We start from the raw sequence: 115,343 nt of genomic DNA on the forward strand, positions 1-115,343 counted from the left end.
GATCTAGTTTGTTTTGTCTCAAATACATACTTCTTATCAAACATAAAAAAGTGTTAATTATCCTTTAGCTGCAATAACTTCAATTTCAACAACAGCTCCCTTTGGAAGTGCTGGAACTTGAACGCAGCTTCTTGCTGGATATGGAGCTGTAAAATAAGCTTCATATGCAGCATTGACCTCACCAAAGTTAGCAAGGTCAGTAACGAAAATTGAAGTTTTAATAATGTGCTCACGAGTTAAGTTTTGTGACTCAAGTAGCCCATCAATATTCTTCATGATCTGATTTAGTTGAGGAACAAATCCTTCTTTTAGTTCACTAGTCGCTGGATCAATTCCGATTTGACCAGAAAAGAAGTATGTCCCGTTATATTCAACACCTTGTGAGTAAGTTCCTACTGCACTTGGCGCTTTATCAGTTGAAATAATATTCTTTTGAAATGTCATCTTTAACTCCTCTTAAATATCGTTTCTGTTAACTTTTTCTTCTAGAGCTCTTAATGCCGTTAGACGACAAGAATCTACGATCTCTTTAATAGAAGCAGTTCTTTGAATGATATTAACTGTCTTATTCATTGGTACAAGGATTGGTCCAATAGCAGATGCTTCTGTTAATTGAGCAAGAAGCTTGTACGAAATGTTTGCAGAGTTTAGTTCAGGGAAGATTAAAATATCTGCAGACTTATCAAGTTCACTGAAGTTGAAAAGATTTTTCATAATACCGTGGTTAACTGCAACGTCTGCTTGCATTTCACCTTCGATCTTTAGTTCTGGATATTTTTCTTTTGCCATTTTTGTAGCAAGTTTCATCTTCTTAGCATCCGGAAGCTTTGAGTCTCCAAAGTTAGAGTAGCTTAAGAAAGCAATTCTTGGATCTCTCTTCATTAGTGACTTGTAAAGCTCAGCAGTTGAGTTTGCAATCTCTACTAAATCTTCTGCAGTTGGGTCCGGTTGAACTGTTGTATCTGCTAGGAAAAGAACACGGTCTTTAAATACTAGGATGAAAACACCTGCCGCTTTTGTTCCTGGCTTTGATCCAATAACTTTTAGAATTGGAGAAAGACAGTCGCTATAGTTTAGAGATGGACCAGCGATAAATGTATCGGCAAGACCTTTTTTAACCATCATTGAACCGTAGAAGTTTTCTTGAATCATTAAGTCTTCAGCAGCATTAAGTGAAACACCTTCTCTTTGCTTAGCTTCACAGTATTCTTTGTAGAATTCTTTAAAGTTATCAGCTTTTCTTGGACGGATGATTTCAACTTTTCCATCTAAGAACTCTTCAAGACCAAGAGACTTAATTTTTGCTTTGATATCATCTGGGTGACCAAGAAGAATTGGCTCAATAGCATTTCCATCAAGAAGTGTTTTAACTACGTTAAGGATACGAGTATTAATACCTTCAGCAAATACCATTCTAACTTTTTCACCAGTGCGCTTAATATGAGCAGCTAGACGATCACGAACAGTTTTCATGAAAGCACCACTTGCCGAAAGACGGCTAGCTAGGTGTTCAGAGTACTCGTGAAGATCAGCAATCTCTCTTCTTGCAACACCTGTATCCATTGCAGCTTTAGCAACAGCTGGAGCAACTCTCGTAAGTACACGAGTATCAAAAGGCTTAGGGATAATATAATTTTTTCCGTATTTGAAATCTTCACCTTGGTAAGCAAGTTTAACTTCATCAGGAACATCTTCTTTTGCAAGTTCTGCAAGAGCGTAAACTGCTGCAAGTTTCATTTCTTCATTAATCTTACGAGCACGTACATCTAGTGCTCCTCTAAAGATTGAAGGGAAACCAAGAACGTTATTAACTTGGTTAGGGAAGTCAGAACGTCCTGTAGCCATAATTGCATCATCGCGAACTTCTTCAACTTCACTTGGAAGAATTTCTGGATCAGGGTTTGCCATTGCAAAGATGATTGGACTTTTTGCCATTGTTTTAACCATTTCTTTCGTTAAAACACCTTTTGCTGAACAACCAATGAAGACATCGGCATCAACCATTGCATCCCCTAGAGTTCTTGCATCAGTTTCATTTGCAAATTCTTCTTTGTATTCGTTCATTCCACTTTCACGGCCTTTATAAATTACACCGCGAGAGTCTGTCATAAGTAGGTTTTCTGGCTTAACACCAAGGTGAAAGAAAAGCTTAGCACATGCCATTGATGCAGCACCAGCTCCAGAGAATACTACTTTTACTTTATCAATTTTTTTCTTAGATAATTCTAGCGCGTTGATAAAACCAGCTGCTGCGATAATTGCAGTACCATGTTGATCATCGTGAAATACTGGAATATCCATTTTTTCGATTAGTTGTTTTTCAATTTCAAAACACTCTGGTGCTTTGATATCTTCAAGGTTAACACCACCAAAAGTAGGCTCAAGTGCCTTAACAACATTTACCATTCCTTCAACAGTTGATTCTTCAACTTCAATATCGAAAACATCGATATCAGCGAAACGCTTGAAAAGAATACCTTTACCTTCCATTACTGGCTTACCAGCAGCGGCACCGATATTTCCTAGACCAAGAACTGCTGTTCCGTTTGATACAACAGCAACTAGGTTTCCTTTTGCTGTGTACTTGTAAACATCATCAGGGTTCTTAGCAATTTCAAGACATGGATGAGCAACACCTGGAGAGTATGCTTTTGTTAAATCAGATGCTGTTAAACATGGTTTTGTTGCAACAACTTCGATTTTTCCAGGGCGACCCATTGAGTGGTAATTAAGTGCTTTTTCAATTTTTTGAGCGTCAGCGTTTGACTTATCCGTGACTTTTTTATTGTCAGTCATATGTAATCCTTTGAACTTAAAATCCTACGATATTAAGCACAAAGGATACACTTTTTGGCCCTTATCCGACTAGCTTTTTATCCCTAATTAGGTGATAAATGAGCAGAGTTAGACTAGTTGCAATAATACCAATATAAAGCTCATCAATATTAGAATAAAAGCCTGGCTTTGGTATATGACGCCACGTGCCCGTTGTTACGACACCTATCAAGCAAGCCGTTACAAACTGGTTATCACTAATTTGCTTAGGAAATAGGTAGCCATATATGACCGGCAGCAGTAGACATGATGCGGAAAAGGATCCCAAGGTCTTCCAAACAGATTTTATGTTACCTTGAAAGTATTCAGACATAATCACTGTTAAAACGGCAACAAAAATAACACCAAAGTGGTGAACCCAAACACGCCCCTTGTACTTCTTTGGAGCGAGGTCATAAGCTAGGTTTGTTCCAGCAATGAATAGATATGAATCAAGTGTTGATAATATTGTTGCAAGAATTCCTGCTAGCATAAATCCTTTTAATCCATCTGGAAGAATTTGAATTGCATAAGTTAGGTAAGCATGTGAGCTCTGTGCATCCGGAATGGCGGCTTTTGCATACATCGCTCCAAACGTCGTACAAATATCAAAACAGAACCAAATGACAGTAGAGATCAAGATTCCTTTTTTTGAAACTTCACCACTCGTGGCCGAAAAACATCGCTGATAAAAGTTTGGATCAACTAAAGTTGATAGAGCAATAAAACCCCAGACAAAAGTTGTCGCAAGTGAGTTCTTTCCAGTTAGTGACCAATAAGATTCAGGAAGATTTGCTTTTAGGTAAGGGAGTCCCCCAAATTCAAAAAATGAAAAACCAAGTACAAAAGCTACTGCAAGGCACATGACAAAGAACTGAATTAAGTCAGAGAAGACAACTGATCTCAATCCTCCCCACATCGAGTAGAGAACAACAAAACCAACCCCTAGGGAAGTGTTTAGTAATAGAGTTCCACCAAAGATTAGTTGAAGAAAAATCCCTAAACTTATTCCATAAGCAATTGGGAGTACATTAAAGAAATTAAAGATTGCTGTGAGCTTTGCAGAGCGTGGCCCAAACATCTTTCCAACTAAATCTGGTAAAGTAACAGCACGGTAAGGCTCAATTTTCTTGATTAGAAAAAATGCAAAAATAATATAGGCTACATACCAGAAAACACCCTGAGTGATGAAATTGTAGATACCTTGATTAAAGGCGATTTCAGTAACACCAAAAATTCCACCATACCAAGTTGCAACAAGTGTTGCGACAAAAAGTGGCAAAGTAAGTCTTCTTCCCATAATTAGTAAATCAAGGAAGGTCTCTTTTTCGGTGGATTTTTTCATGCGATATTGGCCGTAAATCACACTCGCTAATGTTAAACCTAAAATGGCAAAAAATATAAATAAGTCTAAAGATGATAGACTTTGAAATAAATCAATACTGCTCTTCATATAGTCTCCGATTATGAAGTATGATATAGTATAGAAATTATAAATCAACCTTCAGGAACTCTTGTTATGACAATAACTCAACTGGAATATGTATTAGCAGTCGATAAACACCGTCACTTCAGAAAAGCATCTGAAGAGTGTCATGTTTCTCAACCAACATTGAGTATGCAAATTCAAAAGTTAGAAGATAGCTTAGGATTTGTTATTTTTGATCGCTCTAAGAATCCTATTGTTCCAACGATTGAAGGTGAAACTTTTATTGCACAAGCAAGAGTTGTTAATAAAGAATTTAAAAAATTAAAAGATATTGCAAGTGATCCAATCGTAGGTATAGAAGGTGAATTCAAGCTTGGAGTTATTCCAACTCTCGCACCGTACCTCGTACCACTTTTTTTAAGTCGCTTTGTTAAAGAATTTCCAAAAGTCGACCTTATCATTGAAGAGAGAACAACTGAAGAGATCATCGAAAAACTTGATCGCGATGAATTGGATGCAGGACTTCTTGTCACTCCACTTCACAATAATCAGCTAATTGAAAGAGTGTTATTCTATGAACCACTCTATGGATTTATAGCAAAAGATCACGAGTTATTTCACAAGAGCCAGCTCGAATTCTCAGATCTCGACAAAGATGGCCTATGGCTTTTACAAGAAGGGCACTGTCTTCGTGGCCAGGTCCTAAATCTTTGTCAGAAAGTAAAAGGCTTTCAACACTTTGAAAGTGGTTCTCTTGAAACAATTAAGAACCTTGTGGCCAAAGATAGCGGTTATACAATCATTCCACACCTGGATATGTTAGATCTAACAGGGACTCGTAAGAAAATGATCCGCTCATTCACTCCACCTGTTCCAACTCGCGAAGTTTCAATAGTTTATGGTCGTATTTTCTACAAAGAGAAGGTTATTGATGCACTTGAAGGACTAATCCTAAAAGTTATTCCTAAAGAGCTAAAAAGCTATAAGAATGCAGATGTTTCAATAATTCCTATTGATTAGGTGACATTTTAGCACCGCTATTCTTTGTCATTTTTAATTCATTTCTTACATTTGCTTAACTTTAAGCATTATTGACCTATAAAAAAGACACCTAGGTTCTTAAATCATGTTTATTTTCTTATAAATTACTCAATCAACAAGTTCACAAAAGGACTTGAAGAATTCCATAAGGAAGATTGGAGGAGAGGGTAATGTCAGTAAGAAGTTCCATGTTTTTATTAGTAGTTGTTTCCACATTCTTAACAGTTTCATGTGGCCAAGGTGTTCCTGCTTCATCAAACGCAGATGTTTCGACAGGTTCAATCATCGTTGGTGATGTTAACTGGCAAGAAGTAATTGCTTTTGATGAATCATCAGAAGTTAGAAAGAATTCAAAAGCGGTAGCTGACATTCAATTTTCAAATACTGGCCGTTGTACTGGTTTCTTAATCTCAGACAATATTTTAATGACAAACCATCACTGCATCACTAGTGCTGCTGATGTTGTAGGAATGAAAGTTTTTATGAAACACGAAAAAGGTGTTTCAAAGTCTAACCAAGGTGAAATCAAATGTAGTGAATTTATCGGTAATGATGAGGAACTAGATTTTGCACTTGTTAAGTGTGAGGGAACTCCTGGACAGACATATGGTAAGGTTGAATTAGATACAACTGAGCCAGTAGAAGGTGATAGTGTTTATGTTATCCACCAAAATTGTGATTACTACACAGACTATGATTGTGACTGGACGAAGAAGGTTTCTGAAGGGAAAGTTGTTGGCCTAAGAGGAGATGTTCTATATGATGCGGATACATTGGGAGGATCTTCAGGTTCACCAGTATTTAGCGCAGACTCTGACAAGGTATATGCAATCCACCACGCTGGTTACGGCGGATGGGGAGGACGCGGAGTTTACAATGGTGCAGTATCAATGAGTCGAATTGTTCCTTTCATCTTAGAAAACTTCCCAAGTGTTTTAGCACAAGATCAAGATGATAGTGATTCTTCAGATACACCAAGCTCTGATAATAATACTGCTGAAACGGCAACAGAGTTAGGATCAAGTTTCTCTCAAAATGTTGAAATCGATAGCGAAGAAGATGTTGATTTTTACAAAGCAGAAATGAAGGCCGGTGAAGTATTAGACTTTAAAATCTTTTTCTCTCATAGTGAAGGTGATCTAGACTTTGAAGTTTTAAAGAAAATGGGATCAAGTTATAAAGTTGTATCTCGTAAAGAATCTTCAAGTGACAATGAAGCAGTAAGGCTAAAAGTTAACTCTTCAAATACTTACTATATCAAAGTTTACGGTTATAAAGGGGCCAAGGCTCAATACAAAGTAGAATTTAAAAAATAAATAATAAGGCCTCCAATCGGAGGCCTTTCTTATAGCTTCATTTTCAAAAAATCTAAAATACGATGTTCATACCAATAATATTTTTCAGAGGGAGATTTTATAAACCCTACGTGACCACCATTTTTTGGTACTTCGAGGTATAAATTACTTTTTCTTTGGGCCAATTCATATGGATAACTTTCTTCCGATAAGAATGGGTCATCATAGGCGTTAAGAATATAAAATGGGACACGAATTTTTTCCAAGTGACTAATTGGTGAAGCTTCTTCTCTATAGTGATTACCGTCACGATAGCCATAGATAGGCGCCGTAACATACTCATCAAAATCATCAATATGTTTAATACTTTTCACCTTATCTAGATCAACAGGAAGTTCCATAACCTTGGCCTTCTCGATCACTTTCTTTCTCATGGAATAAACAAAAACATGACGATAGATATGACGTGAAATTTCAGTTTTTAATTTCACTGAGCAACCATTTAAGTCCATTGGTGAAGAAAGAATAAAGCCGCGATAAATCTTATGATTAACAACCTCGGGGTGTCTTCCTAGATAATTTGCAGTAATTGCACCACCTAGACTAATTCCCATTAAAGAGACATGCTCATATTCGTCAGAAACATTATCGACGAGAAATTTTAAGTCGTGATAGTCTTGAGCATTGTAAAACTTTTTAGTTCGATTTAGTGCTCCACCGCACGAGCGCATATCCCAGGAAATGACATCATAACCTTGAGAATTGAATTTTTTCATCATGTCCACAATATAGCGGTCTCGACCATTTCCTTCTAAACCGTGGGAGATGATGATGAGATGTTTGTTTTCAAGTGGAGAATTTGTTGTTGATCTATAGTAGCGTAGAAAGTCTCCATCTGGAGTTGTCAGTGTTCGCTTCTCAAATTTATGTCTAGGGGTTCTTCTTATAAAGAATGGAATGATCGTTTGTAAGTGACCATTTTGTAGAGACTGATGACAAGTGTATCTTGATTCGATGACAGGCATTACGCTTCCTCCATCTCAATATTATAACGCAAAAAGTGGAAATAAAAAAAGGAGGTCAATGACCTCCTTTCTTATGAATTTATCTAAAAATTAGTTTAGAAAATTAATTAAAGTAGTTCTTTAGGAACACCTTTCGGAATAGCGCTTAGAAGCTTCTTCGTGTACTCATCTTGTGGGTTACGATAAACCTCGTGTGCTGGTCCGTACTCAACAATCTTACCTTTGTTCATAACACCGATTTCATCCGAGATGTACTTAACTACAGATAAGTCGTGTGAAATGAAGATATAAGTTAGACCTAGTTCATCTTGAAGATCTTGAAGTAGGTTAAGTACTTGCGCTTGAACCGATACATCTAGTGCAGATACTGACTCGTCACAGATGATAAACTCTGGCTTAAGAGATAGGGCACGTGCAATACAGATACGTTGACGTTGACCACCAGAGAACTCATGTGGGTAACGATTAAGGTGATCACCTCTAAGTCCTACTTTTTCAAGAAGATCAGCTGCTACAGCATATCTTTCTTTCTTTGATCCACCAATTCCGTGAATTACCATTGGTTCTGTTACGATATCACCAATAGTCATACGTGGGTTTAGAGAAGAGTATGGATCTTGGAAAATGATTTGCATTCTCTCACGCATCTCCCTCATTTCTTTTTTATTTAAATTAGTAACGTTAATTCCGTCATAAATAACTTCACCAGCAGTTGGCTCAAGTAGTCTTAGGATTGTACGACCAAGAGTTGTCTTACCACATCCAGATTCACCAACTAGACCAAGAGTACGACCTTTTCTAACTTGAATCGTTACATCGTCAACGGCCTTAAACCAGTCAACAGTACGACCAAAAATACCACCTTTAATAGGGAAGTGCTTGTTGAAGTTTTTAACTTCTAGAAGAACTGGATTATCTGTTTCGTTAATTGCTCTTGGTTTTTTCATTTCAAGGCTTGAAACATCAATATCTTCTTTTGCATTTAAGAAGTCATCTACAGTTAAAAGTCTAACTGGGTTTTCATCTAGACTTGGACGACAAGCTAGAAGTCCCTTTGTATATGGGTGTTGTGGATTTTCAAAAAGTGCTTTTGTTGTATTTTGCTCAACTAGGTCACCTCTAAACATAACCGCAACTTCATCAGCGATATCAGCAATTACTGCTAAATCGTGAGTGATGAATAGCATACTCATGTTGTGTCTTCTTTGAAGATCAAACATTAGTTCAAGAACTTGCTTTTGGATTGTAACGTCAAGAGCAGTTGTCGGCTCGTCACAAATTAGAAGTTCAGGCTCACATGCCATTGCCATCGCAATCATTACACGCTGCTTTTGACCACCTGACATTTGGTGTGGATATTTATCTACTGATTCTTTAGGAGAAGGAATACCTACTTCTTCATATAATTCGATTGTTCTCTTACGAGCTTCCTCTTTAGTCATTCCTTGGTGAAGCATAAGAACTTCATCAATTTGATTACCTGTTGTGAATACAGGGTTTAGAGAAGTCATTGGCTCTTGGAAGATCATTGCAATCTTATTACCACGAAGTTGTCTCATTCTTTCATTAGAAGCCTTAGTTAAGTCTTCACCATTAAAAAGAATTTCACCTTCACTGATTCTTCCAGGAGGGTTAGGAATAAGTCCCATAATTGCTAAAGATGTTACTGACTTACCTGAACCAGATTCACCAACAAGCCCAACAGTTTTTCCTCTTGGAATACTTAGGTTTAAGCTTTTTACGGCCTTAACTCTTTCATCTTCTGTTTGAAATTCAACTGTAAGGTTTTTAATTTCCAGCATATTCTCTGCCATAGCATCTCACTTTTTAAACAATATTGATCAATTCTTGATTATAATAAAATCTTTTTGAAATCTTAATAGTAACTTAAATTTGTACCACTAACGACACATTATTTCACGACTTAATTCATCAAAAAATCTCGACAATTTACATGATTTCAGTGACTTAGTATTCTACATACTTACGAATTTGCTCTGTAAGGCCTTGTTGCGTTGTGACAATCTGCTCGCTATAAGCTTTTAAATCATCATTATTTAGACTTTCTACTTGAAAAGGCTGACCGTAAGCGACGTAGATACGCCCAAAAGGTTTAGGAATTTTTGTTTTATCCCAGCTCTTACTGATGCAAAAGCGGCGAGTGGAAATAGATTGAATGCAAAGTACAGGTGTTTCACATTCATGACTTACAACGAGGATGCCTTTTTTTGGGACATAGCTTGGCCCGCGCGGTCCATCGACTGTAATAGCAGAATTAAGTCTGCTCTCATTTATTTGTTCGATCATTGATTGTAGTGCTTTTGCTCCTCCACGTGATGAACTTCCACGAGTTGGACTAAATCCTAATTTTGCAATTGTGTCTGCAGCTAGGCTTCCATCTTTTGATTGAGATGCCATTGTAATTAGTCCCGTATCAAGTTCTGTTAAAACTGAAGTCGGGTAATGCTCATGCCATACGGCCAGGGCGTAATTTCCATGATTTCCCATTTGTTTTGCCAGATCTAAGTTCTCAGGATTTAAAACAACAATTTTTGATGTGAACTTAACAAATCTTAGGTACCAAGAAACTAATGTAGGAACTAATTTTAATAATATAGACATTTAATCATTATCTCAAAATTAAGATTCTTCGTAAATTAAGCAATTTAAAAAAAATCGGTGTTTATAAATTAGTCAATAATCTCTCAAAAAGTACATATAATGGGCAATGATGAAGATCAGCTGACTAAATTTTTACCTACGAATTACCATCTTTTAACTTAATTAAGATGAGCGTCATCCATGAATCGACTATGATCAAATTAGAAAGAGTTCTCGACCAATTAGCTCGGGAGCTACTTGTTCTACGCTGACCATGAAGGAGGTGTTATGGCAGGTTTACGAGAAATCAAGAAACAGAGAACGAGAGAAATGATTCTAAAAAACTCAATGGAATTATTTACTCAAAAAGGGGTCGATGAAGTAGGAATGCGAGAATTGGCCCAAGTGTGTGGATTGGGGATTGGAACTTACTATAATTACTTTAAGTCGAAAGAGGATGTCATCTTCAGTCTATTTAGAGAAAATTTGAATTCTGCAATTACGAACAAGCCTTTCCGCGTTGAAGAGAATGAATCAAACGCTGATAATCTTGCAAATAATTACAAGGCGATTTTTCAAGAATTAATGATTCACAAAAATATCGCTGATGAATTTTTATCTCTTGCGTACAATACAAAGAATATGGCCGATAATGACTCAGTCGCCGCTAGGTTGACCCCACAGATTGTTGATCTTTATTGGGGATGGGTACAACCGTTGTTTAGAAGTGCTGGAATTATTATTCGCACAGAAGAGGAAGAAGGCTTTAGAAGAATGCTGTGGCATCACTTCTTATCTAGCTTTCATGCCTATACATCTTCATTTGGAGCTGAAGAGAGTATTGATTACATTCGCTTCACTTCTCGCCATCTATTAGGTGGCCTAAATTCAAATTAATAGTAAGGGAGTTACGGCTCCCTTTTTACTTTAATTAAGTCTCCTCGTTCTAGAAGCTCTCCGAAAAGTAGGATATGCCCTTTAAAAAAATAATCTCAATCATATTCTTTATCATTCTCTTACTGTCATGCCTTGATGAGGGAGTGGATTCTCCGCTAAGAGCTCCGGCAAGTATCTATCAGTATAAGGTTATCTCCTATACTTCTAGTGCAATTGAGTGTCGTGGCCATACCGATGAGAAGGATATTGAAGGAACACTCTTAGAGACAGTTCCTCTCGGTCCACAAGGTCAGGCACCTACAAATATTTGTGGAGAAGAGTTAGGCACTTTAAATAGTGATAAGATACGCCTTTACTAGACTTCAATGAACCAATTCTAAATTGGCACCCCTATTGCAACATAATATTTCAAATAAAAGAAATTGAACGGAGTTTCAGCCTTCTACTGACTTTATTGCTGAACAAACTTTGTACAACTGTTTAAGGAATATTATGCGAGACCTAATCTTTAAGAGTTTACTGACTACTTTATTAACAGGGGTGACTTTTGCTTATAGTGGGCAAATCCTAAAGCTTAATAAAGACAGCGTTCCAAAAGAATTTACAAAAACTCTTGAAGTATTTATCGCACAAGTTGATGAAAAGATTCCTACATCAGTAAGAGAAGCTATTGGTGAGAAAATTGAAATTACTTTCTCTGATTTTAAAGAGAATAAAAATATTAGAAGTTTTCCAAAGGATCGTTGTAACGAATCAGTTCCAGTAAAATACGGAAGTGTAAGCTACTTTGATCGCGATGAAATCAATATCTCTTCACTCTTTATAAAAGAGATTATTAACGGTGACGAGAGTGTTGAGCAGTTTAACTGTGGTCATAAGAATTATGTAAGAAAAGCACAAGCTACAATCTTGCATGAATTGGCCCACCTTTATGATCTTAAAAAAGTTAGAACAAAAGAACATAAGAAAAAAGCAAAAATTTGTCGTGATGAAAAAGAAGATCGTAATCATGTAAGTGATGAGTGTCGAGCAATTCTATCCCAAGATACCAATAGAAACTCTATTAGTGGCCTATTTTCATTTTACAAACTTGCAAACTGGAAAAAAGGATTCTTTTCTAAGAAAACGAAAAACTTATCGTCTAAAAGATCTGTCGACGCTTATGAATTTGAAAATTTAAAAGAGCATAACGCTGTAAATTTTGAATTTTTCCTAATGGATAAAGAGTACAAGTGTAGAAGACCGTCTTATTACAAATTCTATAGTGAGTTATTAAATCATATTCCGTTTCCTAATTACGATTGCAAGATCTTTTCTGAAATCGTTTTAGATGACTTAAAAGTTACTAGAGATATCGATCCAAGTCGTGTTTACCGAATCGATTATTTACTTGCTTCAAAAGGTGACTCAATGATCTCAGGATTTGGTCACTCAATGTATCGTATTGTTCTTTGTGCACCTTTTAGAAAGAAGGTTGATGAGAAGTGTTTAAAAGACAAGCTTTATCATGTTGTTCTTTCTTACCGTGCCAATGTTACAGATATCAAAAGTGACATGTTAAAAGGTGTTCTTGGTGGATACGACTCAGTTCTATTCATGCTTTCTTTCCCTGAGGTTATTAATGAGTATAACGGAGGAGAGTTAAGGGATCTTATTAGCCAACCAATCTATTTATCTGAAGAACAAAAAACAGACTTCATCAATAAAGTGTTAGAGGTTTATTGGGAATATGAAGGTGACTATAAGTTTATCACTAATAACTGTGCTTCAGAGTCTAATGAGCTTTTTCAATCAGCTCTACCAAATAATGAATTTGCCTATGAGAGAGTAATCCTTCCTTATTCTCTGCTAGATAAATTTACTGAAAGTGAATTCTCTAAAGAAGAGGATTTAGAAGATACACAAAAAGCCCAAAAGCAAGGAATGTTCTTCCCAAGTGATATTGAACTTTTAAAAGAAGTTAAAACATCTTTATTTGGAGTTGAAGAATCAGACTACACTGTTAGAAGACGTCGTGTAGGTGGTGGCCGTGATCATAAATACAAAGAAGTAAAAAGAGAAAAATTTATTAAAGATATTTTAGAGGAATTTGATGTTGATCGTCTGTTTTCTAAATTTGAAGAATTAAATGAACTTAGCGAAACAGTTGATGTGGAAAGAAAACTTAATGATCTTTCAATCCTAACAGGTGCAATCTTTAAAATTAAACAATCTTCAATTGATGAAGAGGTTGGGAACTTCCTGGATAAGAATATGGAAGAAGAAACACCGCTTGGTCTAAGAATTAAAGAGTGGAATGAAATGAGAAAGTCTAGCCGTGTAAAGGCCAATGACTCAAGCTACGGAATTCCATTAGTCTTAAGAGACTCTGACTTTGATAGACATAATGTGAAAAGCGCTGAGTTAGAGAAGATCGAAAATCAACTACTAGAAGACGTAAAAAGTAACTATGAAAAAGAAGTTCAAGATTTAGCACGATTACTAGATCTAATTAGAAATATTCGTGATCAAGCAAGAATTATTTCAATGAAAGCATATAAATAACAAACAAAAACAAAAAACAAAAAACAAAAAAAGAGGAGAAAACTATGAAAAAACTTACTGCAGCGACACTTATGACACTTATGGCACTTCAAGCAAATGCTATTGAGGTAAGAGATGCATCTCTTGGAGCATCTTCAAAGGTTTCTGAAGCTATTTATGATGCAGGAAAAAGTGCTACAGATAAAACGGTTGAAGTGGCTGACTTTACTGGTGAGCACCTAAAGGCATTTATTTCTAAGAACTTAGAGTCATCTTATAAAGCTTCTGAAAAACTAGCTAAAGAAATCGTAAAGCTATCTGAAGTATCTAAGCCAGCTTTTCGTTTTACAGCTGATGGCCTAGCAATGGTATTTGAAATCTCTGGTAAAGGGACAAAGCAAACTTTAAAAGTGTCTAAGAAAATCTATATCTTCCTTGAGCCAACTCTTGAAGCAACAGGTGAATTTTTAACTGAACTTCTAGAGCTTGCATTTGAAGGAACATCAGAAGCATCAGAGCTAATTACTGACATTAATGAATTCCTTTCAAGAGTTCTTGAGAAGCCAATTGATATCACTAAGATGACTCTTGAAGAGATCTTTGAGCTAATCGGAAAAGCAAGTGAAAAGTCTACTCAAGCATCAGAGTTCCTTTTAGGTGCAGAAAACTTTGAAAAAGGTATTGAGTACTCAGGAAAAGGAATTTCTTTAACTTCAAATGGTATTGGAGCTGCGTTCTATCTTGTATCACAGGCAACTACTGGAATTTCTCAACTATTTGACTTCAATAGAAAAGAAAGAGAGCAAATTGAGCAAATGGTAGAAAGAGGTGACGTTGAAGGTCTTGCTGGGCTACGTGATCTAATTAGACACAATATCAATGAAGAAATTGTAAACGGTGAGGATCTTAATAAGCTTCTTGATGATAATGCGATCGATACTTATATCAAGCTTAGACTAACAGTTCCTAATCTTGAGAATAAGCTAGAGGAAATCTACGGACGTCAAATTGTAAAATAATAACTTTTTTAAAAAGGATTAATAATGAAAAGAACAACTTCAGCTATTTTACTTACTCTATTATCACTTAATACAGTAGGTGCCGATATTAGAGATGCTGCATTTGATGCCTCTTCAAAGGTTTCAGAAGCAATCTATGATGCGGGCAAGAGTTCAACGAGACAAACGGTAAAAGTCGCAGACTTTACTCGAGAGAAGCTGGAAGCCTTAATTTCAAAAGGGCTGCAATCTTCGTACCGTGCTTCAGAAAAAGTAGCTGAAGAAATTATTAATCTTTCAGAATTTTCTAAGCCAGCATTCCGTCTAACTGCAGACGGAATTGCTATGGTTTTTGAAGTATCTGGTAAAGCGACTAAGTCTTCAATTGAGGTAACAAGAAAGATCTATGTTTATTTAGAGCCAAGTTCTGATAAAACTGAAGAATTCTTAACTAAGATCATTGATCTTGCATTTGAGGGAACATCAGAAGCATCTGAATTGTTAACTGATATTAATGAGTTCTTATCAAGAGTTCTGGAAAAACCTCTTGATATTTCAACGATGGCAACTGAAGAAATTGCAGATCTTCTTTCAAAGGCCACAAGAATGACTCATCTTGAAAAATTAATTGAGTTAGCTCTAGATGGAACAACTAAAGGTAGTGAGTTATTGACAGATATTAATGATTTTCTATCCAGAGTTCTAGAGAAGCCTATCGATATTTCTGTTATGACTTTAGAAGAAGTATTTAAGCTAATTGAGAAGGCAAGTGTTGAGTCGTCAAAGTTAACTGAACTTCTAATTGGCGCTGATAATCTTGAGAAAGGTACTGAGTACACAGGAAAGGGAATCACTTTAACATCAGAGGGTGTTGGAGCTGCATTCTATCTTGTTTCTCAAGCAACAACTGGAATCTCTCATCTTTTTGACTTTAATAGAAAAGAGAGAGCTCAAGTTGAAGCGATGATGGAGAGAGGTGATATTGAAGGGATTGAGGGATTACGAGATCTAATTCGCTACAATATCAATCAACAGTTAGAAAATGGAGAGGACTTAAACCGTCTTTTAAATGATAACTTAATAGATACTTATATTAAGATGAAATTAACAGTACCAGAGCTAGATCAAAAGCTAGAGTCATTATACGGATTAAAATAAGAAAAAAGCCTAGGATTTCCTAGGCTTTTTTATAGTTTAAATTCTCTGTGAAAGTATTTGAAAGTTAGTCCATCGTATTGATTGAAACAACCATAGACCTTGCCATCTACAATAGCAGGAGTCGATGCTAGATCATCTCCAGCAAAGTCATAAAGCCTTCTTTTTGGCCACAGTGACTTTATCTTATTAAGTTCACTTATTTCATAAAAGTAGAGGTTTTGAATATTTTTTGAAATTAAAAAACCATTATGGATAACTGCTTTAGGCATATGAAGAGCTTCTCTGTTTTGACGAATTGAAAGAACATTATCTTGATTCATATTTTCGTCTAGAATAACAAGACCCTCAAAAGCTCTCTTCTTTGTCGAAAAGTTATAAGTCACATTATCAAGCATAACAAAGATTCGTTTGCCGTCATTATCAATACCTGTCGCAGTCGAAACTTGGCTCGAATCGTGGGGTAGGTCGAAGTTGTGAGCTGATTCTACATTATATGAAGATAGGTCGATCTTCATTAGTCCAAGTGAGCCATGAGCGATAAAAAGTTTATCATTCATTATTGTCATATCTTGTGCTGATTGATGTTTTTGTATAATTGGTAAGTGGGTTGAAGGGAAGCTTGTTACAAATTCGTAATTATTGAGATTATGTACAAATACATAATCTGGTGTCAGGATATAGAGCTTACCTTTATATTCTTTTACTGAACGTATTTCATACTTTGAAAAAATCAATCTAATTTGTTCTTCTTCAAATTTATAGAGAAATGGCCCTTTGAAAATGTAATAATTTGATCCTGATTTATAGTGGCCAGTATCACCTTTTTTAGATGCACAGAATGAATCAAGATTTCCCTCCGATGCAAATGCAATCAAAGATATAATTACGACTAGTAGTACTTGTTTCATCTTTTCCCCTAAATTTATTTAATATAATAATTATCGAGTTGTATTTCTTGTTCGTCAAAAAAACCTGACAAATCTTGATGAAGCGTGTTAGAAAGTCTCATGCTAGATAGAATCTTCATTGAAATTTCAAATATTTGCAACTTGCAGTGCACGTTCTGTCCTGTTGTAGAAAGAGATAAGAAGGTCATGACGCCAGAAGATTTTGAAAAAGTCTTAATCCAGGCAAAGCCTCTTGCAAAACAAGTGTGTCTGCATCTAATGGGAGAGCCACTGGCACATCCTAACTTCGTGAAGATTATGGAGATATGTGAGCGTAATGAGGTCCCAGTTCAAATTACAACTAATGGGGTGGTCATTGCATCTCGAAAAGAAATTCTTCTTAAAAGCAAAGTTTTAAGACAGATTAATTTTTCGATTCAAAGTTATAAAGACAATTTTCCAAATCGCGACTTCAATACTTACCTAAGACCAATTTTAGATTTTTCAAAAGAGTTAAATGAAACTTCACCTGAAACATATGTAAATTATCGTCTTTGGAATCTAGGCCGTAATGAACAAATTATGAAAGAAAATGAAGAGGTGTTTCAGACTCTAGAGAGATTCTACGATATTGAAATTAATCGTCGTACTCAAGTTGAGTCGATTAAGAGTAAAAGAATTTGGAATAAGGTTTATCTTCACTTTGACTCACATTTTGATTGGCCTGATTGGAATCTTCCAAACCAAGGAACACAAGGGCGCTGTCATGCCCTAAAAACACATATTGGAATTCATGCCGATGGAACTGTTGTTCCTTGCTGTCTGGATAAAGAAAGTCAAATTCCATTAGGAAATGCAATTGATCAAGACTTAAAAGCAATCCTTAGCTCTCCACGAGCAGTCGCAATGAGGCAGGGGTTTGATAATAATAAGCGTGTTGAAGAGTTCTGTCAGCACTGTACATATATCAATCGATTTCAAAAATAATTAATTAATAATACTTTTCAATTTTTGTAAGTTAGAAACCATCGCTTTACGGTTTTTAATTGGAAAGTTCTTTAGTTTAAGAGAGATCTTTTCTTGAACTTCACTCCACACATCACTGTAAAGTTGTTGGCCCTTAGGGCTTAAGCTTAGAATCGTTTGTCTGGCATCTTCACTAGACTTACTTTTTATTACGAGTTCTTCATCCACTAAAATATTAATAGTTTTAGTCATTGCAGGCTGGCTTATTCCGTGGTGATCAGCTAGTTCTCCAACTGTACTTAGCCCTCGGCCAATATTGGAGAGGGCCCTAAATTGAGGATAGGAAATATGTGGGGATGCCGCTTCTCTGAGTTCACTTCTAATAGAGCGAATAATAAATGGCATGACATCTAAAAGTATTCTTGAAAATTCTAAGTCTTTCACGTCTTTAGTATAAACCAAGGATGTACCGATCGTAAATTAATGCAGCAGCTGGAGAGCTGCTGCGGAAGGTTTTTTAATTATTGCTCAACTTCCAGATCAGAATCGTCTGAAAGCTCAGTATCTAAAGTAGTATCTGTAGTAGCTGAAGCATCTACACAATCACCAGTTGCTGCACAATCTGTTGCTGGCGCTGATTCTTCAATAACTGCTGCTTCATCTGAAGCAACTGAATCTGACCAATCTTCATTTGCGTAAGAAACAAAAGCTGATGATAGTAGAACTAGAAGTAGTAATTTTTTCATAATTAATCCTCATATGGTTTTAGTTATATAACTTGGTTATATATATTTGTTATATATTATTCCTTTCCAAAATTCCGTACAATAAAAAAATACAGTTTTTGTGTAAAACTTTTGTCGTTATAATAAAATCTGTCAGTTAAGATCAGATATAGGGGGGAAGTAATATGTGGAAACCACCAAAAATTGAAACAAAAAGGCTTGTGCTTAGAGAAATTAGGTTAAGCGATAAGGATTCTATTTTTGAATATGGAAAGAAGCCTCATATTTCGAAGTATACCCTATGGGAGCCTCATGAGTCAGTTGAAGATAGTGTCGACTTTATTGAAAAGTACGCATTTTCAAACTATGAGCAGGGGATACCAGAACCATTTGCTATTACTTTAAAAGAGAATGACAAGCTTATTGGTTGTGTCGGCTGCTTTTGGGTCTCGACAAAGAATAAATGTATGGAATTGGCCTATGTTTTAAACGATGACTTTTGGGGGAAGGGGATTATCGTTGAAGCCGCCCAGGAAGTGATAAATTATTGTTTTGAGAACTTTGATATTGAACGTATTCAGTGTCGTTGTAAGGCCGAAAATCTTCAAAGTAAAAGAGTCATGCAAAAGCTTGGGCTTAAGTATGAAGGACTACTTAGAAATGAAATTTATCATCGTGGTAAGCATTGGGATATGAAGTATTATTCAATTTTGCGATCAGAAATAGAATGATGTTTCTAGAGTTGCAAAAGTGTGATTAGTGGCACCTTTAAACTGAGGGCCATGCCAGTTCGCTTTCAATGTTACTCTCATACTTCTAAAAAATAGATTAAAACCAGCATCTGCTTTGTAGTAAATATCTTCCATGTCTTCGTCTGAAATAACGTAGACTGATTCAACCTTTTTTGAACCTTGTAGAACAGCATCGAAAAAGTTTGCGACATAAGAGCCGTTAGCAAATAATTCAAAGAAGCCAAGCCTCATTCCAAATTTAAGACCAATTTCGACATCTCGCTTAAGCCCACCGTAATGTCCTTGCAGCCAAGGAGATAATTCAAATATTGGACCTCGATTGATCTTAATAATTTTAAATTCTCCATTAAAAAAGTATTGATTACTTATTTGATTCTGCCAGCCATTAACTTGCGAAGAAGGTGTCATTTTATGAAATATATTTTGTAAAATACCTGCTTTAGCAGATGGGCCTTGTTGTCCTGTCCATAGATCCGCACGAAGATAGTAATCGCTATTAACGTGAGAGATTCCAAGAATTCCGTAGAGTAGGCCAGTATAAGGATGGTCTCCTTCTACTACAGTGGTACTTAAAGTTGCTTCTGGTGTATAGATTTTATGAGCAACTCCAAAGCGCAACTTTGTTAATGAGCCTTGAGAGTAGAGCCTTCGCTGATACATCAGTTCAAGGCCATTAGAGTAATACCTATCAGTTTCAAATGGAGCATCATTATCGATTTTTATTGAAAATTCGTTAAGAGGCCTACTTTGCGCGAAAGCTGGTAAGGTAAGAGTGAATAGGGTGACTATGAAGAACCACTTCATTAAACGATTGTATCATTTTAGGAAAAATCCACATCGAGATGGCCAACTTTGCTTGTTTAATTAAGTTAAATTCTATTATTTCAGTTAGTTATGAAGATAATGGCGATTAAAGGTATTCTTGTATTGTTTACAATAAATAAGATTGTCGACTTTTATGGTGCTATAAGCATTTCACTATGAATAGAATCGATTTGAAAGACAAAGTCATTGTTATTACAGGCTCTACTGGAGGCCTGGGTGCAGCTCTAAGTGTTGAACTAGCTGAACGTGGCGCAAAGCTTGCGTTGATGGATATTGATAGTGAAAAACTTAGAAAGCAGGCTAGTGAACTAGGAGGCTTAGCTCTAAGTATCGATGTAACTAGTTATGAATCTCTTGAACTGGCCATGGCAAAGGTCTTTGATTATTTTGGAAAAATAGATATCGTCGTAGCAAATGCTGGTATCACAAAAATGGCGCCAATGATCTCTTCAAGCGAAAAAGACTTTTCACAGGTGATTGATATTAATCTAAATGGTCCATGGCGCACATTCAAAGCAGCTCTTCCATATATTACACAAAGCAAGGGTTATATGGCCGCAATCTGTTCGATGGCCTCTTTCGTTCATTGTCCTTTACAAGCATCTTATGCTGCAAGCAAGGCAGGACTTCATGCTGTTTGTAATAGTGTTCGCATGGAAGTTCGACATCTTGGTGTCGATATTGGAAGCTTTCATCCGACATTCTTTCCATCGCCATTAATGGATGGTGTGACAAGTGACCCTGTCGGAAATAAGCTTTGGGGTGGCAATAAAGAAGGTCCTTGGAAGATGATCTCCATTGAAGAGGTCGTCTCTGAAATTATCTCTGGAATTGAACAAAGGGCCGAGCAAGTCGTAATTCCAAAACGTAAAACTCTTGTTGCTAAGGCCAGTGGTTTCTTTAGACGCTATATCGAACGTCGTGGCTTTAAAGGGAATGAGATTGAAGAAGCAATTTCTCTTTCTCAAAATAAATAATTCTATAAACTCTTAGTGAGAATTCGGGGCCATCTGATATTCATCGCCATTATTTAATAAGTGGACTACTTCAGTAAAGTCGTGTGCAGACGCAATTACTTCTTCCGTGTCATTGGCAAGTTCATGGTCATAAAGGTAGTGATCAATACTATCTTGAAGCTTTTGATATAACGGTAATAACTTCGTTTCAATCTCAACAGCAAATCTTGATGATGTTTCATGTTTAACAAGTTCCTTTATACTTTTGTATATTGATTCTTGTTTATGAAAGAAGCCAAGAACTACTCTTGAAAAATAGATTACAAATGACATGAATAAGATACAGTTAACAATATCATTAACGACTAGTGAAAGTAGGCATGCAGATATTGTAAGGCTGTAGATATATTTAATTCTTGTATTTGCTGCAAGAACGATTGTGAATAGGTAACTACTTAGTAGTAGTGGAAGCGCCGTAGCCGAACTTGAGTTTAGATAATACTTCAGTGTAAATAGTAGTTGAGCATTAAAGAGATAAATATAGCTTATCTTTTGAATCGAGAAGTGATTTTTCGTCTTATAAAGGTGAAAGGCAAAAATCAAAAAGTTAATAACAATGGCCAAGCCAGAATAAGAAATATTTGCAACTGGATTAAAAAGATCTACAGCAAAGAATGCGTAAAAGGCAGTCATTGATAGAATGACGATAATCGATGATCTTTTAAAGTTGTTAAAAATTGGAATATTAAAAATATCTACTTGATGATCGAGTAAGTGATCAACATCATCGAACTCCTTCATTAAGAAGTCTTCAATACGATTACTATTTTTTCTCAAACTATTCTTAATCTTATCTTTATCGTCTAAGCCTGAAGAAATCATCGCAAGCATATTATTGATTGGATTGAGTAAGTTGTGAGTGAAGTAACTCTTTAGATTTAATATATTCTTATGAAGTTCTTTTTTATGCCAAATCTGATTCGCATTATTCTTAAAAGTAATCGATTGAATAGAGCTTACTGTCGTAATGAAAAGATGCAAGAATGTGACGAGAACAAGGCTTTGATCTTTAAGGAAGTAATTATTCGAGGCCATGATAATAAAGTGTAGAAGACAGTACTTAATATTTGTATGTTGTAAGTGAAACGCTAAAACAATAATTCCTGCAATATAACAAAGTGAACTTGTGGCAGAATAATCTGCAAGGCGAGGGTAAATTGACCAAATGAGACTTTCCACTACAACTGAGAAAAATATCACAAATGAAATATTTTTTTTAAAGAGTTTCTTATAGAAAACGATCGCCATAATTGAATCAAAGACAATCATATAATTCATCGTCGTTAGAAGATGCGGTTCAATATTATAGAAATAAAAGATTACGTATAAGACAATCATCAGAAGAACTGCAAGAAAGTGCATCTCGAAGAATTCTCGATATTTCTGATCTAAATGGTAGTAATCATTCACCAAAACTTTGTCCTGTGCAATCATAATTAACTAATTAGTTTTTATAACCTCTTAAAAGTATATTCATTATACAATACTTTATATTTGAAAAAAAGTACATATTTAGTCCAGTATTGGTTAACGAGATTTTAGCTATTTATAGAATTAATGTGATTTTATTATCTTAAGTAGGCAAAAAAAAAGCCGCTTATTGAAGCGGCCATCATTTTATTTCATAACTTTTAGGAACTCGATCATAAACTCCTTATAGACGGAGTTACTGGCCTTTAGTGCCGCTTGATACGCTTTCTTAGCGTCAACTTTTTGAAGCATGTGTAAGTGGGCCTCTAGTTCTTCTTTTGATAAGCTTTCGTATGACATATCGAGGGCCAGTTTTATATTTCTTCCCTGTGCATCCAAAATTGCATCAGTTTGCTTTTGAGCGTTAGCAACGACTTCGTTTATATTCATTGTAGGATTTCTTTCTTGTTCAGTATGTACCATCATTGCCTGAATTAAACTCTTAGACGAAGCTGTTGATTGCTCTAGAAGTGCAGCTTCTTCAATAATACTGTTCACAATCTCTTTTTTATCCTCAGGAAGTGAGTATTCCTTACCATTTGTTATAAGATCTACAATCTTGTCCTGTGTTTGCTGAGCATTTTCTTGTAATTTTTTAGAGGTCTCACTATCTTGAATCTCAGCAATTGCCTCAAGTTCATCTAGGTCTAAGTTTTCATATGACTTTTCAAGCTTCTCTTGAAATGGAAAGTTTCTTACTAGCTCAAGAAGCTTCTCTTTTTTCTGTGGAGATTTCTCATTAAATTTTTTATTTTTAAAAGCATTTTCAAATGTTTCATTTAACTTTGCTTTAGATAGATCTTTTAAAATTTTTTTGATGACTATTTTCTTTTCACTCAAAAGCTCTGGACTATCATCTATCTTCTTCGCGGACCCACTCTCTGCTAGAGGACTACTGGCCAAGTTCGTCGACTTTTGCTGTTTTTCTTTTTCGACTTTTTGAGTAGGAGTTTTTACTGCTACATCGTCTTGTGTTTTATCAGAACTTGCGACAAAAAAATAAATCGCTATAACTAGTGCCGGTAAAATCCAAATAAGTTTCTTCATATATCCCCAATAATTAAAATCAGAACTCATATCATTTGTTCTATTATGCTAATAGGTTTGCTAATTATTTTGCGAGACTATTTTTATTTAGGCGTATTGTAAACGAAGTGTGTAAAAACTAAGATAAATCCCACCTTATAGTGTAGTAGATGGTTAAGTGAAATGGTTGAAAGTGTTTGAGAAAAGAAAGGCGTAGAAAATAAAAAAGCCAGACTAGGTCTGGCTTCTTTATAAAACTGGTACTCCCAAGGGGATTCGAACCCCTGTTACCGCCGTGAAAAGGCGGTGTCCTAGACCGGGCTAGACGATGGGAGCGCTAACTTAATTCCCGGATTTGGAAACCAAAAAACATTAAAATGGTGATCTCTCTGCGACTCGAACGCAGGACCCTCTCCTTAAAAGGGAGATGCTCTAACCAACTGAGCTAAGAGACCATCTGTGTTTTGGTGAGATTGAATATAAGTAATCTTGGTTCAGAAGTCAACAGGGAATTTAAAAAAAATAAAAAAAAAGTGTAATTTTTTTAAGAAGTTAATTTTATTTACCCTTAGTATTTTTTATCGCCCACCTTGTCATCAAAGGCCTTATGAGCTAATTTAGCCCACTATTACTAGTGTTTTAAGAGGTAGGCTTCAGTGACAACAGAAGTAGATTCAACAAATAATGAATTAGAAAATTTTGATGGAAAAAAAGTAGCGTTTCATACTTTGGGCTGTCGTTTAAATTTTTCTGAGACAGGAACAATTTCTCAAGGCTTTGTTGAGCGTGGGTATAAGGTTGTTGAGTTTGGTGAGCAAGCTGATGTTACTTTTATTAACACATGTACAGTAACAGATAGTGCAGATTCAACTTGTCGAAACTTAATTCGCAAGGCACACCGTTCTTCTCCAGATGGAAAGATTGTTGTGGCAGGCTGTTACGCTCAAATGGATGCGCCAAGAATTGCAAAGATGACTGGTGTTGATCTCGTTTTAGGAACAAGTGAAAAATATAAAGTCTTTGATTACTTAAACGAAGATGAAACAGATACAATCCACATCGATAAGTCTAAAGACTTCTTTGGTGCTGCAACTTCTAAAGAAGAAGGACACACTAGAGCTTTCTTAAAGATACAAGATGGATGTAATTACGTTTGTTCATTCTGTATTATTCCTTTTGCTCGAGGACGTTCAAAAGCGGTTTCAATTGCACAAGCAATGGAAGAGGCGAGAGCTGTTGTTGCTCAAGGTTTTAAAGAGATCGTTCTTACTGGTGTAAATATTGGTGAGTACGAAACTACTTCAGGTGAAAAACTTTTAGATCTATTAAAAGAGTTAAATGCTCTGGAGGGTTTAGAGAGAATTCGTCTTGGTAGTGTTGAGCCGAATACGATTACAGATGAGCTTCTTGATTATATGCACGCTAATCCAAAGTTTCTTGATCACTTCCACGTACCTATGCAAAGTGGGAATGATGAAATTCTTTCGGGAATGAAGCGTAAGTATACTGTAGAAGATTATAAGACGATCATTAATAAAATTATCACGCGTTTTCCAAACGCTGGAATTGGAGCAGATGTAATCTGTGGTTTCCCTGGAGAAACTGATGAGCAATTCCAAGATACTTTTAACCTTTTAAAAGAGTTACCAATCACTCACTTCCATGTGTTTCCATATTCTAAAAGAAAGAATACAGTTGCTGCACGTATGGAAGACCATATTCAGCACCCAGTAAAAAAGAGTCGTGTAAAGACTCTTATGATGCTTGGAGATGCTAAGCTAAATATGTTCTCTGAAGACTATATCGGAGAGACATCTCAAGTTCTTTTTGAAAAGAAAGACAAACAAGGCCTATGGGAAGGTTACACTTCAAACTTTATTCGCGTTAAGGTTGCACATGATGGTGATTTAAAGAATCAAATCCATCAAGTTCGCTTAATTGAGTTTAAAGAGAATAAGGTTTTTGCTGAGTTATGCTAGATGCTGCGGCGCTCACGATTTTTTTGACAATTAATTAACAATTAAAAACGTTTTCCTAACACAACTTGAACACTCAGGTGGATGAATTTTTATATTCTAGTTTTGTCAGTAGGAAACAAGGTTGGCAAGCCTTAGAATTTTTTGTTCTGCTTTTAAAAAACTCCACTTGCCGATTTTAATTTCTCAAGTCCCTCTCTGAATCTGAAGAAGTGTCTTACTGGCGAAAATCTTTGTGCTACTGCGTACATCTCTCTCTCCCGCTGTAGCACAAGGGCTTTATAAATTATAAATCCATCACGCTTATTAGAAGATGCGATTGAGCATATACCACACACAATCTATGAGTAGCTTTGAATTAGGCACTCGCCTCAATGATGGTTTTCTGCGACGGCCATCTCAAAAAAACCGACACAAGATGGATATAGGCCCCGAGGTAACTCAGGGCCGAAGTTCTATTTTAAATTTAGAAGTATTCTTTTAGAAATTTGATTTCAGATCTTTCTGGACCAAAAGCAATGATCCCTACAGGGATTTGAATCGCTTCTTCGATAAGAGCAATATAGTCTTTAACTTCTTGTGATAGCTCACCTTTGAAGTCATCGTTAAAGCCGGGTACTTCTTTTAGGATTGGCTTAACCTTTGCAAGATCAATTCCCGGATAAGCACAATCGATCGTACGACCTTCGTACTCATATCCTGTACAAACTTTTAGAGGTCCCATCTCACTTAGAACATCTAATTTTGTTAAAGCGATAGAAGTTAGGTTAGAGCATTTAACAGAGTATTTTAGAAGAGGGAGGTCAAGCCATCCACATCTTCTCTTACGACCTGTTGTCGCTCCAAACTCGCCACCTTTTGTTTGAATATCATCTCCCATTTGATCAAATAATTCAGTAGGGAATGGGCCTTCTCCAACTCTTGTTGTGTAGGCTTTTGTAATTCCTAGTACTTCTTCGACTGTTCCACCAGGAAGACCTGCTCCTGAGTAAATACCTGCATAAGCAGTAGAAGAAGATGTTACGAATGGGTATGAACCAAAGTCGATATCAAGTAGAACACCTTGTGCACCTTCAAAAAGAATTTTCTTTCCAGCGCGTTTTGCCTCATCAAGGAAGCTGAAAGTGTCACAAACAAATGGTTCAATTTCTTTTGCAAGAGTCATTAGTCTTTCAACTTCTTCCTCTACACTTGGAAATTCACATTCATATAATTTAGTGAATAATGTTTCTTTTTCTAAAAGGTTTGCTTTCAATTTCTCTGTAAGGACTTCTTTGTTAAAAAGATCTTTTACTTTGATACCCTTGCGTGAAATTTTATCTTCGTATGCAGGACCAATTCCTTTTCCTGTCGTTCCAATTTTGACAGGGCCCTTTGCTTCACGTTGACCGTCAAGAAGGCGGTTGTAGTAAGTGATAACAGAAGTGTTAGAAGATATCTTTAGTTTTTCAGGAGAAACAGTTAGACCAGAATTTTTTACATTTTCTATTTCTTTAGAAAATGCTTCTGGATCAAGTACAACACCGTGACCAATAACTGATACACAGTGATCGTGTAAAATACCTGAAGGGATTAGGTGAAGAACAACTTTTTTTGTTCCAACGATGATCGTGTGACCAGCGTTGTTTCCACCTTGGTAGCGAACAACAACGTCGCATTTAAGACCAAGTAGATCTGTGATTTTACCTTTTCCTTCGTCTCCCCATTGAGAACCAATAATCGCAAGTGATTTCATAATTAAGCTTTAACCTCGTGTAGTAAATTATCGTTTAAAAAGAATTCTTTCAGTTGATTTACGGCCATCTCTCCAACTCTTAATTGAGCTTCATCAGTTGAAGCTCCTAGGTGTGGAGTTAGAACAAGATTAGGAATCTTACGAAGAGGTGAGTCTTCTTCAAGTGGCTCAGTTGCGAAAACATCAAAGCCTGCTGCTTTAAATTTCTTTTCCATAAGAGCAACAGCTAAGTCTTGCTCATTAACAATTCCACCACGAGATGCATTTACTAGAATTGCATGTGGTTTCATTTTATTAAATAGATCCTTGTTTACCATTCCTCTTGTTGCATCCATTAAAGGAGTGTGAAGTGTAATAATGTCACAAGTCTCAAAAATTTCTTCGACAGTATTTGCTTTAGTAACATAATCAAGATCACTCGATTCACAGAATGGATCAAAGAACTTAACTTGTGGCTCAAATCCTTGAAGACGTTTTGCAACGATCTTTCCAATTTGACCAAAACCAACGATACCAACTTTCTTATTTGCTAGTTCATTACCTGTGTACTTAGACTTGTCCCATCCGCCGTTTTTCATTGTTGCGTCTGCGGCAGCTGTATGTCTTAGAACTGTCATCATAAGTGCGATAGCATGTTCAGCTGCTGAGTTATTATTAGCGCCTGGAGTGTTTGAAACTTTAACTCCACGCTCACCACATTTAACTTTATCGATATTATCTGTTCCCGCACCTGCACGGATTACATATTTAAGATTTGGAGCAAGTTCAAGATATTCTTCTCCAATCGTAGTTGATGATCTAATAACAAGAGCACTTGCTTTTGGTAGTAGTTCTTTGATCTCGTCTTGAGATAATTTTGGTTTTGGGTGAACTTCTAATTCGCTGATAGCTTGTAGAGATGCAAAAACTTCTGCATCCATTCCATCACAAACGACGATAAATGGTTTCACTCAGGCCTCCATGGATTTTTTAAGTTTTTCTTGTATTGCGATTATAGAACGCAACTTGCTACATGTAACCCTTAATATTAGAAACTTTTTGTAAGTTGCTATTTAGTTTTTCGTTAACCATAATTATCATGATGCAAAAATTTAAAAAATTATTAGTATTACTTATATTCACGCAATTGTTTGTATCAGCATCTCTTGCTTCCTATATTCCTGAGGGCTACTTCGTTGGTCATGAGGATATGATTAGGAATTATCAGATAACTCAGGAATATTCTAAGGGTGATTTTGAGGCGTATATCATGGCCCAAAATCCTAGTGCTTCTGAGAAAGAAGCCACTCTCATTACAGATCGAGTCATTGAGGTCGCAGAGCTATTTGGGGTTGATGCAAAGCTATTTCTGGCATTGATCCGTATGGAGTCTAATTTTGTACGAGATGCTATTTCTCCAACAGGAGCAGTAGGGTTAACACAGTTTACATCCATTGGAGCGCAAGAAGTTTCCGATCAACTTGGTCAAAGAGGCCCTGATTACGCAAATCTACAAAATACACTTTATTTAAATAATACTCTTTCTGACGAAATTCCTGAATGGACACACTTGTGGCTTCGAGAGAGAACATGGGCAGAGCAGAAGCTCCTATTTTTACATGATCTTGATCTATCCCTAGTTTATGGCGCTATCCTTTTAAAGGTTTATTTGGCCAAGAATTACCAAGATGATCTCATGACAAATTATTATGAGGCGTTGGTTGATTACAATGGTGAGCCTGGAGAGAGAAAATTTTGGTATGCCCGCACAATCTTAAAGTTTTACGATGAAATCTAAACTTATTCGTGCTAAAAATTCTTTATGAAAAATATTCAAGTAATTAAAGCCGATATTACAACTTTAGATGTTGATGCCATTGTTAACGCAGCCAATAGTGAATTAAAAGCTGGTGGTGGAGTTGATGGTGCAATCCATGCAGCCTGTGGTCAGGAATTAGCTGATGAACTTAAGGAAGTGGGGGGTTGCCCTGTCGGAGAAGCAAGACTGACTAAGGCATATAATATCCCTGCTGAATTTATCATTCACGCCGTTGGCCCAAAATGGGAAGGTGGAGGAAATGGTGAATCTGATTTACTTGAGAAGTGCTATATCTACGCACTTTCACTTGCTCTAGAAAACGAATGTAAGTCTGTTGCCTTTCCATGTATCTCAACGGGAATCTTTGGCTATCCAAAAATTGAAGCTGCCATTACTGCAACTTCGGCCGTAAAAAGTTTTGATGCTATTGAAGAATTTGATGATGTAATCTTCTGCTGCTTCGACGATGAAAGCTACGAGATCTATAAAACAATTCTGTAGCCTCTACAAAAGAGTGATCTCTTAATAACACTTGAGTTTATTTACTCTTCTTCATTTTAGAATTTCTGTGAACGACTGATATGATACTTATCAAGAGGCACAATCATGAAGAAACGAAAAGTGTTCACTTATTTATTCCCACTATTGGCCATTGTTATTCTTGTGGCCTGTCTAGGTCGAGGCCACAATCTTAGAAAAATAAGAAGTGAGATGATTTCAGATCAATCTTTAAATGTAGGTACAAGGGCGCCGGCCAGTACATTTGTTGAAGGTGAGGAGGAAGTTGTTATTGGAAACTTCTTTGATATCACTCAAAAAAATTCTCTCGATGATACAGTCGGATTTATTCAAGAAGGGAATTGGTTTCAGGACACCCTAAAAGGATATCAGGGAAGTATAAGTCGCTACACCAATGATCCTGGCGCTAGGGCCATCTATGTCACAGATCTTTTGGGCGATTCGACCTATTGTATTTGGTACTACAGAGTGCCATCAATGAATGCTACAGATAATGCAATTATAGATATCTTTGATGGTGTTGAAGAAATTGGATTGGCCAACTTTAGTCTAAGACTTCAAAGTAGTGAAAAGGGACTTTATCCATTGGGTGAGTTCTCGTTTACTTCAGGACAGGAGAGTCGTGTGATTCTTTCAAAAGGTGCTGAGGATCCACTACTTCTAAGGGCCGATGAAGTAGTTTTCAAAAAGCTTGGTGATTATGAAGACTGTCAGGGAATAATTTATAAAGACCTCGATGAGAGTGCAACGATAATGTCCAAGGCTGTTGATCAGAAAACTTTTAAAGGAACAGATGGCTACCGTGAATACGGCGATTGGGTAAATAGTAAGCTTAAAGGTGCTGATGGAAATATTGTTCGAATGAGTGAAGATGAATATGCTTATTCAACTTATAACTTCATGCCTAGTAGAACAAATTATTGCTTACAAGTTTATCGACCTACGATTGTAGGGGCCCTATCAAATGTTAAAGTGAGTATCTTTCAAGAAGATGTGGAAATCTTTTCGACTTTTGTTAGTTATAATATGCAAAGTAGCAAGAGTGGTTGGGTAAACCTAGGAAAGCACGAGGTTGAGGCAGATAAAGTTGTTACGGTAATTTTTGAAAGAGACCCTCTCGACATCGGCTTATTACTAAGTGATGCCGTGAGGTTTATTCAATTATCTAAAGATCAAAGTTGTGATTAAACAAGTAAGTGGTAAGTAATAAAAGCACCACCATAAGCAAGAACTGTCATATACCCAAACATTAGGAAGACATGTCCCCAACCATCTGTTTCTCTTCGAACAATCCCAAGTGTTGAGATACATTGCATTGCAAAGGCAAAGAAGATTAGAAGAGACCAGGCCACGGCCGTATTAAATACTGGCTTATTTGTTTCTGGGTCAATCTCAGCTCTTAGTCTTTCTCTTAGAGTTGTTGATTCTTCATCGACATCACCTAGAGCATAAATTGTTCCAAGTGTTGATACGAATAGCTCACGTGCACCCATGGCAACAGTGATTCCAACTCCCATCTTCCAGTTGTATCCAAGTGGCTTAATAACTGGTTCAATTAATTTTCCAAATTGGCCAATAGTTGAGTACTCTAGAGAAATTGCAGCGGACTCTGCCTCTGACTTTCCAATAAGCAGTTCTTCAGCTGGTTTTGGGAAAGTCGAAAGAAACCAAATTACCATTGAAAGACCTAAGATGATTGTTCCGGCCTTCTTTAAAAATACTCTTCCTTTGAAGATCATCGCCTTAAAAGCGGGCTTAAGAGTAGGCATCTGATAAAGAGGTAATTCAATAATAAATGAAGTCGTACTTCCCTTATAAAGAGTTAGCCTAAAGATTTTTGCAATAATAAGTGCAACAATACTTCCTAGGAAATAAAGGAAGAAAAATGCTAAGGCTTGAGAATTGAAAATTCCAAATACAGTTTTTTCAGGAACAAAAGTTCCAATAAGAAGAATATAAACTGGCAGTCTTGCCGAGCATGTAATGAGTGGAATCGTCATTAATGTTGCAAGTCTTTCTTTTTTATCTGAAATCGTTCTTGTTGCCATAATCGCTGGAACAGAACAAGCAAACCCCGAAAGATATGGTAGGAACGCTTTTCCATTTAAGCCAAAATATGACATGGCCTTATCTGTAATGATTGAAGCACGTGAAATATATCCACTTTGCTCAAGAAGACTTAGAAGGAAGAAGAGAATCATAATTTGTGGAAGGAAGATTACAACTCCACCAACACCTGCAATGATTCCGTCAACAATAAAACTATTTAGCATACCTTGCGGAAGAATAGCTGCAACGTATTCTCCGAATGCACCAACACCACCATCAATGAGATCCATTGCCGGACCTGCCCAAGTATAAATTGAATGGAAGATTAAGTAGAAAATTGCCAAGAAGATAACACCACCTAAGAAAGGGTGAAGAACAAAGTGGTCAATTTTATTTGAAAGTTGAATCAGGCTCTTATTTTTTCCAATCGCATATGATGCTTTTAGGTCTCTTGCTTTTCTTTGATACTTTTCAATTTGAGAAAGGGCAGAAACTTCATTTTGAAGCTCAACAAATTGATCTTCTTCAAAGCTCACATTAAATGGATTGTATTCCGTTGATTCATTTGAAAGTTTTATTTTATTAGTTGGAAGGAGAATTTCACTTGAAGAGTTTTCTCTTAAGAAGTTTTCAAGTGTTGCTCCACTGTCTCTCATTGTAGAGAACTTAATATAAGGAACACCAATGTGTTCGCCAATTTTATCAAAATCGTAATTCTTTGTTACATCAAGATCATACTTATTGAAGATGATTTTAATCTTGCCTCCAAAGAGTTCTTTAACAGCAAGTGCAAGAGATAGAGAAGAGTCCAGGCGAGCACAATCAACAACACAAACAATATCGTGAAATTCTGTAACTTGATTATTTCTTCCGATTAAAGTGGAAACTGTTACTGCTTCATCAATTGAAGATGGAACAAGTGAATAAATCCCTGGAAGGTCAACTACTGCTAACTTTTCTTCATGACGAGCATTAGAAATAAGACCCGCTGTGGCCGTATCAACAGTAATTCCATTGTAGTTTGCAACCTTACGATTCGCTCCAGAAAGGATATTGAAAATCGCCGACTTCCCTGAGTTTGCAGGGCCAATAAGTAAAATTTTTCTCATTAATTTAATTCCTCAACATTGATGAGACTAGCTTCGCTTAAACGAAGGGCAACTGTTTCACCATCTGTTAATCTAAGAGTAAGAGGAGAGCCTAAGAATGAAGGAGCGATAACTTGAATTGCATCACCTGGAAGAATCCCAAGTCCTGTCATAATTGTCTTATGTTTAAGTCCTTTATCAAATGATAGGATCTTAACATTTACGCCTTTTTTAACCTTCGATAAAACCATATTTAACTCCATTCGTCTCAATGGGCTTACTATAGTTTTATTAGTCAAACTTGTCTAGGAACACTTTACTGATATGAACCATGTTTACACAGTGAGTTAGTCGCGATAGAAGGCGTCGGTAAAGTGTGCAATGAGTGAATCAAGAACGTGTTCACCAAGAGTAAGCTGTCGATACTTCACTCCAGTGAGGTCGAAGATGCGACGAGAGATACGATTTGACTCAGTACCTGAATGTTTATCTTGTAAGTATACGATTTCTTTAATCTTTGAAGAAGCAAGAAGCTTGGCACACTCATGACAAGGAAATAGTGTCACGTAACATCTAGCGCCATATAATTTGTGATTTGAGTGAAGAATTGCATTGGCCTCGGCGTGAACAACGTATCCATACTTTTGTTGCTCGAGAGGGAGAGTTCTCTCTTTTCCCCAAGGAAGTTTTGTTTCATCAATTCCCGCAACAAAGCCGTTGTAACCAAAAGTTATTTGATGGTTATTATCATCAACAAAAACACATCCTACTTTTGTGGCCGGATCCTTACTCTTGAAACTTGCCATAATAGCCTGAAGCATAAAGTATTCGTCCCAATTTACGGCACTCTTTGTATTGATGTGATTAATCGACTTTTCCAACTCTGTTTTCATGGCAGCAAGATTAGTTAATTATCCTTCACTTGGCAACTACTGGAAGCTTGTTAAGTCAGATAGGGTGGTGCAAAATATTGGAATGACAAGAGAACACAGGAAGAATTTTTTACTATCCTCTATTAAGATGGCCGTTGCAACTTTATCAAGTCGTGTATTGGGTTTTGCTAGAGAAATTTTAATGGCCAAACTTTTTGGTGCTTCGGGGCTTACTGATGCCTATCAAATTGCTTTTCGTATTCCGAATATGTTGCGTGACTTATTTGCAGAAGGTTCTTTCTCATCTGCCTTTGTCCCAATATTTACTTCGGCCAAAAAAGATGGCGATGAACACGCTCGCAAGCTCCTATGGTCAATGGCCATTGTCTTACTAGCTATCACTTCGATTGTTTGTTTACTGATTTTTATCTTTGCTCCACAAATCATTCAAGTATTAACAAATGAGCTTTTTACTTCTGATGTAAATCGATTTGAATTATCTGTATTGTTAACAAGAATGATGTCACCTTTCTTAGCATTCGTTTCTGTGGCCGCACTTTTTATGGGAGTTCTTAACACTTATAAAATGTTCTTTGCTCCTGCGATGGCACCAGCTGTTTTTAATATCATTATGATCATTGCGATGGTGACATTACCAAAGTACTTAGAAGCAAAGAATCTTCATCCGATTATTTCTTTAGGAATAGGGGTTCTTGTTGGTGGATTTTTTCAGATGCTTATTCAAGTACCGATGCTATTTTCAAAAGGACTTGTAAAGGTTGATGGTATTGATCTTTTTTCAAGTGATGTAAAAGAAATTTTAAAACGAATGAGTATTGGAACAATAGGTGTTGCTGCAACTCAGATCAATCTTTTGGTTTCAACTTTCTTAGCTACAGGTACAGTTGTTGGAGCTGTTTCTTGGCTACAATATGCTTTTCGATTATTTCAATTCCCTGTAGGAATTTTAGGTGTTTCGATTGGAAATTCCAATCTCGTTTACTTCTCTGAACTTTGGAGGGGAGGCAAGGAAGACGAAGCAAAGGCAGCACTTCAAACAAGTTATATAACAAGTCTTTTTGTTCTTATGCCAGCAATGGCCTTAATGTTTGCACTTGCCCAGGACTGCGTTGCAATTTCTTTTCAGCGTGGAGCCTTCGGTCTTGATGATACTAAGATGGTAACAGAAGCACTTTATGCTTATTTATTTGGACTTCCATTTTATGGACTCTATAAGGTGTTTTCTCCGAGTTTTTACACATTAGATAAACCAAAGATTCCTGTAATTATCTCTTCGATTGCTGTTGGAATTAATATTGTCTTCTGTTTTTCACTTGTTGGTACATACGGTTTTAAAATTCTTGCTATGGGGACATCTGTATCGATGATTTTTATCATCCTTGTTCAGTCGATTCTATTATTTAAATTACTAGATTTAAGGCTTAATTTCTTCTTCCCGCTAAGATTTTTTAAAATTGGTTTAAGCTCACTATTGGCCTTTTATGCTACACAATATGTACGTGGCCACTTCCCAAATAATATTTTTTCGACTCTTGATAATCTCGCGGCCTTCGTTACTGCAGCGTGTGCAGGTGCTATTGCTTATGTTATTGTGCTAAGTGTCTTAGGGGATTATGTTTTAATTCAGCGCTTCTTAAATAAGATAATCCGCCGAAATTAGAATGGAAGTAATCATAAATTCTCTTGCTTGATGAGAGGCAAGTCGTTAAACTTAAAGAGATTACACATTTGGAGCAGTAAATGAGAACTAGTTTTGAAACACTCGAAAATTTAGCGAGTCATACAATTAATACACTTAAGGAAAAGGGTGTTATTGAATTCGATATTGCAAATCGTGAGAAGCTTATTGAATCAATGGCCACTGAATTTGGTGTATGTCTAGCAACTGATGAAGATATTCGCGATCAGGCTATCGAAGAAGTTGAAGAGAAGATGGGTGTAGATAATATGCCTGAAGACGTAACAGAGTCTGAAATGTTCAACCATGCTCGTAAAGAAATTATTAAGTCATTTAGTGGTGAAAATATTGGTGGTCTTTACTTAGTAGAGTCACTACATAATATTGCAAATCGTATGACTGCATTTTTAATTGATTGTGAATTCATTGATGATGTTTTTGGAACTGATGAAGAAATTCACAACTTCCTAGTACAGAATATTAGAACATTTAAGACTAGATAATAAAAAAGCTCCTTAAGGAGCTTTTTTTATTTCTTTTTAATATTGTGTAGCGACTGTTCGAAAAACGGACCTTCAAGCAAACCATTTAGAACCGAACTCTCACTTTCTAAAATGACAATACCATCATCAGTTTTTAGTAGAGCAGCATCGTAGTAGACACGAAGCTCATGTCCTTTTGTGGCCGTTCCTTCAACTCTTAGAGTTTCTATTCCTTGCTCATATAATTTCTCGAAAGATTTAGGCTCGTGGATAATTGTTGTATCTTTATCAAAGACGAGTTCATTATTAATAGCGAGCTCTTCAAATGCCGATTGTAAATCTGAATAGTTTTTATTAGTGAAGCTAAAGCGCGATTGCCACTCGTAGCGAGTATCAGTTCTTTCAAATATTTTTAATTCAGATTCATCTGTCGTTAGAGTCCACCAAGGGGGAATTGGAATTTCAAGCCCGTGAAAAGGGAAGCTGATAGCATTCTTTAAGGCGACTTTTTTTTCACCTTTAATAACAAATGCTGCATAAGTAGCAAAAATTAAAATGCAAATGAGGATGATCCACCAAAAAATATTACTCATAATCCGCAATTTATCCCTAATTTTTGGCTTCGTAAACGTAATATTAATCAGTTAAATCAATACTTTATAGAAAAAGTCGATAGTTTACTCAAGTTTCATTCATAAAGTGTCGTTAAGTAGTTGAGGATTGTTAAAGTTTTTATGGAGAAAACTATGAAGTTAAGACTTATTGGCACGAAAAGCATCTTATTGGCGATGATGATGCTAAATACATATGCTGAGATCGACATCAGTGATTGTATCTATTTAAGAGACAATGGCTATGAAGATGATGCTCAGGCATGTGTGACAAGAGCATCTCGTGGAAGCTCTGGAAGTAATGACTTCTGTGTCGATTGTTTACCTAAACTTCCTGAAAGAAATGAGTGGGCCGAAGTTGCAAAAGTTGCAATTCCTTCACTTGCAGCAATGGGGAGTGTTTTTTTCGCCACTAAACACCAAGCTGATTCTCAAGAGTCATGGGCAAATGCTTATGAAAATGGAATTAAATCATGCCACGGTCAAATCGATGGCTATTTAGATTATAACCTTGAAAGGGGTGCAAACCCAATTCTTCCAAAAGAGCAAACTTCAATGCTTAATTCTTGTAACGGTTACGGCTACGGTATGTACGCTGGTGGACTTGGTCTTACTGGTGGAACTTTTGGTGGAGTTGGTAACGGTTGGCTAGGTCAAGGTTACACTTCAGGATTCCTAGGTGGAATGGGTGGACCAAACTTTGGTGGAAATATCTATGGCAATGCCGGTTGGGGCATGGGTAATGGAATGGGGATGGGCAATGGCTTTGGTGGAAACTACCAAGCGAATGTTTATATGAACCCATTAGGTTCTCTTGCAGGTTCGGCACTTGCTGGACTTCTAACAGGTGGTAATGCTGGATTTGGTGTAAATATCAACGGCGGAATGGGCATGGGTGGACACCCAGGAATGTACCCAGGAAATATCTATGGTGGAATGTACCCTGGATTCGGAATGAACACGGGATTCGGAATGGGTATGGGTGGATACCCATACGGAACAGGTTTTGGAACTGGCTTTGGTGCTAATTTTGGCATGGGAATGGGCAATGGTTTTGGAATGGGCAATGGTTTCGGAATGGGCAACGGTTTCGGACTTAATACTGGTTTAAATTTTGGACTAAATATTGGTAGCACTGGTGCGTTCCCAGGAATGAATACTGGCGCAGGTTGGGGGATGTACCCTGGATCTGGCTGGGGAATGTATCCTGGAACAGGTATTAATGCTGGTTTCAACCTTGGTTGGGGTGTTAATGGCGTAGGTAATGGTAACTGGGGTAATGGTGGAGTTTATCCAACATATCCAGGTCCTGGAAACGGTGGAGTTATCTCTGGCGGTTGGGGCGTCAATGGCGGTGGAAACGGCAATTGGGGTGTTAACGGCGGTTGGGCCAATGGCGGCGGAAACCCTGCATGTATGTGTATTTCAGCACCATGTGCTTGTGGAAATACTTTTCCTGGTGGAAATGGAAATATTAATGGCGGATGGGGAGTCAACGGAGGTTGGGGAACTGGCGCTAATAATGGTTGGGGTGTTAACGGAAACGCTGGTTGGGGAGTCAACGGTGGAAACGGTTGGGGCCTAAATGGTAATGCTAACGGAGGTTGGGGTGCCAACGGAAACTGGGGAGCAAATGGAAACTATAATAATGGTTATCAAGCACAACAGTTCCAGAGCTACATCAACGGACTTCAAGGACAAGCTGTTGCTCAAGGTAATTATCAAAACCAAGCGAACGTAATGTATGCTAACCAAGCTCTGTATCAGAACTTACAAAATGCTCAACAAAATATTTATGCAAATTCGTATAATGGTTATTACAACTCTGGTACTAACTTTGGATCAATGGCCGGAGGGGCCCTTAATGGTCAATTTAGTGTCGGAATTGGTGGAAGTGCGGGAATGAATTGGAATTAAAAAATAATTTCAAGAGAGATGAGAGATAAAAAGAAAGCCTCCTGTATGGGAGGCTTTTTTATAAAAAAAATAGCGCTAGTGGCGAACCGATAAACCTAAAGGTTTCTCTCTCGAATACTATGTGCACCGAATAGGGGCGCACAAATAAAAAAAGAGGCTATCTGCCTCTTTTGTTATTTGTTATGCATAAGTATTTTAATTGAACCTCTGAAGAGTACTTCGATTTTATTAGCATCGAGACTCTTTTCAACAAGCCCTGGCCCAAAAGTTGGGTGAGCAAGTATGTCACCAACTTCAAATTTGTGACGAATATTATATGCAATAGGTTCACCTTCTAATTTTTGAAGCGCGTTTTCCCAAACATTAATAATTTTATCTTCAGTTGAAATTCTTTTTTTCGCAGGAGCTTTGCGACGAGTAGCACTTGGAGATGCTACCTTTTTTGGCTTGTATGCATGAGTTGCTTTACAAGTATTACACAGAACTTTGTATGGAGTATCTGCGTCTTTCATTGCTACAATTAAATGAGCAAGATCTAACTTACATTTGCTACAATATGTTACAATTTCCTTACCAACACCTAGTTTTGACATATTCTCTCTTCCTTTTGCTTAATTAGGTCAATTTAATGGCGAATAGGATTAAAGTAAAGAGAATAAAAGGTAATATGTAGATAATTATAATGAAGAAAAATACTTTAGCACTGCTGGAAAAAGCAAAACATTTACCGACAAAATCTGGATGCTATTTAATGAAGCGAAAGCGCGCTGGCATCGAAGAAATTCTTTATATTGGAAAGGCGAAAAACCTTCGTAGTCGAGTGTCTAGCTATTTTAATAGTTCTGAAAAATCACCAAAGACTCAAATTCTTGTCTCTCATATTCAAGACTTCGACTTTATAATGACTAAGACAGATGCAGAAGCATATATCTTAGAAAATAACCTTATTAAAAAGCATATTCCTAAGTATAACATCCAACTTAAAGACGATAAAAGTTATCCTTATATTCAAGTCGATATGAATGAAAAATTTCCACGACTTGTTTATACGAGAAGACCAAAGAGAAAGAAGAAGATTAAATTATTCGGCCCTTTTACAACGGGAAGTAACATCTTAAAAATTTCTAGAATTCTAACAAAGTCTTTTACTTTACGAGACTGTTCGATTGAAGAAATGAGAAAGAGGAAGCGCCCGTGTCTAATTTATCAAATGAAGCAATGTTCGGCTCCTTGTGTGGATTATATTTCTGAAAAAGATTATTTTAATGATCTTAACTACGTTATCAATTTCTTTGAAGGCCAAAGTCGTAATGTCTTAAAAATTTTAGAAGAGAGGATGTTTGAAGCTGCTGAAAGTGAGCACTTTGAAAGGGCCGCTGAAATACGAGATAGTATCGAAGAGTTAAAACAATTCTCATTAAGTTATGAAAAGCAAAATGTGGAACTTACCACTGAAAAAGACTTTGATATTGTTGCCTACCATGTTGGTGAATTAGAAATTGATATTTCAATTTATATGATGAGATCTGGAATCCTTCTTGGTCATAAAAACTATCACTTTGGAAAAGGTGATAGTGAGAATGAAAATCACGAGCTTTTTCAAACCTTCTTATTTCAATACTATTCAAATACAAAAGAGAAGCTACCAAGTCGTATTTATATTGATGAGAAAAAAGCTGATCTTTCAATGATTAGTGAAGCATTTAACGAAGTACTCGATCAAGAAGTCGAAGTTCAAAAGCCAATTGGGAAGATGAAAACTCTTTATGAGTTAACTCTTGATCATGCAAGAGAGCATCAACGCTTTAGAGTTAAAAATCTTGATGGACCATGGATTGGTTTAAATAAATTAAAAGAACTTTTAAATCTAAAAGAAACTCCTAAAATTCTTGAGTGTTTCGACGTTGCCATTTGGCAAGGAAAGTCTCCAACAGCATCGCAAATTGTTTTTCGTGATGGAAAACCGGATAAGACTCAATATCGCTATTATCACTTAGAAGAAAGGCCAGAGGGCAATAACGATTTTGCCATGATGAGGGAAGTTTTAGCGAGAAGACTTAAGAAAGGAAAGCTTCCAGATGTCTTCATTGTTGATGGTGGGAAGGGACAAGTTTCAAGTTTTCTTGCAGTTCTAGAAGATTTTGAACTTGATATTCCTGTCGTGGGAATTGCTAAAATTAAAACGAGCAAACAAGACTCTTTTAGAGATAAGGAAGTTTCAAGTTCAGACGAACGTCTTATTATTCCTAATCGAATTAATCCTTATATCTTAAAAAAGACACCGTCTCTAATGAGAATTGTTGTGCAAATGAGGGATGAGGCCCACAGGTTTTCGAGAAAGCTTCATCATAAGAAGGAGAGAGATCGTATTTTTACTTCGTGGTTTGATGATATTGAAGGAGTTGGTGAAAAGACTCTTAAAACAATTCATGAAAATATGGATTTAAATCTTAAAGAACTTTCGCAATTAAGTGTGATTGAAATAAGTCACAAGTTGGATATAAAAGAAGGGCTTGCTGAGAGAATCCATGCCAAGCTTATGGCCGAATTCCCTCAGAAATAACTGTCTAGTTAAGGTGGTGGATTTTTTTACGATTGCCGTGCCCGCAATCAGTACATCTCGAATTCTCGTGTATGTACAAGTTTTTATAATCCGATAGGTGTGTGTGAACCATTTTAGAGCCACAAACAGGACAATCATTTAAAACCTTATGTACTTGATCGGCATCACCAAATAACTCTTCAAAGTTTTCAAATTGGAAATCTGGATCGAATGACATTGTAGCAACTCCTTTAAATATTAATTACCACTGGGGATTTGAGATTGTGCAGAGTGTCCCAAGCAGTGGATGTAGTTGATTTATCGGCGGCTTAACAATGTTCTGAAATTTATGCTTTTTTTTTTAAAGACTTAGGGATATTTTACCCATAGGAAATAAAGTAATGGCGCAATTTTTAACCAAATTAACTAAAGATTTTAATAATATTTTAAAAGTCTCACGTGATGAGAAGCCGAATTACTGTGCCAAGTTATTTGAAAACACTCTTTGGTATCCTAAGTTAAAAGAGAGCAAACTTACTGCTAGCAAGGCTTCTTCGGATGAACCTAGGGCCACACAAGTTGATTCTAAGCCGATTGTGGCCGCAGCTCAGCAAGAAGTTGCCAGAGCTGAAGAAACAGTCACAGCTCCAAAAATAGAAGTTCCTGTGGCACCTCAAAAGAGAAAGATTGATATTGCTGCCGCTTCAAATCCTAGTGAATCGACTCACACTCTGAAAGTTAATGATGATATAAATAAATTCCTTTCACAATATAATACATCTTGGAATCTTGAAACAATTCCTGGCTATCAGGATTATCAAGGCGAGGTAGATATTATCTTTTTTGGCCTTGATGAAATTGAAGAAGGGGAGCTCCCTGATTTTCTACCTTTATCAATGATTGAATCAGATCAAGATATTATGGGACGTATGATTAAGGCCATGAAGATCTCAAGTGGCCGCTTTATTCGTGTACCATTTATTAAAAAAGATGCCCGCGAGTTCCTCTTTACATGTTGTGCTCACTTTAAACCAAGATTACTCATTAGCCTTGGGGCTGCCGCAACAAATCTATGTTTAAATAAACGTGTTCGTCTTGCAAATGTTCACGGAGACTTCCATTCAGTTCAAATAGAAGTTGATGGAAATGCTCAGTTAATCGATGTCATGCCTTTATTTCATCCTAAATTACTAGAGGTAAATGAGTCCATGAAGAAAACGGCGTGGACAGATATGCAAAAAGCGATAAAATTTCTCTCAAGTTGAGTAGCTTAGTAAAATCATATATCATTTTATTAGATAAGTTGCTGGGCAAGGATGCCGCACAAATCAGGACGATCTTCGTTGAGAAATTTATTTATCTCTTTCATAATACTTTCTTCATTGAATTCTCTGGCGAGAATTAGCCCATTAGATAATTTACGATCAGGACACACGATAAAAGTTAGAGTAGCAAAAGACCTTGATAACGTTATGCTTGAAGGTGTTGATCTGACACGAAAAGTTGTTGCAACAAGGAATCGTAAAAGTTTTAAGGGCTTTAAGAAAATAAAAGTAAATTGCCAAAATTTACAATCTGCCAAGTCTGTTAAACCTCAGTACTTGGCCTCTCTTACATCGCAAACAGGACTAATCAGTTTTGATCGCAAGCAATTCATGGGGCAGATGCATATTGTAACGAGTGCCGATGGAAATTCTTGTGACGTTGTTAATGAGATGGATCTTGATGACTATATTGCAACACTTCTTGCTAAAGAGATGAATGCTTCTTGGCCAATTGAGGCCCTTAAAGCTCAAGCCGTTGCTGCTCGTACATACGCTCTTCATCACATGATGATTTCTGGACTTAAAAATGACACTCTTTATGATTTAGAGAACTCTGAAAAGCATCAGGTTAATGGAACATTTAATGATGTGACAGCAAGTACACTTGAAGCTGCAAAAGATACAGCAGGTCTTGTTTTAACAAATGGTGAAGGTAACCTTGTTCCTGCTTTTTTTCATGCAAGTTGTGGGGGAACAACATTAATCCCTTCTGATGTTTGGAGAAATGATGTTCACGGTTATTCAACTGTGAAGTGTGATTACTGTCAGAAAAAGAAGAATTGGGATTCTAAAATTACAAAGCTTCGATTTAAAAAATTTTTAAACTGGGCAATGAAAAAAAATTACATTGAACAACAAAGTTTAAAAAAGAAATTATTCTTGTATCCAGATAAAAGAGATGAAAAAAATCTTTACGTACAAAATGGTGTAAAGAAGATCAAAATCAAAAAGAGTTTATTCCGTCGCTACTTTGGCCGTGTTGAATTTCCTTCAAATCATTTCTATATGGTAGATGTTGGTGGAGCAGGTCTTCACTTTGTAGGAAAGGGGAATGGTCACGGTGTTGGTTTATGTCAGGTTGGTTCTTTAGGGCTTGCTCAAAAAGGAAAGGGCCATCGTGAAATTCTGGCCCATTATTTTCCGAAATTAAATATCTTAAAACTTTATTAGTTTTTAAATCATTAAGGACATGGTGTTGAGAAAGTCACATTCATCATAACAGGTCCTAGTGTTCCTTGCATTGGCTGAGAGTACTGGAAAGGTGCTGCCGTAATTTGAAAGTGAGCAGCATCTATTGTTGCCGCTGGACAATTCGCTCCTGTTCCTAAACTCATTCCTGTACTTAGCTGTATTCCTTGAAGTCCACGATCATCACCAATGATTGGGAACCTATAATTTTGATATGTAAAGTAACGTGAGCAAAGTGAGAGGCGAACATTGTATCCTACAACAGAGTTTCCATTAAGAACCTTTGTCATAATAAGAATATCACCGAAGCTATTTACTCCAACGTGATGTTGGTTTGATTCATTAGGAAGCATTCCTTCTTGTAAAGGACCATAAACAGAGTCATTATTATAAGAATATCCAGATTGAATATTAGCTACAATCGTTGCGCGTCTTTGACCAATCTTAAGGTAGTTTCCATAGCTATCCATGTTGAATCGATCATTACCATATTGCTGACAACTAAAAGCTTGAGCATTTACGAGACTATCGAATAAGGCTTGTCCTTGTGAGTCCATTCCTGTTGAGCCTGTATTTGAACCACTTCCACCCGTACCCCAGCCAGAGTAGTAGCCACCACTACCCTTAGAGTCTTGTCCACAGCTTGTTACAAGCATCGAAGCAATTGTCACAACCATTAATAACTTAAACTTTTTCATAATATCCTCAAATATTAGTTTTCACGCTATTTCTTGTATCGGTGAAAATTTAGGATTTCTTTAGAGATTGATAAAATTAATTAAGAATTTTTTTAAATTACCCGAAATAGTAAGTAATTATGACAGCTTATGAACAAGTAAAAGAATCAACATTTAAGATTATTACAGGCTCCTTTAAAGACTTTAAAAAGGATGATCAGGCGAAGTTTCGTTTAAAGATGGGACTAATTTTTGCAGTCATACCTTTTATCTCAATTTTTGTGGGATTCATTCTTAATTGGATTCTTTTAAAATCAACAATCATTTATATTACAGCTTATCGAAAGGATATTGATTATATCATCGATTCTCTTATTTATGACTATCTACAAATTGGATTAATGGAAGCCTTACCATGGATGATTATTTCAATTGCCTTCTTATTGGTAGCAGGAATTGTTCTTGCTCAACTGATGCTAAGACCATTTGATGAGATTGCACAATACTGTTTGGACTTTCTTGGAGCTGAAGAAAAAGTTACGAATTTCGATGGAGAGTTTAAATCTGAGTTAAGATTGTTATCAAGTTTTAGTGATTGGTTCTTTACCACCACTTCGACGCTGCGAATGAGTGGAAAATTAACTCAAATTGAAGTTCCTTCTAAATACAAGAGGATACACAAACCGGTCTTTGAAACCATGTTTTTTGTCCATAAGAGTATTTATGTGGCCATTACTTGTATTTTGACTGGGATGATTATTTTAATTATCAATTACGCTCTCTTTGATGCTGTGATTTCTGTAGTTAACGAAATCTTTACCAATGGTAAATTTGCTAAAGATTACTTTAGTAACATGGCCTTAATTCAGGACGACATTGTTGGTATTACAATAATTATTAACATTGTTTCTTATGGCTTTTTCATGGCCTATCTTTATAACAAAGTTGCAACGCCAGCATTTGGTATTTTTGCGACGATGCGATCTTTCATTAGTGGACGATATACATCAAGAGTTCACCTTATCGGATACAAGTACGTTCGTCATCAGACGCGTGCCATCAACAAGTATTTGGACTATATGGAAAAAGAGTACTCAGTAAAAGATGATTGAGTATTTAACTTTGTTCAAGTAAAATCATAATAATAATTTGATGTGAAATTTGTTCATAATAACAAAAGGGATAGTAATGAAAAAAGCATTAGGCATTGTAATGTCATTAGTTTTACTTACGAGTTGTGTAGGTAAAGATGAAATCAAAAAAGCATTAAAAGATGATCCAACGATTTTAGCAGAAGCAATTAAAGCTAACCCTGCTGAAGTTATGGAAGCTCTTCAAGTTGCAGCTCAAAACGCAAAAGAAGCAATGGCGAAGAAAAGAGAAGAAGAGGAAAACAAAAAACTTCACGAGTTTATTGAAAACCCTCTTAAGCCAGAAATTAGATCAGATGAATCAGTTAGAGGTACTAAAGGTGGAATCATTACTCTAGTTGAATACTCTGACTTTCAGTGTCCTTACTGTACAAGAGGGTTTGATAATGTTGTTAAGCCAATGCTTGATAAGTACAAAGGTAAGGTTCAATTTGTTTACAAACACCTTCCACTTTCTTTCCACTCAGAAGCTAGAATTGCAGCGGCTTATTATGAAGCTGTAAGACTTCAATCAGAAGAGAAAGCATTTAAATTTCACGACATTCTTTTTACTCAAGAAGGTCAACAAAAACTTAGAAACCTAAAAGAAAAATACCTAAAGAAAACAGCGAAAGACTTAGGTGTTAATATGACTAAACTTGCTAAGGATGTTAAGTCAGATGCAGTTGAAAAAAGAATTGCTCAAGACGAAGCTGAAGCTAGAAAGTTTGATATTCAAGGGACTCCAGGTTTCGTAATTAATGGTGTACCAGTAAAAGGTGCTTACCCATTATCACACTTCGAAATGATTCTAGGTCTACTAAAAGAAAAAGGTAAACTAGATATTTAATCAGTGATCAAATTCAATTAAAATATGAAGGCCCACCATCGAGTGGGCCTTTTTATTTTTCCATGTTATAATATGATCATTGGAGGTTATTATGGTGAACTTCTTTGATCATAATCAGGTAAAAGTTAATAAAGAATTCTTTCGTGAAACGGCAAGACAAATTGATTATTCAATTGAAGATTTTCTTCATGATGATGTACCTCATTCTTTAGTTGAACAAAATGTTTTAAATACTGCATATATAAATCATCTAACATCTTTGTTAAAAATTAATTCAATTTTTGATTTGGCCCAAGAAGTTTTAGAGCTTGAAAGATGCTTAGAGAAGCTTTCTCATCGTCTTCCTATTGATATAAAGATTCCAACAATGGAAACTTTTTATCATCAACTCGGACCTGTTTTTATACAACTTTTTGTCGAAGTAAGAGACCTTGAAGATCATAAAGAACTTGAAGGAGAGTGGCTAAAAGCAGTGAGAATCGCACTAGAGGAAGAGATAGTAGTTTGGCAAGAAAAAAACTTAAAATAAGTGTAAAAATAAAAAAAATCTTTAAAAGTTAAAAAAAACGCTAAAAAGCCTTGTCAAAGCGTGTTTCAAACTTCATCCTACTTTTACAACAACTAAATAACTAACTATTTGGAGTTAAAATGAACAGAAAAGAACTTGTAGAAGCAATCTTAAAAAACAAAGAATTAAGCCACCTAACTAAGAAAGATGCAGATGCATTCGTATCAACTACTCTTGAAACAATCAAGAAAGCAGTTAAGAAAGGTGACGATGTTTCACTAATCGGTTTTGGTACTTTCACAAAAGTAAGAAGAGCAGCTAGAACTGGTATCAACCCAGCTACTGGTGAAAAAATCAAAATCAAAGCTAAGACACTTCCAAAATTCAAGCCAGGTAAAGCTTGGAAGGAAATGTTCTAATTTTTGTTTGAAATTAGTTTCATAATAAGAAGCCTCCCTTAGGGAGGCTTTCTTATTTCTAGAGGCATATTTTGCCTATCACACCCTGTCAGCGTCAAAAAAACGTCGACATTTTGACACCACCACTTTTTTACATTTCTCATAAAGTCTTAAAATTGCAAAATTAATGGGCAGAATCTTCCGGAACATACTTTACTATCTTGTAGAAAATGGCCGCTAGATGTATAATTTTTGACGAGGCACAGTTTTTAAAGGAATTTTTTTCTGTGTGAAGTAAAGGATTTATAGATTATGGCAGATGGAAGTGCTGACAATTCATATCAAGGAAGTGGAAAGAACCCTCTACTAACAGTAGCTCTACTACTGAATATCGTATTAATGGGTGTTATCGCTTACTTTCAATACCAAACTCATTTAAAGATTTCACAGCAATCGTCTGTGGAAGATATTGTTAAGGCCCAAATGGCCGAACAATCTCAAGATAAAGATGTTGTAACTACTGGTGAAGCACAAGAAGAGGAAGGAAAGTTATTTCCACTTGATAGCTTTACGGCCAACCTTGCACAAGGCGATGGGCCACAACGATACATTAGATTAAATGCTGTTCTTAAACTATCGCTTAATGCGAAAGAAGAGGAATACAAAGCAAGAAAGCCTCAAATTAGGGATTCAATCATTAGTATTTTGAACTCTAAGAGGCCAAATGATCTTCTTAAAGTACAAGGTAAGGAATACCTTAAAGAAGAGATCAAATCAGCTATTAACTCTTATTTAGTTGATGGAAAAGTTTTAGATGTTTACTACGTTGGTTTCCAGATCAACTAGTTAATATAAAGTTTTAAGTTTAATTTTTGGCAGGATGCCAAGATCATCAAATCCTAGGAGGGGAACGATGGCACAGGTTTTAAGTCAAGACGAAGTCGACGCTCTATTAAACGCTGTTAACGATGGTGACGCAGATGATTTTCTAGGTGAAGGTGGAGATTTCGATGATGAAGCTGAAGACGAAAATATTCAGCCCTATGACTTAACTAATCAAGACCGAGTCATTCGTGGGCGAATGCCTATTCTTGAAATCATCTACGAAAGATTCATTCGTTCATTTCGTGTATCACTTTCAAACTCTCTAAGAAAGATCTCGACTATTTCGATGATCTCAACAGATCTTTTAAAGTTTGGTGAGTTTGTAAACACACTTCCGATTCCTTCGTGTATGTGTATCATGAAATTTAACGAGCTAAGAGGTCCGGCACTATTAGTATTCGAATCAAAACTTGCTTATGCAATCATCGATTCTTACTTTGGTGGAACAGATCGTCCTTTCACAAAAATTGAAGGAAAAGAATTTACAGCGATTGAACTATCTTTCATGAGAAAGGTTATGGATATGGCCATTGCTGACCTTGAGGAAGCATGGGCACAAGTTCACCGTATTGATGCACAATACGTAAGAACTGAAATTAACTCACAATTCGTTGGTGTTGTTCCTCCATCAGATGTAATCATCGCAACAACTTTAGAAGTTGAATTCGAATCTGCTTCAGGAACAATTATGATCGTGGTTCCATACTCAACTATTGAGCCGATCAAGCAAAAACTTTCTTCAAATTACCAAACTGATAATGATATGGCCGATAGTATTTGGACAAGTGCTATGAATGAGCACATCAAAGATACTAAAGCCGAAATCGTTGTAAAACTTGGTGAAGCAGAGATGACTGTAGGAGACCTGCTTACTCTTCAAACTGGAGATATTATCCCTTTAAATCAAGAAGCTTCAAGTGAAGTAAAGGGAGCAATACAAGGTGTTGAGAAGTTAAGGTGTTTAATTGGTACATATAAAGGAAACAGAGCGGTGCAAGTTACACATGTTGATAAGACACCTAAAGTTTCTATGGATATTGATGTCGAATAATTAAGGGAGATATAGATGAGTGATCAAACAGAACTAAATAACCAAACACAAGGGCTTGAAAATTTCAATACTATGGAAGTTGAAAAACTTGCAGATGAAATCAGAGCTGGTGATGATGCAATCAATAAACTTAAGGTTCAAAACCTAGATTTTATCTTAGATATTCCTCTAAAGGTAACAGTTGAACTAGGTAGAACAGAAGTAATTATTAAAGACCTTCTTCAACTAGGACAAGGTTCGGTACTAGAACTTGATAAATTAGCTGGTGAGCCTCTAGAAATCCTAGTTAATGGAAAGTTAGTAGCAAAAGGTGAAGTTGTTGTTGTAAACGAAAAATTTGGTATTCGTTTAACAGATATCATTTCACCAATCGAGAGAATTGAAAATCTAAAGTAGTAGAAAAACGTAGGAACTAATTATGGCCAGACAACTTAAATTATTATTTTTAGCACTTTCACTTATTACGACGAATGCATTTGCTAGAGTTGAAGTAGGGAAGGTTAAGTTAACTAAAAATGGTTCAACAGGAGTTGTTACTGTTGGATTAAAAGGGAAGTTTGATACTACTCCTGAGTTAACAATTAAGGATGATATTATTCAAATTGCTCTTCAAGATGCAATCGTATGGCCAAAGATTGAGAAACAAGTATCTGTTAATGAAAAATTTGATACGAAGCTTCTAGCTTATCAATTTACTAAAGATGTTGCTCGAGTTCGTGCAATTCTCCCGTACGATATCAAGGGTAATGAAGATAAGGTAAGTTTAGAAGTAAGTGATAATGAAATTAAAATGTACTTTCCAATCACAACAAATAAAAAAGAAGTTGCAGTGACTAAAGCAGCTCCAGTTAAGAAAGCTCCTGTAAAGCAAAAGAGTGCAGAAGCTTATGATGAAAGCTACCTTGCAAAACTACTTAAAGATAAAGAAGAAGTATCAAAAAATAATAATAAGAATAACGTAAAGCTTGAAAAGACTAGTGAGTCTTTACTTGCTCTTGCCAAAGAGAAGAATGAGCAGATTGAAGATACTGTTAGCAATCTTTCTTCAGGTGTTGAAAAAGGTGGATTTCAGATGTCGACTTATATTTTTAAATTTATCGGCTTTTTTGCTCTATTTGCTGCAGGGATTTTCTTTTTAATGAACTTCTTTAGAAAGGGAATGTTAAAGAAGGGTGGATTAGGACTTTTCTCAAATGCAAAAATGGTTGAAGTTTTATCGACAACTTATCTTGCACCGAAAAGAAGCCTTCTTGTTGTTAGAGTACAAAAGCAAGTCTTTCTAATGGCACAATCTGAAAAAGGGATGGATTTCTTAACTGAAATTAAAGATACAACTGAGTTCTTTAAAGAAGGTGAGAAAGCGTTAACTGGATCTAACTTTGATACTAATTTAGATACTGCTAATTCAGGTTCTAAGGAATTTAAATTAAAAGAAGTTGCTATGAATATGAAAGAGGCGAGTAACTCGACGACTTCATCACAACAAGATATTTTAAATAGCCTTGCAGGGCAAGCAACTCAAGAAGAGAAAGTTAGCTTAACTGCTCAAATTAAGAAAAAAGTAAAAGACATGAAGTCTTTACAATAATTTTATTAAAAATAATTCAATAGGAAGTTGGATGAAGAATTTTTTAAGAGCATTATTAATATTTAGTATTGGGGGATGGCTAAGTACGATCTTTGCTCAACAATCAACTAACCTGGGACTTCCAGGTCTTTCTGTTAATTTCGGACAGGGTGTTGATCTCGTTGATACTATCGAACTAACTATTCTTTTTACAGTACTAACTCTTGCACCGGCGGTTTTAATTCTTTGTACATGTTTTACAAGAATTATCGTTGTTCTATCATTCATGAGACAAGCAATTGGTACGCAAAGTATGCCACCAAATCAACTTCTAATCGGTTTTGCACTCTTTCTTTCTGTATTTGTTATGCAGCCAACGGGAGAAGAGATTTATGCAACAGCTGTAAAACCTTATATGGATAAGAAAATTACGACAACTCTAGCAGTCGATCGCATTGAAGGTTCTCTGAGAAAGTTTATGAACAAGCAAGTTCGTAAAGCTGATATAGGTCTTTTCTACGATGTAACTAGTCGTCAGGCACCTCAGTCAATTGATGATGTTCCAATTCATTTTTTAATTCCTGCTTTTATTATTTCAGAGTTAAAGACAGCATTTCAAATTGGATTCTTACTATATATTCCATTTCTTATTTTAGATATGGTTGTGGCTTCAGTTTTAATGGCCATGGGGATGATGATGCTTCCTCCGGTAGTTATTTCTCTGCCTTTTAAATTATTACTATTTGTTCTTGTGGACGGTTGGCAACTTGTTACTGGATCACTTTTACGTTCATTTAATTAGGAGTAGTCATGGACTTTTTTTCTGACATCGCAAGACAAGCAATCACAATTGGACTAATGATTTCAGCACCAATGTTAGCAGGTGCACTTATTATGGGTATCTTAGTTTCAATTTTCCAAGCGGTTACTCAAATCAATGAGCAAACACTTTCATTTATCCCTAAGATTTTAGTTATTGTTGGAGCTCTTGTTCTAACTGCTCCGTGGATGACGGATCAGTTAACAACTTTTACAAAAGATTTAATTATTTCAATTCCTAGTCTTGTTACTGGAAGGTAGGCGAAATTAGATGACAATTCAAATTACTGACATTGTCCCAATCATTGCGTTCTGGTTAATTTTTACCAGATTGCTGGCCATTAATTTTCAACTACCTATTTATGATAACTTACCAATCCCAATGATTGTTAAGATCTTATCGACACTAGTCATGAGCTTTTGCTTCTACCCATATATCCAAGGAGAAGTAATCAAAGACATCATGTATGTAGGTAAGGACCAGTTCTGGGCGCTAACTATTATTTACACACTTATTGGATTGGTAATCGGATATTTGGTAAAATCAATTATGGGTATCTTCCTGTCAGCAGGTAGTATTATTACCCAGCAAATTGGATTTGCGGCCATTCGCTACTTCGATCCATCTTCGGGTCAGCAAGTAGGTCCTTTCGAAAGGCTAATACAATGGACTGTTCTCGTTATGGTTGTTTCTTCAGGTGCTTTACTACCAATGTTTAAAGGGATTTTTGAATCTTTTTATACAATTCATATTTATGATTTTGGTGTATTTGCGAAGTCACATATCTTCTATATCGAAGCATTCAAATCAATTTTTATTGCTGCAATTATGCTGGCAACACCATTAATTTTTACAAATATGCTCATCAGTACGGTTCTAGGAATTATTGCTCGTACTGTTCCACAAATGAATATCATTATGGTTAGCTTTGTCGTCAATATTGGACTAGGTCTACTCGTATTTACGGCAACAAGCGATGAGTTCTTTCAAGTAGCATTTAGAATGTATACTGAAAGACTTGGCGAGTGGTTTAACTTTATACTTTAAAGGGGTAAGTCGTGGCCGAAGATACAGATCAGGAAAAAACGGAAGATCCTTCCCAGCATCGAATTGACGAATCGAGAAGAAAGGGTGAGGTCGCATCCTCAAAAGAACTAACAAGTGTGTTAGTGCTGGCCGCCTGTATCATGACATTAGGTCTTTCACTTCTTTTTATATATCAAGAAATGGAAGAGTTCATTAGATGGATTATGCATCTTGATCCAGCAACGGCATTTACAGAAAAATCGCTTAAGACCATTGCAAATAAAACGGCTACAACAGCTCTTATTTGTGCAGCACCTGTTTGTATTGTTTCACTATGTGCTGGTATTATTGCAAACGTTGCTCAAATTGGTTTCATCTATGCGCCAGAAGTTCTTGAGTTTAAACCTGAAAGAATTGATCCAATCAAGGGAACTAAGAATTTGTTTTCAATGAAGGCAGTTGTTGAGGCAATTAAAGGTGTCTTCAAATTCATAATCGTTCTTGGAATTGTTTACTTATATATGAAAGACGATATTGCTCAATTTGTAGGATTTCTACATGTTGATTTCTTTCAGGCTTTTGTTATTGGTAAAGATATTCTAATTAAATTAGGTTTCTCAATTCTTGCAGGACTTGTTGTTGTTGCTGTAGGGGACTTTGCTTATCAAAAATATGCTCATAAGAAAAAACTTATGATGACAAAAGAAGAAGCCAAGCGTGAGTCTAAAGAGCAAGACGGTTCTCCTGAAGTTAAACAAAGAATTCGCCAAATCCAAAGAGAACAAGCGCAAAAAAGAATGCTTGCCGATATTCAAACAGCAGATGTTATTGTGACAAACCCAACTCACATTTCGATTGTTATCAAATATGATCAAGAGACTATGATCGCTCCAGGAATTGTTGGAAAGGGTGCTGATCACTTGGCCTTAAGAATTAGAGAAATTGCTAAAGAACATAATATTCCAATCGTAGAAAATGTTCCTTTAGCAAGAGCACTATATAAGTCAGTTAAAGTAGGGGAAGGAGTCCCTCGTACCTTATATAAAGCAGTAGCTGAAGTTTTAGCATTTGTTTATAAACTTAAGAAAAAGCAAAAAGCTATAAGTTAATTAGAATTTAGGAATATATCATGGATGATATCTTTAAAAGATTAAAAGTTTTAACAGAGAATTCAGATCTCGCGGTAGCAATAGGTATTCTAGCAGTTCTTGCTGTTATGATTATTCCTGTTCCTCCAGTCGTTCTTGATTTACTTTTAGCAATTACTTTATCATTCTCAATTATTATTTTATTAGTTTCTGTTTATACTAAGAAACCTCTAGATTTTTCTACTTTCCCAGCAGTTCTTCTTGTAACAACTCTTTTTAGACTTTCATTAAACGTTGCTTCAACTCGTAACATTCTTCTTCGTTCAGGAAGTGAGGGAACAAGTGCTGCCGGTGAAATTATTAGAAGCTTCGGTGAATTCGTTGTTGAAGGTAACTTTGTTGTTGGGATTATCGTTTTTATCATTCTTGTTATTATTAACTTCATGGTAATCACTAAAGGTGCTGGAAGGGTTGCTGAAGTTGGTGCGCGTTTCACTTTAGATGCGATGCCTGGTAAGCAGATGGCCATCGATGCTGACTTAAATGCTGGTCTAATTAACGATGAGGATGCAAAAAGAAGACGTGCTGAAGTTGCTGAAGAAGCTGACTTTTACGGGTCGATGGATGGTGCTTCTAAATTCGTACGAGGGGATGCCATTGCTGGTATTCTAATTACTGCTATTAATGTTATCGGTGGTATTATTGTTGGTGTTGGCCAATATAATATGAACTTTAGCCAAGCAGCTGAAACATACACTCTACTTACCGTCGGGGATGGTCTTGTTTCTCAAATTCCTGCTCTAATTATTTCAACTGCAGCCGGTATTATTGCTACAAGAAATACAAGTGAAGATAATCTTGGTGCTCAAATGAGTAAGCAATTTAAGCTTCACCCGAAAGCAGTTCTAATCGCAGGTTGTGTTCTTTTAATTTTTGCTATGATTCCAGGACTTCCAAAATTACCTTTTATCACAGTTGGACTGGCGCTACTTTATGTTTCAAATAAAATGGAAAATCAAATTACTCAAGAGAAGCTTGCTGCTGAGACAGTTGTCGAAGATGAGAAGAAATCGACACCAGAATCACTTGAAGATCTACTTAATCTTGAACTTGTTGAACTTGAAGTTGGTTATGGACTAGTAAATCTTGTCGATTCATCTCAAAATGGTGATCTTCTTGAGCGTATTACTTATATGAGAAAACAATTTGCACTAGATTGGGGTGTAATTATCCCTTCTGTACGAATTAAGGACAATCTTGAGCTTGCTCCAGGTGGATATTCTCTAAAAATTAAAGGTGTTGAAGTTGCTCAAGGTGAACTTGTACCTGACCACTACCTTGCAATGGATCCAGGAAGTGTTATTGAACCAATTGATGGAATTGAAACAATTGAGCCAGTATTTGGTCTACCTGCTGTGTGGATTACTGAAGATCAGAAAGATGATGCTGGATTCAATGGTTATACTGTAGTGGATCTGTCAACTGTTCTGGCAACTCACTTAACTGAGATCCTGAGAACAAATCTACATGAATTATTTGGTCGTCAAGAACTTGTACGAGTTATGGATAATTTCAAAGAACACTATCCAAAAATTGTTTCTGATCTTGTTCCTGAGATTCTACCTCTTGGTGCCGTATTAAAGGTTTTACAGAATCTTTTAAGGGAAAATGTTTCCATCAGAGACCTTCGTACGATATTAGAATCGCTTTCTGAGCATGGGGTTAGAATTAAGGATACAGATCTTCTGACTGAAAATGTCAGACAATCGTTATACCGCACTATCACTGAGTCTATAAAGTCTGCCAATGGTGATTTGCCGATATTTACGTTAGATCGTAAAATAGAAGAACAGGTTGCTGGCAATCTCATACAAACAGAAAATGGTCAACAAGTTTCTTTAGACCCAAGAATTACCCAATCGATTTTGGCCAGTTTAAATGAGAAAATAGAGGAGGCCACAAACATGGGAGAAAAGATGGTTGTTCTTTGCTCACCAGTTATTCGTGGACACTTTAAGAAATTGACAGAAAAATTCATACCAAACTTGATTGTAGTAAGTCATAATGAATTAAGTCCGGATGTGAATATTAGGTCACTTGGAACGGTGAGGTTATAGGATGTACGTAAGAAAATTTGAAGCAGATTCTTTAGATGAGGCGTTAGCGAATATTAAGGCCGAACTGGGACCTGATGCAATTATTCTTAAAACGCAGACTAATAAAGGGATCAAAGGTGCTTTCAAAAAGAAAAAAATTGAAATAACTGCTGCGATCTCTGAAAAGAACTACACTAAGAAAGCTAAGGTTGATAACGTACTAACATCTGATCAAAAAAATTCTTTTTATAAAAACAACTCATCTTATATCGCAAATATGATTAATTCACATGACCAAAATACTAGTTCTCAAGCACAATCAAATTCAATCAATGGATATGGAAATTTAGGTCTTAACAGAAAGGTGAGTGCTGTTGAAGAGAACTCTTCACAATCAAATTCAGGTTTAGATGATTTCTTAAACTCAATTGATAGAGAAGAAGTAAAAAAAGCTGCCGCAAATACTGAATCTGAATATTTTAATGATTTCTTAAATGGAGATTTCTCTTTGGAAGAGGAAATTCAGGAAGAAGAAGTTATTGAAAGACCTCAAGTTCAAGCAAGGCCAATTCAGTCTCAACAACTACATGAGTCTCGTGTAAGTAATGATGAGGTTAGTGACTTAATTGAAAATCAAAGAAATAAAATCGATGATCTAGAAAAGAAAATTTTCGAATTAACACAAAGTGTGCAGGGGATGACTAAGCCTCAAGCTCTTGGTGTAAAAGAGATGGTAACAATTTTTAGAAGTTTAGACATCGAAGAAAGATATATTCAAAAAGTTGTTCGTAAAGCAAACTTTGAATTATCAGATGAAGAGAAAGAAAATCCAGATACTGTTTTTGAATTTGCTCTTAAAGAAATGATGGGAGAAGTGAGAACTGCGCTACCTCTATTTTCTTCTGTTGATAATGAGCAGTCTAAAACGGTTACAGTACTTATTTCAGATGCTTCTTGTGGGCAAAGCTCAATGTTAACAAAGCTTTCAGCTCTTAAGCAAGATTCGGTAATTATCAGAAATAAAGCAAATACAGGATTTAAAGATAATACTTCTTTTTCTGAAAAGTTCTTTAATGTTGAATCAAATATCTGTGAATCAATTTCTGAAATCGTTGCACAAACAAGAAAATCAATAGAAACAAAGAAAAATGTTTTTATCGACTACAAGGCGACAAATCAAGAAATCAATGAAATCAAGAAGTTCGTGGATGGTCTAAGACGCTCATTTGAAAATGTGGAAGTTTTAATCTGTCTATCGGGAATCAATACAGAGTTGTATAATAGAAAAGTGCTAAATCGTTATGCAAATATTGCAAATGGTTTAGTGGTAACACACTTAGATCAGTGCTTAAATTATGGATCACTCTTTAATCTGGCCATTGACTTCAGTTCGTTACCTTACAAGTTTTTTGGAACGGGTGAGATTGTTCCTGATGACCTAGAAGCTGCTACTGCCGAAAGGATTTTGGCCGGTATTTTTAAACTGTAGCTTTTTTTGTTATTAGATTAAATTTTTAAGTTTTGTTTAGGAGACAGGATGTCCAGAAACGATCTTTCAACATGGTTGTTGTCGCACCGTAGTGACGATAACTGCGAATTGAATGTTAAAAGCCCTCTTAATTACCTTAATGAAGAATGTGAAATTATTGCAGTTGGTTCAGGTAAAGGCGGTGTAGGTAAGACTACAACTGCTTTAATGATCGCAAATGAATTAAGTGCAAAAGGAAAGAAAGTTCTTTTAATCGATTGTGATTATAATCTTTCAAACACGGCCGTAAAATTAGGTCTTCCTTTGAACGATAACTTCTACTCACTTCTTTCTCTTGAAAAATCATTTGATGAGTGTCTATACAAACTTGGAAATATTCATCTACTAAGTGGTTGTAATGGAAACAGTGATCTGTTTGATACTAGTTTTGAGCACGATAAATTCATTATTGATATTATCGCTGCCCATAGAAGTGAATATGATCATGTAATCCTTGATTGCCCGGCTGGAGTGAACAAGGAGACGATCAATCTACAAGCTTATGCTGATTATCGTTTTATGGTTGTTAATCCTGACCGTTCATCTATCACTGATACTTATGCATTAATTAAAATCCTAAACCAAAAATACCAAATTAAAAATAATCACCTAATTGTAAATAGAGTTGACTCAAATCAACAGTATAGAAAAGTAGTGAAGTCACTAGTGGATACTGTTGCAAGCTTTATGCAAGCAAACTTAAGAGTATTGGGTGGTGTAAAGAATTTAGAAATCCCATCTGACAAATTTGATCACGCTCTTTTGAAAACGGAAAAGAATTCCCTTTCGAAATATTACACTAACATCATTAATAAATTTACCGACGAGGACAGTACTAGTCGAGTCGCGCCTGTATTACTGAAGGGATTCAGTCATTCAGGTAGTAACCCACAGCAACTAGCTTAATCAAGGAGTGAGAGAGATGTCATCGTTGGCCAGAAAATTAAAGAATTTAAAAGACTATAGATCAACTGTAGATCCAAAAGTAAAAGATGAAATCGTAGTGGAATACGCTCCACTTATTAAGTATATTGCACAAAAAATTGCCTCACGCCTACCATCAAATATTGAGCTAGATGATCTAATCTCATGTGGTGTTATTGGTCTTATGGATGCGATCGAAAAATTTGATCCTTCACGTGATAATAAATTTAAAACTTATGCTGAATTTAGAATTAGAGGAGCTATCTTAGATGAGCTTCGTTCTCAAGACTGGGTACCACGTTCAGTAAGAGAAAAGGCTAAGCTAATTGACCGCGCATATTCTAAACTTGAATCAGAGCTTGGACGTCCAGCTACTGATGATGAAATGTGTAAAGAGCTTGAGTGTTCTAAAGAAGAATTTCACTCAATGCTTAATAAAGCAAAATCTGTTTCTATCCTAAATATTGATGACTCTGCTACGTTTAATCGTAATGATAAGCGTGCAATGGCAGGTCTTAATGAAGACAGTAAGGCAATGAATCCATTTACTGCTGTTTCAAATAAAAACTTCAGAGATAAAATTAAAGAGGGAATCGAGCAGCTTCCTGAAAAACAAAGACTTGTTCTTTCACTTTACTACTATGAAGATTTAAACCTTAAGGAAATTGGTCAGGTACTAGATGTTACTGAATCACGTGTTTCTCAACTTCATACTCAAGCAGTAATGAAGCTTAAAGCTAAGCTACAAACGATGTTTGAAGGTTATGAAGAACTAGTAAGCTAATCACAATTTTATTCTAAAAAAACATACTTATTTACTCAGGCCCTTTTCATTAAAGGGCCTTTGTTTGCCTATAAAATAAATTAATTAACCCTTTAAAATTCACTCAAAAAATTGCATAATGGATGTAGAAATTTCTTACGTTCACAGGATGTGAAGGACCGTTAACATATGGAAGTGATTTTCCCATTCCGACATTTAGGAGACCTATAATGAAGCTTCGTTTCAGTAAGCCGTTGTTTATCTATTTCTCTGTTTCTCTTGTTCTAACGACAGCTCTTGTTTCATTTGGAGTTTGGTCCTTTTGGAAGAATGGCCCGGCCAACTTTGACCGAATGACGATGGTATATGAATCGACATCTAAATTTGATGAAGTTAAAAATTCAAATACACTTCAAGATATAAAAGAATTGGTAAGAGTTGATCGTTCAAAAGAGGCGACTTCAGAGTTTGATCAATTTGAAAATTCAATTAAAAGTTTAAATGAAATCGTAACTATTGCTGAATATGAAACACTAAGTGGTAACTTAAGTGAACTAAGAAAGAAGCTTGATGATATTACGACTTCTGCAAATAAATCGACACTGATTAATGTTTTAAGAACAAAGATGATTGGCTTCCAAAATTTTGTTGTACATAATCAGTGGAGAACACTAACAAGAGTTTCAAATAAAATTAAAACTAAAATTTCTGTAGGTACGACAAAAAGCTCCAACTTTTATAGTTATGGAAATTTAAAGCGTTTGCACGAATCAATCGTTGCAGATGTAGACTATATGGAAAAGGTTACAATGAAGTCTGTTCTTTCTGATGAAGATAAGAACTTAATTGTTGTTCGCCTTGGAACACTTAGAACTGAATTAAATCTATTAGAAAAATCATTAAATACACTACGTGACTTCGATAGCATTTGGAAAACAACGAATGAAAGTTATCTTGCATGGAGTGAGAAGTTTGGGCCAAAGCTTACATATCAAAAAATTGAACTTAACCAAACTTCTAAAACAACTCTTTATGGATTAATTGCTATTGTTGGGATTCTTATTGCAATGTTTGCTGGTGGAATCTTTATGTACTTTTATTCTGAAAAAAGAGCGAAGAAATTATTAGAAATTACTTCTCTTGATTTAATTAAAGATGGTGTTATCCCAGTTAAAGCAAGTCTGAAAGGTGATTGGACTCATCCATTTAAAGAAGAAATTGAAAAATATCGCGGTTATATTCACAAGAGAATGAGTTTTGGATCGATCTTTCAAGATGCTATGCCATTTTCATCTCTACTTCTGGATTCAAATCTAAATGCTGTTTGGGCAAACTCGCTATTCTATGAGCACTGGAGTATCGATAGCGCTAAAAAAGATATGAGTATCACATGGGATTATCTAAGTACTTTTACAAATCTTGGTGAGAATGATCCTGTTATTAGTGCAGTAAGAGATGGTATTGCTGGAATTTATCAAATTCAGGTAAAAACAGAAAACTCTAGCGAAGCTGCACCTTTTGAAATGTACGTTTCACCTGTTGAATATGCTGATCAAAAAAGAATTATGGTTATCTTCTATCCATTGAGAAGTTTAGAGGAAACTCTATCAAATCAAATGAAGTCGGTAGTGTCTCCTGTTTGGAAGTCTCTAGATGCTCTAGTTGAAGATAAGTTTAATGGAGAACTAAGAGAAAAATTACAGCAAGACTTCTCTGCTGCTGGAATTGATAACGTTTATGAGAAATTCACAAAAGTTAACGATCACTTCTTAATGCAGAAAGCTTCATTCTTAAAAGAGATTGAACTTTTAGAAAATAATCTTTTTGAACAATATAAAATTATTGATGATGTAAGAATTATTTTTGAAGGTCAAAAAGATCTTCAAAAAGATGCGATCAATAAGTTCAAAATTGCTAAAGACAAAATCGTCTCTGTAGTTGAGATGAGAGCAAAGTTTGAGGAAATGAATCGTTATATGATTGAGATGACGAATCGTTTATTTGATGAGGAAATAGAATTAGCAACTCGCTCAAGTGAGATTGTAGAAATTATTAATGAGAATAAAGCAGCTTATGCAGGACTTGTGAGATCTCGTGATCAATTTAAATCTCTTAAGTCACAAGTTGAATTATTTAGAGCAAGAAGTTCTCAAATTATCGATCAAATTCAACGTGGGGTTGCAAGTGAAACAACTGTTGGAAAGTTTGCAGGAGAACTAAGAGAGTTCAATTCAACTCTTGGAAGTTTCTCTAAAGTATCGACTCAGCTTGATGTTGGTCTTTCTAAAGTACAAATCATTATGGACAGTAAAGAAGTTCCAGATGTTGGAGTTATAAAAGATACGTTTAAGGCAATCAGAAATGAGATTAATGAAGTTGCAACTCAAACGCAGCACCTTTCACGTTTTGCTCAAGAAGAAGATGAGCAATTAATTTCTTCACTTCGTGGGCTTTATGGAAGTTTTCAGAATCTTCGCACTCAAAACGGCGAGATTGAACACACTGTCGCTGACAATAATCCAATTATTTAGAAATAAAAAAGGCTCCGTAGGGAGCCTTTTTTAATGCATATCAAAGTGATCAAGAAACATATTTAAATTCAAATCTTCAGGTTTTCCTGAGTTATCGATGACTGTGTCAGCAAGTTTTGCTTTTTCTTCAATATCGATTTGTTTTGCTAGAATTTTACAGGCCAAATCTTTTTCAATTCCGTCACGGGCCATAAGGCGCTCTACCTGCTTTGCTCTTGGGCAATAAACAACGGCCTTATGATCAATAAAAGAATCAAGATTCTTCTCATATAGGAGAGGCACGTCGTAAATGACAACTTTTGGTGAACCAAGATCTTTGAACGCTTTTAAGAAAGCTTCTGGAAGTTGGCGATAGATTAAACTTTCAATATCATTTTGAATTTGAATATCTTGAAAAAAGTACTCACGAAGAAGTTTGAAATTGATTGAATTGTCTTCTTCTACAACACGTGAATAGTACTTCTTCAAATGATCGATTGATTCTTTTGTTTTATAAACTTCTTTTACAAGAGCATCTGCATCGATAATAGGGAATCCTTTATCACGTAGTATTTTTGACACCGTCGATTTTCCGGTCGAAATACCTCCTGTTAGTCCAACAACTGGACAAGGCATTTGGTATAGACGTTTATCTTTCTTCAAAGTGATAAATTCTTTTTTAAGTTTAATTGGTGATGCTTTCATAATTAGTTACTTTTTTCTTTTTCTTTTACGCGAGACCAAAGGGTTTCAAGTTCGTCCTGAGAGCTTTCACGAATAACAATGCCTTCTTCTTTAGCAATGTCTTCAAGTTGATTGAATCTTCTTTTAAATTTTAAGTTTGCTTCTCGCAGTGTGATCTCTGGATCAAGATCGAGATGTCTTGCAAGCTGTGCAACTGAAAATAAAAGATCTCCCATTTCTTCTTGAACTCTTTCTTTATTAAGCTCACGTCCTGGAGTGATTTCTTCTTTTAGCTCCTGCCACTCCTCTTCGACTTTATACATTACTTGTGTGTAATCTTCCCAGTCAAAGTTTATTTTATTTGTTTTCTTTCCAATTTTTGCAGCACTTGTAAGGGCCGGAAAAGAGAGAAGTTCATTACAAATTTCATATTTTTTAAGGCTTTCTTCGTTTGCTTTTTCAGCTTTCTTTATTTCTTCCCAGCGTTGTTTAATTTCGGCAACGTCTTTTGCCTTATTATCTGTAAAAACATGAGGGTGTCGTCTTACCATTTTATCTGCGATTGTTTTGGCCACAGAGTTGAGATCAAATTTTGATTTCTCACTTGCTAATTGAGAGTGAAGGACTACTTGTAAAAGAACATCACCTAATTCATCTTCCATCTTACGATAGTCACCGTCTTCCACTGCATGCATGAACTCATAAGATTCTTCCATCAAATATTTTAGAAGTGACTTGTGAGTCTGCTCTAGATCCCATGGACAACCGTCTTTAGGATCTCTTAACTTTGCAACAACTTCTCTTAATCTTTCCATTTCGCTTAGTGACATAACTTCGCCTTGGTAATATAATCTATGTAACCTAAGACAGAATAATACACCCTTAAAAAGAGATTGGAAATAATGGCCCATAGCGCAACTATTCAAGTAAACAAATCAAGACTTATTGTTAACTTAGCTGACAATTCTAGAGCTGATTGGGGACTTAAGGCCTGCGAAAATATGTTAAAGGATTCGCTTATTGTCTTAAGTAATTTCCTTTATTCAAAGAACACTTGTTTAGACAAGAAAGTTCACGAGGAGATTGAAGTTGATCTTCACTTTTGTGGCGACTCTCGTATGAAACAGATCAATCGCGAACATCGCGGTAAAGATAAAACAACAGATGTTCTTTCGTTTCCAATGTATGAAAGTCTTCGTCCAGACAGTACGGATTTCGTTCTTCCTGGCCCAGTAATGCTTGGAGATATCATTATTAGTCGAAATGTTGCCGCAAAACAGGCTCGCGATTTTGATATCGAGTTAGAGCAAGAAGTTATTCACTTATTTTGTCACGGACTTCTTCATTTGTTAGGATATGACCATGAAATCTCACAAGAGGAAGAAGAAATTATGGAAGCTCTTGAAAAAGAGATTCTAATGAAAATTAAAAAATCTAGGCAAAAAAAATAGGAATTAAAAATGGAAGAAAGTATTCGCATTGCCCTTGGTGAAAAAAAATCACTAATGGTAAGTTATGATGAGAAGCTTGCAAGTCTAAGGAGGTCACTTTGATGTTGACCAAAAGTCAGCACGCATAGGTGAAATTCAAGATATGGAGGCCATGCCTGGCTTCTGGGACGACAATCAAAATGCTGCCAAAGTACAAAAGGAAAAAAACCTTTTAGAAGATGTCGTTAATACTTATACAAAATTAAAAGATCTATATGATGAATTTGAAATTTTAAATGAATACGCTACTGAAGGTGATGAAGAATCTGCTACAGCAGCGATTGAGATTTCAGATGAATTCGTCGAAGCTTTCAATAAAGCGGAATTAAAAGTTCTACTTTCTGATGATGCTGACCCAAATAATGCGATTGTTAGTATAAATGCTGGTGCCGGTGGTACCGAATCTTGCGATTGGGCAAGTATGCTATTTAGAATGGTAAAGAGATGGGCCGAACATAAAAAGTTTAAGGTTCAACTTCTTGATGTTCAAGATGGTGATAGTGCAGGGATCAAATCAGCAACGATGTTAATTGAAGGCAATTACGCTTACGGAAATCTTAAATCTGAAACAGGCGTGCATCGTCTTGTGCGTATTTCACCATTTGATTCAGCTAATCGTAGACATACTTCTTTTGCTTCAATTTTTGTTTCACCAGAAGTCGATGACGATATTGAAATTGAAGTTTTAGATAAAGATATTCGCATTGATGTTTATCGCTCTGGTGGTGCTGGTGGACAGTCAGTAAATACAACTGATTCGGCCGTTAGAATTACGCACTTTCCAACTGGTCTTGTTGTAACTTGTCAAAATGAAAGGTCACAGCTGCAAAATAAAATTCAGGCCATGAAAGTTCTTAAGTCTCGTTTATATGAGTTAGAGCTAGAAAAGCAAAGAGCAGCGGCCGCTGAAGAAGAAGCTAATAAGAAAGAGATTGGATGGGGGGCACAGATTCGCTCTTACGTTCTACATCCTTATAAAATGGTTAAAGATCACAGAACTAACTATGAATCATCACAAGCTGAAAAAGTTTTAGATGGTGATATCGATGGTTTTATGGATGCATATTTAAGATGGTCAGTTGATGGGATGAAGGAAGAGTAATTTGAGTTTTTTCTATCTATTTAAAGATTTTCAATTACTTTTTTTTCGTGATCGATCGTCACGTTATTTTATTACGGCCACAATTATAGGCCTTATGTTTTCTCTTGCCGTTATTCTTTGTAGTTTGGCCCTGATGGATGGCTTTGGGGTAACTCTTAAGAAATCCCTTAATGCTGGAAGTGGTGAGATTATTCTTACGGCAACAAATGGATTCTTTGAGTTAAATGAAAATGAACAAAAGGATCTTGATAACTTTCCAATTCAAACTAAAATTCCAATGCTTCGTACACAATCATTTGTAAATAAAGATGAGAAGGGAAAGGCCGTCTTTGTCGTTGGTGTTAATGAAAAGATTAATCAACTCGATAATGGTCTAGTTGAGCCTGGCGAAAATGAAGTTATAATTGGTGATCTTCTTGCACAAGATTTAAAGGTTAAAGTGGGAGATACTTTAAAGTTCAGTTTTTCGGCCGGTAAATTAGGTGAACGATATCTTCCAACAAATGCGGTTTTAAAAGTAAAAGATATTAAAACTTTTAAAATTCACGAATATCGAAATCGTTTTGTTTATGTGAACTTAAAAAAGATTCAAACTCTTTTGGGAGTTAAGGATCGTATTAATTTAATGAGCCTAAGGCTAAAACCTGAGTATCGAAGTCTTTCGAAGATCAATGAAGTTGTAGCTGATATGAAAAGTGTCTTCTACTATGAATATACTATCGCACCTTATTGGAGCGATTTTGCAACTTTCTTAAAGGCCGTTGAATTTGAAAAATATATGATTTCGATTGTTTTCTCAATTGTTGTTATCTTAGCTATCTTTAACTGTTTAGCTTTTATCATATTTTCAAAAGAGAGAAGGTCACAAGAAATCTTTTTACTATATGCTATTGGACTTTCTCCTAAGAAATTTAGAACACTTTGGATGGTTCAGAATATCGGGATTTGGCTTATTGCATTTTTAGGCTCTCTCGTTTGCGTAGAGATTTTTGATTATCTTCTATCAACTCTTGATATTTTCTCTCTTCCAACAGATGTTTATCACCTAAATCGAATTGAGCTATTCTTATCCCTAAGAGATATTTTTATTGTTGGATTAATTTCATTTATCTTTATTATATTCTTAACTTTTGTAGTTCTTAAGAGATTAGATTCAAAATCAATGGCCCAAGGCCTTAGAGAGGAGTTTTCGTAAATGGCAGTTTTAAATGTATCGAATGTTTACAAAGACTTTGGAAATTCTCATATCCTAAAAGGGGTTGATCTTGAACTTTCACAAGGTGAACAATGTGTAATTAAGGGATCATCGGGGTGTGGTAAATCAACTCTTTTGTATCTTATTGGGGGACTTGAGAATATTACTTCAGGTCAAATTACAGTTGATAACTTGAATATTGGTCAAATGAATGATGCGAAGTTAGCAAATTATCGTAATTCCAAAATAGGATTTGTTTTCCAATTTCATTTTTTACTTTCATCTCTAACATGTCTTGAAAATATTCTTCTTCCGGCCCGCTTAGGTGGACATGATGTGTCAAAGGTGAAGAAGTATATTCTCTCTCTGGCCAAGACTTTAGGTGTATCTGAGTGCCTTAAGCGCTACCCATATGAGATCTCTGGTGGGCAGCAGCAGCGTATCAATCTTATACGTGCTCTATCACTGCGTCCAAAGCTTTTACTGTGCGATGAGCCGACAGGTAATCTCGACTCTAAGAATTCAAAAATTGTTGCTGATCTTATCTTCGAATTATCAAGAGAGCTTGGAACAACTCTTCTTGTTGTAACGCATGACGAGGAAATGTCTCGTAAGTTTAGTCGTGTTCATACGATGATCGATGGAATCCTGCATTAATACATCACTTTTTTGTGCAGGATGTTCGTTTTTCTTTTTGTAACTTTGTAAGATTATTGATATTTTTTTACTCAAGTATTTTTTGTCTGCACACACATGACAGGATCGTGAGATCACGGAGACTAGATGATTAACTCTTGGAAGAGTTTTATATATATAATTGTTTTTTCAATTACCTTAAGTATTCAAGCAAGTGAAATTGGACCACGTGTTCGTCTGTTTAAAATCTCAAGTGTTGAAGTTCAAGGTTTAAAGAAGGTAGAGAAAGAAGCTGTTCTTGATAAGCTACGTTCTCGCGCTGGCCTTACTCTTACAAATGAAATTCTATTTGATGACATTAAAACAATTTATAACCTCAAGTACTTTGAGTCCGTAGAGGCTCATCAGGATGGCAATAAGCTAATCTTTCAAGTTGTTGAAAAGCCTATTATTGCTAAGATCGTTTTTAGTGGAAATGATGAAGTCGATAAAGACGACTTAAGTGAAAACTTAAAGACAAGAGAATACTCAATCCTAGACATTAACTCAATTCAAGCTGATGTTCGCCAAATGGAGAAGACCTACGAAGAAAAGGGCTTCTACCTGGCCAATGTTTCGTATGAAATTAGACATGTCGACAAAGAGAATGTTCACTTAGTTTATAAAATCAGTGAGTACGATAAGGTTCGAGTTAAGAAAGTGACTTTCTTAGGTCTAACTGCTTTTGCAGAAGAAGAAGTTAAGTCAATTATGGAGACAAGAGAGGAGAGTCTATTTTCATTCCTTTCTGGTTCAGGAAACTTTAAAGAACTAAATTTTAAAACAGATATTGAAAGAATTAAGTATTTCTATTCGACTAAAGGTTATCTTCAGGTCAACGTTGCTGTCCCTGAAGTAACAGTTTCAGAAGATAAGAAATGGGTATTCATTACTGTTAAGATTAAAGAAGGTCCTAAATTTGATGTTCGTGATGTTTACTTCCAAGGTGAGCTTCTTTTTACTGAAGATGAACTTAGAGAAAAAACAAAACTTAAGGCCGGAGAAGTTTATTCAGAAGAGCTTTTAAGACGTGATATTCAAACTCTTACTGAGTCATACCAAGACCTTGGTTATGCCTTTGCCAACGTTATCAGAAATATCCAACTAGTACCTGGCGAAAATAGAGTTGATATTCAGTACTCATTTGAAAAAGGGAAGCTTGCGAAGTTTGGTCGCATCTCAGTAACTGGAAATACTAAAACTCGTGATAAAGTAATTCGTCGTGAGCTTAAAATTCATGAAGGTGGGAAGTATTCTGGTTCAGGTCTTCGTGAGTCAAAAGAAAATGTTAATCGTCTTGGTTTCTTTGAACCAGGTAGCGTTATCTTCAATACTGTTTCATCTCCGGGACAAGACGATATTCTTGATGTTGAGATTAGTGTTAAAGAAAAGAGTACAGGACAAATTTCTCTTGGTGCTGGTTACTCAACGGCAACAGGTGGTTTCTTTCAAGCTTCTATTTCTCAAAACAACTTTAGAGGTTTAGGACAACAATTATCGTTCTCAACAAATATTGCAAAAGAGCAACAAAACTTCTCTCTATCATTTACTGAACCATACTTTATGGATTCGAAATGGACTCTGGGTGGAGAGGTGTTTAGAACAGTTGATACTCAACTTGATTCATACGATTATAAGAAACATGGTTTTGCGGCTCGTATTGGTTATCCTATCTTCGAATACACAAGGCTATATACAACATATAAGCTTGAAGAAACTGAGCTTACAGATATTAAAGATCCAACAGTCGATGAGAACGAAGATGGTGTGACTTCTTCAGTTCGTCTTGCTGTTGTAAAGGATAAGAGAAATAACCGTTTTGAGCCTACTGATGGTTACTACTGGAACCTTGCTACTGAGTATGCAGGACTTGGTGGTGATAAAGAATGGTGGAAGAATGAAATTGATGTACGTTATTTCTATCCGGTATGGAAAGAGCTAGTTTTTAGAAGTCGATTCTACACTGGGAAAATTGAAGATAAAGGTGTTCCTGTACCAAGAAATGAGAAATTCTCATTAGGTGGTGCGAGAAACTTACGTGGTTATGACATCGAAGATATTGGTCCAAAAGAGACTGTTACTTATGATGATGATAATGACCCAGGAACTCCTAATGTTACTGAAACATTTAATACAGGTGCCCCGTTCACTGTGTTTACAACACTGGAGCTTGAGCACCCACTTGCCAAAGAAGCAGGCCTTAAATTTGTTACTTTCTTTGATGCAGGTACGGCCAAAAGGCTAGAAGATATCGATAAGATATATATGGATTATGGTTTTGGTTTCCGTTGGTTCTCACCAATTGGTGTTCTAAGATTTGAGTGGGGTATTCCTATTAACCCTGACCCAGATATGAATGCGGGAACAAAATTCCACTTTGATATTGGACAATTATTTTAATTCGTAAGGAGACGATATGAAAAATTTATTAGTAATTGGATTACTTTTCTCTTCATTAACAGCATCTGCAATGAATATCGGACGTGTTGATGTTCAAAAAGTTCTTTTAACAGTTAAAGAGTCTAAAAAGATTAAGGATAAACTGCAAAAAGAAATCGATAAGAAGCAAGCTGAGCTTAAGAAAGAAGAAGAAGCTCTAGTAAAAGAAAAAGAGAAGTTTGAAAAACAAGCTCTTGTTATGAATGAAAAAACTAAGCAACAAAAAGGTCAAGAACTACAGAAGAAGTTCTTTGGTTTCCAACAGAAAATGCAACAGTACCAAGGTGAGCTTGCAAAAATGGAACAAAGTGCAAAAGGACCAATTTTAAATAAAATTAAAACTGTTGTTGAAGAAGTATCAAAGAAGAAAGGTCTTGATTGGACTTATGAGACTTCGACAACTCCAATTCTTTACATCAATAAAGTTACTGACATTACTGAAGATGTAATTAAAGCTTACGATAACAAACATAAGTAAATTGCTAATAAAAATAGACTCATGAAGGGAATACGAAGGTATTCCCTTTTGTCGTTTTAAAGGAGGGGATAAAATGTCCATTCTGATTAAAAATATTATCGAAAACGATAGCGATATGAGTTTTCTATCTGGAAATCTTGAGTACTCTGTTTCTGGGATTTCATCGATAGAAGAAATTATTGAAGAAAAAATTCTCTTCATTGGTGCTAAAAAATTTCTAGCTAAATATAGAGATGCTGGCGCTGGAGATAATTTAGCACTAATTATTGATACAAATCTTTTTGAATCGCTTGATGACTCTGAAAAGAAAGAACTAGAAAATAATTCGATAGTGTTACTTACTTCTTCAAATATACCTATCTCAATTACGAAAGCATCTAAATTATTTTTCGACGAAAAACTTGGGAGCTTAAATTACGATCTTGATGGCCGTAAAAGTAGCTTGGCCTCAATTCACCCTTCAGTAAAAATTGCTGAAAATGTTTTTGTTGGAGAGGGTGTCGAAATCGCAGCTGATTGTATAATCATGCCTGGCTGTGTGATTTTACCAAATGTTAAAATTGCCGAAAATTGTACAATTTATCCAAACGTGACAATTTATCCTCAAACTGTCATTGGAAAAAATTGTCGAATTCACTCTGGTACGACTATAGGTAGTGATGGATTCGGTTATAACTTTCATCAAGGTGTTCATCATAAGATTTGGCACTTTGGTGGAGTTGAAATTGGTGATGATGTTGAAATTGGTTCAAATACTTCAATTGACCAAGGAACATTCTCTCCAACACGTATCGGAAGTGGCGTAAAAATTGATAATCTTGTTCAAGTTGCTCACAATGTTAAGGTTGGAAACGGAGTTATTCTCTGCGGACAGGCCGGACTTGGTGGAAGTACAAAGATTGGAGATTATGCCGTTCTTGGAGGAAAAGCAGCTGTTGCAGACAACTTAGAAGTTGGTACGGCCGCTCAACTTGCAGGAGGATCGGTTGCTATTGGAAACGTGAAGCCGAAGGAAATCGTTGGTGGATACCCAGCAAGACCTATGCGTGAATTTTTACGAGGAATTGCTTTTTTACGAAAGAATATTTAACGGAAGGTAATGTATGCAATTAAACAAAGAACAAGTAATGCAAATTCTCCCTCATCGCGAGCCATTCTTATTTGTTGATGAAATCACAAGTGTAGAAGCAGTAGGTGAGGTAAACGAATTAAAAGATCTAGTTGGAGCAGTTGTAAAAGGACATTATAAAACTCGTGAAGATCATCCTATTTTTGCAGGACACTTTCCTGGAAATCCAATTCTTCCAGGTGTTGTTCAAGTAGAAATGATGGCACAATTTACTTCATTTCAATTAAAGCTTTATTACAAAAATTTAGAAGAAGGTGAATTTGAAGTTGCGCTATTATCAATTGAAGGCGCAAAATTTAGAAAACCAGTTCATCCTGGAATGAAATTAGATATTGAAACTGTATGTACAAAAATGCGTACTGGTTTCTTACAAAATGATTGCAAAATCTATCACGAAGGCGACTTAGTAAGCCAGTGTCAGGTTCTTGCATCTTTTAAAGTAAAAGAAAATTAAGAAGGAGCCTCCATGAGCGAGAGATTTCACCCAACTGCAATTATTCACGAGTCAGCTGAAATTGGAGAGGGAACAACTGTTGGTGCGTATTGCATTATTGGTCCAAATGTAAAAATTGGAACTAATTGTGATATTCGCAATCACGTAATCATTAATGGTCATACAACAATTGGTAATAATAATAAGATTTATCAATTTTGTTCAATTGGTGAAGAGCCACAAGATCTAACATACAAAGAAGAGCATGCTACTTCTGTTGAAATTGGAAATGATAACGTTTTACGTGAGTACGTTTCAATTCACAGAGGGACAATGAAAGATCGTGAGAAAACGACTCTTGGAAGTAATTGTCTACTGATGGCCAAAGTTCACCTAGGTCACGATGTTGTTGTTGGTGATCGTGTTATTATGGCAAACTCAACAAACCTTGCAGGTCACGTGAAGGTTGGTAATAAAGTTATCATCGGTGGTGGTACAAATATTTCTCAATTTGTAAAAGTTGCTGAAGGTGCATATATCGGTGGTGCTTCAGCTATTGATAAAGATATTCCACTATATTGTACTGCTTACGGTAACCGTGCAAAGCTACGTGGGATCAATATTATTGGTCTTCGTCGTGCAGGTGTTGAAAGAAATGCTATTTCTGAAATTGTTGATTTCTTCCGTGATATGGAAGCTTCAACATACTCACCACGTACTTTCGTTGAGACTGAAGAGCTAATGAAGCCATATGCAAATAATGAAATCATCGAGCGCATTAAAGAGCATATTGTAACGACAAAAATGGGTATTGCTCCGTTTTTAAGCTAATAGGAATAAATTATGTCTAAAGTAAAAGTTGCTTCAATTGGTTATGGACACTTAGGCCAATGGCATGCTCAAAAAGCATACAACTTAGATAATTGTGAATTGATTGCCATTGTTGAACCATTTGCCGCTAACCAAGAAAAAGCAAATGAAAAATATCCTGACATCAAAGTTGTATCTGATATCAAAGAAGTTATTGGAGAAATTGATGCTGCAGTTATTGCTACACCAACAAGCTTTCATTTTGAAATTGCTAAATTCTTATTACAAGAAGGTAAGCATGTTTTTTGTGAAAAGCCGGTTACGGTAACGGTTGAAGAAGCAAAAGATTTGAAGATTATTGCTTCTGAAAAGGGTGTTAAGTTACAGGTTGGACATAGTGAAAGATGCCATCAAGTTTGGGAGCGTCTTGAAGAGTTTAAAGACATTACTGCAAACTCTAGTGTTGCTACAATTGTAAGAAATTCTCCATTTAAGGGAAGGGCCGCAGATGTTGGAGTTGTTGAAGATCTAATGATTCACGACCTTGACTTGGCCCTTATGCTATTTGGAAAACCTAAATCGATTAGAGCATATGGAATGAAAGTTCTCACTGATAAGTTTGATCACGTTAAAGCTCTACTTAGCTATGGTGATCGTCTTGTTACAATTGAAAATTCAAGAAATGATGTAAAGACTGAAAGAAGCGTTCAGATTAACTCTGCTAAGGGAATCCTTAGAGTTGATCTTTTAAATAATAAGGCATCTTATTCGACTGATATTAAAGCTGGAGAAGAGCAAGTAATTAATGAATTTGATTACGAAAAAAGAGATCACTTACTAATTGAACAAGAACGTTTCTATAATTCAATTTTAAATAATACGAAAGAATTTGTAACGATTGATGATGGAATTGCTGCAATGGAGTTAATTGCTGCAGTTAATGAATCACTCGAGAAAAACATTGAGGTTGAACTTAATTGAAAAGCTGCTTAATTATTGCCGGTGAAAAATCTGGTGAAGAACATGCAATGACATTCCTTGAGACTCTAACAAAGGGAGCTCCTGATACTCAATTCTTTGGAGTAGGGGGAGAGCTTATGAAAGAGCAAGGAGTCGAACTTCTTTACGATTTAAAAGATTTTTCCACTTGGGGAATTACAGAAGCAGTTAAAAAGGTTCCATTTTACTACGGTGCTTACAATCACATCATTGATGAAGTTAAAAAGCGTGGAACTAAAGTTGCTATCTTAATTGATTTTCAGACATTTAATCTTAAGTTGGCCATGAAGCTTGAAAAGCTCGGTGTCAAAGTTCTCTACTATGTTGCACCTCAAGCATGGGTATGGAAAGAGTGGCGTACAAAATATCTTCAAGCTTCAGTTGATACTCTATTCTGTATTTTACCATTTGAAAAAAAGTGGTTTATGGATCGTGGAGTAAGTAAGGCCATAACAATTGAACATCCACTACTTAAGAAGACAAAGCCTCTGTTGGAAAATTTTCAAAGAACCAATGTCGATTTTAAGAATGGAGAGTTTAATATTTTACTTCTGCCTGGAAGTCGTCGCTTTGAAATTGAATTCATGTTGCCTCAATTTATTAAGGCATGCCAAAAACTTAGAGAGAGTTATAAATTTAAGCTTTCAATCGTTAAAGCAAGCTCTGTTGATGAAGAACTATTTTCTCGTTTTGAAAATGAATTTGATAAGATTTATGAAGATCGTGAATTAGATGAGGCGCTCAAAGCAGCAGACTTTTCTTTCGCAACTAGTGGAACAGTAAACCTATCTTTGGCCCTTTATGGGGTACCAAGCGTGATCGCATACGATCTTAATCTGCTCAATATGTTTATTGCAGAAAATATTGTTAAGTATAAAGGCTTCGTTTCTATTCCTAATTTAATTTTAGGTCATGAAGTTTATCCTGAGCTACTCGGCGAAGGCTTCAGTGAATATAATCTTGTTCGCAAGGCCAAAGACTTATTCGATGATGAAAAACGCTATGAATTTGTTTTAAGTGAACTGAAAAAGCTAAGAGATTTAACTGAAGGTGAGGATATAGAGGTTTCTCAATATCTTCTCGAAAAAATTAAAAGTGCTTATTTATAATGAGGAATCATGAATAATATTAATATAAAACTCATTAACTTTTTTTCCGTTGCTCTTACTCCTGTTAGTTTTTTGTGGGAGTGGATTTATCGTTTACGTCGTTTTGCTTTCAAGATGGGAATTCTTAAATCATCATCTTTTGAAGTACCAATTATTAGTATCGGAAATCTATCGCTAGGTGGAACAGGAAAAACACCTTTTACGCTTTGGATTGGTAATTATTTGAATGATATTTTAAATAAAAAGACGATGGTTCTAACGAGAGGCTATAAGGGCGAATTAGAGAACTCAAGTGGAATCATTAAAACGGGAAAGAAAATCAGTGAAAACCCTTTTGTTTTTGGTGATGAGGCACTTGTTTTAAGTCGCAATCTAAAGAATGCTAGTGTTGTTGTTGGTGCAGACCGAAGTGATAATTTAAGACGATATTATGAAGAAGAAAAAGCAGATGTTGTTCTTCTTGATGATGGGTTTCAGCATTTAAAAATCAACCGCAATTTGAATATCGTTCTTTTCGACTCTCTACTTCCAATGTCGAAGTATCATTGTCCTCCTAGGGGATACTTAAGAGAGGGCGTAAGTGCTCTAAGAGAAGCGGATATTGTTCTATTTGGTAGGGCAGATCTTGTAACTGAAGATAAACTTGAAAGGTTAGAAAGTTATATTCTTAAAAACTGTAAACCGAATACGCCGAGCGGTTTTTTTAAGTATGCTCCAAGTGCAATTAAGAACCTCTTACATGAAGAAGATTATGCTTTGACTGACTTAAAAGGAAAAAGTGTCATTTGTGTATCGGGACTTGCATCTCCTGAGGCGTTCTTAAAGTTAGTTAAGCAACTTGATGCAAATATAGTTGACGATTTTAATTTTCCTGATCACCACCTTTATAAAGTTAGTGAGTTAGAAGGCTTAGTGGAACTAGCACAAGAAAAGGATGCCATCATTCTTACAACTGAGAAAGATATTGTTAAAATGAAGAGGTGTTCTAGTAGTGAGAGAATTCACTACCTACAAATTGGTATCGAGTTTATAAAAGGTGAACAATTTGTAAAAGATAAAATCAACTCGGTTGTTAGAGGTTAGAGTGAGAAATATTTTTTCTTTAAGTCTTTTGGCTTTATTACTTTTTGGTTGTGCTGGTGCACTTATGAAAAGTGATAGCGATGATATGGATCTAGTGGAAATTTTCTCTGATGAGGAAAGTAAGACTTTAGAGAAGTTTAAAACGACTGAAGTCGAAGAGCCTGCTCCGACACCGACTCCCTTTTCTTCTTCAATTGAAGAGAAGGAGATTGAGAAAGTTGCAAAGAAAAAAGAAAAAGTTGTTAAAGCTAAGTCTGTTGTTAAAGCGGCTCCAAAGGTAAAAACTAATCCTCAAGAAAAAGAAGATTACCCAAAAGCATTTTTAAAATTTGATAAAGAATCAAAGAAATATTGGGATTCATATAAGCCGATCTTCTTTGTTGGTGAAGAATTCAAATATGAGATTACTTGGTCAATCTTTAAGGCGGGGATCGCAACGATTACAACACAACCGATGGCACTGATCGGAGAAAAAGAAGTTCTTCATGTAAATGCTCTTTTAGAATCTGCTGAATATTTTGAAGGTATCTATAAGCTTAAAGATACTCTTGATGTTTATGTCGATGCGGACCATGGAAAATTCTCTTCTTTAAAGTATGAAATGAAGCAGCGTGAATCAGGACAGGTTGTGGATGATCTTCAACTATTTGATCATGACGAACTGAAGACCTACTTTTTTTATAATCGTCTGAAGAAAGGAAAAACAAAGAAGATTAAGAAAGTAGACTCTCTACCACGATACTTTACTGATTCTTTTTCCGCTCTTTATTTTATTCGCGGTATTCCAATGAAGATTGGAACAAGCTTTGATTTTCCAATTATTACAAGAGGTAAGGCGTGGCTTTTAAAAGCGACTGTCGATGAAATAGAAGATATCACTATTATGGGAAAAGCTTATCAAGCTTATAAGATAACTGCCCAAACACAATTTCCTGGGGTTCTAAAGAAATCTGGCGATATAAATTTTTGGATTTCAACTGATGAAACTAGGACTGTACTTAAGTTCTCTGCAAAGGTTAAAATTGGAACTGTAAAAGGAGAGCTTATCTCTCATAAAGCGGGAAAGGATACTGGTAAGTAAAGTTAATGGTTAATATTTTTAGAAAACAACAAAATATTCTTTATGTTTCTCCAACCTATAGTTCAGGTTCGAAGGAGCGCATGCTCTTAAGAGATAGTATTTTGTTAAAAGAAATTGGCCATAATATCTTCATTTACTGCTTAAAAGACTCGTTCTTGCATAGAGAGTGTAAAAAGGCCGGGATCGATTGTATTTTCCATACAGGTACAACTAAGTTAAGAGTTTGGAATTGGTATAAGCTTTCAAAACTTAGAGGAATAATAAAGCGTTACGATATTAATATCGTTCACTGCTATCAATTAAATTTCCTATGGCCGCTGGCCTCGTTCTTAAGAAAGAGAAATTTAACAGCACTCTTTTTCACGATTAATTTTGAAGTGAGTAAATTCTATAAACAGTTTTGGTATCGTCGCCTGATAGGAAGAATTGATCTGATCTTTATTCCTTTTAGAGAGATGATTGATTCAATTAATACTCATATGGATGTGCCTGTACGTAAGATTTATTCTTCTGGCCTTGGTGTTGATAAGATTAACTTTGAGAAAAAATATACTTTTGATGAGGAAAACTTAATTCACCTTTCTTGTTGGGTTAATGATCACGAAGTTGAGTTAAATGATCTCTCAGTTTGCTTAGAGGCTTTATGGGCCTTGAATTTAGATAATGAGCTACCTAAGAGATTTAAACTGCATATCTTCTCAAATCGAAAGTGGGAGAGAAATATCCTTTATAATCCGATAAAGGATAGAATTGCAGAGTATAAACTTGAAAATTACGTTGAATTTCATGAGCACGATAATATTTATGAAGTACGCTCTGATATCTGGATTTCGTACACGTCAAAATCTCCAATTGAAGACTACGCACTTCTGGCAATCCTTAAAGGAATTCCTACTGCTGTTCCGCGCAATGCTACGACGGAGGAACTTCATCGAATCTACCACGGCTCTCTTGCGACTTACCGTCAAGGTGATGCACGTGAGTTGAGGACTAGAGTTAAAGATATCGTCCAAAATAATACTAAGTATAAGGAATCATGTCTTAAGTCCCGTGATGAGCTATGGAATGAGCACGGTATTGATGGTTATAAATATAACCTATTTAAACTGTACGAAAAGCACCTGAACAAACGCCTAAGGTTCTATAATTAATAAGTTTTTATTGTTGACGTAGGGCCCCAAAAAACTTAAGATGCGCAAAATCAAAAAATTGTAAGTTGTCTTCAGTAGAAGAGATTTACACTAAGGGTTTCCCTTAGAATCAAAAAATATAAGGAATATTGATTGGACACAGTTAATAATCCTTCCATGAGGTAAATTATGACAGATTTAAACAATCTAAAACAATCTTGGATGCAAGGTTACGAAGTTGTTCTTGGTGAAGACATCGAGACAAGAGATGAAACAGAGTTTTCGAAACTACTAGATTCGACAGAAACTCCAACATTTACAGAAGGTGAAGTTTTCAAAGGTAAAATTGTTAACATCTCACCAGATTACGTACTTGTTGACATTGGATACAAGCAAGAAGGTCTTGTTCCAAAAAGAGAATTCACTAACTACGATGGTTCTCTAAAAGTTGCACTTGGTGACGAAATTGAAGTTTATCTTGATAAACTAGAGTCTCACCTAGGTAACCTAGTTCTTTCAATGGACAAAGCTCAAATCCTTAAAGCTTGGGATAAAATTTCTGAAGCATGTGAAGACGGTACTCCAGTTACTGGTACAGTTGTAGCAAAAGTTAAGGGTGGTCTATCTGTTGATATCGGTGTTAAGGCTTTCTTACCTGGTTCACAAATTGATGTTAGACCAACTAGAAACCTTGATAAATTCATCGGTAAAAAGATGGAATTCAAAGTTATCAAGTTTAACAAGAAACGTGGAAACATCGTTCTTTCAAGAAGAGCAATTCTTGCTGAAGAAAGAGGTAAACTACGTGGTGAAGTTCTTTCTCAAATTGAAGAAGGAATGGTTGTTAAAGGTATCGTTAAAAACATCACTGATTACGGTGCATTCATCGATCTAGGTGGAATTGACGGTCTTCTACACATCACTGATATGTCATGGGGACGTGTTAAGCACCCATCAAATATCCTTACTCTTGGTGACGAAATCGAAGTTAAGATCCTTAAGTTTGATAAAGAAAAAGAAAGAGTTTCTCTTGGTCTTAAGCAAGTTCAAGAAAACCCTTGGGAAGCTGCTCAAGATAAGTATGTTGCAGGAACAAAAGTTAAAGGTGAAATCGTATCTGTTAAAGATTACGGTATCTTCATCGAGCTTGATGACGGAATCGAAGGTCTAATCCACGTTTCTGAAATGTCTTGGACAAACTCTATCAAGAACCCAACTAAGCACTTCACTGTAGGTGAAATCGTTGAAGCACAGGTTCTAGAAGTAGACGTAGAAAACAAGAGAATTTCTCTTGGTATCAAGCAACTTCAAGAAAACCCATGGGATGCTCTAGAAGCTAAGTTCCCTGTAGGTTCAAAAGTTACTGGTAAAGTTAAATCAATCGTTGAATTTGGTATCTTCGTTGACCTTGGTGAAGAAGTAGATGCTCTAATTCACGTATCTGATTTCTCTTGGACTAAGAAAAATATCAACCTAAACGATGATTACAAAGTTGGTGATGAGATTGAAGCTGCTGTAGTTTCAGTTGATAAAGAAAACCAAAAATTCTGTCTAGGTGTTAAGCAACTTAAAGAAGATCCTTGGAAGAAAATTGAAACAAGACTTCCAGTTGGTACAATCGTTGAAGCTCAAATCGTTAGAGTAACTGATTTTGGTGCTTTCGTTGAACTTGAAACTGGTATCGAAGGTCTAGTTCACATTTCTGAACTATCTGAAGATAGAGTTGAGAAGCCAGAAGACGTAGTTAAGAAAGGTGACGTAGTTAAAGCTATGGTTATCTCTCTAGATAAAGATGCGAAGAAAATCGCTCTTTCTATGAAGTCTGCTCTAAACTCTGATACTCAGGGAATGCAACAAGAAGTAGTTAAGTCTGCAACTCTTGGTGATGTTCTTAAAGGTTTCAACCTTGGAAATGACGAGTAATCTACTACTTAAATAGTTGATTATACGAGGCCACCCCTAGGGTGGCCTTTTTTATGCCCGCGGACGCATGTCCAGGATGGAATTTATATTTATTCTTTCTTCAAACTCAGTTCTCCGTTAAAATATATTTATGCACAAAATCACAAAAAATAACTCTGGCTTTACCTTGCTTGAGATTGTTATGGCAGCAGGCCTTTTAGCAATTATAGCACTTGGATTCGCTCGTTTCATGAAGACTCAAATGAAGTCGACAAAGACTGCAATTAATCAAACAGAGCTAAATAACTACGCTAATGCAATTAAGGCCTATATGGCAAAGCCTGGGATCTGTAAAAGGTCTCTAGGAAAGCTTGGGGTGATAGAGAATGATCTCATTCTTGAAGAGATAGTTAGAGCTGATGGTAAGGCAAAGTACACGATAGGAGATAAGGTTAACGGAACGAATTTCGTTCTTTCTTCAATGTATATTTCGAACTTCTATGTGAACAAGGTAGAAGGACAAGACTTTCACCGTGCGGAATTAAAATTAAATTTAGAACTTAATCGTATGAATAATAATGCTTATGGTGGGAAGACGATTATTAAGCGATTTGAGGTTGATCTATTTGTGAATGATTCAAATCGAGTAGAGGACTGCGGGGTTCTGGGTGGAATATATTTACCAAAGATACCTTTTATGAATACTTCTTCGAGTTCCTCAACTGCAGAAACAAGTAGTGGTTCAGATTCAAACCCTAGTGAGAGTGAATCTAGTCAAGAGTCAGTAAATAACGATCTTTCGAAAAAGACTGATTACGATAAGGTCTTTGAGGAATCAATTAACGAAGCGGCCCAGAAAACTGGTCAATCACTGTCACAAGAAGATATTAGTAAGGCCGTAAAAAATAATCCTGAACTTCAAAAGGCAATGGAATCTTTAAAATCTCTTCAAGAGAATACAAAGAAGATGGAAGCTCTTCTCAATGAAGAACTTTGATCTTAATTTATTGATGAACCTTTCCATCTGGAAGACAAATTGAGCACCCTCCATCTTCTTCATCGATATGAGAGGCAATTTCTTCATCCAGCATTTCCTTAAGCTTTTCAACTGTTTCACTTGAGGCACCGAGAGATTCAATAAGAGTTTGCGAGACTGAAGGGATAACTAGCTTAATATCAAGGCCCATTTCTTCCAGCTCTTCAGATTTTTGATAAGCACGATCTGCGTCTTCCATTGAAAACTCATATAAGGTAGAATTGGATAGGTTATCAATAATTTTAATGCGGCTAGACATGTGAACTCCCATTACTCTTATTGATTAAATGTAACATACGAAGGCTTAATCGTGAAAATTAAAAAACTATTCTTTTTATCTAATAACCAAATGATGATAACTGCTATCGAGGCCTTAGGTAGGGAAGTCGGTGGAGATTTCTTCACGCTATCTAATGAAGAAGAGGCCTTTCATTTTATCAGAGATATTGTGCCTGAAGTCATCCTCGTGGATCTTTCGACAATCACGGCCGATACAATTGGAAAAATCGAATCAGAGTTTTGCCAAAATATCCCTGTTGTTCAACTTGTGACGAAGGGTGAAGAGGGTGCTCAGCGTGTTATAGAGGCACCGTTAGATATTGCAAATTTACTTTCTAACCTCGATCGTATTTGTGGAGATTTTAATGGAGAGGGATGAGTTTTACATGTATCTTGGCCTTGCCATTATAATTCTCGTAATCATAGGAACATACTATTGGCGATTTCATTCTTAAAAAATATATTCAAAGGAAAAACTATGTCTAAGATTCGTTGTGCTCACATTCTTGTTGATCAAGAATATGAAGCGAAAGATTTATTAAAAAAGCTTGAAGATGGAAAAACTTTTGAAGAACTTGCAAAAGATTTTTCTAATTGTCCTTCTGGGCAACAAGGTGGAGACCTTGGAGAGTTTGGAAAAGGGATGATGGTGGCACCATTTGAAAAAGCTGCGTTTGCACTAGAAGTTGGAGAGCTCTCTCCAATCGTTCGCACGCAATTTGGTTACCACCTAATTAAGAGAATCTCTTAAGACTTCTACTTCTGTTCTGGGCACTTGCTGTCCAGAACTAGTATTTGCCCTTCCTTATCATTTAATACTAAACAAGAACTTTTCTCATCTTTGATATTCTTAATGATTTCATTGTGGATGGCCATGCAATGTCCATATCCTGGAAGAGTGAAAATATCGTGTCCACGTGTGCTATATAGGTTTAGGCCATTGATAAAACCCTGACAGTCGAGAATGACCTTATCGTAGTTCTTATTTTTGATTGAGAACATGAAGTCCATATCTGTTTTAAAATAAGCTTCAACGTCGATTGTTTTAACTGCTGAAAAGGCAGACCAAGATAGCGTAGATAGAAGTGTTGCGAGTATGATTTTGTTCATACTCGCTCATCGGAATAGTAAAATTTAAATTTAATTTTTTACTTAGACTTCGTCTAGTTCGTCTAGAAGGGGATCGTGAGGTCCGAGCTCAAACTTTTGTAACCCTAATGGATTATAAATAAAGTCAGGTACTCTAACTTGATAGTAGATCCCTTTTTCGTGATTACTTGTTTTAATGACGTTTGTTTTTGAAACCACAATTGAGTGTGCGGCCCCTGCATCATATGGAATAAAGAGATCGTAATTATTCTGCTTTTCTAAAAAGAAGTTAACGATGTATTCACGAAGGTTATCAATTTCATCAGTATTAAAACTAGAGATCACAAAGCTATTAGGATGTTTTCTCTTGATGATAGTTTCAGTAATCTTATCATTTAACTTATCTTTCTTATTGAAGACAATGAAGCGCTCTTTATCAGCAAGTCCAAGTTCACTTAGTACATTATTTGTAACTTCAAGATGCTTTTCGTAATTAGGATCACTAATATCACAAGCGATTATTAGAAGGTCCGCTTCTAGGGCAGATTCAAGAGTTGTCTTGAAACCATCAATAAGAGTGTTTGGAAGGTTTGATAAGAAACCTACCGTATCAATAAGGATCATCGGCGGCTTTGTATCTGGGTTTAACATCCTAAATGTCGAATCAAGAGTCGCAAATAGCTTATCTTCTTCTAAGACGTTTACGCGGCAAAGACGATTCATAAGAGACGACTTCCCAGCATTTGTATAACCAACAAGGGCCGTTGTAATGGCCTTCTTTGAGCGTTTCTTCTTTTGCTCAATACGAGATTTTTCAACTTCCTTAAGTTCTTTCTTGTAGAACTCAATACGCTCGCGAATGATACGACGGTCAAGCTCGATCTGCTGTTCACCCTCTCCACCACGGACACCAATACCACCTTTTTGACGGCCAAGGTGAGACCAGAAACCGGCCAGGCGAGGAAGGATATATTGCAGACGTGAGATTTCAATTTGAATACGTGCTTCTTTTGTACGGGCGTGCTCAGAGAAGATCTCAAGAATAATATGGCAACGGTCAACAACCGACATTCCTGTTAGCTTTTTGATATTTCTAATTTGTGAAGATGTAAGCTCGCAGTCAAAAACAAGAAGAGTCGAGCCTTCAGCTTTTGCATCCATTGCGATTTCTTCAAGCTTTCCTGTTCCTAAGATTGTTCCAGGATCAACAGTCTTCTTATTTTGAATATACTGTTCACCTGTTTCAATATCTAATGTTCGCATTAGTTCTCTTAGCTCTCCAAGTGAACGGAGAGTGTCTTTTTCTGTCGCATGTTCTTTAAACTTTGGACAAACTAAAGATACAAGTGAGGCCTTTGCCTCACGTGAAATAAAAAATTCATTATCAAGCATAAGTAATTTCCACTAATCTGTTATCGATAAGGCGAGTAGGTTTACTTCCTACAAAATATGCACCAGCGATAACAACTTCTTTTGTATTTGATTCAACATCTTCTAAATTAGTACTATCAAGTACTTCAAGATAATCCCAATTTGAATCTTTTAAAGTTTCCTCAAGGATTTCGTTAAGCTGAGCCTGTGCTTCAACCCATGTCGTTCTTGCTAGAAGATTTTCTAGTTCATTTAATTTATTTGGAAGAATAAGAGCAAATTCTTTTTCTTCACTTGTCAGGTAGCCATTTCGTGATGAAAGGGCAAGGCCACTTTCTTCGCGTTTAATTGGCACTGTTTTAATTTCAAGTTCAAGATTTAAGTCATGGGCCATTTTCCTAATGACACAAACTTGTTGATAATCTTTCTGACCAAAGAAAGCCTGGCTTGGTTTAATTAGTGTGAAGAGTTGATAAACAACAGTTGTCACACCACTAAAGTGCGTCGGACGACTTTGTCCACATAGCTTTTGCGTAATACCATCAACTGATACCGTCGTGTTAAAGCCTGCTGGATAAACTTCACTATTATCTTTTGGTAGGAAAACTAATATATCAGCGGCACGATTACCTGCCGTTTCCTTGATTAGGTCAAGGTCTTGTTCTGGTGTTCGAGGGTAGCTATCCAGATCTTCATTTTCTCCAAATTGCTTTGGGTTTACAAAGATTGTGACAACAACTTTATCACAGGTTTCAAGAGCGTTTGTTAGAAGGCTCATGTGACCTGCGTGTAGATTTCCCATTGTTGCAACAAGGCCAAGAGAGTCGTGTGAGACTTCTTTCATTGCTGCAATTAAATCTGATCGCGTTTGAATTAACTTCAAGCTTTAATCCTTTTAAATATTTCTTTTGCTAACTCGATTTTTGATAGCTCACCAGTAAAGGCAATTACGCCATCGTTAAGGATTGTGTAGTAAGCTTCATTATTACCAAAGCCCTTTCGTGAACTCTTACAAAGGCCACTGTCGACATGAGTTCCGATTAAGAGTTTCGTTGGCTTACGATTATATTTTGATTCTAAGACTTCTTTAGAAAGATCTGTTTCAGCAGCAAATCCGACAATAATTTGATTCTCTAACTTATTGGCAACAACATGAGCAAGAACATCTTGGGCCTTTTCAAATTCTAAACTAGAAGATAGGGCTTCCTTCTTTAGTTTACCTTCTGCTGTCTTAAATTTTAGATCACTAATGGCGGCCGTTGAAATATAAGTATCAAATTGATTTTCAAGCGCAAGAACTGCTTCATACATTTCATCCGTTGTGCGAACTGAAATGATTTTAACTCCTGGAAGGCTTTTTAAAAATTGAAATTCTGGACATGAGTTTTGTCCTAGTAGAATTGTCGTTTGATATCCTAAGCGAAGAGATTCTTTTGCAATTTCATAACCTGTTTTACCAGATGATGGATTTGTTACAAAACGTACAGGATCAATTGGAGCAACAGTTGCTCCCGCTGTAATAACAACTCGTTTTGATGATTCATTTATTGATGGGTTGATAGCATCAAAATTGGCCAGGACCTCTTCAACTGCTGGAATTTTTCCCGCACCGACATCACCACATGCGAGTTCACCAGAAGCTGGTGGGTAGATAAAGATATTACTTTGCTTATTCAGCCTCTCAAGTAGGTCAATATTTTCTTGAGTGATTGGATTCGTCCACATTGACGTATTCATGGCAGGATAAATAATCGTTTGAAACTTATCCCATCCTGCTAAAAAGATTGATGTTAGTAGATCATCGGCCTTACCCATGGCAAGATTGGCAGTTGTATTAGCACTGGCCGGATAGATATGAAGTGAGTCTGCCCACTTTGCTAGCTCAATATGAAGAACAGATTTTGTTTCGACACTTCCACTAAAGTCAGATTGCGCGCTATAGACTTGGGCGGCACCAAGGTAAGTATAGAGGTCAGCATGAACAAATTTCGTTGCTCCACTTGTTAAAATAACCTTTACCTCGTGACCTTTCTTTACCAGCCCTCTTACAAACTCAATTGATTTATAAGCGGAAACTGAGCCACATACACCTACTAATATTTTCATATATTTAACTTTCTGGTTGTTAATACTATGTGTCTATCTTATATATGTTTTTAAGGATTTAGGCCATTGAATTTGAAATATCTGAAGGTATTCGGAAGGCCTGTGTAATAAGTAACAAAGGTAAGTTTATGAAATTTGGTAAGTTCTCAATCATCTCACAACGTGACGTACAAGCACTGGGAGATACACTAGAACTAATCTACATAAATTACGATCATATCGTGTCAATGAAGCCAATTAATATCGTTATTGAAGGTGATGTTAAGGAAGGTTATTGGCTACGACTTTCTAATGGCAAGAAGTATCGCGCTATCGAAATTCCAGCAAATTTTAAAAAGAACTTTGTAGGTTAAAGTAGACTAAAGAGAGCATGATGAATTAGTTCGCTCTGGATTTCACCACAATCTTTTAATTTATGAGAATCACCACCAGTTAAAATGACTCTGTGTTGATTATATTTTTTCACTTGGGAAATAATCATCTCAAGATAGGCCATGTAGGCATGTGAGATGGCCTGTTCTGTATTAGTCATATCATTTATATCGATTTCACTTAGTAGGGGAAGATTCGCTGAAAATTCTGGGTATGATTTTAAGTAATTTGCCAGTCCTAAAAAGATCGGGCCACCAAGATGTTTTCCATGATCAATTTCATCGAATGTGATGAAGCTTCCTGTATCGACGAGTAGAAGTTTTTCGTTCGGAAAATTCTTTTGTAGGTAATGGGAAATTACCTTGCGATCAATACCTAGCTTATTTGGATCGTAAGTCGTTTTAAAATCCCTAATAAGATCATTCGCATTCTCTGCTCTTTCAGGCAGTAAGTCTGTTATTTCTTTTGAGACATTAGAATAGATAATTGGAGCACTCTCTTCAAATTTAAAACTAAAATCTGAGATATTTAATTTTTTAACATCTCTTAGAATGCTATCTTTAAAAACACCTATTTTTAAGAAAGTGTTTCCACTATCAATGGTGTAGGTCTGCATCGTCTGAATTATCCGCTTTTTTACTTTTAAGAATATATTCACTAATGAGTTTTAGTTTTTGTTCGTAGAAGTTAGCAATTGGCTTACAAAAATTTGGATACTTTCCAGGTCCCATCTTCAAGAGATCATTAATCACAAGAACTTGCCCATCTGTATTCTTTCCGGCTCCAATTCCAATTGTTGGAATTGAAAGCTCTCTTGTAATAATTGTCGCAATCTCATCAGTGACACATTCAAGAACAATTGAAAAACAACCAGCTTCTTCTAAAAGTTTTGCTTCGGCAAGTAGTCTTGCTTTATCCGAATCATCCTTACCGTGAGTATAGTAACCACCTTGCTCATGAACGCTTTGAGGCGTTAGACCAATATGGCCCATAACAGGAATCCCTGATTGAGTAAGTCTTTTGATGATATCTAATTGGTGAGGGTAGGCACCTTCAAGCTTAAGTGCTTCAGCTTGAGTTTCTTGAAATAACTTTGTGGCATTTTCAAGGGCCTTATCAAAAGTTGTATATGAACCAAAAGGCATATCAACAATAACAAATTTATTTGGAGCACCTCTTCTTACTGCTGCACCAAAAATGGACATTTCTGTTAGGCTAACTTGAACAGTCGTATCATAACCAAGAACAACATTACCAAGGCTGTCGCCCACAAGAATCATATCAAGCTCAGTTTCATTTAACATTTGAGCTGTTTGATAATCGTAACAAGTAAGAACTTGTAGTGACTTTCCTGTTGCAGAAAGTTTTGATTTTCTAATTTTGCGAGTTGTTAGCTTCTTCATTCCCATGAACCAATTTCTTTCCAAAGCTATTATAAACCTTGGTGATTTCTAAGTTATTCCACTCACTTATAACCTGAGAGAGCTGCTTTTGGAAATCAGTATGAAGAATTTCACGGGCAAAAGAGCCATTTTCGATATTTTCATAGATTTTATTGAGCTTGTTCTGATACTCATCATCAAAAATCAGTGACTTGGCCATTTCTCCACCCATAAAGGCATTTGGAGAGATGAGCTTCATAAACTCGGTTGGGCCAAATTTTATCATGGCGTCAGCTATGAGTTTAACCTCATGCCAACATTCGATATAAGCAATCTCTGGAGTGTGACCTTTTGCAATCAGGGTTTCAAATGACAGCCTTGCAGCTTGGGGAATGACTGAGCATAGGATTGATTGCTCAGAAAAGAGATCACAAATAGTTTCTTCTTCGAAGCTTGCGACAATTGGGCCAACACTAATGCCTAAATCTTTTGATAGCTTTAGAAGTTTCTCATCTTCACAATTAACAACAGCAGTTAAGGGCGCATTTGTTTCGTAACCAAAGCGTAGTTCACTTGCAATAGCTTTTGGCGCCAAGAGAAAGTGCCCATGTGAAGGAAGCTTTGATCGTAGGTCTTGGTACATAACACTATAGCCATGACCGTAAACTAATCTTTGCTTAAAATTCGTATCAGAGAATTGAAGAGAAGTTAAGATTTCTTCATGTGTATCATCTGGTGTTAGGATGATGATAAATTCATAATTAGCAATTTTCGAATTATTGATATCAATTGTTGGAAACCCCATCTTATTTGCAAGGGCGATTGAGCTGCTACCTTGGCGCAAGCCTATAGTGACTGATCGAGCAGAATCTCTTAGGTTAAGTGACCATGATTTTGCTTGAGAGCCAAAGCCAATAATTAAAATATCATTAGAAATATTATCGCTACTATTTTTCATCATAAAAATTAGATATCATGGATTGAAACAATAAGGGAAGTTATGGCACAGGAAGTAATCTATTTTTCTAAAAAAGGCTTAACAGCACGTGATGCATTAATTAATGAGGGAAATCTCTGGGGGAATTCTTTTTTTACAACAATACTTGTTAAAGAGGGAAAGGCGATTTTTTGGGATCAGCATCGTGAAAGATTAGAGAAGTCTTTTCAATATTGTTGGCCTAATGATTTTAGTAAATCTTTAATTGATGAAGTCCAATTGGCCACAGCTAAAATTCTTGATGAGTTTACTTCTATTGCTCATGCTTATCTAAGGATTACATTCTATCGTGAACTATCTGGAGAAATTCAATATTGGATTTGGGCGGTAGAAAAATCGCAATTAACGAGTGCCTTAAAGATTATGTCTCGTTGCTATTATCCTGATCGAAACTTTCCCGACTTTTTAAAGCGCAGTAATTACCAATTTCAATTTCAATTGAGAAAAGAGTGTTTGGCCCAAGGTTATGATGACGTTCTCTTGCTTGATTCTGAATCATATATATTAGAGCTACCTACAGCTAATATTATTTTTAAGAGAGGGGATGAGTATATTACTCCCATTGCTGAGTTTGGTGTTCTTGATGGAATTTCCCTTGAGAGAATTAAGTTTATGCTTGAGAAATTAGGACGTCCGCTAAAAGAGATGCGCGTTCATGCAGCAGAACTACATGAATTTGAAAGTTGTTTTTCTACAAGTTCATTTAATGGCATAAGGCATATTTCAAGTATAGATGAAGTAGCTTATAATGAAGATACACAAATTAAGAAGTTAGTTAACGAGTTTTACGGAGAAATTTGGTGACAAAAGTGTTGAAGGTTAAATGCCCTGAATGCTCAAAAGAGTTTAATTATTATTCAAGTGAATTTCGTCCATTTTGTAGTGAGAAATGTAAAATGGTTGATTTAGGAATGTGGCTTACTGAAAATTATACAGTCGCAAGTAATGAGCCATTATCTGAAAGTGATTTAGAGGCCGTAATTAGAAAGAGACAGGATGAAGAAGATTACTAAGAGTGAACTTATTGCCATTGAAGGTGAGTTGATTAGAATTGCTCGTGGAGCTGGAAGAATTTTAAAACCTTATCAAAAAGATCTTTCAAATTTATCGATTAGTTATAAAGATGCTCAAGGCGCAGTCTCAGCAGCAGATCATGCTTCTGAGGGATATATTATAGACCAGCTCTATAAACTACATTCAGATATTCCTGTATTGGCCGAAGAAGACTTCTATCACAAGTACCAAGGTGATTATAAGCATCTTAAGGAATACCAAGATAGCGACTACCTTTGGGTTATTGACCCCCTTGATGGTACAAATAATTTTGTTCACGGCCTGGAACATTACTGTGTTTGTCTTTCGCTAACTTATAAACTTCAACCGGTTGTTGGGGTAATTTACATCCCTGAAAAAGGTGAGTTTTATTGTGCTACAAAAGGCAATGGAGCATATCTTATGAAGGGCAAAGAAAAGACTCAACTAAAAAAAACGCGCTCAAGAGATCGTGGATTTCTATTAGCAACAGGCTTTGCCACAGAGAAGGGAAAGCCATTTAATGATGAGTTCAAAAAATTTAAAAAAGTCATGGTTAATATCTCTGCTGTTCGCAGACTTGGCTCAGCGGCCATCGATCTTTGTTATGTGGCCCGTGGAATCTTTGATGGCTTTTGGGAGAAGGGGCTGGCCCCATGGGACGTAGCCGCTGGAAAAATAATTTGTTCAGAAGCTGGTGCAAAAGTAACAGAGTATAATGGTCATGATCATAATATCTTCTCAGAGACAATTATTGTAGGCAGAAATCCCCTTTATGAGAAACTAAATGAAATGGTTTCTGATTAAAAAGCTCGGCCAAACACCTACTTTATAGGTTCATTTTTGCTATTTTTTCATATCTTTTAAATAGCGCTGATTATGTTAAAATAATCAAAGGTTTATATATTAAAAGGATTAAAAAGTGACGAATTCTATCACGAGATTATCAAGAGAAATGATGTACGTTAGTGACAACGTTTTTTATATTTTATTCTCTATTCTTATACTTTTAATTTGTATCATCGTCGTTTATTGGTTTTATACAAGAAAACGTATGCAGGAGTTACAACATCAAATTCCAGCAAATGTTCTAAAGAGCTATCTAGACTCAGTTATTCAAAACTCGAATGCTCTTAAGTCATCTCTTTTTAGAGGCGGTGGATTAGATACAGGAGAGGGGATTCCTTCTGTAGTTCCTGGAGGAAGTCTTCCAACAGGTAATGTTGATGGTGCACAGCTTGCAAGTAAGAATGCAGAAATTGCTGCACTAAATGGACAAATTGCAAATAAGGATTCTCTAATTAGAGACCTTGAAGCACAACTTAATGTTGTAGAGCAATCGGGTTCTAATTCTGATTCAGCTCAAATTATAACAAATCTAAATTCTGAAATTGCACAGTTAAAAGCACAAGTTGAAACTTTAAAAACTGCTAGTGCCACGGCCGGTGATAGTAGTGCTGAAGTATCAGCTCTAGCTTCTGAAAGAGATGAGCTTCAAGCTAGACTTAAAGAATATGAAATGATTGAAGGTGATCTTGCTGACCTTAGAAAGTTTAAGCAAGAAAATGAACAACTTAAAGCGCAATTAGCGGATTCTGGAGCAGCTCCAGTAATGCAAGAGCCTACTGAACCTTCAGAGCCTGAGATTGACTTAACTCCAGAAGCCGAACCTGAGGTTGATCTTTCTCCTGAGCCAGATGAATTTACTTCTCCTGAGGAAGAGCCAGTCGAAGCACCAGAGCCAGTTGAAATTCCTGAACCTGAGACGCTGATGGAAGAAGCTCCTGAGGTTTTCGAAGAATCTTTTGATGAACCGACAATGGATGCAGCCCCTGAACCAATTGAAGAAGCAGAGGCACCTGCTCCTGCGCCAGTGGCCGATGTTGCTGCTGAGAAAGCGCCTGATAATGAATCAGCTGAGCAAAAATCTGCAGAAGAACTTTTAAGTGAATTTGAGAAAATGCTAGGTTAGAATTAATTACTAAAATCTTATAAGTTTATTTGGACAAGGATGTCTTTTGAAAAAACTACTTCTTATTGCAACATTAATTGTTAGTTTTAACTCGTACTCTGCTGTTAATCACAAGGCACATCAAGCTGTCTTAACGCAGAAGCTAGAAAGACAATTCAAGTACAATCTAAAGTCTGCTGAAATGGATAAGCTTAAACAGCAAGTATTAAAGCTTAAAGGAAAGTCAGTAGCGGCACTTATCAATGTAATGAAGAACGAAAAGTATCCAGAGAAAAATCGTTGGATGGCCACTTTCTTACTTGGTAGAGTTATGGGAAAGAAATCAGCTCCATTTATTTCTAAGTTTGCGAAGCATCCTAACTGGGTTATGAGAATGGCCGCTCTAAAATCATTATTAGCTTTAAATCAAACAGATTATAAGGATGTTTATAAGCAATCTCTAAAAGACAATTCTCTAATTGTTCGCTATCAAGCACTAGAGAATGTTAAGAAGTTAAACCTTACAGACCTCGCTCCAAATATTTGGGCCATGCTATATGATAAGAGAAACTATCATATCAATGAAAAACTCAAGTCAACAAAGAGGGCCCATATTGTAAAAGAAATTATTACTACAATAGGTGATCTTAAGTTCGAAAAAGCTAAGAAACCTCTTCTATCAATGATTCAAAAAGAAAAATATTCTGATATTCACAGTGAAATCTCTGATACATTAGAGAAGATTACTGGTAGAAAAGCGCCAAACGGTAACTTAAAAGAGAAGAAACGTTTCTGGTCTAAAATTTCTCAAGCGGCAGTAGTTATCCGCTAGTATTCAAAATGATTAATCTGAAATGATGGGTGATGAAACTTAAAGGCATGTCCTTTAGGTTTTATCACAACGATCTCTTTCTCTTCGATATGAGTTTTCTTCTGAGCATCTAAAACACCAATGAATTGCTTTAATTCAATTTGAGAAGGTGTATTAGGAATTGAAGTGAAAATGATATTGAGTTGTTCACCATAATTCTTTGAAAAGAAGTAATGGCTTAAGCTATCTTTAATTAGATTTTTATTCTTAGACTTTAAAATTCTTTCCTCTAGTGTGCCATCAACGAGATGGTTAATGGCCTCGAGGATTTGAGCAGAACTTTCTTGTTGCTCGTCATAGAGACAGATGACTGCGCCAACTTTTTCATTTATTAATGTGAAGAGTTCGTGCTTTAGTGCCATTTTATTGTGCTTTACTTACCTTATCTAGGATTCCGTTAACAAAGCTTTTAGATTCTTCTTTCCCATAGCTCTTTACAAGGTTGATGTACTCATTGATTGCAGCATTATTTGGAGTATCTTCAAACTTAATCTCATAAGTTCCAAGGCAAATAATTGCTCTTTCAATTGCATCTACTGAATCAAAGCTTCTTTTTAGAATATAAGCTGATGCTGTTTCTTTGATTTCAGGAAAGTTCTTGATAACACCTGTAATTAGTTTATTACCAAAGCTTTGTACGCTTGGGTTGATATCATTATCATGGTGCTCTTCGTCTTCTTTCATGTATGATTCTTCAAACATTTCAATATCGGCCTTAAGCTTTCCAATATCATCTTTATATTCTTCAAGTTCTGTTTTGAAGTCTTTTAAAAATAATTTGTAGATAAATTTAAAAGCAAAACGACGTGCTGCTGACTTATTGTTGAATGCTTGGTTTTTCACTAGTTGAATCCTTATTTAATAAAAACTTTTCTTTTAAATTTCCAAATTGACCGATGCTCTTTTGTAAACTTTCGATGAAGCCATCGATGTCTTTAAAGTTCCAATAGAATGAAGCATATCTAACGTAGGCAACAGGGTCTAGCTCGTAAAGCTTTTCCATAACAACTTCACCAACAATTTTCGCAGGAACTTCGATATTGTTCATTTGCGATAGAGTCATCTCAACATCATCAATTAATCGGTTGATTTGTGCCGTAGTTAAAGGTCTTTTTTGACAGGCCTTATTGATCCCTTTCGAAATTTTTTCGCGGTTATATGGCTCTCGTCTTTTGTCATTCTTTACAAGTGCCGGAACTTGAAGCTGAAGCTTCTCATAAGTCGTATAACGAAAGTCACAATTTAGACATGCCCTGCGACGACGAACAGCAAGTCCATCTGACAGATGTCTGGAATCAATAACTTTTGTGTTAGGTGTTTGGCAACTTGGGCAATACATATCTATTTTTAGCATAATATGAATGCATTGCATATTCCCATTTTTACGGTGTGAATATTTATTGAAGAGAAGAGAGCTTTCTGAAATTATCCTCAAGGTCTTCCATTACTTCGTTTCCATCATGGTAGAGAAGAACCGTGAAAAAGTCTTGTTGTTCTCCTGTGCGCTGTGTAATTTTATATGGAGCAACAGCTTCTTGTTTGTACATGTGGGACTTATCCCACTTAATCTGAGGAAAGGATTCAAAGACTAACTGCGCAAATGAAATGCGACTTGTATCTGAAGGGTCCATCTTGTAATCATATGGCTTACCTATATTGCTTAGGGCCAGAACAATTCCTTGAGTTGTTTCATGATAAGATAATTTTCTTTTTCGAATTACAGCAAGGTCGTCTTGATTATAGATCGATTCGATACTTTTTAGTTTGATGCCTTCTCTTGTTGTTGTAATAAAGTTGAGGTTCTTAGATTGAATCTCATTACGATACTTAATAATGAGAGGATGCTTAGATAATCCAAGCTTAACGATTTCATCCCAAGAACCAATCCAGATTCCAACATTATCCCAAAAGCGATCGACGACAGCGTTATTAAAGCTATTCTTATTATGAGTAAAAATAATGTCCATTGGTTTAAGTTGATAAACTAAATGGTCTTTTTCTGTTTTTCCTAAATAGGTAACTTGACCACCTGTTAAATTTTCAAATTTGATAGCTTTATTAAAGTAGCCTACATAGTAAGTCTTATCTTTAAGTGCCATCGATGAGATTGTATTTTGAAGTGAAGAAGTAATTTCATTCCATCTTTTCTTTTTATTATAGCTCTTAATCAATTCATTATAGACAAGCGTCTCTTCAATAAGTGGATTGATATAATAAGAAATTCTTGTTTTATTTTTAACTTCTTCAAATATTTTTATATCACGATAAATTGCGGCCATCTTTGCTAGTCTCCTATGAGAAGGGGACTTAACAAGCTTGTTGACAAGGTTGTTGTGATAATTTTCAAGCTCTTTTTGAAGAGTAATATCTTTTTCACTTTTTATTGCTTCACGAATTTTATTCTTTAATAGTAAGTGATTTTCATAGATTGCAATATTTGCGATAAAACCAATTTTTATGGCCTTTATAATTTCGGCACCTTTTATGTCATAAGGATTAATGATTGCGTAGTCGATATCTCTTTCTTGTCTTTTAAGCTTTCGTTTTCCCTCAAAATATATTTCTCGTCTTTGTTCAACTAGTGTCGTTTGATTAGTTCGTATTTCAAAACGTGTTGTTGGATCTGTTACCCACGAAATATTTTTTAAAAAAGTATTTAGCTCAGAAGTTATTTTTTGATTCGAATCAAAATACGGTGAAATAAATTTTAGAGAACTCTGATTATTTTTCTTTTGTGCTTTTGCAAAGTCCATTCGCCACACAAGATTTTTTTCAACGGCTTCCTGAAGTTCATAGATAACTTCTTTGCTGATCTTGAACTTAGATGGATTGTAGTCTGGTGTTGTTGAAGCGATATAGCGAGATACTGCAGCAGAGTACTGGTCATAGGCCATTTCTATTTGATCGACAGTTGAAGCACAAGACGATAACAAAGTTGAAACTAAAATGACTGAAATAAATTTCGAATGAAAATTCCTCACAATATCCCCACAAACTAAATCTCATTTAGTTATCGGCTAATTTAAGAAATTTTATTAATATTAGAGGATAGTAGGCTACTATCCTCTATAAAGTATTGAAATTAGTAGACAGGAAATTCTTTGCAAAGCTTTTCAACTTGCGACTTGATGTCCTTAAGAGCGGCTTCATTCTCAGCATTTTTTAGGGCCTCGACAATCCAAGTTCCTATTTGCTTCATCTGCTCTTCACCCATTCCACGAGTTGTAAGTGCAGGTGTTCCGAGACGAATCCCACTCGTTACAAATGGAGATCTTGTATCCCCTGGAATCATATTCTTATTACAAGTAATTCCTGCTTCTTCTAAAGCCTTTTCCGCAACTTTACCTGTAACGCCTGCTGGATCAGTTTTCATAAGGATTAGATGATTATCTGTACCACCTGAAACAATTTCCATTCCTAGCTCAATTAGCTGTTTAGCTAATGCTTGAGCGTTTGTAATAACTTGCTTTTGATATTCCTTATATTGTGGATCAAGAGCTTCTTTAAAAGATACCGCTTTCGCAGCAATAACGTGCTCAAGAGGTCCACCTTGAATTCCCGGGAAAACGTTGAAGTTTATCTTCTTTGCAAGTTCTTCATCGTTTGTCAGGATAATACCACCACGTGGTCCACGTAATGTTTTATGTGTAGTAGACGTTACAATATGCGCGTGAGGAAATGGTGAAGGGTGAAGGCCTGCAGCAACAAGGCCAGCGATATGGGCCATATCAACCATTAAGTAAGCACCAACTTCATCAGCTATTTCTCTGAACTTAGCGAAGTCAATTGTTCTTGGATATGCAGATGCACCAGCTACGATTACCTTTGGTTGGTGTTCTTTAGCAGCTCTTCTTACATCATCGTAATCAATCATTTCTGTTTCAGGATTTAATCCATAAAACTTTACATCAAAATATTTTCCAGAGAAGTTTACCGGTGAACCGTGAGTTAGGTGGCCACCTTCTGATAGATCCATCCCAAGAATTTTGTCTCCCGGAGCAATGATTGAAAAGTATGCGGCCATATTTGCGCTTGAACCTGAGTGAGGTTGTACGTTTGCAAATTTACATCCAAACAATTCACATAGACGATTAATTGCAAGCTGTTCAACTGAGTCAACAACTTCGCACCCACCGTAGTAGCGCTTGTTAGGTAAACCTTCGGCATACTTATTTGTAAGTACTGAACCTTGTGCTTCCATTACTGCAAGTGAAGTATAGTTTTCAGAAGCAATTAATTCTAATCCTTCTTCTTGTCTCGCTAGTTCTTTTTTTGTTAACGAGAAAATTTCCTCATCCATTTTTTCTAGGCTATTGGCGTTTTTATGAAACATTCTTTATCCTTCAATTTTCTTCAGTACTAATGAAGAGTTAGTCGACCCAAAACCAAATGAGTTATTAAGGGCGTATTTAATATCTTTCTTAACTGCCTTATTAGGAGTGTAGTTAAGATCACATTTAGGGTCTTGATTGTCGATGTTAATCGTTGGGGGAATAATCCCGTGGTGAAGAGCTAGAGCTGTAAAGACAGTCTCAACACCACCAGCAGCACCTAAAAGGTGACCAGTCATTGACTTAGTTGAAGATACATTTATTTTCTTTGCATGCTCTTCTCCTAGTACTCTTTTAATTGCACCAGTTTCTGCAACATCTCCAAGTGGAGTTGATGTTCCGTGAGCATTTACGTAATCAATATCTTCTGGAGAAATACCTGCATCTTCGATAGCTTTTTTCATACAACCGTAAGCACCATCACCTTCTGGATGTGGAGCTGTAATATGGTGAGCATCTGAAGTTGCACCGTGACCTACGATTTCTGCATAGATCTTAGCTCCTCTCTTAACTGCACTTTCATATTCTTCAAGAATTAGAACTCCAGCACCTTCACCCATTACAAAACCATCACGATCAATATCAAATGGACGAGAAGCTTTAGTAGGCTCATCAACGCGCTTTGAAAATGCTTTCATATTGATGAATCCACCCATACCTAGGTTACAGATAACAGCTTCAGCTCCACCTGTAATCATGAGGTCATGACGGCCAGAACGAATCTCTTCTACCGCATTTGAAATAGCGTGGCACGAAGATGCACATGCAGATGAAACAGTGTAGTTAACACCCATGAATCCATGTCTAATACTTAAAACACCAGTTGCCATATTTGGAATAATCGCCGGGATGAAAAAAGGTGAGATACGACGTGGCCCACGCTCGACAAATGTCCTTGCTGTTTCTTCTGTAATTGGGAAACCACCAATACCAACTCCAAGGATTGCACCAACTTTGTACTTATCGAAATCCTCTAGGTTTGCACCAGAGTCTTTTAGGGCCTCTTCAGTTGCGTGAAGAGCAAAGTGAATGAAGCGGTCATATTTTTTCGCTTCACGAGCTTCCATGATATTTTCATCTAATTCGAAGTTTTTAACTTCTCCAGCAATTTTGATTGCTAGATCTGGAATAGGGAAGCTTTCAGCTTCTGAGATTCCTGATCTTCCTTCGATTAGTCCATTCCAAACATCTTGTGTGTTGTGACCTAATCCACAAATTGTTCCAAGGCCTGTGATAACAACACGTTTATTACTTCTGTTACTCATATATATTCCTTTATCTTCCTTTATTTATTCTTCAATTCTACTAAGTTTTTTTCCTAGTATTTGATAATTTTGCAGGCATTTTGACAAGGCATAGAGGGTCTTAATTTTTACGCTTTTCAAGCATTACTGTTTAATTTTTAACGTAATTTCAGGAGGTTGAACACTTTATTCATTTTTATCGTTAATAAGTTAATATTTTTAAAGGCTTATACGATAAGACTGCCATGAAAAAGATTAACCTATTAATTTTATCAATTTTATCTATTTACACTTATGGCCAAAAAGTATCCGTTGAGTTTGCCAACGATATGTACTTTGATAGCTGTAATGCTCCTGCCGAGCTGCCTGTTGTTATTTGCGAAGATGGGGATTCTCAAGTCGTACTTCAGCGAAATCAAAAAGGGCACTTATTTGGAATTTATCGAAACGGTAGTATCAAGGAAACTGAAATATTTCCTGTCAGAACAATTAGTGATGGAAAAAATGTTATTTTTCATAATGCTAATAGTGAGCAGTTTGTTTCTCAAAGAGCAGTTGAAGAGTTTGACACTCCAGCAGGTCGTCTAAAAGATATGGATGATGCGCAAAAGTCGATTTTCTCGCTTATTCGAAATATTCATCCTTCTCATAAGGAAATTAGAGACAGTTTACAAAACTTCTTAGAAGGTGTTGAAAACGATATCGAACGCCAGAATGAAAAGGTTACTCAAGCCTACACAAAAATGTGGGTGCAGGATAATAGTAATAAGAATCATCAATGTGAAATGGCCACTAAGTGTACGATAAAAAAGTGTGGCGATAATCACTACATTATCTTTGATCCAAGCCGTAACGTTTACATGCCAATCAATTACTCTCGCGATAATCGAGGTAATGCTCAATTTACAAAGAATGATAGTTATATCAAATATGCTCGTACTCTTGGTGGAGCAATTATTGAAAGAAATGCTGAGTACGAGAAGTCTCGCCTTACGGCCCAAAGAAAAGCGCCTGAAGTTATGGGAAATAACTCATCAGCTTTCTTTAGTATGCAAGACGCAGGCTTTAGTGACTATTTGAAAACAGTTCTTCCACATTGTACTAAAGAGGTTCAGGGCGATATTATTGCACTTGGGAGGCAGTCGGTTCGCGAAAGAGATAATTTAGACTTCGTTCATCTCGTTGATGTTGTAAACGGAAATATCAATAGTCAGTATATTAATCGCCAATTCCTGCCAAAGAATAGTTGTCGCGATGGTGATAGCTACTATGCTTCTGATTCTTATGAAAAAGTTAAGGAGTATCGTCCTCGTGCAAGTGGTGTAATTTCTCTTCAAAAAGCAAACGAGCTATTTAAAAAGGCACGTGCGATGAAGGGGATGGCCTGGAAATATGTTCAAGACGGTTGTTATGCTCGTTCAGAGTTAATGGTAAATATGTTTGAAGAAGAAGGTGTTGTTGCAGATAAGGCATGGGCATCTGGTAAGCTTAAGATACCAAATCAACAATATCCTTTCTGGAGTTATCATACAGCACCTGTTGTGTACGTTGATAATGGAAGAGGTGGGGTATCTAAAATGATTATCGATCCTTCGATTGCTTCAAAACCAATTGAAGTGAACGAATGGTTAAAAACTATGGGAGCAGATGCTTCTAAAGTTGACCATGTTGGATTTCCTCCAAGTTTAGATGCAATAAGTGTTGGCCGAACAGCATTTGGAATTGCGAGTAGAGATTCTTATCACCCTCAAACTGCTTCGAATATGATGAGTCGTGAAGCTAGGGCAATAGCGGCAAAGACTTTACTAGCAACTTATGAGAAGAGAACTCTTTAGGAATAGATAAAATGAAAAAAATAATTCTTTGTACACTACTTAGCTTTCTGTCAGTTCATGCTGCGACTATAGCGACGTCACAATACCAAGTCGCTACTTTCCAAATGGAAAAGAACGAAATTACTGTTAGTTTTGTTGAGAGTGCTCCTTTCTATCAAGCGAAAAAGAAAGATGCGAATTGTTTTCAAAAGGCAATTGAAGACAAGGAGAAAGTTGAAATTAAGTACGATTACAAAACTTTTCAAATACAAAGCTGTAAAAATTTATAAAAAGAAAGCCTGCTTTAAGCAGGCTTTTTTTATCTAAGAATTATTTTTTTGATTATTGCTTAGACTCTAGGTACTTAACTACGTCTTGAACAGACTTAAGTCCTTCTGCATCTTCTTCTGGAATTTGAATATCAAATTCATCTTCCATCTTCATCATAAGTTCAACGATGTCTAGTGAGTCTAGGTTTAGATCGTCTACGAATGAAGTTGTTGCATTGATTTTTGCGATATCGATTTTTGTTTGATCCGCTACTAGTTGAATTACTTTTTGTTCCATATTTGTCTCCTAATAAATATATTAAGTTATAAACTCAATTTCTCTCTCTTATATAAAAATTTAATTTTAGTATATTAATATTTTTCTAGATATAAAGTCCACCGTCAATTTTAATAACTTCACCAGTAATATATCCTGACGCTTGGCTAAGTAGGAAGCAAACTAGGTTTGATACATCTTCCGTTGACCCAAAGCGTGAAGTTGGAATTGAAGCTATATAAGCTTCTTTCGCCTTTTCTTCAAGAGCATCAGTCATATCCGTTTCAATAAATCCTGGACAGATAGCGTTACAACGAATGTTGCGACTAGCTAATTCTTTGGCAATTGATTTTGTTGCACCAATAAGCCCTGCTTTAGAAGCTGCATAAGCTGTTTGAGAAACGTTACCCATTAAACCAACAACTGAGCTCATATTAACAATTGAAACATTTTCAGCTTTTAAGAATCCACGTGAACAGATACTTGTTAGCATGATAGCACCTTTAAGGTTTGTATCGATAACTGCGTCTAGGTCAGCCTTTCTCGTTCTAAGCAGAAGAGTGTCTTTTGAAACACCCGCATTATTTACAAGACCTTCAACTGGACCAAATTCCTTAACAAAGTCATTTACTGCCGTCTTCATTTGTTCTTCATTATTTAGATCGAACATTAGGCCAGTTACATTTGAAGCACCAAGCGCTTTAAGTTGCGACTCAACTTCTTTAGCAACATCTTCTTTTCCTTCACGGTAGTTGAAGATAACGTGTGCGCCTTGAGAAGCAAGTGATTTAGCGATATCTAGTCCGATACCACGGCTTGCTCCTGTTATTAAAACTTTCTTGTTCTTTAAATCGTTATAAGTTGCAATCATATTTGCTCCTAAGAGTTTAGTGCTTCTCTTAATTCATCAAAGGCACCATCTTTGTCTAAAGAGATAACTTTGATATTACGGTTAATTTTTCTTGCTAGTCCCATTAGAACTCGTCCTGGCCCAACCTCAACACAAAGAGTGTCATCATCAAGGCTTGCAAAACTTTGAGTCCAAAGAACTGAACCATCAATTTGCTTGATCAGGTTCTCTTTTACAACTTCACCGTCTGTACCAATTTGATACTTTTTGGCGTCAATATTGGCAATATAAGGAATTGTCGTTTTATTAAAAGTTACGTCATTAAAAAATGCTGCCATATTTTCTCTAGCTGGTTTCATAAGACTAGAGTGGAATGGAGCACTTACTTTCAGCTCAACTGTTTTATGTGGTTCAGAGAAGTTTTCTGAAATCCATGAAACGGCCTTGTCACATGCGTCTGCATGTCCCGAAATAACGATTTGTCCTGGCTCATTAAAGTTTGCAGGCATTACTTCATTGCCTTCAGTTGAAGCTTCTTTACATGCTTTTTCAACGATATCTGCAGGAACTCTCATTACAGCATACATTTTTCCCATTCCCGCAGGAACAGCTTCTTGCATATATTTTCCACGATTGTGAACAGCTCTTAGCGCATCTTCAAAGCTTAGAGCACCAGCTGCAACAAGTGCAGGGTATTCACCAACTGAGTGTCCAAGTACACATGAAACTTCAACACCTGCTGCATCTAAGATCTCTTTAGCTTTTTGAAATAGGCCAATTGAGTAAGTCAGAATTGCTGGTTGAGTGTTTTGTGTAAGAGTTAGCTCTTCTTCAGGGCCTTCAAGCATAATCTTTGAAAGGTTGTATCCAAGAGCTCCATTTGCTTCTTCAAGTAATTCAAATGATGGGTGTCCTTCAAGACTTTTTCCCATTCCTACGTATTGTGATCCCTGACCAGGGAAAATTAAAACAACTTTTTTCATAATATAAAACCTTAATTAATATCTAAGTAGAGTTGCTCCACTAGTTAAACCTGCACCAAACGCATCTAGTAATAGTAGCTGACCACGTTTGATTCTTCCATCAACAATTGCTTCGTGCATTGCGATTGGAACAGTTGCCGCCGATGTATTTGCGTACTTATCAATATTAACAATTACTTTCTCTGGGTTGATTCCTAGAAGTTTTCCTGTTGTTTCGATGATTCTTACGTTTGCTTGGTGAGGGATTAACCAATCAACTTCTTCTAAGTCTTTACCTGCTTTTTCTAAAACTTTTTTAGCATTTTCGGCAAGAGTTCTCGTTGCTACACGGAACATTTCTTTACCTTTCATTTGCATAAAGTGAGTTCTCTCGTTTAGGTGTTGAGATGTAATTGGATCAACTGCTCCACCAACTGGTTGGTCAAAGAATTCTTTACCTGCACCATCTGCACCTAATTCAAGTGAAAGGATATCTGAGTCATCACCATCTTCGTTTGCACCAACAATGGCAACACCACAACCATCTCCAAAAAGAATACAAGTGTTACGATCTTCCCAGTTCACTTCTCTAGATAACATTTCCGAACCAACAACAAGGGCATTCTTAATTGCACCCATGCGAATAAGTCCTGTCACCATATTTAAACCGTAAACAAATCCAGAACATGCTGCTGCAATATCAATGGCCGCACACTTATTTGTGATTCCTAGCTTTTGTTGAAGAATACAAGCTGTATTTGGAAGTTTATAATCTGGAGTAACCGATGCGAAGATAATCATATCAATATCATTTGGCTCAAGGTTTGCCGCTTTTAGTGCATCTTGAGTTGCATGGTAGGCCATATCACTTGGCCACTCGCCACCTTCTGTTGAGCAAATATGACGCTGACGGATTCCCGTTCTTTCATAAATCCATTCGTCACTTGTTTCAACCATACTTTCTAGGTCGACATTTGTTCTAACTTCTTTTGGAGCGTAGATTCCAGTTCCTTTAATCTTTACTTTAATATCCATTTAAATTCCTAATCTTGGTAATAAAAAATTGCGCCTATTTTATTGAGTATAACAATGATGGGGAAGGGCAGGGGCGTTATTATTTGACACTGTGTGTTTTTTGGTCAAATTTACAATAAAAGGCCACGTTTGTGGCCTTGTGTTCATTTTAAAAGTTTTGAAGCTTCTTTAAGCCTTTGTAGACGGCGTGAAGCCAATCCTGTCTTTAAGAATTGAACAAGATCTGCTTTCTCATCCTCTGTTAATTGTAGTGGGCGTCTAATATCGTCATCGCTTATTAACTGATATCGCAATTTATTGTTAACAAAATTTTCATCTTTTACGATTTTTTCTTCGTAATGACCTTGAGTTACCTCTGTGACAATATAGTTTTTAATAGCAGGACGCGTGTGATTATAGTGATCAACAACCTCTTCTAGAGTCTCATAAACACCGTTGTGCATATAGGGTGCAGATAGATGAATATTTCTTAGCGGTGGTGTTCTGAAATTATATTGGTCTGCCTTATTGCCAGTGACTTCGAAGCGACCTTTATCGTTCAAGGTAGCATCTGAACTGATTGGCCCAATTTGTGGAAGCCCAATTGATTTATAATCCCAGTCCGTTAAGTGTTGGCCACTGTGGCAGTTGATACAAGCGCCTTTATCTAAGAAAACTTTTAGACCTCTTTTTTCGGATTCATTTAGTGCTCCTTGATTTCCATTTAAGTATTCATCGTAGGGAGTATCAACAAGGTTAAAGTTTCTAGTGATAAAAGCTGCTAGTGCATTAGCAACATGTGAAATATCAATTTTATTTGCTTCAAAATCTTTTGGGTAAGCGCGTTTGAAAAGATTTTGGTACATCGCGCTTTTAGATCCATTTAGAAGGCGCTTAACTAGAGCATCCCACTTTGCTAAGTCTCCTTTTTTAGAGGCGATTTCATTATCCTTTCCTAACATCTCTTCAACAGAGAGGAGAGGGAAGATAACTTGAGCTGCTAGGGCATTGCGAATTTTCTTATTTAGTTCAGGCTTGTTATTAAGCTCCACACTTGGAGTTTTAAATTCACCCTTGTTCCAGTCAACGTGAACTCGTCCATCCCAAAACATATCTGTAATTTCGTCGTAGCCAAGATTGATTAAGGCCGGAGCATGGCGCTTAATAATATGGCCTTTGCCGTCTTGAACGCGACTTTTTCCAAGTCCGGCACCACCAGTTCCAATTGAGAATGGAATATTGTCTCCTGTACCAAGCATTGGATGATGACAGTGCATGCATGTGATGTCTTTATTTCCACTTAGGCGAACCTCTGCAAATAGGCGCGATCCTAGAATTACTTCATTCTGATTTTGTAGTTGGGATTCAGGTAGGGAAGTTAAGTTGTGTTTTTTGATGAGCTTAGAAAGTGCTTCATCTAATGGGGACAGGGCAAATGTATTAAATACGAATGCAATTGTTAAAAGTAGTCTCATGGTCTCTCTCTCAGTTTGTGTAGTTTAGTTATACTAAAAGAAAGTTTGATGGGTCAAACTGATTTTTATTAGGTTCCAGCAGACTTTGAAAACGCAAAAAGCCCACTCATAGAGTGGGCTTTCTTATATGAGAAATAATGAATTATCTTATTCTTCTACTTCTTCTCTGTCTGCTTTTGTAGCGAATACTTTCTTACCTTTCCAGTAACCAGATGGAGAAATACATCCCTTCTTAGTTAACTCACCAGTTGTTGAATCAGCTACAACTACATTATTCGCGTAAAGCTTGTGTGTTTGACCAGCTCTTCTTAGGCCTTTTCTTGAAACACTTGTCTTCTTCTTAGGTACTGCCATTTTCTACTCCGTTATATTCAACTTCAATTTTTAAAAATCTTTACGAATGAGCTTACTTAAATACCTTACTCACTCCATTATTACAAGCCTAAAAGTTAGGCCTTATTAATTCTTATGTTCGCAACTGCTTGTATTTAGGTCGACTCCACAAGTTTGACATAGACCCTTGCAGTCTGCGTCATGAACTGGGTAGTGATTTATGGCCAAAAAGCAGTTTTCTGCTACGGCTTCTCTTAAATCTGCCTTACCTCTTTCGTGGAAAAACATATCTGCAGTTTCATCAGAGATGTAAATCTCATCAACTTCTTCATACTCAGGATCGTCTTCATATCTCTTATTAATAAAAGCACAAGTGAACTCTGTTTCAAACTCTTGAGGAGTATCAATAAGACAACGTACACAAGTTGCTGTATAGGCTCCTGAAGCTTTTCCTTTAACGATTAGGTGCTCGCCGAAAGTATAGTCGCGAGCATTTTTAAGTTGAAGTTCAACATTTAAGTGCTCGAAGCCCTCAGGCTTAACTTCAGGTTCGAAGTCCTTTGTAATACCGTCTAGGATTGATTTTACCCACGCATTATTTTTATCAGTAAGATGATAAGTTTCAAACTCGTCACCTACGCGTGAGATGAGAATCGTTGAATCTTTTAAGAATGTATTATCTTTATTTACGATTTGCATTTTTTCCTCTGTGATTTGAGTTCTCTGTTTATATTGCGAGGGGCCAAAAGGCAAGAAAATTAGGACATTATGAACTTAATCGTGTAGTTTTTTACTTATGAGAATCTTTCTAACGGGCTTTTCTGGAGCCGGCAAAACAACATTTGGTGAGAAGCTATCTAAGGATGATAAATTTCAAGTATTTGACTTAGATGAGGAAATTTTTAATCGTATGGGAACTGGCTATGACTCGCTTGCGGAGTATATTCAGGACATTGGCATTGAAGAATTTCGTAAAGACGAAATCGATATGATTAAGCTACTTCATCAAAATATGAAAGATGATTATCTTGTTTCACTTGGGGCCGGAGCATTAGATGAGCAAGTTGTGGTTGATTTCATTTCAGAAATTGGCGGAAAGCTTGTTTATATTCAAAGTACATTTGAAGAATGCTGGGAAAGGCTTAAAAAGGATAATAATCGTCCATTGGCCAAAAATGGTATCGATTTTATGAAAGATCTCTATGAAAAGCGAACTCCAAGCTATGAAAAAAGTGATCTATTTCTTACGCAGGCACAAATTCAAGAAATAAATACAGTAGAAGAGCTCTTAAAATTGCTATAACCCTTCTATTTTGATACGATTTTAGACGATGTTATGTCCTTAGAAGGAGTTTTTGCGCCATGACAATGATTAGTCCAAAAGTAGCCATTCTTTCTTCGATGATTGAAGATTGTAAGGGATTTTCTAAAATCTTTAAAAATATCAATATTCTTATTGATTCATTTGATGACGCAGATTCATTTCTAATCTCTCATATTCAAAGACAATATGACTTAGTATTAGTACGCGCTCAAGATGTGGACTATGAAGGCCAATCTCTTTTTGATCGTCCTGAGCTAAAGAAAGTTCAAAGAGCATTCATTGTTGCTTCAAACTCTGACTTGAAGTCAGTTGCTAAAATTGAAAGTCTTGGATCGATCTTCACTGAATTAGATCTTCTAGTGCAAGTGCGTGGAGTTCTTGATCAATATAATCGCAAAACATCTTTAATTAGACAGGTTAATCAGCTTGAAACTTTCCATGATAAATATCGTCACAAACAAGAAGCTTTAGTTGCAAGTCTTGAGAGTGAAAGAACGAAGACTCTTTATGGAAAAGATTTCTTTGAAGTTTGCGACATAATTAATTTCAATAAAGATGAGAGTGACTTTAAATCTCTAATTGCAAATGTATTTGAGCCACAAGAATTTGTAACAAGTGTTACAGTTTTTGATCTTAATAGTAATACGAATAAGTTATGTGCCGTTAAATATGATGGGATGAAGAATATCAATGTTCCTGATATCTGGTTAGGTCATATTAAGCTTAGAGGGGTTAATGAGAACGGAATGAATATGGTAAAGAATATAGTTTCTAGCCTTGTTCATAATCCTGTTGTAACTCTTGCAATGTCTGCAAATGGTGTGGATATTACAACTGTTGTAGCTCTTGAAGTTGATCGTGATTACTTATTTAATTTTAACTGGCAGGTTGTAGAGTCTCTACTAAGTGGAGTATATGCTCAAATAGTGAATGCAAATACTCACTCAGCTGCGGTGGCAAGTGCTCAAGGACCTTTTGAGTTACTAGGTCAAATCTCTCAAACTACTCACGGAAGAAATCTTATTGCTGTAGACACTTCTGAAATATCAGATCTACTGGAATTAAGATCGGACTTTGATTTTGATTGGGAAACTTTTTGGCGCGATATGAAGATCAATCTATCGCAGATAACTAATTTATCAAATATTTATAATATCTCTTTTGAATCAATTGTTTTAGATGTTGAAAATGATTTCTTCGAAGAAAGTTTTGCAGCGGCAAAAGATCTTTGCAAAAATATTCGCTTAGCAAAGTATTTTTCAGGGAAGGATAAGAGTTTAATTCTTTCAATGTCATTAAATGTATTTGAAGTACCATATTCTCAGTATTCAATGGTAACAACAGCAAGAAAGTTGAAAGCTAAGAGATCGTTTCAAGAAAGCACAATATGAGAATAAAAAGTTGCATGGAGATTAACGTCTCAACTCTTGCAAATAATTACCAACTACTGAAAGAAATTTGTCCAAATAATGAAGCCCTTTTTATGGTTAAGGCAAACGCCTACGGCCATGGAATGGTTCCAATTGTTAAGTTTGCGTACTTTGAACTAGGGATTAAAGAATTTGGCTGTGCCAGTATTGGTGAAGCCTTAAGACTGCGTGAAGAAATTCCTAATGGAGAGTTTGAAGTATATGTTTTCTCAGATGTGAATCTAGATCTTCAAGAAGCAGCAGATATCTATTTAAATAATCGAATCATTCCAGTTCTATCAAACGAATCAAACTTGAAGTACTTTTTAGAGCAAGAAGACTTTAGATATTTTCCTCTGTGTTTAAAATTTAATACGGGAATGAATCGACTTGGATTGAGGCTTGATCGGATTGATGAAGTCGTTAAACTAATTAAAGCTTCAGGTAGAAAGAGTATCTATCATTTGATGTCGCACTTTTCGAGCTCTAGTTTATCGATGGATAAAAATAAGAGAAATCTTGCACAAAAAGAAAATTGGCGTGAGCTAAAATCGCAATTGCTTGCATCAGGGATAGAAATTGATAAGTCATCACTTGCAAATTCTGGAGCAATTGAACAGAAAGTAGGCTTGGAGGAAACACACGTAAGGCCAGGACTTATGATGTATGGACCAACTTCACTTCTTCCTCAGTATAGTCACCTGAGCTGTTGGCAAGGAAAGTTAATTTCTAGACTTGAGACAACTTTTATCAACAGTTTTAAAGTAGATCGCGGGACTCCAATTGGTTATGGAGCAACTCCATGTCCAACAGATGGTGTTGTTGGGATATTTGCACTTGGCTATGGGGATGGCTTTTCGACTCGTTATCAAAATGTTCACTTAAGACACGGTAAAGAAATTGGCCAAATTGTCGGGCGAGTGAATATGGATATGGGACAAATTTTGTTTAATAACCAAGATCTTGAAATTAAAAATGGAGAGAGATTTGTGGTTTGGGATCAAAGTGGTGAGAACTTCTCTAACATATGCCTCGAGTCTAAGACAATTCCTTATGAAGTGTTCATTCACTTAACAGAAAGAATTCCCAAAATTTATCGACAGTAAGTAGCAGTTTCATTTTTTTTCCCGTAAAATTTCAGTAATGAATTATTTACTTAGAAGTTTTGTCATCTTTAATGAAAACTTAGGTCGCATCATTATTAAAAATGTTGCGGGCCTTGGAACGATAATGAATTTTATCGTTAACTTTTTCTATTGGGCCAGTCGAAAGCCTTATCGTTTCAAATTATTTTTTGAGCAGATGGACTTTATTGGCAATAAAAGTTTATTCATTATTTTCTTGGCCGGATCATTTACGGGAATGGTTATGGCCTACCAAACTTATTTTGGTTTCAAGTTAATTAATGTTGATTCACTAGTTGGGCCAGTTGTTGCAATTACACTAGCTAAAGAATTAGCTCCGGTATTAACTGGTTTGATTGTTGCAGGACGTGCTGGAGCAGCTATGGCAGCGCAGATTGGAACAATGAAGGTTACAGAACAAATTGATGCACTTGAAGTTATGGGTATTAGTAGTGTTCAATTTCTTGCTGTACCAAGAATTGTTGCCGGAACATTATCTCTACCATTACTTTCAATTTTCTTTCTCTTAGTAGGAAATATTGGATCTTATATTGTTGGTACTGTTGCCCTAAAAATTGATGATGCGATTTATCTCTCAAAGCTTGGACAGTTCATGTATGTCTCAGATATTTTCCAAGGAATAATCAAAGCTATCGTATTTGGATTTGTTATTTCTGTTATTGGAACATATTTTGGTTTCTCTGTTACAAAAGGTGCCCAAGGGGTAGGTAAGGGAACAAACTTAGCTGTTGTTTGGGGAATGATCTCGGTACTCGTTCTTGACTATTTCTTAACGAGCTTTTTAGTGCAGGTGATGTAGAATGTTACACTTTGAAGATTCGTCAGTAAAAATATTTAATTTAACTAAGACTTTTGGAAAACATACTGTCTTAAATGATCTTAGTTTTGATATTCAAAGAGGAAGTATTACAACAATCCTGGGGTTCTCAGGAGCGGGGAAGTCGACTCTTTTAAAACATATTCTAGGGCTTCATCATCCAACTTCTGGAAAAATTGAAGTGTTAGGCAAAGATCTTTCTCTTTTAGAAGAAGATGAACTTAGAAAGTTTCGTCAAAACTACGGAATGCTTTTTCAATATGCTGCCTTATTTGACTCTAAAACAACTTTTGAAAACGTTTCTTTTCCATTAGAAGAGTTCACTAAAATGACTCCAAAAGAAATAGAAGAGAAGGTGTTTGGTCTACTAAAGTCAGTAGGTCTCCAAGAAATTTCATTTGATAAATTACCAAGTGAACTTTCTGGGGGGATGAGAAAGAGGGTTGGTCTTGCAAGAGCGCTGGCCTTAAGTCCACAGGTTATGCTCTATGATGAGCCAACTACTGGTCTTGATCCAATTACGACTAAAATGGTCAACGACTTAATTGTCGATACGAGCCATAAACATAAAGATATAGGATTAACGTCAATTATTATTTCTCACGATGTTAAAGCGACGCTGGAAATTTCCGACTACGTTGCCTTCCTTAATCGTGGTAATATTGTTGAGTACTTACCAGCGAAAGAGTTTAGAAATTCAAAGCACCCTTTGGTGCAAGAGTTTATAAATCTGTAAGTACTAAGCCTAGGGAAGAGGGTTAAAATGAATGAATTTAAAGTTGGGCTAATGGCCCTAACTGCCATGATAGCAGTTGTTGTTATGTCACTTATTGTGACTTCAAACCAATCTGGTTTTGGAGCATATAATGAGTACTATACAACAGTAAGTGATGCGTCTGGTATTTTTCCAAAAACACCAATTAAGGTTGCAGGTATCAATGCCGGCCGAATTAAAGAAATTCGTCTAATTGGAAATAAAGCAGAAATTACTTTCGAAGTTCTAGCAAGAGTAGGAATCACAAAAGGTTCAAAACTGAAGATTCGCTCTGTTGGTTTCCTTGGTGATAAGTATCTTGAAATTTATATCGGAAACTCTGAGGTTATTCTTCCTGATGGTTCAGAAATTATTGCAGAAGAGAAAGCGGGGATAGAGACGCTTTTAAAAGATGCAACAGATGTTATGCAAGATGTGAAAACACTTGTCGGAAGTATCAAAGAATCATTTGTTCCAGAAGGTGGCGAGCCTGCAATGAAAAAGATCATTCGCGACGTTCAGCTTACTCTAGAAAATACTCGTGAAATGACTGCAAAATTGAATGATATTGTTGGTCGCAATAACGAGAAGATTCAAAATATTGTGAATAATCTTGAAGCATTTTCTGATCAAATTGCCTTTCAAACAGATGCAAATGAGCCTGAGAGTACAGTTGCTGATGTAAAAGAAATTTTAAAGAAAACAGATCGTATGATGGCCGACCTACAAGGCCTTGTAAGAGATATTAAAGATGGTAAGGGGACAGTTGGTAAGCTACTTGTAGAAGAAGAGATTGCTGATGAGGTTAAAACGACTTTAGCTAGTGTTCAAAAAGTTATTGGGCGTGTTGATAGTATTCGTACTCAATTTTCTGTTTATACAGGGGCCAATACGGGAACAGGACAAACTGATACGACAGCTGAACTTAGAATCTTTCCTTCTCCTGGACGTTTCTACTTACTTGGTGTGACAACAACTGAGTTTGGACCAGAAAGAAGAAAGATTACAGAGACGACTGTTGGTGGAACCACAACTGTTGTTGATGAGAAGAAAAGAAAATATAACGATATTCTTCTTAACCTACAGCTTGGCCGTCGCATTGATAACTGGACATTTCGTGGTGGTCTAATTGAATCATATGGTGGATTCGCTGTGGATTATAATTTTGACGATATTGGTCTGGTATCTTCATTAGAAGTTTTTGATTATAGAGAAGATGTAGGGCCAAATATTCGCGTTGGGCTAGATTTACAACTTTGGAACGTACTTTATGGTAAAATCGAAGGTGAAGATTTAATTAATGACCCACATGCAGTTTATAGTCTTGGTCTAAAATTTAATGATGAAGACTTAAAAGGATTCATAGGAATTTTTCTATAGGATGTAGTAAATAGATGATGATGGACAATAGAAATTGGCTAATTCGCACAAAATCAAATAAGATTCTTGGCCCACTTTCGAAACAAAAAGTTATCGAATTTGTTCAAGATGGAACACTTACAGAGGAAGATGAAATCTGTAGTGGTAATGGATATTGGTTTTGGATTAAAGAAGACGATTTATTAAATCGTTATTTATTTGGCGAAGAAGAGCAAAGTTTCAATCCTGTATCAGAGGCAAAAACAAAGGTTGCCTCTAGCGTATCTAAGCTTGTAAAGACTACTGGTATAGTTGAAAAAATTAAAGACTCTGAAGAACTTCCTGCTACACCAAGTTCTACTGAAGCTGAAACGACGGCTTCTGGATCAATCTCAATAAATACAACAGAAGATGGTGAAGAAATCGTTTTACCAGAAGATGGTGATCTCGATTTTCCTGAACCAATTGATTATAGCAATAATACTCTTCCACAACATGATGCTCCAGTTGTTACAAACGCAAGTCCGCTAAAGGATATGGATGCTGGTGTTAGTATGGCCGAAGTTGCTGAGGCCATGAATGTAGAAGAGGAAGAAATTGTATTACCAAGTGATGATGACCTAGACTTTCCAGATCTGGGAAGTACACAGTCAACGCTTTCTCTCGTCTCTGAAGAGCAAACGGACACATCAAGCAGTGAGAGCCAAATTGATCTTCTTGTTGCTGAAGCGGAAGCTGAGAAAGAGAAAATTGTCGCTGAAGCAGATTCTAATTTAGACGAGATTGCTGAAGATGCGAGACTTGCTCTTGAGGAAGAAAAGCTAGCAGGGCTTCCAGCATCGGCGCCAAATTTAGATGAGGAAGAAGAAATAAAGCCTATGAAGGCCGTTGAAATGCCTCGTCCAAAAAGAAAGAAGACGAAGAAAAAATCGACGAAATCAAAAAAGAAAAAGAGAAAGAGTGACTATAGCTTTGTCTATGTGGCCATTGGAGTTCTCATAATTCTTTTATTTTTTATTTCTAAGTTTTATTCAAAGTTAGTGGGAAAGGATCTCTTTTCTGAGCTTCATTTTAAAATGCCTACTACAACAGTATTAGCGCAAGAGTTTCAAGCAGATAAAAAAAAAAGATATTTTTAAACTTTGTTAATATTTCTTATAATTTATCGTTAAGTGGAGTTGAGTACAAGCCTGAGTTTGTAAAATCAGCACCTCCAAATTGTTCAAATATTTCACAATTTGAATTTAATTTAATCTATGCATTTACAACTTCTGGCCAGTCCTCAAACCAGTGGATTGAGTTTCAGGCAAAATGTCAGGAGCTATTTTATTCAGATCTTATTGTTCAAAATAAAAAAGAGAGTCGTTCATTAAAAGCACTCGAGGAAATCGAAGAAGCTTTAAAGATGAAGTTTGATAGCAAAAATATTGGACATCAGAAGTTTTTGAAAAAGTTAGAAAGAGAAAACTTTCATCAATTGATGTTAGAAATTGTCATCGCTTCTTCTTTAAATAAAGCAGAATGGTTAACTGGTGTAATCATTGACCTTTTAAAAAGAAATATCGAATTATATCCAGTTTGGATTAATGAAAATATTCCGCGTGAAGCAAGAGCAAGGTATGAGGGAGCACTCATACGTATTTTTGATATTATTAATAACTCAAGTATTGATGAAGTTTATAAACTAATGCTTTTTAAAAAATTCACTCATATCTCTTCTGGAGATAGTCGATTAAAACTATCACAGCTTCTAAACCAAACATTTGGCTCGACTCTTGAGTTTGATCTCTCTAGTTATAAATTTGGAATCAAGCTCGCTCCATTTTGGGTTCAGGAATTAGAAGACTTTAAGTTGAAGCAAAGACTTGTCGAGCGCTATTTTAATACTCCTGCGATTCAAGGTTTTGATGACTATGGAAATATTTTGTTTGAATATAATATTCCAAATATAGGAAAAAAGAGGGATGAGTTAATTGAGAAGGTAGCTTCATCTTATCAGTCATATAATTTTGAAAAAATGATGTCATTGATTGTTGGACTTAGAAATCCTGTCTTTAAGCGAGAATTAGTTAAGAAAGATAAGTTTTTTGAAAGACCTATTTTTAGTATTGAAAGAACTTATCTGGCAGAGAAATTAAACGAAAAAAATAGTAGCTGGATTGCATTTCATTTACTATATCTAGGGCAAAGAGACGAAAATATTATTAAGAACATAATGGTCGACCTATGAAGAATATATTTATTTATCCAACTGATACAGTTTGGGGTATTGGTGGAAATCCATTTGAAATAGAAACATATGAACTGATCGCAAAGATTAAGGGGACTTCTGTAAACAAACCTCTGAGTATCTTAACAAATGATGTCCAACAGCTTATTTCAATCTCTAGAGGCTCGGAGAGTTTGGATGAGTTATTTGATGACCTCTTTAAGTTTCAGATAACAGTAGGGTTACCAAAAGCTAGCTTGTCACTTAATTTCCCTACAGGTCCATTTGATGAAACAAGCTTTATCTGTTTTCGCGTAATTCAAAATGAGATTATTGATGAATGTATTAGGGACTTCCCAGGTTTCATTACTTCTACAAGTCTAAACTTAACAGGTGAAGATCCTATTAGTGATACTGAAGAAGCTAACTTATTTTGGCAAAAGCATTGCCCTGAAACGAACTTTATCAGTTCCGAGTTTTTAACTCCAAGTGGGAAGTCTTCAACAATTGTCTTTATATCTGGCTTGAGTGCAAAAATAATACGAGAAGGTGAGGATATTAAAAATATTCTCGAAACATTAGATAAGCATGGAATTAATTACTGATTATTCTCAACCTGAATTTTATCGTTTTTCTCGTGATTCAATTGAGCTTGCTGACTCGGTTGTAAAATACCTTTTGGCAAAAACGATTAATCCAGAAACAATTGCTGACTTATGTTGTGGTTGTGGAGTTATATCCCTTGAAATAATTCAAAAGCTATCAAATAAAGTATCATTAAACACGACTTCTCTTGATCTCTACGAGCTTCAAGAAGAATACCTCGAACATATTGAAAATAATATTGATCAACTTCGTAAGTACTTACCAAGTATTAAATTTAAAACTCAAATTTGTAATATACTAGATGACTCGAACTTAGCTACTAATTCTTACGATCTCATTGTTATGAATCCTCCTTACTTTAATCAGGCCAGCGGACGATCTGCTTTGGATGAAAGAACTAGGAAATGTCGCGAATATAAAGATGGCCAATTTGAAGCATTATTAAAAAAAGGCGCAGAGTTATTAGCGCCAAAAGGATATTTCTTCTTTGTTTGCCGTGAAGATAAAGATACAAAAAATGTCATCAGTAATATTTCAAAAAATTATTCAATTGAAAGATTAGATCAGACAAATGCCTTTTCAATATTTTTACTTTTTCGTTCTTAATTGAAAGAATAAGGACTTTAGAGATTCTTTCAAGTCATTATCACTAATATCTCTAAATTCATTTTCTGCTGCTTGCATAATTGCTTTGTATTCAGGGGACTGAGGGTGAAGTCTATTTTCAACTTCTTGTTTTACCTTCTCTTTTTGAACAACAGAAGATTTCTTTTTTGTGAAGTATTGATTATCTACTTGGAAAAAGACCTTTGAAATATGACCTTTTGTTTGTGGCAGTACATTACCAATAGACTTGATAATTTCTGTTTCCATATACTTAAGTTGTTGAGCATAAACTGGGTGAGACGTTAAAATAGTCAGTGACTTATGCTTAAGTTTCAATGGAATTGTAAATTGTGAAAGTCTTGGCCCAACAATTCTATCCCATGAATTTGAAAGATCGAGGAAGTCAAAAAGGTCGACACTTCCAAGGCCTTTTTGCTTGGGAGCATAGTTCTTATAGCGCGCCAGCTGGCCGTCAGTATCAATATCTTTAAGAATATCTTTCAGGTTTTTCACAGCATGCATCATATATTAAATAGGCTCTCACAGTCAAAGTAATAGACGATTCCATTAATCCTAGGCATATTAGTAATATGAAGTTTCTTATACTTATAAGCATCGTTTTATTAAGTTCTTGTGCGGGGTATCGTTTTAGTGATTCAAGTAATCCTTTTGAGGCCCAGGGCGTGCACAGTGTAACAGTTTTTGTTGTTAAGAATCACACAGGGATTACTGGCCTATCTCAAATTTATACAGATCAAATAGTTGAGACATTATCTTCATTTAGTAACTTAAGAGTTCGTTCTGGAAAGAATTATCGAAGTGATGCAATACTATTGGCCGAAATTACAAGTAAGAAAATTGCTGGTAAGGAAGTTAGGGAGCAAGGTGATACTCTAATGAGTGATGATCAGAAAAATCAACTTGGTGGAAATAGAAATGCATTCTATCTTTCGACTGAAGGTGCATATGATTTTGATATTGAAGTAAGTGTTTTTAAAAAACCAAACTTTGAAGAAATTAAATTCTACGAATCATTTTACAAGTTAGATCATTCTCAATTTCCTCGTAGTATTTTCTCTAAGAAATTTACGATTAACAGTTCTTTTATTATTGAAAATACTGTTGGTGGCATTGATACATCTGCACCTCTAAGAAGTGTAAAGAATAGAGGTACATTCAAGAAGTCTCTAGTAGATGATGCAAAAGAGTTCGGAGAAGACTTTAGAGAGGTACTTCTATATGCCTTCTAA

121 protein-coding genes and 2 tRNA genes (2 of these 123 only partly in view) are annotated in these 115,343 nt (G+C 36.1%); 75 read left to right on the forward strand and 48 right to left on the reverse strand.

Going from position 1 to position 115,343, the window contains the following annotated elements:
• The 4 genes from C0Z22_RS07440 to C0Z22_RS07455 form a co-directional block, all read right to left on the reverse strand.
• A protein-coding gene (locus tag C0Z22_RS07440) for a YdcF family protein (RefSeq protein ID WP_103217734.1) crosses the window boundary here: on the reverse strand, window positions 1–44 show its beginning. 595 nt of this gene lie to the left of the window's left edge; 44 of the gene's 639 nt are visible here — the first part of the coding sequence; it begins with the start codon at window positions 42–44; the stop codon falls past the left edge of the window.
• 13 nt (window positions 45–57) lie between these two features.
• Window positions 58–444 carry a Rid family detoxifying hydrolase gene (locus C0Z22_RS07445; protein ID WP_103217735.1) on the reverse strand — a complete coding sequence of 129 codons (387 nt, stop codon included), beginning with the start codon at window positions 442–444 and terminating at the stop codon, window positions 58–60.
• 12 nt (window positions 445–456) lie between these two features.
• A complete protein-coding gene (locus tag C0Z22_RS07450) occupies window positions 457–2,796 on the reverse strand; it encodes an NADP-dependent malic enzyme (protein WP_103217736.1) in 2,340 nt (779 codons plus the stop codon).
• A 61-nt stretch (window positions 2,797–2,857) separates the two neighbouring features.
• The gene (locus tag C0Z22_RS07455) at window positions 2,858–4,267 is read right to left on the reverse strand and encodes a sodium:solute symporter (RefSeq protein ID WP_103217737.1); all 1,410 of its coding nucleotides are present in this window, start codon (window positions 4,265–4,267) and stop codon (window positions 2,858–2,860) included.
• Window positions 4,268–4,333: 66 nt separating this feature from the next.
• On the opposite strand from C0Z22_RS07455, the gene C0Z22_RS07460 reads away from it, so the two are divergent.
• Window positions 4,334–5,263, forward strand: a complete 930-nt coding sequence (locus C0Z22_RS07460) for a LysR substrate-binding domain-containing protein (RefSeq protein ID WP_103217738.1) — start codon at window positions 4,334–4,336, stop codon at window positions 5,261–5,263.
• A gap of 191 nt (window positions 5,264–5,454) precedes the next feature.
• Window positions 5,455–6,600 carry a serine protease gene (locus C0Z22_RS07465; protein WP_103217739.1) on the forward strand — a complete coding sequence of 382 codons (1,146 nt, stop codon included), beginning with the start codon at window positions 5,455–5,457 and terminating at the stop codon, window positions 6,598–6,600.
• A gap of 29 nt (window positions 6,601–6,629) precedes the next feature.
• Here the strand turns inward: C0Z22_RS07465 and C0Z22_RS07470 are convergent, their stop codons facing one another.
• The 3 genes from C0Z22_RS07470 to C0Z22_RS07480 form a co-directional block, all read right to left on the reverse strand.
• Complete coding sequence (locus C0Z22_RS07470; RefSeq protein ID WP_103217740.1) at window positions 6,630–7,604, reverse strand: YheT family hydrolase; 975 nt, start codon at window positions 7,602–7,604, stop codon at window positions 6,630–6,632.
• A gap of 107 nt (window positions 7,605–7,711) precedes the next feature.
• On the reverse strand, window positions 7,712–9,418 hold the full coding sequence (locus tag C0Z22_RS16340) for an ABC transporter ATP-binding protein (RefSeq protein ID WP_103217741.1): 1,707 nt from the start codon (window positions 9,416–9,418) through the stop codon (window positions 7,712–7,714).
• A gap of 154 nt (window positions 9,419–9,572) precedes the next feature.
• Window positions 9,573–10,226, reverse strand: coding sequence for a lysophospholipid acyltransferase family protein (locus C0Z22_RS07480; protein WP_103217742.1), 654 nt, complete (start codon window positions 10,224–10,226; stop codon window positions 9,573–9,575).
• A gap of 267 nt (window positions 10,227–10,493) precedes the next feature.
• On the opposite strand from C0Z22_RS07480, the gene C0Z22_RS07485 reads away from it, so the two are divergent.
• From C0Z22_RS07485 to C0Z22_RS07505, 5 genes are all read left to right on the forward strand, one after another.
• Window positions 10,494–11,102, forward strand: a complete 609-nt coding sequence (locus C0Z22_RS07485) for a TetR/AcrR family transcriptional regulator (protein ID WP_103217743.1) — start codon at window positions 10,494–10,496, stop codon at window positions 11,100–11,102.
• A gap of 74 nt (window positions 11,103–11,176) precedes the next feature.
• On the forward strand, window positions 11,177–11,461 hold the full coding sequence (locus C0Z22_RS07490; protein ID WP_146037833.1) for a hypothetical protein: 285 nt from the start codon (window positions 11,177–11,179) through the stop codon (window positions 11,459–11,461).
• A 133-nt stretch (window positions 11,462–11,594) separates the two neighbouring features.
• Window positions 11,595–13,646, forward strand: a complete 2,052-nt coding sequence (locus C0Z22_RS07495) for a DUF4105 domain-containing protein (RefSeq protein ID WP_103217745.1) — start codon at window positions 11,595–11,597, stop codon at window positions 13,644–13,646.
• A 44-nt stretch (window positions 13,647–13,690) separates the two neighbouring features.
• Window positions 13,691–14,644 carry a hypothetical protein gene (locus C0Z22_RS07500; protein ID WP_103217746.1) on the forward strand — a complete coding sequence of 318 codons (954 nt, stop codon included), beginning with the start codon at window positions 13,691–13,693 and terminating at the stop codon, window positions 14,642–14,644.
• Window positions 14,645–14,668: 24 nt separating this feature from the next.
• Window positions 14,669–15,781 carry a hypothetical protein gene (locus tag C0Z22_RS07505; protein ID WP_103217747.1) on the forward strand — a complete coding sequence of 371 codons (1,113 nt, stop codon included), beginning with the start codon at window positions 14,669–14,671 and terminating at the stop codon, window positions 15,779–15,781.
• A 29-nt stretch (window positions 15,782–15,810) separates the two neighbouring features.
• Here C0Z22_RS07505 and C0Z22_RS07510 read toward each other — a convergent pair whose 3' ends face one another.
• A complete protein-coding gene (locus C0Z22_RS07510; RefSeq protein ID WP_103217748.1) occupies window positions 15,811–16,689 on the reverse strand; it encodes a hypothetical protein in 879 nt (292 codons plus the stop codon).
• Window positions 16,690–16,788: 99 nt separating this feature from the next.
• Here C0Z22_RS07510 and C0Z22_RS07515 point away from each other — a divergent pair, with 99 nt between their 5' ends.
• A complete protein-coding gene (locus C0Z22_RS07515) occupies window positions 16,789–17,655 on the forward strand; it encodes a radical SAM/SPASM domain-containing protein (RefSeq protein ID WP_103217749.1) in 867 nt (288 codons plus the stop codon).
• Here C0Z22_RS07515 and C0Z22_RS07520 read toward each other — a convergent pair whose 3' ends face one another.
• Both C0Z22_RS07520 and C0Z22_RS07525 read right to left on the reverse strand, forming a co-directional pair.
• Window positions 17,656–18,078 carry a MarR family winged helix-turn-helix transcriptional regulator gene (locus C0Z22_RS07520; protein ID WP_146037834.1) on the reverse strand — a complete coding sequence of 141 codons (423 nt, stop codon included), beginning with the start codon at window positions 18,076–18,078 and terminating at the stop codon, window positions 17,656–17,658.
• A 77-nt stretch (window positions 18,079–18,155) separates the two neighbouring features.
• The gene (locus C0Z22_RS07525) at window positions 18,156–18,380 is read right to left on the reverse strand and encodes a hypothetical protein (protein ID WP_103217751.1); all 225 of its coding nucleotides are present in this window, start codon (window positions 18,378–18,380) and stop codon (window positions 18,156–18,158) included.
• Between the two features lie 164 nt (window positions 18,381–18,544).
• On the opposite strand from C0Z22_RS07525, the gene C0Z22_RS07530 reads away from it, so the two are divergent.
• On the forward strand, window positions 18,545–19,090 hold the full coding sequence (locus tag C0Z22_RS07530; protein ID WP_103217752.1) for a GNAT family N-acetyltransferase: 546 nt from the start codon (window positions 18,545–18,547) through the stop codon (window positions 19,088–19,090).
• On the opposite strand, the gene C0Z22_RS07535 is transcribed toward C0Z22_RS07530, so the two are convergent.
• Window positions 19,076–19,915, reverse strand: coding sequence for a lipid A-modifier LpxR family protein (locus tag C0Z22_RS07535; protein WP_103217753.1), 840 nt, complete (start codon window positions 19,913–19,915; stop codon window positions 19,076–19,078). The genes C0Z22_RS07530 and C0Z22_RS07535 overlap by 15 nt on opposite strands.
• Window positions 19,916–20,091: 176 nt before the next feature.
• Between C0Z22_RS07535 and C0Z22_RS07540 the strand changes: the two genes are divergently transcribed.
• Window positions 20,092–20,913 carry an SDR family NAD(P)-dependent oxidoreductase gene (locus C0Z22_RS07540; RefSeq protein WP_103217754.1) on the forward strand — a complete coding sequence of 274 codons (822 nt, stop codon included), beginning with the start codon at window positions 20,092–20,094 and terminating at the stop codon, window positions 20,911–20,913.
• Window positions 20,914–20,925: 12 nt separating this feature from the next.
• On the opposite strand, the gene C0Z22_RS07545 is transcribed toward C0Z22_RS07540, so the two are convergent.
• The 4 genes from C0Z22_RS07545 to C0Z22_RS07560 form a co-directional block, all read right to left on the reverse strand.
• On the reverse strand, window positions 20,926–22,362 hold the full coding sequence (locus tag C0Z22_RS07545; RefSeq protein ID WP_146037835.1) for a hypothetical protein: 1,437 nt from the start codon (window positions 22,360–22,362) through the stop codon (window positions 20,926–20,928).
• 207 nt (window positions 22,363–22,569) lie between these two features.
• Complete coding sequence (locus C0Z22_RS07550; RefSeq protein WP_103217756.1) at window positions 22,570–23,469, reverse strand: hypothetical protein; 900 nt, start codon at window positions 23,467–23,469, stop codon at window positions 22,570–22,572.
• Between the two features lie 237 nt (window positions 23,470–23,706).
• A tRNA-Glu gene (locus C0Z22_RS07555) sits at window positions 23,707–23,784 on the reverse strand.
• 42 nt (window positions 23,785–23,826) lie between these two features.
• Window positions 23,827–23,903 (reverse strand) — tRNA-Lys (locus C0Z22_RS07560).
• Window positions 23,904–24,104: 201 nt separating this feature from the next.
• Between C0Z22_RS07560 and mtaB the strand changes: the two genes are divergently transcribed.
• Entirely contained in the window at window positions 24,105–25,427 is a 1,323-nt protein-coding gene (gene mtaB, locus C0Z22_RS07565) for a tRNA (N(6)-L-threonylcarbamoyladenosine(37)-C(2))-methylthiotransferase MtaB (protein ID WP_103217757.1), read from the forward strand.
• A gap of 463 nt (window positions 25,428–25,890) precedes the next feature.
• Here the strand turns inward: mtaB and C0Z22_RS07570 are convergent, their stop codons facing one another.
• Window positions 25,891–27,159, reverse strand: a complete 1,269-nt coding sequence (locus C0Z22_RS07570) for an adenylosuccinate synthase (protein ID WP_103217758.1) — start codon at window positions 27,157–27,159, stop codon at window positions 25,891–25,893.
• 2 nt (window positions 27,160–27,161) lie between these two features.
• Entirely contained in the window at window positions 27,162–28,109 is a 948-nt protein-coding gene (locus C0Z22_RS07575) for a hydroxyacid dehydrogenase (protein ID WP_103217759.1), read from the reverse strand.
• A gap of 131 nt (window positions 28,110–28,240) precedes the next feature.
• On the opposite strand from C0Z22_RS07575, the gene C0Z22_RS07580 reads away from it, so the two are divergent.
• The 3 genes from C0Z22_RS07580 to C0Z22_RS07590 all read left to right on the forward strand — a co-directional run bounded on the left by C0Z22_RS07580 (window position 28,241) and on the right by C0Z22_RS07590 (window position 30,664).
• The gene (locus tag C0Z22_RS07580; RefSeq protein WP_158246851.1) at window positions 28,241–28,936 is read left to right on the forward strand and encodes a transglycosylase SLT domain-containing protein; all 696 of its coding nucleotides are present in this window, start codon (window positions 28,241–28,243) and stop codon (window positions 28,934–28,936) included.
• A 24-nt stretch (window positions 28,937–28,960) separates the two neighbouring features.
• A complete protein-coding gene (locus C0Z22_RS07585) occupies window positions 28,961–29,458 on the forward strand; it encodes a macro domain-containing protein (RefSeq protein ID WP_103217761.1) in 498 nt (165 codons plus the stop codon).
• A gap of 105 nt (window positions 29,459–29,563) precedes the next feature.
• Window positions 29,564–30,664 carry a hypothetical protein gene (locus tag C0Z22_RS07590; RefSeq protein ID WP_103217762.1) on the forward strand — a complete coding sequence of 367 codons (1,101 nt, stop codon included), beginning with the start codon at window positions 29,564–29,566 and terminating at the stop codon, window positions 30,662–30,664.
• On the opposite strand, the gene feoB is transcribed toward C0Z22_RS07590, so the two are convergent.
• The 3 genes from feoB to C0Z22_RS07605 form a co-directional block, all read right to left on the reverse strand.
• On the reverse strand, window positions 30,661–32,634 hold the full coding sequence (gene feoB / locus C0Z22_RS07595; protein WP_103217763.1) for a ferrous iron transport protein B: 1,974 nt from the start codon (window positions 32,632–32,634) through the stop codon (window positions 30,661–30,663). The genes C0Z22_RS07590 and feoB overlap by 4 nt on opposite strands.
• Complete coding sequence (locus C0Z22_RS07600; RefSeq protein ID WP_158246852.1) at window positions 32,634–32,864, reverse strand: FeoA family protein; 231 nt, start codon at window positions 32,862–32,864, stop codon at window positions 32,634–32,636. Before C0Z22_RS07600 ends, feoB begins: the two co-directional genes overlap by 1 nt.
• Before the next feature lie 96 nt (window positions 32,865–32,960).
• Window positions 32,961–33,506: a dCMP deaminase family protein gene (locus C0Z22_RS07605; RefSeq protein ID WP_103217765.1), complete on the reverse strand. Its 546-nt coding sequence runs from the start codon at window positions 33,504–33,506 to the stop codon at window positions 32,961–32,963.
• Here C0Z22_RS07605 and murJ point away from each other — a divergent pair.
• On the forward strand, window positions 33,505–35,166 hold the full coding sequence (gene murJ / locus C0Z22_RS07610) for a murein biosynthesis integral membrane protein MurJ (RefSeq protein WP_103217766.1): 1,662 nt from the start codon (window positions 33,505–33,507) through the stop codon (window positions 35,164–35,166). The genes C0Z22_RS07605 and murJ overlap by 2 nt on opposite strands.
• 80 nt (window positions 35,167–35,246) lie before the next feature.
• Window positions 35,247–35,687, forward strand: coding sequence for a DUF507 family protein (locus tag C0Z22_RS07615; RefSeq protein WP_103217767.1), 441 nt, complete (start codon window positions 35,247–35,249; stop codon window positions 35,685–35,687).
• Window positions 35,688–35,713: 26 nt separating this feature from the next.
• Here the strand turns inward: C0Z22_RS07615 and C0Z22_RS07620 are convergent, their stop codons facing one another.
• Window positions 35,714–36,259: a hypothetical protein gene (locus tag C0Z22_RS07620; RefSeq protein WP_103217768.1), complete on the reverse strand. Its 546-nt coding sequence runs from the start codon at window positions 36,257–36,259 to the stop codon at window positions 35,714–35,716.
• 153 nt (window positions 36,260–36,412) lie between these two features.
• Between C0Z22_RS07620 and C0Z22_RS07625 the strand changes: the two genes are divergently transcribed.
• Window positions 36,413–38,194: a hypothetical protein gene (locus C0Z22_RS07625; protein ID WP_103217769.1), complete on the forward strand. Its 1,782-nt coding sequence runs from the start codon at window positions 36,413–36,415 to the stop codon at window positions 38,192–38,194.
• Between the two features lie 173 nt (window positions 38,195–38,367).
• Here the strand turns inward: C0Z22_RS07625 and C0Z22_RS07630 are convergent, their stop codons facing one another.
• Window positions 38,368–38,787 (reverse strand): hypothetical protein, encoded by a 420-nt coding sequence (locus tag C0Z22_RS07630; RefSeq protein WP_103217770.1) that lies wholly within the window; start codon window positions 38,785–38,787, stop codon window positions 38,368–38,370.
• A gap of 89 nt (window positions 38,788–38,876) precedes the next feature.
• On the opposite strand from C0Z22_RS07630, the gene uvrC reads away from it, so the two are divergent.
• Entirely contained in the window at window positions 38,877–40,757 is a 1,881-nt protein-coding gene (gene uvrC, locus C0Z22_RS07635) for an excinuclease ABC subunit UvrC (RefSeq protein WP_103217771.1), read from the forward strand.
• Window positions 40,758–40,761: 4 nt separating this feature from the next.
• On the opposite strand, the gene C0Z22_RS07640 is transcribed toward uvrC, so the two are convergent.
• Window positions 40,762–40,974: a hypothetical protein gene (locus C0Z22_RS07640; protein ID WP_021267851.1), complete on the reverse strand. Its 213-nt coding sequence runs from the start codon at window positions 40,972–40,974 to the stop codon at window positions 40,762–40,764.
• A gap of 163 nt (window positions 40,975–41,137) precedes the next feature.
• On the opposite strand from C0Z22_RS07640, the gene C0Z22_RS07645 reads away from it, so the two are divergent.
• Window positions 41,138–42,001, forward strand: coding sequence for a hypothetical protein (locus tag C0Z22_RS07645; RefSeq protein ID WP_103217772.1), 864 nt, complete (start codon window positions 41,138–41,140; stop codon window positions 41,999–42,001).
• A gap of 78 nt (window positions 42,002–42,079) precedes the next feature.
• Window positions 42,080–43,231, forward strand: coding sequence for a SpoIID/LytB domain-containing protein (locus C0Z22_RS07650; protein ID WP_158246853.1), 1,152 nt, complete (start codon window positions 42,080–42,082; stop codon window positions 43,229–43,231).
• A gap of 11 nt (window positions 43,232–43,242) precedes the next feature.
• On the opposite strand, the gene C0Z22_RS07655 is transcribed toward C0Z22_RS07650, so the two are convergent.
• Window positions 43,243–43,947: a hypothetical protein gene (locus C0Z22_RS07655; protein WP_103217774.1), complete on the reverse strand. Its 705-nt coding sequence runs from the start codon at window positions 43,945–43,947 to the stop codon at window positions 43,243–43,245.
• Window positions 43,948–44,066: 119 nt separating this feature from the next.
• On the opposite strand from C0Z22_RS07655, the gene C0Z22_RS07660 reads away from it, so the two are divergent.
• The 17 genes from C0Z22_RS07660 to C0Z22_RS07740 all read left to right on the forward strand — a co-directional run bounded on the left by C0Z22_RS07660 (window position 44,067) and on the right by C0Z22_RS07740 (window position 61,091).
• Window positions 44,067–45,038 carry a hypothetical protein gene (locus C0Z22_RS07660; RefSeq protein ID WP_103217775.1) on the forward strand — a complete coding sequence of 324 codons (972 nt, stop codon included), beginning with the start codon at window positions 44,067–44,069 and terminating at the stop codon, window positions 45,036–45,038.
• 76 nt (window positions 45,039–45,114) lie between these two features.
• Complete coding sequence (locus tag C0Z22_RS07665) at window positions 45,115–45,906, forward strand: thioredoxin domain-containing protein (protein ID WP_103217776.1); 792 nt, start codon at window positions 45,115–45,117, stop codon at window positions 45,904–45,906.
• A 91-nt stretch (window positions 45,907–45,997) separates the two neighbouring features.
• Window positions 45,998–46,435 carry a hypothetical protein gene (locus tag C0Z22_RS07670; protein WP_103217777.1) on the forward strand — a complete coding sequence of 146 codons (438 nt, stop codon included), beginning with the start codon at window positions 45,998–46,000 and terminating at the stop codon, window positions 46,433–46,435.
• Window positions 46,436–46,554: 119 nt separating this feature from the next.
• Window positions 46,555–46,833, forward strand: a complete 279-nt coding sequence (locus C0Z22_RS07675; protein WP_021268333.1) for an HU family DNA-binding protein — start codon at window positions 46,555–46,557, stop codon at window positions 46,831–46,833.
• A 291-nt stretch (window positions 46,834–47,124) separates the two neighbouring features.
• Window positions 47,125–47,658 (forward strand): flagellar basal body-associated protein FliL, encoded by a 534-nt coding sequence (gene fliL, locus C0Z22_RS07680; protein WP_103217778.1) that lies wholly within the window; start codon window positions 47,125–47,127, stop codon window positions 47,656–47,658.
• 67 nt (window positions 47,659–47,725) lie between these two features.
• Window positions 47,726–48,748: a flagellar motor switch protein FliM gene (gene fliM / locus C0Z22_RS07685; protein WP_103217779.1), complete on the forward strand. Its 1,023-nt coding sequence runs from the start codon at window positions 47,726–47,728 to the stop codon at window positions 48,746–48,748.
• A gap of 15 nt (window positions 48,749–48,763) precedes the next feature.
• The gene (fliN, locus tag C0Z22_RS07690) at window positions 48,764–49,144 is read left to right on the forward strand and encodes a flagellar motor switch protein FliN (protein ID WP_021268549.1); all 381 of its coding nucleotides are present in this window, start codon (window positions 48,764–48,766) and stop codon (window positions 49,142–49,144) included.
• A gap of 22 nt (window positions 49,145–49,166) precedes the next feature.
• The gene (locus C0Z22_RS07695; RefSeq protein ID WP_103217780.1) at window positions 49,167–50,336 is read left to right on the forward strand and encodes a flagellar biosynthetic protein FliO; all 1,170 of its coding nucleotides are present in this window, start codon (window positions 49,167–49,169) and stop codon (window positions 50,334–50,336) included.
• A gap of 31 nt (window positions 50,337–50,367) precedes the next feature.
• Window positions 50,368–51,117, forward strand: a complete 750-nt coding sequence (gene fliP / locus C0Z22_RS07700) for a flagellar type III secretion system pore protein FliP (RefSeq protein WP_103217781.1) — start codon at window positions 50,368–50,370, stop codon at window positions 51,115–51,117.
• 8 nt (window positions 51,118–51,125) lie between these two features.
• On the forward strand, window positions 51,126–51,395 hold the full coding sequence (gene fliQ, locus C0Z22_RS07705) for a flagellar biosynthesis protein FliQ (RefSeq protein ID WP_021267947.1): 270 nt from the start codon (window positions 51,126–51,128) through the stop codon (window positions 51,393–51,395).
• A gap of 10 nt (window positions 51,396–51,405) precedes the next feature.
• The gene (locus C0Z22_RS07710) at window positions 51,406–52,182 is read left to right on the forward strand and encodes a flagellar biosynthetic protein FliR (protein WP_103217782.1); all 777 of its coding nucleotides are present in this window, start codon (window positions 51,406–51,408) and stop codon (window positions 52,180–52,182) included.
• Window positions 52,183–52,193: 11 nt separating this feature from the next.
• A complete protein-coding gene (gene flhB / locus C0Z22_RS07715; protein ID WP_103217783.1) occupies window positions 52,194–53,270 on the forward strand; it encodes a flagellar biosynthesis protein FlhB in 1,077 nt (358 codons plus the stop codon).
• 20 nt (window positions 53,271–53,290) lie between these two features.
• Entirely contained in the window at window positions 53,291–55,366 is a 2,076-nt protein-coding gene (gene flhA, locus C0Z22_RS07720) for a flagellar biosynthesis protein FlhA (protein WP_103217784.1), read from the forward strand.
• Between the two features lies 1 nt (window position 55,367).
• Window positions 55,368–56,834: a hypothetical protein gene (locus C0Z22_RS07725; RefSeq protein WP_103217785.1), complete on the forward strand. Its 1,467-nt coding sequence runs from the start codon at window positions 55,368–55,370 to the stop codon at window positions 56,832–56,834.
• A 48-nt stretch (window positions 56,835–56,882) separates the two neighbouring features.
• Window positions 56,883–57,779 (forward strand): AAA family ATPase, encoded by an 897-nt coding sequence (locus C0Z22_RS07730; RefSeq protein ID WP_103217786.1) that lies wholly within the window; start codon window positions 56,883–56,885, stop codon window positions 57,777–57,779.
• Window positions 57,780–57,795: 16 nt separating this feature from the next.
• The gene (locus C0Z22_RS07735; RefSeq protein ID WP_103217787.1) at window positions 57,796–58,581 is read left to right on the forward strand and encodes a FliA/WhiG family RNA polymerase sigma factor; all 786 of its coding nucleotides are present in this window, start codon (window positions 57,796–57,798) and stop codon (window positions 58,579–58,581) included.
• Between the two features lie 209 nt (window positions 58,582–58,790).
• A complete protein-coding gene (locus C0Z22_RS07740; RefSeq protein WP_103217788.1) occupies window positions 58,791–61,091 on the forward strand; it encodes a hypothetical protein in 2,301 nt (766 codons plus the stop codon).
• A 30-nt stretch (window positions 61,092–61,121) separates the two neighbouring features.
• Here C0Z22_RS07740 and coaE read toward each other — a convergent pair whose 3' ends face one another.
• Window positions 61,122–61,775 carry a dephospho-CoA kinase gene (coaE, locus tag C0Z22_RS07745; RefSeq protein WP_103217789.1) on the reverse strand — a complete coding sequence of 218 codons (654 nt, stop codon included), beginning with the start codon at window positions 61,773–61,775 and terminating at the stop codon, window positions 61,122–61,124.
• Window positions 61,776–61,777: 2 nt separating this feature from the next.
• Entirely contained in the window at window positions 61,778–62,584 is an 807-nt protein-coding gene (mazG, locus tag C0Z22_RS07750; protein ID WP_158246854.1) for a nucleoside triphosphate pyrophosphohydrolase, read from the reverse strand.
• A 72-nt stretch (window positions 62,585–62,656) separates the two neighbouring features.
• On the opposite strand from mazG, the gene ybeY reads away from it, so the two are divergent.
• From ybeY to C0Z22_RS07830, 16 genes are all read left to right on the forward strand, one after another.
• Window positions 62,657–63,205 carry an rRNA maturation RNase YbeY gene (ybeY, locus tag C0Z22_RS07755; RefSeq protein WP_199177537.1) on the forward strand — a complete coding sequence of 183 codons (549 nt, stop codon included), beginning with the start codon at window positions 62,657–62,659 and terminating at the stop codon, window positions 63,203–63,205.
• A gap of 27 nt (window positions 63,206–63,232) precedes the next feature.
• A protein-coding gene (gene prfB, locus C0Z22_RS07760; RefSeq protein WP_233189713.1) for a peptide chain release factor 2 occupies window positions 63,233–64,346 on the forward strand; the annotation gives its coding sequence in 2 pieces (ribosomal slippage) (window positions 63,233–63,304 and window positions 63,306–64,346; 1,113 coding nt in all).
• Between the two features lies 1 nt (window position 64,347).
• Window positions 64,348–65,541, forward strand: coding sequence for an FtsX-like permease family protein (locus C0Z22_RS07765; RefSeq protein WP_103217792.1), 1,194 nt, complete (start codon window positions 64,348–64,350; stop codon window positions 65,539–65,541).
• On the forward strand, window positions 65,542–66,198 hold the full coding sequence (locus C0Z22_RS07770; protein WP_103217793.1) for an ABC transporter ATP-binding protein: 657 nt from the start codon (window positions 65,542–65,544) through the stop codon (window positions 66,196–66,198).
• Between the two features lie 126 nt (window positions 66,199–66,324).
• Window positions 66,325–68,616 carry an outer membrane protein assembly factor BamA gene (gene bamA / locus C0Z22_RS07775; RefSeq protein ID WP_103217794.1) on the forward strand — a complete coding sequence of 764 codons (2,292 nt, stop codon included), beginning with the start codon at window positions 66,325–66,327 and terminating at the stop codon, window positions 68,614–68,616.
• 16 nt (window positions 68,617–68,632) lie between these two features.
• Entirely contained in the window at window positions 68,633–69,133 is a 501-nt protein-coding gene (locus C0Z22_RS07780; protein WP_103217795.1) for an OmpH family outer membrane protein, read from the forward strand.
• Window positions 69,134–69,206: 73 nt separating this feature from the next.
• Complete coding sequence (lpxD, locus tag C0Z22_RS07785) at window positions 69,207–70,223, forward strand: UDP-3-O-(3-hydroxymyristoyl)glucosamine N-acyltransferase (RefSeq protein WP_103217796.1); 1,017 nt, start codon at window positions 69,207–69,209, stop codon at window positions 70,221–70,223.
• 13 nt (window positions 70,224–70,236) lie between these two features.
• Complete coding sequence (locus tag C0Z22_RS07790) at window positions 70,237–70,716, forward strand: 3-hydroxyacyl-ACP dehydratase FabZ family protein (protein WP_103217797.1); 480 nt, start codon at window positions 70,237–70,239, stop codon at window positions 70,714–70,716.
• Between the two features lie 12 nt (window positions 70,717–70,728).
• Window positions 70,729–71,526, forward strand: coding sequence for an acyl-ACP--UDP-N-acetylglucosamine O-acyltransferase (lpxA, locus tag C0Z22_RS07795; protein ID WP_103217798.1), 798 nt, complete (start codon window positions 70,729–70,731; stop codon window positions 71,524–71,526).
• Between the two features lie 12 nt (window positions 71,527–71,538).
• A complete protein-coding gene (locus tag C0Z22_RS07800) occupies window positions 71,539–72,486 on the forward strand; it encodes a Gfo/Idh/MocA family protein (protein ID WP_103217799.1) in 948 nt (315 codons plus the stop codon).
• Window positions 72,483–73,613 carry a lipid-A-disaccharide synthase gene (gene lpxB / locus C0Z22_RS07805; RefSeq protein WP_103217800.1) on the forward strand — a complete coding sequence of 377 codons (1,131 nt, stop codon included), beginning with the start codon at window positions 72,483–72,485 and terminating at the stop codon, window positions 73,611–73,613. Before C0Z22_RS07800 ends, lpxB begins: the two co-directional genes overlap by 4 nt.
• Before the next feature lie 9 nt (window positions 73,614–73,622).
• Window positions 73,623–74,696, forward strand: a complete 1,074-nt coding sequence (gene lpxK, locus C0Z22_RS07810; RefSeq protein ID WP_103217801.1) for a tetraacyldisaccharide 4'-kinase — start codon at window positions 73,623–73,625, stop codon at window positions 74,694–74,696.
• 1 nt (window position 74,697) lies between these two features.
• Window positions 74,698–75,777, forward strand: coding sequence for a DUF3108 domain-containing protein (locus tag C0Z22_RS07815; protein WP_103217802.1), 1,080 nt, complete (start codon window positions 74,698–74,700; stop codon window positions 75,775–75,777).
• Between the two features lie 5 nt (window positions 75,778–75,782).
• On the forward strand, window positions 75,783–76,928 hold the full coding sequence (locus C0Z22_RS07820; protein ID WP_103217803.1) for a hypothetical protein: 1,146 nt from the start codon (window positions 75,783–75,785) through the stop codon (window positions 76,926–76,928).
• Window positions 76,929–77,096: 168 nt separating this feature from the next.
• Entirely contained in the window at window positions 77,097–78,830 is a 1,734-nt protein-coding gene (locus C0Z22_RS07825; RefSeq protein WP_103217804.1) for a 30S ribosomal protein S1, read from the forward strand.
• Between the two features lie 130 nt (window positions 78,831–78,960).
• Complete coding sequence (locus tag C0Z22_RS07830; RefSeq protein WP_146037836.1) at window positions 78,961–79,806, forward strand: prepilin-type N-terminal cleavage/methylation domain-containing protein; 846 nt, start codon at window positions 78,961–78,963, stop codon at window positions 79,804–79,806.
• 7 nt (window positions 79,807–79,813) lie between these two features.
• Here the strand turns inward: C0Z22_RS07830 and C0Z22_RS07835 are convergent, their stop codons facing one another.
• Complete coding sequence (locus C0Z22_RS07835) at window positions 79,814–80,104, reverse strand: hypothetical protein (protein WP_146037837.1); 291 nt, start codon at window positions 80,102–80,104, stop codon at window positions 79,814–79,816.
• A gap of 51 nt (window positions 80,105–80,155) precedes the next feature.
• Between C0Z22_RS07835 and C0Z22_RS07840 the strand changes: the two genes are divergently transcribed.
• The gene (locus C0Z22_RS07840; protein ID WP_103217807.1) at window positions 80,156–80,503 is read left to right on the forward strand and encodes a hypothetical protein; all 348 of its coding nucleotides are present in this window, start codon (window positions 80,156–80,158) and stop codon (window positions 80,501–80,503) included.
• Window positions 80,504–80,602: 99 nt separating this feature from the next.
• A complete protein-coding gene (locus C0Z22_RS07845; protein ID WP_103217808.1) occupies window positions 80,603–80,875 on the forward strand; it encodes a peptidylprolyl isomerase in 273 nt (90 codons plus the stop codon).
• Window positions 80,876–80,880: 5 nt separating this feature from the next.
• Here the strand turns inward: C0Z22_RS07845 and C0Z22_RS07850 are convergent, their stop codons facing one another.
• Genes C0Z22_RS07850 through coaBC form a run of 4 tightly spaced genes read right to left on the reverse strand, consistent with a single transcriptional unit; the run spans window position 80,881 to window position 84,690 of the window.
• Window positions 80,881–81,234 (reverse strand): hypothetical protein, encoded by a 354-nt coding sequence (locus C0Z22_RS07850; protein ID WP_103217809.1) that lies wholly within the window; start codon window positions 81,232–81,234, stop codon window positions 80,881–80,883.
• Window positions 81,235–81,276: 42 nt separating this feature from the next.
• Window positions 81,277–82,605, reverse strand: a complete 1,329-nt coding sequence (hflX, locus tag C0Z22_RS07855) for a GTPase HflX (RefSeq protein WP_103217810.1) — start codon at window positions 82,603–82,605, stop codon at window positions 81,277–81,279.
• Window positions 82,598–83,467, reverse strand: a complete 870-nt coding sequence (panC, locus tag C0Z22_RS07860; RefSeq protein ID WP_103217811.1) for a pantoate--beta-alanine ligase — start codon at window positions 83,465–83,467, stop codon at window positions 82,598–82,600. The genes hflX and panC overlap by 8 nt, the downstream gene beginning before the upstream one ends.
• Window positions 83,464–84,690: a bifunctional phosphopantothenoylcysteine decarboxylase/phosphopantothenate--cysteine ligase CoaBC gene (gene coaBC / locus C0Z22_RS07865; protein ID WP_103217812.1), complete on the reverse strand. Its 1,227-nt coding sequence runs from the start codon at window positions 84,688–84,690 to the stop codon at window positions 83,464–83,466. Before coaBC ends, panC begins: the two co-directional genes overlap by 4 nt.
• 128 nt (window positions 84,691–84,818) lie before the next feature.
• Between coaBC and C0Z22_RS07870 the strand changes: the two genes are divergently transcribed.
• Entirely contained in the window at window positions 84,819–85,043 is a 225-nt protein-coding gene (locus C0Z22_RS07870) for a hypothetical protein (protein WP_103217813.1), read from the forward strand.
• On the opposite strand, the gene C0Z22_RS07875 is transcribed toward C0Z22_RS07870, so the two are convergent.
• The 3 genes from C0Z22_RS07875 to C0Z22_RS07885 are packed head-to-tail and all read right to left on the reverse strand — an operon-like array spanning window position 85,040 to window position 87,405.
• The gene (locus C0Z22_RS07875) at window positions 85,040–85,678 is read right to left on the reverse strand and encodes a type III pantothenate kinase (protein WP_103217814.1); all 639 of its coding nucleotides are present in this window, start codon (window positions 85,676–85,678) and stop codon (window positions 85,040–85,042) included. The genes C0Z22_RS07870 and C0Z22_RS07875 overlap by 4 nt on opposite strands.
• The gene (gene panB, locus C0Z22_RS07880) at window positions 85,659–86,465 is read right to left on the reverse strand and encodes a 3-methyl-2-oxobutanoate hydroxymethyltransferase (protein ID WP_103217993.1); all 807 of its coding nucleotides are present in this window, start codon (window positions 86,463–86,465) and stop codon (window positions 85,659–85,661) included. The genes C0Z22_RS07875 and panB overlap by 20 nt, the downstream gene beginning before the upstream one ends.
• Window positions 86,437–87,405, reverse strand: coding sequence for a hypothetical protein (locus C0Z22_RS07885; RefSeq protein ID WP_103217815.1), 969 nt, complete (start codon window positions 87,403–87,405; stop codon window positions 86,437–86,439). Before C0Z22_RS07885 ends, panB begins: the two co-directional genes overlap by 29 nt.
• A gap of 39 nt (window positions 87,406–87,444) precedes the next feature.
• On the opposite strand from C0Z22_RS07885, the gene C0Z22_RS07890 reads away from it, so the two are divergent.
• The 5 genes from C0Z22_RS07890 to C0Z22_RS07910 all read left to right on the forward strand — a co-directional run bounded on the left by C0Z22_RS07890 (window position 87,445) and on the right by C0Z22_RS07910 (window position 91,256).
• Complete coding sequence (locus C0Z22_RS07890) at window positions 87,445–88,245, forward strand: aminotransferase class IV (RefSeq protein WP_103217816.1); 801 nt, start codon at window positions 87,445–87,447, stop codon at window positions 88,243–88,245.
• A 5-nt stretch (window positions 88,246–88,250) separates the two neighbouring features.
• Window positions 88,251–88,454, forward strand: coding sequence for a DNA gyrase inhibitor YacG (locus tag C0Z22_RS07895; protein WP_199177538.1), 204 nt, complete (start codon window positions 88,251–88,253; stop codon window positions 88,452–88,454).
• A complete protein-coding gene (locus tag C0Z22_RS07900) occupies window positions 88,438–89,280 on the forward strand; it encodes an inositol monophosphatase family protein (RefSeq protein ID WP_103217818.1) in 843 nt (280 codons plus the stop codon). Before C0Z22_RS07895 ends, C0Z22_RS07900 begins: the two co-directional genes overlap by 17 nt.
• A 115-nt stretch (window positions 89,281–89,395) precedes the next feature.
• Window positions 89,396–90,445 (forward strand): hypothetical protein, encoded by a 1,050-nt coding sequence (locus tag C0Z22_RS07905; RefSeq protein WP_146037838.1) that lies wholly within the window; start codon window positions 89,396–89,398, stop codon window positions 90,443–90,445.
• Between the two features lie 46 nt (window positions 90,446–90,491).
• Window positions 90,492–91,256 carry a HEAT repeat domain-containing protein gene (locus C0Z22_RS07910; RefSeq protein ID WP_103217820.1) on the forward strand — a complete coding sequence of 255 codons (765 nt, stop codon included), beginning with the start codon at window positions 90,492–90,494 and terminating at the stop codon, window positions 91,254–91,256.
• Here C0Z22_RS07910 and C0Z22_RS07915 read toward each other — a convergent pair.
• From C0Z22_RS07915 to fabF, 6 genes are all read right to left on the reverse strand, one after another.
• Complete coding sequence (locus tag C0Z22_RS07915) at window positions 91,253–91,657, reverse strand: hypothetical protein (RefSeq protein WP_103217821.1); 405 nt, start codon at window positions 91,655–91,657, stop codon at window positions 91,253–91,255. The two genes, C0Z22_RS07910 and C0Z22_RS07915, sit on opposite strands and share 4 nt — an antisense overlap.
• A gap of 1 nt (window position 91,658) precedes the next feature.
• Window positions 91,659–92,138, reverse strand: coding sequence for a transcription antitermination factor NusB (gene nusB / locus C0Z22_RS07920; RefSeq protein WP_158246856.1), 480 nt, complete (start codon window positions 92,136–92,138; stop codon window positions 91,659–91,661).
• Window positions 92,113–92,649, reverse strand: a complete 537-nt coding sequence (nrdR, locus tag C0Z22_RS07925) for a transcriptional regulator NrdR (protein ID WP_021268241.1) — start codon at window positions 92,647–92,649, stop codon at window positions 92,113–92,115. Before nrdR ends, nusB begins: the two co-directional genes overlap by 26 nt.
• A gap of 43 nt (window positions 92,650–92,692) precedes the next feature.
• A complete protein-coding gene (locus C0Z22_RS07930; protein ID WP_103217823.1) occupies window positions 92,693–94,276 on the reverse strand; it encodes a YiiX/YebB-like N1pC/P60 family cysteine hydrolase in 1,584 nt (527 codons plus the stop codon).
• 101 nt (window positions 94,277–94,377) lie between these two features.
• Window positions 94,378–95,628, reverse strand: a complete 1,251-nt coding sequence (gene glyA, locus C0Z22_RS07935) for a serine hydroxymethyltransferase (protein WP_103217824.1) — start codon at window positions 95,626–95,628, stop codon at window positions 94,378–94,380.
• Between the two features lie 3 nt (window positions 95,629–95,631).
• The gene (gene fabF / locus C0Z22_RS07940; protein WP_103217825.1) at window positions 95,632–96,891 is read right to left on the reverse strand and encodes a beta-ketoacyl-ACP synthase II; all 1,260 of its coding nucleotides are present in this window, start codon (window positions 96,889–96,891) and stop codon (window positions 95,632–95,634) included.
• Between the two features lie 224 nt (window positions 96,892–97,115).
• On the opposite strand from fabF, the gene C0Z22_RS07945 reads away from it, so the two are divergent.
• On the forward strand, window positions 97,116–98,705 hold the full coding sequence (locus C0Z22_RS07945) for a protein-glutamine glutaminase family protein (protein ID WP_103217826.1): 1,590 nt from the start codon (window positions 97,116–97,118) through the stop codon (window positions 98,703–98,705).
• Between the two features lie 11 nt (window positions 98,706–98,716).
• Window positions 98,717–98,974 (forward strand): hypothetical protein, encoded by a 258-nt coding sequence (locus C0Z22_RS07950; protein WP_103217827.1) that lies wholly within the window; start codon window positions 98,717–98,719, stop codon window positions 98,972–98,974.
• Between the two features lie 52 nt (window positions 98,975–99,026).
• On the opposite strand, the gene acpP is transcribed toward C0Z22_RS07950, so the two are convergent.
• From acpP to C0Z22_RS07985, 7 genes are all read right to left on the reverse strand, one after another.
• Window positions 99,027–99,251, reverse strand: a complete 225-nt coding sequence (acpP, locus tag C0Z22_RS07955; RefSeq protein WP_021268262.1) for an acyl carrier protein — start codon at window positions 99,249–99,251, stop codon at window positions 99,027–99,029.
• A gap of 85 nt (window positions 99,252–99,336) precedes the next feature.
• Window positions 99,337–100,101, reverse strand: coding sequence for a 3-oxoacyl-ACP reductase FabG (gene fabG, locus C0Z22_RS07960; protein WP_233189709.1), 765 nt, complete (start codon window positions 100,099–100,101; stop codon window positions 99,337–99,339).
• An 8-nt stretch (window positions 100,102–100,109) separates the two neighbouring features.
• Window positions 100,110–101,063 (reverse strand): ACP S-malonyltransferase, encoded by a 954-nt coding sequence (fabD, locus tag C0Z22_RS07965; RefSeq protein ID WP_103217828.1) that lies wholly within the window; start codon window positions 101,061–101,063, stop codon window positions 100,110–100,112.
• A 15-nt stretch (window positions 101,064–101,078) separates the two neighbouring features.
• Window positions 101,079–102,077, reverse strand: a complete 999-nt coding sequence (locus tag C0Z22_RS07970) for a beta-ketoacyl-ACP synthase III (RefSeq protein WP_103217829.1) — start codon at window positions 102,075–102,077, stop codon at window positions 101,079–101,081.
• A 143-nt stretch (window positions 102,078–102,220) separates the two neighbouring features.
• Entirely contained in the window at window positions 102,221–103,531 is a 1,311-nt protein-coding gene (locus tag C0Z22_RS07975; protein ID WP_103217830.1) for a cytochrome-c peroxidase, read from the reverse strand.
• A gap of 147 nt (window positions 103,532–103,678) precedes the next feature.
• Complete coding sequence (gene rpmF, locus C0Z22_RS07980) at window positions 103,679–103,885, reverse strand: 50S ribosomal protein L32 (protein ID WP_103217831.1); 207 nt, start codon at window positions 103,883–103,885, stop codon at window positions 103,679–103,681.
• A gap of 105 nt (window positions 103,886–103,990) precedes the next feature.
• Complete coding sequence (locus C0Z22_RS07985) at window positions 103,991–104,563, reverse strand: DUF177 domain-containing protein (protein WP_103217832.1); 573 nt, start codon at window positions 104,561–104,563, stop codon at window positions 103,991–103,993.
• 97 nt (window positions 104,564–104,660) lie between these two features.
• On the opposite strand from C0Z22_RS07985, the gene C0Z22_RS07990 reads away from it, so the two are divergent.
• From C0Z22_RS07990 to C0Z22_RS08035, 10 genes are all read left to right on the forward strand, one after another.
• Complete coding sequence (locus tag C0Z22_RS07990; RefSeq protein WP_103217833.1) at window positions 104,661–105,167, forward strand: shikimate kinase; 507 nt, start codon at window positions 104,661–104,663, stop codon at window positions 105,165–105,167.
• 59 nt (window positions 105,168–105,226) lie between these two features.
• Entirely contained in the window at window positions 105,227–106,579 is a 1,353-nt protein-coding gene (locus C0Z22_RS07995; RefSeq protein WP_103217834.1) for a hypothetical protein, read from the forward strand.
• On the forward strand, window positions 106,576–107,703 hold the full coding sequence (alr, locus tag C0Z22_RS08000) for an alanine racemase (protein WP_103217835.1): 1,128 nt from the start codon (window positions 106,576–106,578) through the stop codon (window positions 107,701–107,703). The genes C0Z22_RS07995 and alr overlap by 4 nt, the downstream gene beginning before the upstream one ends.
• Window positions 107,704–107,740: 37 nt before the next feature.
• Window positions 107,741–108,541, forward strand: coding sequence for an ABC transporter permease (locus C0Z22_RS08005; protein ID WP_103217836.1), 801 nt, complete (start codon window positions 107,741–107,743; stop codon window positions 108,539–108,541).
• Window position 108,542: 1 nt separating this feature from the next.
• Entirely contained in the window at window positions 108,543–109,295 is a 753-nt protein-coding gene (locus C0Z22_RS08010) for an ABC transporter ATP-binding protein (protein ID WP_103217837.1), read from the forward strand.
• 27 nt (window positions 109,296–109,322) lie between these two features.
• Entirely contained in the window at window positions 109,323–110,693 is a 1,371-nt protein-coding gene (locus C0Z22_RS08015; protein ID WP_103217838.1) for an MlaD family protein, read from the forward strand.
• Between the two features lie 14 nt (window positions 110,694–110,707).
• Window positions 110,708–111,811, forward strand: coding sequence for a hypothetical protein (locus C0Z22_RS08020; protein ID WP_103217839.1), 1,104 nt, complete (start codon window positions 110,708–110,710; stop codon window positions 111,809–111,811).
• 266 nt (window positions 111,812–112,077) lie between these two features.
• Entirely contained in the window at window positions 112,078–112,902 is an 825-nt protein-coding gene (locus C0Z22_RS08025) for a hypothetical protein (protein ID WP_103217840.1), read from the forward strand.
• Window positions 112,899–113,486, forward strand: a complete 588-nt coding sequence (locus tag C0Z22_RS08030; RefSeq protein WP_103217841.1) for an L-threonylcarbamoyladenylate synthase — start codon at window positions 112,899–112,901, stop codon at window positions 113,484–113,486. The genes C0Z22_RS08025 and C0Z22_RS08030 overlap by 4 nt, the downstream gene beginning before the upstream one ends.
• Window positions 113,470–114,093, forward strand: a complete 624-nt coding sequence (locus C0Z22_RS08035; protein WP_103217842.1) for a methyltransferase — start codon at window positions 113,470–113,472, stop codon at window positions 114,091–114,093. The genes C0Z22_RS08030 and C0Z22_RS08035 overlap by 17 nt, the downstream gene beginning before the upstream one ends.
• On the opposite strand, the gene C0Z22_RS08040 is transcribed toward C0Z22_RS08035, so the two are convergent.
• The gene (locus C0Z22_RS08040) at window positions 114,076–114,606 is read right to left on the reverse strand and encodes a DUF721 domain-containing protein (RefSeq protein ID WP_158246857.1); all 531 of its coding nucleotides are present in this window, start codon (window positions 114,604–114,606) and stop codon (window positions 114,076–114,078) included. The two genes, C0Z22_RS08035 and C0Z22_RS08040, sit on opposite strands and share 18 nt — an antisense overlap.
• 77 nt (window positions 114,607–114,683) lie before the next feature.
• Between C0Z22_RS08040 and C0Z22_RS08045 the strand changes: the two genes are divergently transcribed.
• The gene (locus tag C0Z22_RS08045) at window positions 114,684–115,343 is read left to right on the forward strand and encodes a hypothetical protein (RefSeq protein WP_103217844.1); all 660 of its coding nucleotides are present in this window, start codon (window positions 114,684–114,686) and stop codon (window positions 115,341–115,343) included.
• On the forward strand, window positions 115,291–115,343 hold the 5' portion of the coding sequence (locus C0Z22_RS08050; protein WP_146037839.1) for a hypothetical protein. It continues 916 nt past the right edge of the window; 53 of the gene's 969 nt are visible here — the first part of the coding sequence; its start codon is at window positions 115,291–115,293; its stop codon lies off the right edge, out of view. Before C0Z22_RS08045 ends, C0Z22_RS08050 begins: the two co-directional genes overlap by 53 nt.

Source organism: Halobacteriovorax sp. DA5 (assembly GCF_002903145.1).
Lineage (GTDB): Bacteria > Bdellovibrionota > Bacteriovoracia > Bacteriovoracales > Bacteriovoracaceae > Halobacteriovorax_A.

Excerpts from the sequence above, each read along its gene's own strand:
- C0Z22_RS07950 (WP_103217827.1), top strand. The coding sequence starts at position 98,717 with ATGAAAAAAATAATTCTTTGTACACTACTTAGCTTTCTGTCAGTTCAT.
- rpmF (WP_103217831.1), bottom strand. The coding sequence starts at position 103,885 with ATGGCAGTACCTAAGAAGAAGACAAGTGTTTCAAGAAAAGGCCTAAGA.
- C0Z22_RS16340 (WP_103217741.1), bottom strand. The coding sequence starts at position 9,418 with ATGGCAGAGAATATGCTGGAAATTAAAAACCTTACAGTTGAATTTCAA.
- fliM (WP_103217779.1), top strand. The coding sequence starts at position 47,726 with ATGGCACAGGTTTTAAGTCAAGACGAAGTCGACGCTCTATTAAACGCT.
- acpP (WP_021268262.1), bottom strand. The coding sequence starts at position 99,251 with ATGGAACAAAAAGTAATTCAACTAGTAGCGGATCAAACAAAAATCGAT.
- C0Z22_RS07870 (WP_103217813.1), top strand. The coding sequence starts at position 84,819 with ATGAAATTTGGTAAGTTCTCAATCATCTCACAACGTGACGTACAAGCA.
- C0Z22_RS07620 (WP_103217768.1), bottom strand. The coding sequence starts at position 36,259 with ATGAGTAATATTTTTTGGTGGATCATCCTCATTTGCATTTTAATTTTT.
- C0Z22_RS07605 (WP_103217765.1), bottom strand. The coding sequence starts at position 33,506 with ATGAAAACAGAGTTGGAAAAGTCGATTAATCACATCAATACAAAGAGT.
- C0Z22_RS07640 (WP_021267851.1), bottom strand. The coding sequence starts at position 40,974 with ATGTCATTCGATCCAGATTTCCAATTTGAAAACTTTGAAGAGTTATTT.
- fabD (WP_103217828.1), bottom strand. The coding sequence starts at position 101,063 with ATGAAAAAAGTTGTTTTAATTTTCCCTGGTCAGGGATCACAATACGTA.
- C0Z22_RS07820 (WP_103217803.1), top strand. The coding sequence starts at position 75,783 with ATGGTTAATATTTTTAGAAAACAACAAAATATTCTTTATGTTTCTCCA.
- C0Z22_RS07850 (WP_103217809.1), bottom strand. The coding sequence starts at position 81,234 with ATGAACAAAATCATACTCGCAACACTTCTATCTACGCTATCTTGGTCT.
- C0Z22_RS08030 (WP_103217841.1), top strand. The coding sequence starts at position 112,899 with ATGAAGAATATATTTATTTATCCAACTGATACAGTTTGGGGTATTGGT.
- C0Z22_RS07450 (WP_103217736.1), bottom strand. The coding sequence starts at position 2,796 with ATGACTGACAATAAAAAAGTCACGGATAAGTCAAACGCTGACGCTCAA.
- flhA (WP_103217784.1), top strand. The coding sequence starts at position 53,291 with ATGGATGATATCTTTAAAAGATTAAAAGTTTTAACAGAGAATTCAGAT.
- fliQ (WP_021267947.1), top strand. The coding sequence starts at position 51,126 with ATGGACTTTTTTTCTGACATCGCAAGACAAGCAATCACAATTGGACTA.
- C0Z22_RS07945 (WP_103217826.1), top strand. The coding sequence starts at position 97,116 with ATGAAAAAGATTAACCTATTAATTTTATCAATTTTATCTATTTACACT.
- C0Z22_RS07455 (WP_103217737.1), bottom strand. The coding sequence starts at position 4,267 with ATGAAGAGCAGTATTGATTTATTTCAAAGTCTATCATCTTTAGACTTA.
- C0Z22_RS07615 (WP_103217767.1), top strand. The coding sequence starts at position 35,247 with ATGAGAACTAGTTTTGAAACACTCGAAAATTTAGCGAGTCATACAATT.
- C0Z22_RS07695 (WP_103217780.1), top strand. The coding sequence starts at position 49,167 with ATGGCCAGACAACTTAAATTATTATTTTTAGCACTTTCACTTATTACG.
- C0Z22_RS07835 (WP_146037837.1), bottom strand. The coding sequence starts at position 80,104 with ATGTCTAGCCGCATTAAAATTATTGATAACCTATCCAATTCTACCTTA.
- C0Z22_RS07655 (WP_103217774.1), bottom strand. The coding sequence starts at position 43,947 with ATGAAAAAGTTTAAGTTATTAATGGTTGTGACAATTGCTTCGATGCTT.
- lpxA (WP_103217798.1), top strand. The coding sequence starts at position 70,729 with ATGAGCGAGAGATTTCACCCAACTGCAATTATTCACGAGTCAGCTGAA.
- C0Z22_RS08020 (WP_103217839.1), top strand. The coding sequence starts at position 110,708 with ATGATGATGGACAATAGAAATTGGCTAATTCGCACAAAATCAAATAAG.
- C0Z22_RS07570 (WP_103217758.1), bottom strand. The coding sequence starts at position 27,159 with ATGAAATCACTTGCGATTATTGGTTCTCAATGGGGAGACGAAGGAAAA.
- C0Z22_RS07735 (WP_103217787.1), top strand. The coding sequence starts at position 57,796 with ATGTCATCGTTGGCCAGAAAATTAAAGAATTTAAAAGACTATAGATCA.
- C0Z22_RS07530 (WP_103217752.1), top strand. The coding sequence starts at position 18,545 with ATGTGGAAACCACCAAAAATTGAAACAAAAAGGCTTGTGCTTAGAGAA.
- murJ (WP_103217766.1), top strand. The coding sequence starts at position 33,505 with ATGGCAGCAAGATTAGTTAATTATCCTTCACTTGGCAACTACTGGAAG.
- C0Z22_RS07480 (WP_103217742.1), bottom strand. The coding sequence starts at position 10,226 with ATGTCTATATTATTAAAATTAGTTCCTACATTAGTTTCTTGGTACCTA.
- C0Z22_RS07515 (WP_103217749.1), top strand. The coding sequence starts at position 16,789 with ATGCTAGATAGAATCTTCATTGAAATTTCAAATATTTGCAACTTGCAG.
- panB (WP_103217993.1), bottom strand. The coding sequence starts at position 86,465 with ATGAAGAAGCTAACAACTCGCAAAATTAGAAAATCAAAACTTTCTGCA.
- C0Z22_RS07790 (WP_103217797.1), top strand. The coding sequence starts at position 70,237 with ATGCAATTAAACAAAGAACAAGTAATGCAAATTCTCCCTCATCGCGAG.
- C0Z22_RS07645 (WP_103217772.1), top strand. The coding sequence starts at position 41,138 with ATGGCGCAATTTTTAACCAAATTAACTAAAGATTTTAATAATATTTTA.
- C0Z22_RS07770 (WP_103217793.1), top strand. The coding sequence starts at position 65,542 with ATGGCAGTTTTAAATGTATCGAATGTTTACAAAGACTTTGGAAATTCT.
- coaBC (WP_103217812.1), bottom strand. The coding sequence starts at position 84,690 with ATGAAAATATTAGTAGGTGTATGTGGCTCAGTTTCCGCTTATAAATCA.
- C0Z22_RS07900 (WP_103217818.1), top strand. The coding sequence starts at position 88,438 with ATGAAGAAGATTACTAAGAGTGAACTTATTGCCATTGAAGGTGAGTTG.
- coaE (WP_103217789.1), bottom strand. The coding sequence starts at position 61,775 with ATGAAAGCATCACCAATTAAACTTAAAAAAGAATTTATCACTTTGAAG.
- C0Z22_RS07485 (WP_103217743.1), top strand. The coding sequence starts at position 10,494 with ATGGCAGGTTTACGAGAAATCAAGAAACAGAGAACGAGAGAAATGATT.
- fabF (WP_103217825.1), bottom strand. The coding sequence starts at position 96,891 with ATGAGTAACAGAAGTAATAAACGTGTTGTTATCACAGGCCTTGGAACA.
- fliN (WP_021268549.1), top strand. The coding sequence starts at position 48,764 with ATGAGTGATCAAACAGAACTAAATAACCAAACACAAGGGCTTGAAAAT.
- C0Z22_RS08010 (WP_103217837.1), top strand. The coding sequence starts at position 108,543 with ATGTTACACTTTGAAGATTCGTCAGTAAAAATATTTAATTTAACTAAG.
- C0Z22_RS07460 (WP_103217738.1), top strand. The coding sequence starts at position 4,334 with ATGACAATAACTCAACTGGAATATGTATTAGCAGTCGATAAACACCGT.
- C0Z22_RS07525 (WP_103217751.1), bottom strand. The coding sequence starts at position 18,380 with ATGAAAAAATTACTACTTCTAGTTCTACTATCATCAGCTTTTGTTTCT.
- C0Z22_RS08045 (WP_103217844.1), top strand. The coding sequence starts at position 114,684 with ATGAAGTTTCTTATACTTATAAGCATCGTTTTATTAAGTTCTTGTGCG.
- alr (WP_103217835.1), top strand. The coding sequence starts at position 106,576 with ATGAGAATAAAAAGTTGCATGGAGATTAACGTCTCAACTCTTGCAAAT.
- C0Z22_RS07630 (WP_103217770.1), bottom strand. The coding sequence starts at position 38,787 with ATGTCAAAACTAGGTGTTGGTAAGGAAATTGTAACATATTGTAGCAAA.
- fliL (WP_103217778.1), top strand. The coding sequence starts at position 47,125 with ATGGCAGATGGAAGTGCTGACAATTCATATCAAGGAAGTGGAAAGAAC.
- C0Z22_RS07990 (WP_103217833.1), top strand. The coding sequence starts at position 104,661 with ATGAGAATCTTTCTAACGGGCTTTTCTGGAGCCGGCAAAACAACATTT.
- C0Z22_RS07490 (WP_146037833.1), top strand. The coding sequence starts at position 11,177 with ATGCCCTTTAAAAAAATAATCTCAATCATATTCTTTATCATTCTCTTA.
- C0Z22_RS07875 (WP_103217814.1), bottom strand. The coding sequence starts at position 85,678 with ATGCAGACCTACACCATTGATAGTGGAAACACTTTCTTAAAAATAGGT.
- C0Z22_RS07580 (WP_158246851.1), top strand. The coding sequence starts at position 28,241 with ATGCAAAAATTTAAAAAATTATTAGTATTACTTATATTCACGCAATTG.
- C0Z22_RS07975 (WP_103217830.1), bottom strand. The coding sequence starts at position 103,531 with ATGAGACTACTTTTAACAATTGCATTCGTATTTAATACATTTGCCCTG.
- fliP (WP_103217781.1), top strand. The coding sequence starts at position 50,368 with ATGAAGAATTTTTTAAGAGCATTATTAATATTTAGTATTGGGGGATGG.
- C0Z22_RS08015 (WP_103217838.1), top strand. The coding sequence starts at position 109,323 with ATGAATGAATTTAAAGTTGGGCTAATGGCCCTAACTGCCATGATAGCA.
- feoB (WP_103217763.1), bottom strand. The coding sequence starts at position 32,634 with ATGAGAAAAATTTTACTTATTGGCCCTGCAAACTCAGGGAAGTCGGCG.
- bamA (WP_103217794.1), top strand. The coding sequence starts at position 66,325 with ATGATTAACTCTTGGAAGAGTTTTATATATATAATTGTTTTTTCAATT.
- C0Z22_RS07550 (WP_103217756.1), bottom strand. The coding sequence starts at position 23,469 with ATGAAGAAACTTATTTGGATTTTACCGGCACTAGTTATAGCGATTTAT.
- C0Z22_RS07660 (WP_103217775.1), top strand. The coding sequence starts at position 44,067 with ATGACAGCTTATGAACAAGTAAAAGAATCAACATTTAAGATTATTACA.
- C0Z22_RS07915 (WP_103217821.1), bottom strand. The coding sequence starts at position 91,657 with ATGGCACTAAAGCACGAACTCTTCACATTAATAAATGAAAAAGTTGGC.
- nrdR (WP_021268241.1), bottom strand. The coding sequence starts at position 92,649 with ATGCTAAAAATAGATATGTATTGCCCAAGTTGCCAAACACCTAACACA.
- C0Z22_RS07725 (WP_103217785.1), top strand. The coding sequence starts at position 55,368 with ATGTACGTAAGAAAATTTGAAGCAGATTCTTTAGATGAGGCGTTAGCG.
- C0Z22_RS07495 (WP_103217745.1), top strand. The coding sequence starts at position 11,595 with ATGCGAGACCTAATCTTTAAGAGTTTACTGACTACTTTATTAACAGGG.
- C0Z22_RS07590 (WP_103217762.1), top strand. The coding sequence starts at position 29,564 with ATGAAGAAACGAAAAGTGTTCACTTATTTATTCCCACTATTGGCCATT.
- ybeY (WP_199177537.1), top strand. The coding sequence starts at position 62,657 with ATGGCCCATAGCGCAACTATTCAAGTAAACAAATCAAGACTTATTGTT.
- C0Z22_RS07535 (WP_103217753.1), bottom strand. The coding sequence starts at position 19,915 with ATGAAGTGGTTCTTCATAGTCACCCTATTCACTCTTACCTTACCAGCT.
- C0Z22_RS07710 (WP_103217782.1), top strand. The coding sequence starts at position 51,406 with ATGACAATTCAAATTACTGACATTGTCCCAATCATTGCGTTCTGGTTA.
- C0Z22_RS07985 (WP_103217832.1), bottom strand. The coding sequence starts at position 104,563 with ATGCAAATCGTAAATAAAGATAATACATTCTTAAAAGATTCAACGATT.
- C0Z22_RS07675 (WP_021268333.1), top strand. The coding sequence starts at position 46,555 with ATGAACAGAAAAGAACTTGTAGAAGCAATCTTAAAAAACAAAGAATTA.
- glyA (WP_103217824.1), bottom strand. The coding sequence starts at position 95,628 with ATGTTTCATAAAAACGCCAATAGCCTAGAAAAAATGGATGAGGAAATT.
- C0Z22_RS07510 (WP_103217748.1), bottom strand. The coding sequence starts at position 16,689 with ATGAAACAAGTACTACTAGTCGTAATTATATCTTTGATTGCATTTGCA.
- C0Z22_RS07995 (WP_103217834.1), top strand. The coding sequence starts at position 105,227 with ATGACAATGATTAGTCCAAAAGTAGCCATTCTTTCTTCGATGATTGAA.
- C0Z22_RS07800 (WP_103217799.1), top strand. The coding sequence starts at position 71,539 with ATGTCTAAAGTAAAAGTTGCTTCAATTGGTTATGGACACTTAGGCCAA.
- C0Z22_RS07585 (WP_103217761.1), top strand. The coding sequence starts at position 28,961 with ATGAAAAATATTCAAGTAATTAAAGCCGATATTACAACTTTAGATGTT.
- C0Z22_RS07780 (WP_103217795.1), top strand. The coding sequence starts at position 68,633 with ATGAAAAATTTATTAGTAATTGGATTACTTTTCTCTTCATTAACAGCA.
- hflX (WP_103217810.1), bottom strand. The coding sequence starts at position 82,605 with ATGCTTGATAATGAATTTTTTATTTCACGTGAGGCAAAGGCCTCACTT.
- C0Z22_RS07445 (WP_103217735.1), bottom strand. The coding sequence starts at position 444 with ATGACATTTCAAAAGAATATTATTTCAACTGATAAAGCGCCAAGTGCA.
- fabG (WP_233189709.1), bottom strand. The coding sequence starts at position 100,101 with ATGATTGCAACTTATAACGATTTAAAGAACAAGAAAGTTTTAATAACA.
- C0Z22_RS07600 (WP_158246852.1), bottom strand. The coding sequence starts at position 32,864 with ATGGTTTTATCGAAGGTTAAAAAAGGCGTAAATGTTAAGATCCTATCA.
- C0Z22_RS08005 (WP_103217836.1), top strand. The coding sequence starts at position 107,741 with ATGAATTATTTACTTAGAAGTTTTGTCATCTTTAATGAAAACTTAGGT.
- C0Z22_RS07465 (WP_103217739.1), top strand. The coding sequence starts at position 5,455 with ATGTCAGTAAGAAGTTCCATGTTTTTATTAGTAGTTGTTTCCACATTC.
- C0Z22_RS07970 (WP_103217829.1), bottom strand. The coding sequence starts at position 102,077 with ATGGATATTAAAGTAAAGATTAAAGGAACTGGAATCTACGCTCCAAAA.
- C0Z22_RS07890 (WP_103217816.1), top strand. The coding sequence starts at position 87,445 with ATGGCACAGGAAGTAATCTATTTTTCTAAAAAAGGCTTAACAGCACGT.
- C0Z22_RS07505 (WP_103217747.1), top strand. The coding sequence starts at position 14,669 with ATGAAAAGAACAACTTCAGCTATTTTACTTACTCTATTATCACTTAAT.
- C0Z22_RS07540 (WP_103217754.1), top strand. The coding sequence starts at position 20,092 with ATGAATAGAATCGATTTGAAAGACAAAGTCATTGTTATTACAGGCTCT.
- C0Z22_RS07845 (WP_103217808.1), top strand. The coding sequence starts at position 80,603 with ATGTCTAAGATTCGTTGTGCTCACATTCTTGTTGATCAAGAATATGAA.
- uvrC (WP_103217771.1), top strand. The coding sequence starts at position 38,877 with ATGAAGAAAAATACTTTAGCACTGCTGGAAAAAGCAAAACATTTACCG.
- C0Z22_RS07670 (WP_103217777.1), top strand. The coding sequence starts at position 45,998 with ATGGTGAACTTCTTTGATCATAATCAGGTAAAAGTTAATAAAGAATTC.
- lpxK (WP_103217801.1), top strand. The coding sequence starts at position 73,623 with ATGAATAATATTAATATAAAACTCATTAACTTTTTTTCCGTTGCTCTT.
- C0Z22_RS07740 (WP_103217788.1), top strand. The coding sequence starts at position 58,791 with ATGAAGCTTCGTTTCAGTAAGCCGTTGTTTATCTATTTCTCTGTTTCT.
- C0Z22_RS07665 (WP_103217776.1), top strand. The coding sequence starts at position 45,115 with ATGAAAAAAGCATTAGGCATTGTAATGTCATTAGTTTTACTTACGAGT.
- C0Z22_RS07885 (WP_103217815.1), bottom strand. The coding sequence starts at position 87,405 with ATGATGAAAAATAGTAGCGATAATATTTCTAATGATATTTTAATTATT.
- C0Z22_RS07830 (WP_146037836.1), top strand. The coding sequence starts at position 78,961 with ATGCACAAAATCACAAAAAATAACTCTGGCTTTACCTTGCTTGAGATT.
- C0Z22_RS08025 (WP_103217840.1), top strand. The coding sequence starts at position 112,078 with ATGAAGTTTGATAGCAAAAATATTGGACATCAGAAGTTTTTGAAAAAG.
- C0Z22_RS07500 (WP_103217746.1), top strand. The coding sequence starts at position 13,691 with ATGAAAAAACTTACTGCAGCGACACTTATGACACTTATGGCACTTCAA.
- mazG (WP_158246854.1), bottom strand. The coding sequence starts at position 62,584 with ATGTCACTAAGCGAAATGGAAAGATTAAGAGAAGTTGTTGCAAAGTTA.
- C0Z22_RS07625 (WP_103217769.1), top strand. The coding sequence starts at position 36,413 with ATGAAGTTAAGACTTATTGGCACGAAAAGCATCTTATTGGCGATGATG.
- C0Z22_RS08035 (WP_103217842.1), top strand. The coding sequence starts at position 113,470 with ATGGAATTAATTACTGATTATTCTCAACCTGAATTTTATCGTTTTTCT.
- C0Z22_RS07470 (WP_103217740.1), bottom strand. The coding sequence starts at position 7,604 with ATGCCTGTCATCGAATCAAGATACACTTGTCATCAGTCTCTACAAAAT.
- lpxD (WP_103217796.1), top strand. The coding sequence starts at position 69,207 with ATGTCCATTCTGATTAAAAATATTATCGAAAACGATAGCGATATGAGT.
- C0Z22_RS07730 (WP_103217786.1), top strand. The coding sequence starts at position 56,883 with ATGTCCAGAAACGATCTTTCAACATGGTTGTTGTCGCACCGTAGTGAC.
- C0Z22_RS07825 (WP_103217804.1), top strand. The coding sequence starts at position 77,097 with ATGACAGATTTAAACAATCTAAAACAATCTTGGATGCAAGGTTACGAA.